Consider the following 115,343-nt stretch of genomic DNA (forward strand, 5'->3'; position numbering starts at 1 on the left):
CCATGGGCCAAGACATCCAAAGAAAATCTCAAAGCGAATGGAGTGGAACCTTGTGCCATGTGTTCATCAAGCATCCGGCGCCTGATGCATCCCTTTCTTTCCCGATGGCGCGAAAGGGCTACCGCCCGGGTTTGGCCCTTGAGCCTCGCATGGTTCGGATTCACCTCCGGAATAGGTTTTGCATTCGACGAAAGATTTTTTATTTGTGTCCCAAAGATGAAGAACTGGGAAGCAGAATGATATGTTACTCCTTTTTTGGCGAAATGTAAATACGCGGATTCGAAATTTATTTGTTGATATTTTATGGATGGATTCATTTTCCATCCATAACTGCAGAACAGCATTCGATGGCTTCTTGTATGAACGGCCGGCTAAATGCCATGGCCGTTTTTCTGAAAGGCCCGAGGGACGCATTCCTCCTCAGCCGTGGCGGCCATCCTTCCGCTTATCTTTCCCCGTTTCTCCCCCGCCGGCCGATGTTCCTTCCGTTTGCGGCCGGGGAAAACACGATTTTTTCAGCCGCGTTTTATCTTAATCTGTTCAGTTTCGCTTCCGATCCCGAAAATCCTTCGGACGCCATTGCCATTTCCCGTCCGCTTCTCCGGTCATCCCGAAAGCCTTCGCGGGTTCGTCCCGTTCATTGGCGCCCCGGAACCTTCTTGAGGTTCTTTCGACGGACGAATCAAGATCCTTTCCTTTTTTCGGGGAATGTCCGCGAATAAAAAACCGCTGTTTTGTAAACCTAAAACGAGGAGGATGGCCCATGGACATCAAAATGAAATGGTTTTACCGGCTGGCTTTTTTGCTGTTATTATTCATCGTGCTTTTTGTTTTTTTTAAATTGCAGCCCTTTTGGCATCCGGTCTTGACGACGGTCTTGAAGGCGCTCTTCCCCTTTGCCGTGGCCGCATTCATTGCCTATCTCCTCTATCCGCTCATCCGCTATCTGCAGAAAAACGGCTTGCCGAAAGCGCTGTCCGTCCTGATCATCTATCTTTTGTTTTTCGGCGGCGCCGGGGTGGCCATTTACAAAGGTTTGCCGGCGTTATTGGACCAATTGAAGGAACTGTCGGCCAATGCGCCTTATGTGATGGAACAATATGAAAATTGGGTTTCCGTCGTCGAAAGAAACACGAAAACTTGGCCGGACGGCTTCAAAGAGGAGATTGATCAAGGTTTTGCCGCGGTCAATGAAACGGTGGAGAGGCTCGCCGAAAAAACCCTGTCCTTCTTCTTTTGGATTGTCGACTCGTTCATCATCTTGACGTTGATTCCCTTTATCGCCTTTTTTATGATCAAAGATATGGAGGTTATCCAGAAGGCCTTTTGGTCGGTCGTCCCGGAAAAATGGAAAGATCCCTTGAGGGATTTCTTCGCCGAAGTCGACCGTTCCCTCGGCGGCTACATACGGGGCCAGCTGATCGTCTGTACGCTGATCGGCGGCCTTTCTTCCCTCCTTTTTTGGTGGATCAAAATGAAATATCCCCTCATTTTGGGATTGATCGTCGGGGTCACCAACGTGATCCCCTATTTCGGCCCGATCATCGGGGCGGTCCCGGCGGTCGTGATCGCCGCGACCGTTTCTTTTCGCATGGCCGTCTATGTGGTGCTCATCCTTTTTATTTTGCAATTCCTTGAAGGAAATATTATTTCCCCTTATGTCGTCGGGAAAAGTGTTGACTTGCATCCCCTTTTCATCATATTATCGATCTTGATCGGGGAAGAGGCGGGCGGGGTTTTGGGCCTTGTTTTGGCCGTCCCGATCGTCGCGATCCTGAAGACCGCCCTCTTGGAATTGCGGCGGCAAATGAAGGGGAAGGAACGGGCCGGATGAAAGACGAAAAAGCAAGAAAGCATTGACAATCCCGGCCGCTGTGAATATAATCCTCTATATAATAACAATGAAAAACAGCCAAACGGCTGCGGAATAAATCCATCCGCGAAAGCGTTTCAGGCGAAAGAAATAAGCGGAATTTCCCTGGAAGGACAGAAATTCCAGATGAAGGATAACGGAAGGCAGATCCGGAGTGCAGGAAAACCCTGCCGCAATGACGCGTCATAACCGACAAGTGACGGGAGAAGCGGAACGTTTCCTCCCTGATCAGGGTGATACCACGGAAAACTCTTCGTCCCTGCATTTGGGATGGAGAGTTTATTTTGTGTAGCGTCCATACATAATGAAAACGTCAGCTCAAGGAGGTTTTTATTGATGAAACGGTTATCCAGTTCCGAAATCAGGCAAATGTTTTTGGCCTTCTTCCGGGAAAAAGGCCACCGGGTGGAGCCGAGCGCTTCGCTGATTCCGAAGGACGACCCGAGTCTTTTGTGGATCAACAGCGGGGTCGCCACGCTGAAAAAATATTTCGACGGGCGGGTGAAACCGGAAAACCCCCGCATCACCAACGTGCAAAAATCGATCCGCACCAATGATATTGAAAATGTCGGCAAAACGGCACGGCATCATACCTTTTTTGAAATGCTCGGAAATTTTTCCATCGGCGATTACTTTAAAAAAGAGGCGATCGAATGGGCCTGGGAGTTTTTGACGAGCCCGAAATGGATCGGCTTTGACCCGGACAGGCTTTCCGTGACGATCCATCCCGAGGACGATGAAGCTTTTCGCATTTGGCGGGATGAGATCGGGATCCCGGAAGAGCGGATCATCCGTTTGGAAGGGAACTTTTGGGATATCGGCGAAGGGCCGAGCGGACCGAACTCGGAGATCTTCTATGACCGGGGTCCGGAATTCGGGAACGATCCGAACGATCCGGAACTTTTCCCGGGCGGGGAAAACGACCGCTATTTGGAAGTGTGGAATCTGGTCTTTTCCCAATTCAATCATAATCCCGACGGCAGCTACACCCCCCTCCCGAAGAAGAACATCGATACGGGGATGGGTCTGGAGCGGATGGCTTCCATCCTGCAGAACGCCCCGACGAATTTTGAGACGGATCTGTTCCTGCCGATCATCCGGGAGACGGAGAAAATTTCCGGGGAGACCTACGGACGGGACCGGGAAAAGGACGTGGCCTTCAAGGTCATTGCCGATCATATCCGCGCCGTGACCTTCGCCGTCTCCGACGGGGCCCTTCCTTCCAACGAAGGACGGGGGTATGTCCTCCGAAGACTGCTCAGGCGCGCCGTCCGTTACGGGAAAATGCTCGGCATCGACCGGCCGTTCATGCACGGGCTCGTTCCGGTCGTCGCGGAGATTATGGGCGATTTCTATCCGGAAGTGGCCAAAAGAAAAGAATTTGTCCAAAAGGTTGTCAAAACGGAAGAGGAACGTTTCCATGAAACCCTCAACGAAGGGCTGGCCATCCTGCAGGAGGTCATCAAGGAAGAAAAGGAAAAAGGGACAAAGGTCATCAGCGGGGAAGTGGTGTTTAAGCTTTATGACACCTACGGTTTTCCCGTCGAGCTGACGGAGGAATACGCCGCGGAAAGCGGCATGGAAATCGACCGCACGGGATTTGAAACGGAAATGGAAAAACAGCGGGAGCGGGCGAGAAACGCCCGGCAGGAAGCCGGTTCCATGCAGGTCCAGGGCGGCGTCCTGGGCGATATCACCGTCCAAAGCGAATTTGTCGGCTACGACTTGCTGGAAACAGAGGCGAAGGTCCTGANNATCATAAAGGACGGAGATTTGGCCGACGGGGCTTCCAGCGGGGAAGAAGTGCAAATGATTTTGGACCGCACCCCCTTTTATGCGGAAAGCGGCGGGCAAGTCGCCGACCGGGGGATCATCGAAAACGCCCATTTCCTCGGCAGGGTGCTGGACGTGCAAAAATCCCCGAACGGGCAAAACCTGCATAAAGTTTTTGTGGAATCGGGAAGCCTCCTGACCGGCGAACAAGTGACGGCAAAGGTCGATGAAAAAAGCCGGGTGAACATCACGAGAAACCATTCCGCCACCCACCTGCTGCACCGGGCGTTAAAGGACGTCTTGGGCGAACATGTCAACCAGGCGGGCTCCCTGGTGGCGCCGGACCGTTTGCGCTTCGACTTCTCCCATTTCGGGCCGGTGACGCGGGAAGAATTGGAGCGGATCGAAACGATCGTCAACGAAAAGATTTGGGAAAGCCTGCCCGTCACCATTTCCCACATGCCCCTTGATGAAGCCAAGGCCATGGGCGCCATGGCCCTCTTCGGGGAAAAATACGGGGAGATCGTCCGCGTCGTGAATATCGGCGGCTATTCCCTCGAGTTGTGCGGCGGCTGCCATGTGCCGAACACCTCCGTCATCGGCTTGTTCAAGATCGTCTCCGAAGAAGGGATCGGCGCCGGAACCCGGCGGATCGAAGCCTTGACCGGCGAAAGGGCATACGCCTATTTCAACAGCCAAATCGAGATCTTGAACGCGTCGGCGAAAAAGTTAAAGGCGCGGCGGGAAGAATTGCCGGAAAGAATTGAAGGCCTGCTGAACGAAGTGAAGGAACTGCAGCGGGAAAACGAATCCCTGGCGGCCAAGATCAGCCATTTGGAGGCGGAACAATTGGTCGGCTCGGCGAAAGAGATCAACGGCGTCAAGGTCTTGGCCAAAAGGGTACAGGCCCGCAATATGAATCAGCTGCGCGCCATGGTGGATGAATTGAAGGTGAAGATCGGATCCGGCGTCATCGTCCTCGGCACCGTTGACGACGACGGCAAAGTCCAGTTGAGCGCCGGGGTGACGAAGGATTTGACCGGCCGCTATCACGCCGGAAAGCTGATCAAGGAAGTCGCGGGCATATGCGGCGGCAGTGGCGGCGGCAGGCCGGACATGGCGCAGGCGGGCGGAAAAAATCCCGGCAAGCTGGACGAGGCGCTCGCCTTTGCCGAGAACTGGATAAAAAAGTTTTAATATCTTGTTCAACTGGTGTACAATATAAATAACAGTCAGGCTGCGCAGTTTGCCAACGGAAAGCGAGGTGCATGAAGTGGGATCGCTGGACAAAACCATGCAATTCCATTTTCCCGAAGAGCCGCTGGAGAAGGAAGTAAGGGAAGTCATCTTTCACGTTTTCCAGGCGCTGGAGGAAAAAGGATACAATCCGATCAACCAAATCGTCGGCTACTTATTATCAGGGGATCCCGCCTATATCCCGAGGCATAAGGACGCCAGAAACATCATCCGGAAACTGGAGCGGGATGAAATCATCGAAGAGCTGGTAAAATCCTATTTGGAGCATCATCGTGAGGAAAAGTAATGCGGATCATGGGACTGGATGTCGGCACGAAAACGGTGGGCGTGGCGGTTAGCGACCCGTTCGGCTGGACCGCCCAGGGAGTGGAAACGATCGCCATCGACGAAGAACAGGACGAATACGGTTGGGAGCGGCTGGGAAAACTCATCGCGGAATATCAGGTGGATCAAATCGTCATCGGTTTTCCGAAAAACATGGACGGATCCACCGGTCCGCGGGCGGAAGCGGTCCGGCGATACGCCGCCATGGCGGAAGAAAGGTTTCATATCCCGGTCATTTTATGGGACGAGCGCCTGTCGACGATGGCCGCCGAGAGGATTTTGCTGAAGGCGGACATGAGCAGAAAAAAAAGGAAAAAGGTCATCGACAAGATGGCGGCGGTCATGATTTTGCAAAATTATTTGGACAGCAAAAAATCACGGATATAATACGGAGGTTAAAAAATGGAACACGGCGACAACCACATTACGGTCATCGACGACGAAGGCAACGAGCAGCTGTGCGAGATCCTGTTCACCTTCGAATCGGATGAATTTAACAAATCCTATGTCCTCTATTATCCGGTGGGGGCTGAAGAGGATGAAAACGGGGAAATCCAAATTTACGCATCCAGCTTTACGCCGGGCGACGAAGAAGGGCAATTGCAGCCGATTGAAACGGAGGAAGAATGGGATATGATCGAGGAAGTGCTGGACGCTTTCCTCGCGGAAGAGGAAGAGGAGGAAGAAAAATAAAAAAATGGCAGAGTAATCGATTTTCATTCGATTGCTCTTTTTTTTCAGAAAAATATTGCCATTGATTCGGGAAAGTATAGTATAATGATTCGCGAGAATCGGTTACTTTCCCGAATATCCTCGAATTTTAAGGAGGAAGCGCATGGATAAAGAACAAATCTTGCTGGAGAGGCAAAGGGAAGCGAAAGTCGTCCGGAAAATCGTCTTCATCACCGCCTCCGTCATTCTCCTCATTTTTGCCGGAATCGTGACGGGGGGATATTTATATGTGAAAAACGCGCTGGAACCGCGGGATCCGCAGGATCACCGGGAAATTGAAGTGAAAATCCCGATCGGGTCCGGGGTGGGGACCATCGCCGACATCTTGGAAAAGAAGAAGGTCATCAAAGACGCCACCGTTTTCAAGTATTACGTGAAATTGAAAAACGAAACCGGTTTCCAGGCGGGCACCTATCATTTGAAGCCTTCGATGACCTTCGATGAAATAATCGCCAGCCTGAAAACGGGAAAAGTCTATAAAGACGCGGTCTACAAAATCACGATCCCGGAAGGGACCCGCCTGAAGGACATCGTTGCGATCATCGACAGGGAAACGAAATATTCGAAAGGCGAGATTGAAGCCTTAGTGAACGACCGGACATTTATCAGACAATTGATGGACGAGTATCCCGGATTGCTGACCGAAGAGATTTTGCAGAAAAATGTCAAATATCCGCTGGAGGGATATTTGTTTCCCGCCACCTATACATTTGACGACGAGAATGTTCCCTTGGAAAATATTATAAGAGAGATGGTGAAAAAGACGGACGATGTCCTGCAGAAATATTTGCCGGACATCGAACAGAAGAAGATGACCGTCCATCAGGTGCTGACGCTGGCTTCCCTGATCGAGGAGGAAGCGACGAAGCTGTCCGACCGGAAACTGATTTCCAGCGTGTTTTACAACCGGATGAAGATCGGCATGCCCCTGCAGACGGATCCGACGGTGTTGTACGCCCTCGGGATCCATAAAGACAGGGTGCTCTATGAAGACTTAAAAGTGAACGATCCGTACAACACTTACAAGCACGCCGGGCTGCCTCCAGGGCCGATCGCCAATGCCGGCACCGACTCGATTGAAGCGGCGCTGTATCCGAAACATTCCGATTACTATTATTTCCTGGCGACCAAAACGGGGGAAGTGCTGTTTTCCAAAACGAAGGAAGAGCATGATGAAAAATACAACACCCATATCGCCGGGCAAAAATGATATTCGCTTTTTTCCGATTCTGTGTTATAATATCTCAAGTATTTAAAGAGGATGCATGGAAGAAGGAAAAGGAGCGGGCTCATTCAGCAGTCGCTTCTTCTCTTTATGGGGAAAAACGGCTCCGCTCTCGGCCGGAGGAAGGGGCCGGGCATATGCGGCAACGGAATTGCGGTCTTTCCGCGGGTTTCAAAAAAATCTGCGGAAAGATCCCCTTTTTTTAACCGCCGGCGGATAACCGGACGGAAAAAATCCTCTATGCCGGGACGGGATGCCGGCTTCGGGATCCGGAAGCCCGGATCTTTGGAACCGGCCCCGGTTGCCATGGACGCCATCCTGCCGGAACGGGTCGCGGCCGGACGGCCGGTGCCGCCGGGGAGAGGCGGAAAATTTCTTTCGCCGGCAGAAATCCGGCGCCTGAGGGAAAAAGGGCATGCCCGGCGATTTTCGAGGTGAGCCTGATGAAAAGACCTGAAATCTCTGTCACCCCCTTTTCCGTGGAAGATATCGAACCGTTGATCGAAGCCGGGGCCGATGCCTTCCTCATCGGGGAAGAGCGCTACGGGCTTTGCCTGGCGGGGGAATTTAAGCGGGAGGATATCCGGCGGGCGGCCGAGGCCGCCCACCGCCGCGGAAAAAAGGTGTACGTGTCGATGAACGCCCTCTTCCACAACGATCTCGTCGACGAATTGGCGGACTATGTCGCCTTTTTGCAGGAATGCGGCGCCGACGCCGTCATCTTCGGCGATCCCGCCGTTTTGATGACCGTCCGCGAAACCGCCCCGGGGATGAATCTGCACTGGGACCCGGAAATGACGGCGACGAACTGGTACAGCTGCAATTATTGGGGGAGGAAAGGGGCGAAACGGGCGGTCCTCTCCCGGGAGCTGAGCATGGATGAAATCTTGGAGATCAAAGCCCGCGCCGAAGTGGAGATCGAAGTGCAAGTACACGGCATGACCTGCATGTTCCATTCGAAGCGGAAACTGATCGGGAACTATTTCGCCTACCGGGGAAAGCAGCTGGCGGTCGAAAGGGGAGACGGTTTCCTCTTCCTCTTCGACAAGGAGCGCAACAATAAATATCCGATCTTCGAAGACGCAAACGGAACCCATATCATGAGCCCGAACGATATTTGCATCATCGACGAACTCGGTGAGCTGATCGAAGCCGGCATCGACTGCTTCAGGATCGACGGGATTTTTAAGGATCCCGCCTATTTAAGGGAAGTGACGAAGGCCTACCGGACCGCCGTCGACGCCTATTTGGAAAGCCCCGGAAAATACGGGCGGCTGAAAGGGGAGCTGCTTGCGAAGATTCAGGCGGTGCAGCCGAAAAACCGGCCGCTGGATACGGGGTTCTTTTTCAAGGAAACGGTCTATTAGAGGGGGGAAAGCCATTGACCGGGCCTGCTGCGGAAACCGTCCTCGAAAGGAAAGAAAAACGGGCGGTGAAAAAGCCGGAATTGCTGGCGCCTGCCGGGAATTTGGAGAAGCTGAAAGTCGCCGTCCTCTACGGGGCGGACGCCGTTTATTTGGCCGGCCGGGAATACGGCCTTCGTTCCAATGCGGACAATTTTTCCCTGGAGGAGATGAGGGAAGGGGTCCGGTTCGCCCGTCAACACGGAGCGAAAGTGTACGTGGCGGCGAATATTTACGCCCACAACGAAAACATCCCGGGGCTGGAAGATTATTTGCGGGCCGTTGAAGAGGCGGGGGTGGACGGCGTGATCGTCGCCGACCCGCTGGTTATCGAGACTTGCAAAAAGGCAGCCCCGGCCCTGGAAATCCATTTGAGCACCCAGCAGTCCCTGTCCAACTGGAAGGCCGTCCAATTTTGGAAGGAAGAGGGGCTCGACCGGGTCGTGCTGGCGAGGGAAACGAGCGCGGAGGAAATCTGCCTCATCAAAGAGAAAGTGGACATCGAAATCGAGACCTTCATCCACGGGGCGATGTGCATCGCCTATTCCGGCCGCTGCGTCTTGAGCAACCACATGACGGCAAGGGACTCAAACCGGGGCGGGTGCTGCCAATCCTGCCGGTGGGATTACGACCTGTACCGGCTGGAGGGAGAAAATGAAGTCCCCCTCTTTTCCGAGGGCGATCCTCCCTTCTCCATGAGCGCCAAGGATTTGCGCCTGGTTGAAGCGATCCCGAAAATCATCGGTCTCGGGATCGACAGTTTGAAAATTGAAGGGAGGATGAAATCGGTCCATTACGTGGGCACCGTGACGAACGTCTACCGACAGGTGATCGACCGGTATTGTGAAGATCCGGAAAATTTCCGGCTGGAAAAGAGATGGCTGGACGAGCTGGAAAAATGCGCCAACCGGGAAACGGCTCCTGCCTTTTTTGAGGGATTTCCCGATTACCGGCAGCAGCTGTTCAAAAACCACAGCAAAAAGCCGAGCCACCAATTTGTCGGCATGGTGCTCGGCTACGACCCGGAAACGGGGACGGCGACCGTCCAGCAGCGCAATTTTTTTCAAACGGGGGATAAATTGGAGTTTTTCGGGCCGGGCATGAAACATTTTACGATGGAACTCGGAGAATTGACCGATGAAGAAGGGAATCGGATCGAAGCGGCCAGGCATCCGCTCGAGATCGTAAAGATAAAAGTCGATCATCCGGTCGAACCGTACTACATGATTCGAAAGGAGAACTGACATGCAGGGGAAACCGGTAGTCATAGGGGTCGCCGGCGGCTCCAGTTCCGGCAAGACCACGGTGGCAAAGGCGATCTGCGAAAGGCTGGGGCACCAATCCATCGTTTTAATCGAACAGGATGCCTATTACAAAGATCAAAGCCAACTCCCCTTTGAGGAACGTTTGAAGGTCAACTACGACCATCCGTTGGCTTTCGACACCGAGCTGCTCATCGAGCATTTGCAGAAATTGATCCGCTACGAGCCGATCGACATGCCGGTCTATGATTACAAAGCCTATACCCGCTCAACGGCAACGATCCGGGTCGAGCCCCGGGACGTGATCATTTTGGAAGGCATTTTGGTGCTGGAAGACGAAAGGCTGCGCAAGCTGATGGACATCAAATTGTTTGTCGACGCCGATCCGGACATCCGCATCATCCGCCGTCTGCAGCGGGATATCCTGGAAAGGGGGCGGTCGATGGAATCGGTCATCCGCCAGTATTTGGAGGTCGTCCGTCCGATGCACAACCAATTTATTGAACCGACGAAACGGTATGCCGACATCATCATACCGGAGGGCGGGAAAAATGCGGTAGCCATCGATTTAATGGTGACAAAAATCAGAAGCATACTGGAAAAAAAGTCATTTTTATGAAATGATATCATAAATACAATTATTAATTACCGCAAAGGGTTCCCGCAGGGCTGCGGCCCATCGGCTGATCTGCCATGCAGGGGATTTTTCTATTGGCCATGAAACGGTCCAATGCGCGGAAAAAAATACAATAAGGAATGATCATAAGGAGTGAGGGAAGATGACAGGAGAAAAAAGCTATCCGATGACGAAAGAAGGAAGGGAAAAATTACTCCAGGAGCTCGAATATTTGAAAACGGTTAAAAGAAAAGAAGTGGTGGAACGGATCAAGGTCGCCCGCAGCTACGGCGATCTCTCCGAAAATTCGGAATATGATTCCGCCAAGGAAGAACAGGCCTTCGTCGAAGGCAGGATCAACCTGCTGGAAAAAATGCTCCGCAATGCGATCATCATAGAAGAAGACGATTCGGATGTGGTGACCTTGGGGAAATCGATCACCTTCGTTGAACTGCCCGACGGGGAAGAAGAAACCTATACGATCGTCGGGAGCGCGGAAGCCGATCCCTTCGAAGGGAAAATCTCCAACGATTCCCCGATCGCCAAGAGCCTGCTGGGCAAAAGGGTAGGCGATGAAGTGGTGGTACAGACTCCCGGCGGCGAAATGAACGTCAAAATCATCGCGATTAAATAAAAGCGTCTCTTTCTTATCGGCCGGTCTGACGATCGGCCGATGCGGCCGCCTCGGGCCGCGCAGGAGAAACAGGCCTTATCGGCGGCAGGAAAACGGAGCGGATTCCGGACAGGGAAAGCCCGTTCCCTTGCCGGAGGAGCCGCCCGTTTGCCGGGCGGAGCTTCTCCGCCTTTGCCGCCTTTAAGGAGGAGCTTTCCGCCGATGAAACCGGCGGCATTGCATGACGGATTTTCGTGATTCCGCCAAGGGAAGCTGCCCGGCGACCGCCCGGTGCGGCTTTTTTTGTGTCCGGATTTCCCGTTTCGGCGGTGCCGGGGTGGCGTGGCAACCGGAAAACGACGGATGCCTCTCCGGTTTGAGCCGCCCGCAGCTGATTGCCGGCCGGGAAGGGAAGCCGCGTGAAGCCGAAATCGCTGGCGCGTTTGAACGGCCTGCCGTTATCCGCCGCCCCGTCATCTTGTACACGGGGCTTCGCCGGATGGACCCGGTTTTTAGTCCGGACCGGCCTGTCAAAGCGCATCCCGGCGGTTTTGGGAAAAACGGCAGGCTTTCGGCTGCGGGAAAGGCAATCGCCTGTTTTCGCTTCCGGTTCCTGCCAGGTTTGAACGGACCGCCGCCCCGTACGCGGCCGGACGGATCTTGCCGGTTCGTTGATGTTTTGCAGATACGCCATTGTCAGACCACCCGCCTATCTTGCGGCAAAACCTCTTCCGGCGTCTAAAAACTTGCCGCCCCGTCTACACTGCTAAGGGGTGGTTCCTATGCCGAACAGAATCCGGGGAATCTCCGTGTTCATCCTTTGCGCCATCCTTGTTCTCCTTTTGCGGTTGGCGCAGATTCAATTGTTGGAACCGGAATCCTTTGGCAAACATCACATCAACCTTCTGGAAGAAAGCGTGAAACAAAGGGCGCAGGAGTTTTTGCTGGATGACGGGCGGGGGGAATTTTACGACAAAAACGGCCGTCCCCTCACCCGCACGAAAGTCCCCTCCCTTGTCCTTTTCCCGTTTTTGAAGGATATGGACTGGGATGTGGAGGCACTAGCGGAAATCTTGAACGTAACGCCCGAGGAAATCGAGGCCGCGGTGCGGACGGCGGAGAAGCCCTTCGTCTTCAGCCGGCCGTTGACGGAGGAAGAAATGGAGAAAATCAACCGGCTGAAAATCCCCGGCGCCTTTGCCGTTTATAAGGAGACGGACGGGAAGGACACGATCGCCGCCCAATTGATCGGCGTCATCGGCGAAAACGGGAAGCTTTTCCGGGAGCGCTATCCGGACCGGTCCGGTTCCGCGAAGACCCCCGTCGGTCTGACGGGTTTGCAAAAAGGTTTTGACGAATTTCTGATCCCCGATGAAAATTCCAGGCTTGTTTTTCATGTGGACGGCAAGGGGGATCCGTTGTTCGGCCTGCATGTCCGTTACATAAGCCCGGCCAATCCCTATACCCCGCTGAAGGCGATCACGACGATCGACGGGGAGATCCAGCGGGAGACGGAACGGATCGCCGACCGGCACAAGATGAAAAAAGGCGGGATCGTTCTCCTCGACATCGAGACAAACAGCGTCCTCGCCCTTGTTTCCCGCCCGAACCTCGACCGGGCCAATCCGTTCGCCGGCGATGGGAGCAAAAATTTTCCGGTTGAAGCCCAAATCCCGGGATCCGTTTTTAAAACCGTCATTGCGGCGGCGGCGATCGAGGAGGGAATCGTTCCGCCGGACCGCCAATTTGACTGCGACCGGCCGGCCACCGGAGAGGGGGAGGCGGAAAGGAAGCTGGGGGTCCTCGATTTTCCCGACAGCTTCGCGCAAAGCTGCAACTATACCTTTGCCCAATTGGCGAAAGAATTGGCCGAAAAGGACAAGAATCTGATCGAAAAATATGCGGAAAGGCTCGGCCTGCTGGAACCTGTCGGCTGGCGGGGCGATGTCTTCCGCTTGCCGGATTTCCGGCAGCTTCCCGACGAGGAGGGGGGAAGGGTGTTCTTGAACGATGAAGAGCGAAGGGATAAAAATTTTGCCGCCTTGACGGGTATCGGGCAAAAAAACGTTCGGATTACCCCCCTTGCGGCCGCGAATATGATGGCGGCCATCGCGCGGGGAGGCGAGAAGAAGCAAGTCCGTTTCGTTTCGGAAATCCGGTATGCGGACGGTTCGACGATGTTTTCCTTTCCGGAGCAAAGGATGGCCGGGGAAAACATTTCCCCCGATACGGCGAAGGCTTTGCAAAAATTGCTCCGCGGCGTCGTGGAAAAGGAAAAGGGGACCGGCAGCGCTTTGAACCGGTTGCCCGCTGCGATCGCCGGGAAATCCGGAACGGCGGAAACGAACCGCTACGCAGGAGAAAAACAGCTGCTCAACAAATGGTTCGTCGGCTATTTTCCCTACGAAAAACCGAAATATGCGCTGGCGGTCGTGAATCTGGAAGTCTTTGCCGATGAAGGTTCGGTGTTGCCCATATTTGCGGACATGGTAAAATATTTACACGGGAAAGGATCATAATTTTCGGTGTTGGATTTCCCGGCCGGTTCATATACTTTTGATAGCCATCCTTCCGAAGGAGGGGAAAAAATTGCCGGAAAATCAATATTATCCGCCCTTCCGGACATCCAGGTCGGAGCAATACGCCAAAAAAAGAAAGGAAAATTTTATTTTAAATCTTTTAATTGCCGTCGTTTTTTTATTGATCATCATCGTCGCCTTCTCGATCCTGACCGGTAAACCTGCGGATCAGGCCGGCGGTGGAGATCATGCGGAAAAAACCGGCGAAAATGCCGCTGCCGAGCATAAAAATTCAAAGGAGGAAGGGAAGGGGGAGGCTTCCGGCGCCGGCGTTTCATCGGACAACGCGGCTTCGGAAGGAGAAGCCGATGAAACCGCGACCGGCGGCGGAGAAGATGCCGACGAGTCGCAAACGGTAAGCGGTTCTGCTGAAAATCGGGAAGTGGAAATCGCGGAAAACGAAAATGATCCGAATGTGATCAAAACCGTCGTCAACCCGTCCTGGAAGCCGGTGGGCACCGTCCAGAGCGGGCAGCATGTCACCCGATACGATGAAGGCACCGTCGACCGGCGGGAAATGGACCGGGCCATGGCCTATGCGGCAGGCCTGGCGGAAGATGACATGATCGTTTGGTGGGTCGGCCATGGCGGCGAGCCGAACAGAAATGTGATCGGCACGATCACATCGAAAGATCAGACAAAAATTTTCCGCGTCTATTTGGAATGGGTGGACGGCCAAGGGTGGAAACCGGTAAAATTGCAATATTTGCGGGAAAACGATAAAAAAAGATAAGAACAGGGAGACGGATCAATGAAGATTGCAGTGATCGGAGCCATGGAAGAAGAAGTGGAAATTTACCGGGAGAACATGCGGGATAAGCGCGTCCTTACGGTCGCCGGGTGCGAGTTCACGGAAGGAAGACTGGCGGGGAAAGACGCGGTCCTTTTGCGTTCCGGGATCGGCAAGGTCAACGCGGCCATGGGGACCGCCCTGCTGCTGGACAGATTCAAACCGGATTACGTGATCAACACCGGTTCCGCCGGAGGGTTGAACCCTTCCCTCAAGGTCGGGGACATCGTCATTTCCACGGAGGTTCGCCATCACGATGTGGACGCCACCGCCTTCGGCTACGCCTACGGACAAGTCCCGCAGATGCCCGAGGCCTTTCCTGCCGACAGCCATCTCGTGGAACTTGCGGAAATCTGCGCGTCGCGGATCGGCGATGCCCAAACGGCAAAGGGACTGATCGCCACCGGGGATTCTTTCATTAACGATCCGGAACGGGTGGAGGAGATCCGAAGAAAATTCCCCGGCTTGCAGGCGGTGGAAATGGAAGCGGCGGCCATCGCCCAGGTGGCCTATCAGTTTTCCGTTCCCTTTGTCATCATCCGTTCCCTTTCCGATATCGCAGGAAAGGATTCCGATCTTTCCTTCGAGCAATATTTACGGAAGGCGTCGCAAAACTCCGCTTCCCTAGTCATGAAGATGGTGGAATCGTTATAAACGGATCTTCCGATCGGAAAAGGGAGGCCGGAGGCCTTTTAAGGAAGGCATCCGGCTTTCGTTTTTACATGATTTCGCCGACGGCATCATCGATCATCCGGAAGCTGAACCCTTTTAACCGGGATTTCCCCAAGGAAATCTTCCTTTCCAGGAGCCGGGGGCCGGTTTTCTCGGGGCGTTCTTTCGGATATCGGGATCCATCGGCAAAAAAGAGTGATAAGAAAACCGTTCTTGTTTGGCCGGTTGCGGCGCCAAAACGGAGCGGTTTTCTTTTTTGCCCAAGTGGATGGGAACAGACCGGGCCCCTCTTTACGCGCCATTTTCCTGATTTTTCATGGGGAAAGAACGGATTTTCTATGTTAATCTATAAATATCAGTTTTTCGGATCAACCATCCGTCGCCGGATGGAAAGATCGGAAGGTGGAAACATGGAAGATAGGAAAAAATTGCGGGAGAAAATTTCCGACTATCATCATTTTTCCTTTGTTTTAATTGCCCTCAGCGCATTTTTATATATCGGAATTTTCATAGACCAATATCAATATGAAGGCCGGCGTGTTCTCTTCCTCGCGACGGGGATGATTCTCCTCCTCCTTTTCGCCTTTTTCTTCCGCTTTTTGTCCGGACGGTATGAAAGAGCGCTCGCGGAAATGGATGAGGAATGATCCTTCTATTTGGGGAAGGAATCCTTGCGGACCGGATATGCGGAAACGTTCACAAAATTTTCACCGAATTGTTGCCGATCGTTCAAAAGCCGTGCCGTAAACAACATATTCCCCGTGATAAACTGATTATAGACAGAACGTTGAGGAGTGGGAATATGGTTGCTGTTATCGTCGGCCTGTTAATCAGCACCGCGATCGGAATTTATATCGCCAATGAAGTCAGTGTGGAATAAGCGTCCGGCTTCTTTTGGGAGGCCGGGTCGCGGCGCTGGTCTTTGCCTTGCGTTTTTCCATCCGATTTCCCCCTTTGCTTAGGATGGACCGAAACCATTCGGATGCGGAATTGAAAAGATTGGAAAAGGTTTTTTAAAAACCTTTGCCCCGTTGCGGAAACGGGGTCTTTTTTTATCTGCCGACCGGTTGCGGCGTTTCGGGGGAAGGCCCGGACGGCGTCTTTCTCTTTTGCCGGAGGAAAGGAAGGAACGTTAAAACTCCCCAGTACGGGCCCTAAAGTCTTTTTTGCCGGCAAAGGCCACCGAAAGGGCTGGCGATGTCGGGGAACGGCCGAGGGGGTTCTTCCTGTCCGGATCACACGCCGTCCCTTTTGCCGGGAGAAGGGAATCCGGCGGCAAGAAAGTGTGTTTCGATACCTGTACCGTATTGCCGCCCGCATTGTGAAAAAGTTTGAGAATGCCGGGGAGAACCAAAAAGACTGTTCCGGTCGGTTTGTAGGAAAAGGGGCGGAATTGCAGCATCTTGCGGCGAAGGGTGTGGGGGATGGCGTTCGAAAAGGATATGTGCTCCCGGATTGTGCAAATGAAAGAGCCCCTTTGCCGGGGCTCAAATCATCATTATTTCCGGACCAATGCTAAAATCCCTGATATGCCGATGAAAATCCCGCTGAGCAAGTTAATCCAATAATTTGTTTGCGACTTCAATGATTTGATCTTTATATAAATAAATATCTTCCAGGCTGTTAATTTTGTATTGCGTTTTAAGATCATCGTTTAATTGAATTCTTTTATTTGAGGTATTAAACAGCAAACGGCAGACCCATTTTCTAATATTGTCGTCAATTAAAACATTGAGATAGCGCAAGTTATCACGATAGTATATTCGTTCTGGATCAATAACATCTTTTAGAATCATTTTTACATGAACATAACCTTCAATTTCCTCTTCTGTCGTAACAATTTCTCCTTTATCTCTTAATTCTGCATTACCTTCATGATCTGTTTTCGGACTGGCTGCCTCCGCTTTCGAAGTATCTAGCGCTGCTTGAAGCTTATCATTTACTCTTTCAGTAATAAATTGATTTATCGATTTTTTCACTATAGTTCTGAAGCTATCGATAACATTTTGTGTCTTTCTGCCCTCATAAATATGGCTTAAAAAGAATACGATAAATTCATCTGATGGGGATTCTATTTCTTTTTTCAGCAATTCCTTAATATCATTTGTATATCGCAATTCTGAAGCTGTATTCAGTATATTATCAATATCAAAGACATTTTTCCTAAACTTTTGCAATTCAGCTATGTTATTTTCTCTAAGCTCCAATAGATGAAAAACAAAAAACGGTTTTGAATCCATCTTATTGGTTTCGTCCAAATCAGTAAAAAATTTATATATCACACCGTTGGTTAAAATGGCAAATTTCGCTTTCGTCGAACTGAAATAGCGGAAAAGTTGGGAATCATGTTTTTTCAAATCGTCGTTAATCGGTTTGGCCTCAATTAATATAAGAGGTTCCCCATCTTTCAAAATGGCATAATCAACTCTTTCACCTTTCTTTATTCCAACATCAGCTGTAAATTCCGGTAAAAATTCCTGGGGATTGAAAACATCATAACCTAAAATTTGGAAAAAAGGTAAAATAATACTTGTCTTGGTGGATTCCTCATTTTGAATGCTATCAATTATTGAACTTACTCTTTCTGAAAACCTTTTAATTTTCTCTACAAATTCAGCATCCATATTTCATTACCTCCATTTTCTAAAATATTTTCATCATTTATTGATCCCCGATTGTTTGTCGGGAAAATGATCGTCTTCCAGATTTTCCGCAAAATCTTCGAATAAGCAAAACATAGTTCCGGGTACATTTGAAGAAATGCCCGTGGACCGAATAAAAATAAAAGACATGAAATCCAATTTCATGTCTGTCGAGCCATTAGGTGTAATATGATCTTGTACGTCGCTTACAAATATTGCCGTTTTCATTCGCGGAATTCGGATTCTTGTTCTCAGGGACGGAGGAACCAAGGATTCGAGGATTTAACTTGGCTTTTTTGACTTTTCTGTCATCAGCAGGTACAAAAAACCACAATTTTGAAAGGTTTCGAAGCCGGGTTTTGTTTGTCCTATCATTTAGCAATGTAAGTGGATCATTTTTCCAAGACATTCCTTTTCATTTTCCACGCCAATTTACATAATATTATAAACGAAAAATATGAACATTAAAATAAGTGCGTAAAACAATAACGAAATGGATTTACAGCGATCCAAGAAGCTGAACTTCTATTTCCGCTTCGAAAATGGAATTGAATCGGTAAAATCCACGCGCCGGATCGTGTTGTACGGTTTTAAAGGCATAAAGGACAAAAACCCCAATGGAATGTATTTCGGGTGTATCCTCCAAGACAAGAGGGGAAGGAATGCAAAACCACCCAAATTCTCGAAATGAAGTAGGACTTCATTAAAATCAAGTACTGACCACTGCGGAAGTAAGAAAATCTAAATGCCACTTGTCAGCGGCCGTACGCCGTTAAACCCGATCAAGTTATTGAAAAGAGAAAGTTTAAGAACTGCAGAAAGAATGGATCGTGTTGCGGAAAATTCCCGTCCGTATGGGCCCGATTAAAGAAAAATCCCCTCTCATTCAAGAGGCCGTTCATCAAGCAGTTCCCGCAGCTCCTTGATATCCTCCAATGTCGCCTGCTTTCGGATGAAACGCCGCGCCCTTGAACGATTGCTCAAATACTTGGCGCATTCCTTGGTTTTTTCTGCCATCTTTTGTTTGCTTCGGTTTGTTTTTCCCCATTTCCCATTTCTCCTTCTTTCCCACGGCAAAATTCTTCGTTAAGGCCATGAGGCTGTCATTTCAATCGGATCCCGATTTAAATCGCTTGTATAAAAGCCGTGTGATGTTCAATTCTTTAATAAATGATCGAAAACAAGAGTTGAAGAAAACCGGCCGATCCCCCATTTCTTCCCGAAAGTGAAAGCGCGCATTCTCCTTGCCACAAAAAAATTCCCCGCCGGCAAAAACCCGGCTCCTCCCGTCATACGATGATCCCGTTCAGGTCTTGCCGGGCGGTGCTCAGCCTCCATCCAAGGCCCTCCGGGCTTCATTTGGCGGCGGGGGATTTTTCCGGCGATAGGGGGATTATCACGGCTCTTCCCCGTTTGTCGATCGCTCCGCATGGGGGAAGCCGTCCCGGAAAGCTTTGCAATGGGCGTACAGGCACGGAAAAACGGGGCGCCACATACAATGATAATACATTGTTTTCCGCCGGTTGGGCAGAAGAATCATCCGGTTTAGGAGGTCGTGCCTGTGCCTGGTTTCCTTTCAAGCCTCGCCTTTTTCATTAAACAGCTTTCCCTCCTCGTTTCCTATGTCAAGAATAACGCCTTTCCCCAACCGCTGTCCCCGAGCGAAGAAAAATATTATCTGCAAAGAATGGCGGAGGGCGACCTGGAGGCCCGCAATCTGCTCATCGAGCACAATCTGCGGCTCGTCGCCCACATCGTGAAAAAGTTTGAAAACACGGGAGAAGATCAGGAAGACTTGATCTCCATCGGCACGATCGGTTTGATCAAAGCGATCGAAAGCTTTTCCGAAGGAAAGGGGACAAAGCTGGCTACATATGCGGCGAGATGTATCGAAAACGAGATCCTGATGCATCTTCGGACCCTTAAAAAAACGAAGAAGGACGTCTCGCTCCATGACCCGATCGGACAGGACAAGGAGGGGAATGAAATCAGTTTGATCGACGTGCTCAAATCCGACTCCGATGACGTGATCGAAACGATCCAGCTCAACATGGAATTGGAAAAGATCCAGGAATATATATCCGTTTTGGACGAACGGGAAAAGGAAGTGATCATCGGCAGGTTCGGGCTGGAAACGCAAGAGGAAAAAACCCAGCGGGAAATCGCCAAGGAACTGGGCATCTCCAGGAGCTACGTTTCCCGGATCGAAAAGCGGGCGCTGATGAAAATGTTCCATGAGTATTTCCGGGCGGAAAAGGAGAAGAAGATCAGGGAGCGGCAGGAAGAAGAATAGCCGCAGCTTCCTCCCTGAATTTCCCGCCCGTTCCCCGATTTCGTATTGAATTTCCGCCTATTGGAAGTGTATAATCAAGAATATTCGAAGGGAGGGATTTTTTTTGGAACATACATATGCGCTGCGCTGGGATTTGGACTCCTTGTTTCCGGGAGGAAGCGAATCGGAGGAGTTCCAGCGCTATTTGTCGGAGATCAGGGAACAATTGGCCGCCCTGAAGGACAGGATCGCGTCCCTCGATGAAACCGTGGACTTGGACCGGTTTTGCGGGATCGTCGGCGGGATGGAGACGGCGATCGTAAAACTCCGGCAAGCCAGCGCCTTCATCAGCTGCTTGCTCGCCCAGAACACGGCGGACAAAAAGGCGATGGAACTGCGCGGCCAAGTTTCGGAAAATTTTTCGCAATATTTCAACATGTTGGCGGTTTTAGATGAGAAAATAAGGGCCGTCGACGACTCCCGCTGGGAAGAATGGCTCATGGACGGCCGGCTCCGGGAAATCGCCTTCGTTCTCAACGAACGGAGGGAGCAGGCCAAAGAGAAACTCTCCGCCTCCGAAGAGGCGATCATCCAAAATTTGAGCGTTGACGGCTATCATGCTTGGGAAAATCTCTATGACATGATGGTCGGCGATATGGTCATCCCGGTGGAAGTGAACGGGGAAAGGAAAAACCTGTCCTGCGGTCAGGCGGAAAATCTCTTTTCCGACCCGGACCGGGATGTGAGGAAAAGGGTGTTCGCCAGCTGGGAAAAGGCATGGGGGGAAAAGAGCGAATATTTTGCCGCCGCCTTGAACCATCTGGCCGGTTTCCGGTTGAACGTCTACAAGTCTCGGAAGTGGGAGGATGTCTTGAAGGAACCGCTGATGCACAACCGGATGAAAAAGGAAACTTTGGCCGCCATGTGGTCGGCGGTGGAGGACAACAAAGAGCCGTTCGTGGCGTATTTCAACCGGAAGGCGGAATTGCTCGGGCTGGAAAAACTGTCCTGGTATGATTTGAACGCCCCGTTGGGCCGGAGCGGCAGGAAAATCCCTTATGAGGAAGCGGCGGAAACGGTCATCGCCCAGTTCGGAAAATTCAGCGGCCGCATGGCTGCTTTTGCGAGGCAGGCCCTCGGGAACCGCTGGATCGAAGCCGAGGACCGGCCGGGGAAACAGCCCGGCGGGTTTTGCACCTCCTTTCCGGACAGCAAACAATCCCGGATATTTATGACCTACTCCGGGACGCTCCCGAATGTATTCACCCTCGCCCATGAATTGGGACACGCCTTCCATGCCCATGTGTTGGCGGAAGAACGGCCTTTCCGGCAAATGTACGGCATGAATGTGGCCGAGACGGCCTCCACCTTCGCGGAGATGATCGTTGCGGATCACGCGTTAAAAAATGCGAAGACGGAAGAGGAAAAGCTGTACTTGCTGGATGATAAAATTGCCCGTTCCGTTACCTTTTTCATGAACATCCACGCCCGCTTTCTCTTTGAAACGAGGTTTTATGAAGAACGGAAGCAAGGGCCGGTCGGCGCCCGGCGGCTGAACGAAATCATGGAAGAAGCGCAAAAGGAAGCCTATTGCCGCGCCCTGGCGGAGTATCACCCCCTGTTTTGGGCGTCGAAGCTCCATTTTTATATCACGGACACGCCTTTCTACAATTTTCCATATACCTTCGGCTACCTCTTCACCATGGGCATATACGCCCGGGCCCTGGAGGAGGGAAGGGACTTCGAGGACCGCTATATCGCCCTGCTTCAGGACACGGCGGCCATGACCGTGGAGGATTTGGCGAAAAAGCATTTGAACGTGGATCTTACAAAGAAGGAGTTTTGGGATTCCGCCGCGCGGCTTTGCGTGCGGGACGTGAAGGAATTCCTTCGCCTGACGGAAAAACGGGCCCGATCTTGAACAGCTCAAACCGCGCAGACATGCGCGGCTTTTTTTGTAGGAAAACCGATTTTCTGGTATTTTTTTAGATAGCGGGTTCCGAAACGGGACGGGAAGGTGAGGCGTTTTTTGGCGGATGGCAAAAAAAAACAGCTTGATGGGGCCGTTGCTGCGCTTCAAACCGATTTTTTGATCCGATGGGAGAGGGAGCGGCGCTGTATTTCTCTTTCGATCAACAGGATGAATTCTGGCGACAGTTTCAGTTCGACGGCTTTAAAATAAGATTCAATGAGAAGCTCGTCAGGCAAATGAACAAGGCCCACAGAATTTCACCCCCGTCCTGATTTTTTCCATGGCTTGTCATCCAGGTTATTATTTACTTTAGCAAATCCGGGCATATTGAACAACGGAGCAGTTATCCACAGGAAAAGGGTGAAAACCTGTGAATAATCTGTTAATATGTTAGAAAAAAACCTGTAATTTCAAGGCGGAAATTGTGGATTAAATTATCCACAATGTTGAAGGAAGCTTCCAATTGTCGAAAAGTTTTTCCCCCATGTCGGTTTTTTTGGGGCGGTGTCGAAGAAGGAGGGGCGGGCTTCCGGGAAAAACCGGCCCCGTTTCACCGATGTTCATATGGCCGGTTATCGCATCAATTTCTTGGGAAACCGGCAGCGTTTCAACCGGAAAGGAAACTTCTTGAAAAGAATCGGATCCGGTTTCAGTTTGTCGGCCTAAGGCGCGTCGAAGTCACCGAGGAGATAACGATGCTGAAACCGGCGGTAAACGATTTGCGGGAATCGGAAATCCTCGGCTGCGGCATCCGAAACGAGGACGCCTGAAGCACGGATCCGACAGCCGACCCCGTGAAAATCTTGACGCGTCCCGTTCAATTCCCTTTTGAAATTTGCAACGTTTTCCGGTATGATTAATTTCATGCGATTCGTATTGGGGTGCATGGATGATGTGGAAAAAATTTCTGCCGAACGATTTCGTTCCATCGGTCCGGGACATTTCCCCGGAATATTTGAAGAAACGGGAGATCCAAGGAATCATCACCGATTTGGACAACACCCTCGTGGAATGGGACAGGCCCCTGGCCACACCGGATGTCCGGTCCTGGATGGAAAATATGAAGGCCCACGGCATCCGGGTCGTGATCGTCTCGAACAACTCCAAAAAGCGGGTCTTCGCTTTTGCCGACCCGCTCAACGTGCCCTTTGTCTGCAGGGCGAAAAAGCCCCTCGGCAAGTCCTTCCGAAAGGCGCTCGAGATCCTGGATTTGCCGAAGGAGAAAGTGGCCGTCGTCGGCGATCAGCTGCTGACGGACATCTACGGGGGGAACCGCAGCGGGTTTTTTACCATTTTGGTCGTCCCCGTCGCCCAATCGGACGGATTCATGACAAAAATCAACCGGATGATTGAAAGAAAGCTGTTCCGGTGGTTTGAAAAAAAGGGACTTTTCCCGTGGAAGGAGGGTGTACGTGGAAAAAGTGTTGACCTGTGAAGGCTGCGGCGCGCCGCTGCAGTCGGAAGACCCGAGCCGTGCCGGCTACCTTCCGGAATCGGCGCTGGCGGGGGGAAAACGGATTTGCCAGCGCTGCTTCCGGTTGAAGCATTACAACGAAAACACCGATGTGCCGCTGGATGATGGCCGCTTTTTAAAAATGCTGCATGAAATCGGGCAAAAAAAGGCCCTGTTCGTCAAGATCGTGGACATTTTCGATTTCAACGGCAGCTGGCTGCCGGGCATTCACCGGTTTGCCGGAAGGAATCCCGTATTATTGATCGGCAACAAGGCGGATCTTCTGCCGAAATCGGTGAATAAAGACCGGGTCGTCCAATGGATGCGTAGCGAGGCGAAACATTTGGGGCTGAAACCGGTGGACATCCTGTTGATCAGCGCGGAAAAGGGGTACCGCATCCGGGAAGCCATCGAGATGATCGATTATTACCGGAACGGCGGGGACGTGTACGTGATCGGCTGCACAAATGTCGGGAAATCGACGTTTATCAACCGGCTGGTGAAAGAAATCCGGGATGAGGATACGGGCATTACGACCTCGTTTTATCCCGGCACGACGTTGAACATCATCGAGGTGCCGCTGGAGGACGGGAAAACCCTGTATGATACGCCGGGAATCATCAACCATCACCAGATGGCCCACTATGTGGGGAAACGGGATTTAAAGATCATCACGCCGAAGAAGGAAATCAAGCCGAAGATATACCAATTGAACGACGGCCAAACCCTGTTTTTCGGCGGTCTGGCCAGGCTGGACTTCCTCAAAGGGGAGCGCACCCCCTTTACCTGTTATTTGTCCAATGATTTGCTCGTCCACCGGACCAAACTGGAAAGGGCCGACGAACTTTACGAAAACCAGAGGGGAAAACTGTTGTCCCCGCCCGGGGAAGAGGACCTCGACCGGTTTCCCCCTTTCTATCGGCAGGAATTTTCTATCAAGCGGGAAAAAACGGATATCGTCTTCTCGGGGCTCGGCTGGGTGACGGTGAACCGGCCGAACGTCGTCGTTGCCGCTTATGCGCCGAAGGGCGTCCATGTGTTTATCCGGAAATCGATTATTTAGGAGGGCAAACGGTGGCAAAGCTTTTCGGAATTATCGGCGATCCCGTGGAAAATTCCCTTTCCCCCGCCATTCACCGCCTCTTTTTTGACCAATGCGGAATCGACGCCGAATATCGGCGGTTCCCGGCGAAAAAGGAAGAGCTCCGGGAGAGGTTGCGGGAATTGAGAGAAAGGGACATTTCCGGATTCAATGTCACCCATCCGCATAAACAGGCGGTGATCGAATTTTTGGATGAAATCGATTTGCCCGCAAAAGAGGCGGGCGCCGTCAATACCGTCGTTTGCAAAGGGGGGCGATGGATCGGAACGAACACGGACGGAACCGGCTTCATCGCTTCCTTGAAGGAACATGTCGCGGACATCGGGGGGATCAGCACGCTGATCATCGGTGCCGGAGGGGCGGCCAGGGCCATTTACCGCGCTTTGCTTGAAGAAGGGGCGAAAAGGATCGACGTGGCCAACCGCCATCCGGACCGTGCGGCATGGATGGTGGAGCGGTTGAACGGGGGGCGGGCCGAAAGCCGGGTGATGACGTTGGAAGACTGCGAACGGCGGCTTTCCGGTTACGGCCTCGTCGTGCAAACCACCCCGGTGGGGATGGCGCCCCTGGACGGCCGGGCGCCCGTTTCTTTGCGGCATCTATCCGACAAGGCCCTGGTCATCGATATCATCTATCATCCGAAAGAGACCGTCTTTTTGCGGGAGGCCCGGCGGAAGGGGGCGAAAACGGCAAACGGTTTGCCGATGCTCCTCCATCAGGCCGCTTTCGCCTTCCAAAAATGGTTCGGCCATCTTCCCGACATCGCCCCGGTCCGGGAAAAAATCGATCAAATATTGGAGGAAAGATCATGTTAACGGGCAAACAGAAACGGTTTCTCCGGGCAAAAGCCCATCATCTGCAGCCCATCTTCCAGGTGGGAAAGAGCGGCGTCAACAACAATTTGGTCGCCCAGGTGATGGACGCCCTGGAAGCCAGGGAATTGATCAAAATCCACGTGCTGAACAACTGTCCCCAGCCGGCGGATTCCGTCGCTTCCGAATTGGCGGAAAAAACCGGCGCGGAACTGGTGCAGACGATCGGAAAGACCATCGTTTTATATAAAGAATCCAAGGAAAACAAACAGATCGAACTGCCATAAGCCGGATGAAGGAGCGAGGGGATTTTCCATCCGCCGGCGGCCGGTATCATGAAATTGGCAAAGGATGAATGAAATGGGAAAAAGGATCGGCATTTTGGGCGGGACTTTCGATCCGCCCCACATCGGCCATTTGATCATCGCCGATGAAATTTTGCAGGCTTTCCGTTTGGAGGAAGTCCGCTTCATGCCCAATCATCTTCCGCCCCATAAAAAAAAGGACACGGACAGCACCGACGCGGACCGGTTGCACATGCTCCGGCTGGCGACGCAAGATCATCCCTTTTTTAAAATTGAAACGATTGAACTCGAACGGAAAGGCATATCCTACACCTATGACACGATGCGGCTCTTGAAAGCGAGGGAGCCGGACGCCGAATTTTTCTTTATCATCGGCGCGGATATGGCGGAATATTTGCCGAAATGGCATAAGATCGACGAACTCGTCAAGCTCGTCCAATTCATCGTCGTCAACCGTCCGGGACATCGCATGGAAACCGACTATCCGGTGAAGAAGGTGAATATCCCGGATATTTCTATTTCTTCATCGGTGATTCGCGCTAAAATAGAAAAAGGGGAATCGGTGCGGTATTTACTGCCCCGCCCCGTTTGGGAATATATTAAGGAGAAGGGATTGTATGGATCGAGATAAGGCGCTGGAAATGGTCAGGAAACAATTGCCGGAAAAACGGTACGTCCATACGCTGGGGGTTGTCGAAACGGCGCTCCGCCTTTCGGAAAAATACGGCGGTGACGCAAAAAAAATCGAATTGGCGGCCATCTTCCACGACTACGCCAAATACCTGCCGGACGAGGAGATGCGGGAAATCATCGTAAAGGAAAACCTGCCCCGGCGGCTCCTCCGGTTCCACAGGGAGCTTTGGCACGCCCCGGTGGGCGCCTGCCTGGTGAAAAAGGAGGCCGGGATTGAAGACGAGGAGATTTTAAACGGCATCCGCTACCATACGACCGGCCGGGCCAATATGACCCTGCTGGAAAAAATCGTCTTTTTGGCCGATTACATCGAACCGGGGAGAAACTTTCCCGGAGTCGATCCGGTCCGCAAGCGGGCGGAAGAAAGTCTGGACGGGGCCGTTCTTCTGGCCCTGGAACAAACCATTTCCTTTTTGCTCTCCAAACATTCGAAGATTTATCCGGATACGATCGATGCCTACAACGATTTGATCGACAAATGCAAAGGAGGGGTTTCCGGCGAATGAATCCGCGTGAAAAGCTGGCTCTTGTTTACCGGGCGCTGGAAAACAAAAAAGCGGAAAACATTGTGGTTTTAAACATGCAGGGAATCTCCGTCGTCGCCGACTTTTTCGTCATCTGCCACGGCAATTCGGACAAGCAGGTTCAGGCCATCGCCCAAGAACTGAAGGAAAAGATCGGGGAATACGGCTTGCCGGCCAAGACGATGGAAGGATACGACGAAGCCAGATGGGTATTGGCCGATTTGGGGGATGTCGTCGTCCATATTTTCCACCGGGAAGAAAGGGAGTATTACAATTTGGAGCGGCTGTGGGGGGACGCGAAGCGGGAAGATCTGGAAGATCTGAAGAGTGAAGCGGCGCCGTGATTTACCGCCATTTCGCCCAAGTGTACGACCTGGTCATGGATGAGGCCCCCTACGGCGACTGGATCGATTTTTTTCTGCGAAAGCAAAAAAAATATTGCCCCCACGGGAAAAAGGTGCTTGATTTGGCCTGCGGAACGGGGACCGTAACGATGATGCTCCATGAACGGGGATTTGAGGTGGCCGGGGCGGATCTCTCGGAAGAGATGCTTGCGGTCGCGGCGGAAAAATCCCTGGAAAAAGGCTACCGCATCCCTTTTTTTGCGCAAGACATGACCGCGATGGAAGATATCGGCCGTTTCGATATGGTCGTGATTTTCTGCGATTCCTTGAATTATTTGCGGGAAAAGGGGGATGTGGCCAAAGCCTTCGCCAACGTCCGCCGGCTTTTGAACGACGGGGGCCTGTTCCTCTTTGATGTCCACTCCCTTTACAAAGTGAACCGCTGGTATCCCGGAAAAACCTTCGCCTATAACGGCGAAGAAGTTTCCTATATTTGGAATTGCTTTCAAGGGGTTGAAGAGAACAGCGTGGAACATGAACTGACCTTTTTTGTCCGGGACGGTGAGGGGGAACTTTACCGGAGATTCGACGAGATCCATCTGCAGCGCACCTTTCCCCCTTCCGAATATGGGCGCATGCTGGAGGAGGCGGGGTTTGTTGTATTGGATATGGAAGGGGATTTCGGCGGCGAAGTGAAAGAGGAAAGCGAGAGGATCTTTTTTACCGCCAAAAGGGAAGGCTGAAGGAGAAAAAGGAAGAAAATTCTTTTTTCGCGGCTTCGGAAGCCTTCCCTTCCCCTTGCAATTTTTTTGAGAAAAAGAAGGAATTTTCCCTTCCCTATGGAATTTTAACAGTAGACGCTTCCGCCGGGTTCCGTTCGGCAGACGCCCCGGTTTACGGATTTTCGAAGGCTTTTTCGATCCCCTTCACATCTTCCCGGAATTTGTCCGCGGTTGCGGTGAACACCTTTCCGAACAGCTCCTGCAAATTGGCCTCCTCCAGCACCTTGATTCCCTCGCCGGTAATGCCTCCTTTTACCGTCACTTTTTCCTGCAACGATGCCAAGGAATAATAGTTTTTCTCCAGCAGATTTCCCATCCCGACGAACATTTCCGCCGCAAGAAGCGAAGCGATTTCCCTTTCGATGCCGGTCTTTTCGGCCGCCGCTTCGATAAATTGCTGCAAAATATAACTGAAGAAGGCGGGCCCGCAGCTTACGATATCGGATGCCACCCGCGTCCATTCCTGCCTGATGGCCACCGGAATCCCGATATGGGAGAGGAGCTCGTAGATTTTCTCTTCCCATTCCTTCGAACAGTTGGTTCCCGCGGTGATCAGGCAGCAGCCGGATAATGCCCGGTTCGTGATGCTGGGAATGGCCCGGATGCAGGAGCAGGGCAGCGCCTTCTCCAGCTGTTCCGGCGTGACCGGGCTCGTGATCGACACGGCGCATTTGTCCTTCGTAAAATATTTCCGGTTTTCTTTCAAAAACCGGGGAAAATCGTGAGGCTTAATGGCGATGAAGATCACATCGCATTTGGCGATCACATCCGCCGGTCGGTCTTCGACGCGGATGAGCGGGTAGCTTTCCCGCAGCCTTTCCGCCTTTTTCCGGGTCCGGTTGGAAACGTGAATCTGTTCCTGTTTCGCCGCTTTCCCCTCAATCAACGCTTCCGCAAGGATTGTCCCCATGTTTCCCGTACCAATGACACCGATCCGCACACCTTTCCCTCCAAAAAGAATTATTCATAAAAGGTTATGCTAAGGTTCCGGATGAATATGACGAAGGAAAAAGAAACCGAAGGGAGTGGACGGAAGGATTGGAGTTGGAAAAATTTCGCGAGAAACGATGGCTCCTGTGGCTTCCGCCGGCGGCCGTCCTTTTGTTCTTCCTTTTCCGTCCGGAAGCGGACATCCCATGGGCGCCGGAACCGGAGGCGAAAAGCGCCCCGGATGCCCTGGAGGCTGCCGATGCTCCGGATGAAAGGGGCGCTGCCCCGGATGAAGCGGGTGATGCCGGGAAGGAAGAGCCGGAAGGGTGGAAGGTCGATGTGAAAGGGGCGGTGAAAAAACCAGGGGTCTATGCGGCCTCCCGATCCGACCGGGTGTTGGATCTCATCGAGCGGGCCGGCGGATTCGCGGAAGACGCGGACCGGGAAAAGATCAATCTGGCGCAGAAAGTGGCCGACGAAATGGTCATTTATGTCCCGAAGATCGGGGAGGAAATGCCGGATTTTTCGGGAGGAACGGCCGGGACCGGGGCGAACGGCGGGGAGGGCGGCGGGGCCGAAAAAGTGAACATCAACACCGCCGACGAAAGCCTTTTGCAAACCTTGCCGGGCATCGGGCCCGCAAAGGCGAAGGCGATCATCGAATACCGGGAGGAGAACGGGCCCTTCCGCTCCGCGGAAGACATTAAAAACGTCTCCGGGATCGGGGAAAAGACCTTCGAAAAAATAGCCGGCCATATATCGGTAAAATAGCCGGTATGGTAAAATTTTATTGATATCTTTCGACAAAATCACAGCGAACACAGGGGGCGGATGAACGTGGAACGGATTTCATGGGATCAATATTTTATGGCCCAATGCTATTTGCTTTCTTTGCGGAGCACCTGCACGAGGCTGATGGTGGGCGCGACGATCGTCCGGGACAAGCGGATCATCGCCGGCGGTTATAACGGATCGATCGCCGGGGGCGACCATTGCATCGACAAAGGCTGCTACATCATCGACAACCATTGCGTGCGGACGATCCACGCGGAAATGAATGCCATCCTGCAATGCGCCAAATTCGGGGTGCCGACGGAAGGCGCGGAAATCTACGTGACCCATTTCCCCTGCCTGCAATGCAGCAAGGCGATCATCCAGGCCGGCATCCGAAAGGTTTACTACGGGGAGGATTACCATAACCACCCCTTCGCCGTCGAATTGTTTCAACAGGCGAATGTCCATGTGGAAAAAGTGAAGTTGGAAACGGACGCCATCGATATTAAATTGCCCTGGAAAAGATGAAAGGGTGATCTCCGATACCTTACGGTTTCCTCGCCTGCCTGGCCCTTTCCCTCCTGCTCGCCGTCTTCGCCTATCACCGGCCGGAAACGGGGCTCATCGCCCTCCTCGCCTTTCTCCACATCGTTCGCGGAAAAATGCCGAAGGGCTGTTTTCTCCTGCTGGTGCTGTGCCCGGCCGGATGGTATGCCTTTTTTTCCCTTCAGCATGCCGCCCTATTGCCGGACGCCCACGAAGAAACAAGGCTTTCCATCCCTTTGCGTTTCCTTGATTATCCGGAATATGACGGCGACCTGATGCGGGCGGAAGTGAAGACGGAAACGGGGGAAAAATGGCTCTTGCGTTACCGGTTCAAAAACCGGGATGAAAAGAAGAGGTGGCAGGATGTTCTCGGACCCGGGTCCGTCTGCCGGATCAGCGGCGTGAAAAAGACGCCCGGGGAGCCGAAAAATGACAACTTGTTCAACTACCGGCTCCATTTGGCTTCGCAGCGAATCTTTTTCCTTTTTGATGCGGAGGCCATGTCCGCCGGAAGCTGCGGACACGGCAGGAAGACTTTTCCCGAATGGTTGAAAGGGATCCGAAAAAAAGGGATGGAAACGGTGAAAGGCCATTTTTCCGAAAGGGCGGCGCCCTTGGTGAACGCCCTCCTGTTCGGCGATCAAGGGGAGCTGGACGAACGGACCGCGGGGAGCTACCGAAGGCTGGGAATCTCCCATCTCCTCGCCATATCCGGCCTGCATGTCACCATATTGGCGGGGCTCTTCTACTTTTGCTTATTGAGAATCGGGATGGTTCGGGAACGGGTGAGGAACTTGCTTCTTGTTCTGCTTCCCTGCTACGCCCTGTTGGCGGGCGGTTCCCCTTCCGTCGTCCGGGCGGTGATGATGGCCTGGACGGTTCTGTTTTTTTCCCGTTGGCGCGGACAGATCCACCCCATGGATTCCCTCGGTTTATCCCTCATCCTTTTCCTCTTGGCCAATCCATTCGCCGTTTACCACGCCGGTTTTCAGCTTTCCTATTTGGTTACGGCCGGTTTATTGCTTTCGAAGGGGATCATCCTTCGGAAAGAAGGCTTCCTGCGGCAAAATTTTGCCGTCTCCGCGGTGGCTTTCCTCGTTTCCCTGCCGGCGGTCCTGTACCATTTTTACCAAGTCTCCCTTTTGAGCTTATGGATGAACCTCCTGTTTGTTCCCCTTTATACCGCGGCACTTATCCCCCTGAGCCTGTTTTCCCTTTTGCTGCTCCTCGTCCTTCCCGGGGCGGGCTCCCTTTTTGCCGGCTTGTTTTCCCGGCTCGTCGAATGGACGAATGCAACCGCCGAATTTTTTGCGGACAGGGACCGGTTTGTTCTTGTCCTCGGAAGACCGGAAGGATTCGTCCTTATCTGTTATTTCCTTTCCGCGGTCTTGTTTTTCGGACTTCTCGAGAAAAGGGGGGATTGGAAGCGGATGGCGTTTTGCCTCCTGTTTCCGGTATTCGTGCATCTTTTCGTGGTGAAATATTCGTTCGCCGGGGAAGTGACGATGATCGATGTCGGCCAGGGGGATTCGATCCTCATCCGCCTTCCTTTGCAAAAGGCCGTTTATTTAATCGATACCGGGGGAGTGCTCCGCTTTCCGAAGGAGGAATGGGCCGAGCGAAAAAACGCGTACGATCCGGGGGAATATATCGTCGTCCCCTATTTAAAGAGCAAAGGGATCGGCACGATCGACAAGCTGATTCTCACCCATGGGGACGCCGACCACATCGGTTCCGCCCGCACCATTCTCGAGGAATTGAGGGTGAAGGAAGTCGTCGTCGGAAAAACGGCGAACCGGAAGCCGATGGAGAAGGAATTGATGGAAGCGGCAAGGCGAAAGGGCGTGAAGGTGACGGAGGCGTTCCAAGGAACGGGATGGGAAAAGGGGGGAATCCCTTTTTACGTGCTGTTTCCGAAACCGCTGGCGGAATCCGGGAACGATTCGTCCATCGTCCTTTTTGCCCGCATCGGCGGGAAAAACTGGCTGTTCACCGGAGATTTGGGGACGGAAGGGGAAAACCGGCTGTTGACCGACTATCCGAAACTGAAGGCGGATGTATTGAAAGTGGGCCATCACGGAAGCGAAACCTCATCTTCGGAACGGTTTTTAAAGGCAATCGGCGCGAAGACGGCCCTCATTTCCGCCGGTGAAAACAACCGTTACGGCCATCCCCACCAAGTCGTCCTCGATCGGTTAAGGAAGCGAAGGATGGCCATTTACCGGACGGATGTCCAGGGGGCCATTACCTACCGGTTTTTTCTCGGGAAAGGGTATTTCCGCACCTGGAAGGGGGACGGGGGAAAAACGGCCCTTGATCAGGCACCGTAAAAAGAAACGGTTCATATGGTAATAACAAAAAGAAAAGGCTGCCTTTCCGGCAGCTTTTCTTTTCCGAAGGACCGCCTTTAGGAGCCTAAAATTTTAATGACGGTGGCAATGATGAAAATGGTGGCAAAAAAGCCGAAGGACACGATAAAACCGACAACCGAGTCGATGAAATCATTCCGCTTCGATTGAACGTCCTTTTCAAATTCGTTCACAATGACCCCTCCTATTTCTCCTTTTTAGTATATCGGAAAAGCGGAAAAAAATCCACAAGGATCGAAGGGCTTTTCCTCCCTTGACAAGAGTTGTCACTAATATTCCAAAATGGTTTGCGGAAAATAAAGAATACCGTTGAAAGAAAAGTTCCTAGGGCTTTTTTTTCAACGTTCATCATAAAACGGGGAACCGGCCATTTTCCGGTTCCCTCCGCTTGCTTCTTCCCCTTTCCCTCTTTTACGATTAAAATAGAAACGAAAAAAGCGGAAACGGGGAGACAGGGCATTGATTTTCGACGTTTGGAAACAAATCGCGGACAACCAGTTGGAGCCATTATACTTAGTATATGGAGAAGAATCGTTTTTAATCAAGGAAACGGTAAGTTTCATCCTGAATCGGGCGCTGCAGAACGGGTCCGATGAATTTCAGCATGCCCGTTACGACCTGCGGGAAATCCCCGTCGAAGAAGCCGTCGAGGACTGTTTGACCGTTCCTTTTTTTGGCGAAAGGAAGGTCGTGGTCTTTGAAAATCCGTTTTTCTTGACGGCGGAAAATGAAAAAGCCAAGGTGCAGCATGATTTGGAAAAGCTCAGCGAATATGTGAAAAATCCCAATCCTTCTTCCGTCGCCGTTTTCCTCGCCCCTTATAAAAAGCTGGACGAACGGAAAAAATTGACGAAACTCCTGCTGAAGTCCTCCGTTGTCGTTCATGCCAAACCGCTGACGGAGAAGGAAATGGAAAAATGGATCAAATTGCAGGTGGAAGCGGGAGGAAAACGGATCAGCGGCCGGGGGATTTTGGCCCTGCTCCATTACGTCGGCCCCAGTCTTCAGCTTTTGAAAAACGAAATCGAGAAACTGCTGCTGTACGGGGAAGAAAACATCACCGAGGAAACGGTGGAGAAGACGGTCTCCTTCCAGTCGGAGCAGAATGTCTTCCTGCTTGCGGACAAGGTGGTGAAGAGGGATCTGCCGGGGGCCTTATCGGTATATGATCAGCTGATCAAACAAAACGAGGAACCGATCAAGATTTTGGCTGCCTTGGCTTCCCAGTTCCGGTTTCTGTTTCAGGTGAAAGTCCTGTTGAAAAAAGGCTACAGCCAGTCCCAGCTCGCAAGCATGCTGAAAGCCCACCGCTTCCGGGTGAAGATGGCGGCGGAACAGGAAAAATATTTTTCGGAAGAGGACTTGCTCCGCATTTTGGACCAGCTTTCCGAACTGGATTACCGGATGAAGAGCGGTTCGGCCAATCGCGAGCAAATGCTGGAACTGTTTTTTATCAAAAATCTGTAGCTTTTTTGGTTTTCGAAAGTCCCGCTTCCTTCATGGCCGTGCCTGCAAGCCTCTGCCAAGCGGTGTTTTTCCTTGCAAAAGCGGCGGGCTGCAGGCCGCATCGCCCGGAGGGCGGCCCGCGATGCCGGAACCGCCGTGGGGCGAAGCGATCAAGCCGGGCTTCCCGTCTATGGGTTGCTTCGGCTTTTTTTGCTGCGGCCGGTCAAGTTCTGTCCGTTCTAAAAACGTTTTTTTAGCGCCCGGTTTGCAATTTGTGATTGAATTGTGCTGGACGGGATATGCACTTCGCTCCGTTCGCAGGCTGGGGCGTAGGGCAAAAAGGGGCAATGGTTTGCCGCCGGCGGCCCATATTACAATCGGGCGTCCCATTCAAAGAATGGCAAGAGGATGCCGGGCTTTGAAATCCGGAGGTCCGAAATTAAAAGATTTCGTTTCTTGGATCACAAGACGTTCTTTGGGCGCCGCTGCATAAAAAAAAGAAAATCTGGCGGGCGCCAAATTTTCTTTTTTTAGCTGATCAACGCGTTGACTTTTTTGGCAAGACGGGATTTATGGCGGTTGGCCGTATTCTTGTGGATCAATCCCTTGGTCACCGCTTTATCCAATTTGCGAACGGCCAATTTCAGCGCTTCTTTGGCGGCTTCCGCATCTTGGTTGGCCACCGCGATTTCCACTTTCTTCATCGCCGTACGCATGGCGGATTTCATGGAAGCGTTGCGCGCTCTCCGTTTTTCGTTCGTTCTGATCCGTTTCTCCGCGGATTTCGTGTTTGCCATCCTGTCACCTCCTAGCCGAATGCGAATATCGGTTTGTTCAATTCCTTCGCTATACGATAAGAACAAATGTTATTCTACCAAAGGATGGGAAATAATGCAACAGGAAACGGAAACCTCTCGGAAAGGAAAAAACGTTCGGACGAAAGAGTGTCGATTTCCTCCCTTCGTTCGAAAAGATTTCTCCACTGCCCGGAATAAATCGGTCAAAAAATGTTTTTTTGTGAAAGGGATTCCCCGTTGCCTGGCCCATTTCCCGCCTCCTTCCCCATGAAAAAAGCCGATCCGTTCCTCCTCCTTTGCAAAGGAAACCATTTCTATTTTCCGAAGACCGAGAAAACGCGATCACCATGCCGCGATTGCGCTTCAAAGGCAACCATTCCGATCTTCCCCCGGAACGGAAAAGGAGCGGACATCAAAAGCCGCCCCTCTTGCCGGTATGAACGGGGGCAAAGAAGGAAAAACTGTACATATCTCAGCTTCAGATTCGGAAAGGATCGGATGAAAATTGGACAAAGGAATGGATCTTTACTCCGTACGCACCGATTTGGCGCTTGAAGCGAAGGACATGGTTGCGGAAAGGGCGGACAATCAGGCGGCCTTGGAAGGCGTCACCGTCAAGGAAAGAACGGAAAAAGGGATCAAAGTTTCGGAAGTCGTCATCGACGAAAGGGCCGCGAAAGAGATCGGAAAGAAGCCGGGAAATTACATCACCCTGGAAGCGATCGGCGTCCGGGAGCAGGACGAACGGATCGAAAAGGACGCCCAAGAGATCTTTGCGAAGGAATTGGCGCTCCTGCTGAAAAGGTCCGGCATCTCTGAAGAAGCCTCCTGCCTGATCGTCGGCCTCGGCAACTGGAACGTGACGCCCGATGCCCTCGGCCCCCTCGTCTGCGAAAACGTCATCGTGACCCGCCATCTCTTTGAACTTCAACCGGAAACGGTCCGCGACGGCTACCGGCCGGTTTCCGCCCTTGCCCCGGGCGTGATGGGGTTGACCGGCATCGAGACGAGCGATATTGTCTTCGGCGTCGTCCAGAAGACGAAACCGGATTTCCTCATCGTCATCGACGCCCTGGCTTCCCGGTCGATCGAGCGGGTAAACGCGACCATCCAGATATCCGACAGCGGCATCCACCCCGGATCGGGGGTGGCCAACAAAAGGAAGGAATTGAGCAGGGAAACGATCGGCGTCCCGGTCTTCGCCGTCGGCGTCCCGACCGTGGTCGACGCGGTGACCATCGCCAGCGATACGATCGATTTTCTCCTGAAACATTTCGGCCGGGAAATGAAGGAAGGGAACCGGCCGTCCCGGGCATTGGCCCCCGCCGGGCTGACCTTCGGGAAAAAACGGGTGCTGACCGGGGAAGACCTTCCCGCCGAAGAGGAAAAAAAGACCTTCCTGGGGGTCGTCGGCACGCTGGGCGAGGAAGAGAAAAGGCAATTGATCCGGGAAGTGCTGAACCCTTTGGGCCATAACTTGATGGTGACGCCGAAGGAAGTGGACGTGTTCATGGAAAGGATGGCCAACCTTTTGGCCGCAGGGATCAACGCCGCTTTGCATGAGGCCGTCAACCGGGACAACGCCGGATTCATGACCCGCTGATTGTCCTATTCCGACGATTTCATTCATATGGATAAAATAAGATCTTTTCGACGGGTGATCCCATGTTTCGATTCTTTTTCAAATGTCTGTTTGTCGCCTGTTTGCTGTTTATCGGCGTCATTCTCGGAATGCAGGAAGCCAATGAAGGGTTAAAAAAAATGAAAGGATACGACGACCCCCGTTTCGGAGACGTGTTTTCCGTCGAAGAAGGCCATGGGGAAAACTACGAGGCGACCGTTTTCGGGCAAAGCGTCGTCAGCCATGATCCGGATGGCAAGGGGACCGGGCTGAAAGAAACCAGAGGCTTCGATTTCTTTTCCGAAATGGGGAAAAAGGCGTCAAAAGCCGTCTCCGATTTCGTTTCCTACCTTTTGTCCTTTTTGGAATGAAAGGTTAAGGTCGGACCGGGGAAGGGAAGGGCGGCCGGATCTGGAGTGCGTCCGGCCCTTTCTTTTTATTGAATATGGCCGGGGCTATTGCTATAATCTAAACTAGTGATTTTGCCCATTGTTGCAGGAGTGAACGGAATGAACGCAAAAGACAGGCGGGACCGCCAATCGAGGATCCGGAATTTTTCCATCATCGCCCATATCGACCACGGAAAATCCACCCTCGCCGACCGCATTTTGGAAAAGACCCACGCCTTGACCGCCAGGGAAATGCGGGAACAGCTGCTGGATTCGATGGATCTGGAGCGGGAGCGGGGGATCACGATCAAATTGAACGCGGTCCAGTTAAAATATCGGGCAAAGGATAACCGGGAATATATTTTTCATCTCATCGACACGCCGGGCCACGTGGATTTCGCCTATGAGGTTTCCCGCAGCCTGGCCGCCTGCGAAGGGGCGATCCTGGTCGTCGACGCGGCCCAGGGGATCGAAGCGCAAACGCTGGCGAATGTTTATTTGGCCTTGGACAACGATTTGGAAATCATCCCCGTCATCAACAAGATCGATCTTCCCAATGCCGACCCGGAACGGGTTCGGAAGGAGATCGAAGACGTCATCGGCCTGGACGGGAACGATGCGATCCTCGCATCGGCGAAAACGGGGCAGGGCGTCGATGAGATCCTGGAGCGGATCGTCGAACGGATCCCCGCGCCCGAAGGGGATCCCGACGCCCCGCTGAAGGCGTTGATCTTTGACTCCCTGTACGATTCCTACCGGGGGGTAATCGCCTACATCCGGGTCGTCGACGGAACGGTGAAACCGGGCGACCGGATCAAGATGATGGCAACGGGAAAAGAATTTGAGGTCGCGGAAGTGGGCGTGTTCACCCCGAAACCGGAAAAACGACCGGAGCTCTCCGTCGGAGACGTGGGCTACCTTACCGCTTCGATAAAGAACGTCAGCGACACGCGGGTCGGGGATACGATCACGAACGCCGACCGCCCGGCGGACAAGCCCCTTCCCGGTTACCGGAAGCTGAATCCGATGGTTTATTGCGGCCTTTACCCGGTGGATTCCGCCCGGTTCGATGATTTGCGGGAGGCTTTGGCAAAGCTGCAGCTCAACGATTCCTCCCTCCAATACGAACCGGAAACGTCCAGCGCCCTCGGATTCGGTTTCAGGTGCGGATTTTTGGGGCTTTTGCACATGGAAATCGTCCAGGAACGGCTGGAAAGGGAGTTCGGCATCGATCTCATCACCACGGCGCCGAGCGTGATTTACCACGTCCATTTGACGGACGGGACGGTCCTGAAAATCGACAACCCGTCCAATATGCCCGAACCGCAAAAGATCGACCATATCGAGGAACCGATGGTCCGCGCGTCCATCATGGTTCCGAACGATTTCGTCGGTTCGGTCATGGAGCTTTGCCAAAAGAAGCGGGGAAGTTTTAAGGACATGCAATATTTGGATGAGACCCGCGTCCTCATCTCCTATGAAATACCTTTATCGGAAATCATCTTCGACTTTTTCGACCAGTTGAAGTCAAGCACGAAGGGATATGCTTCCCTCGACTACGAATTGCTCGGCTACAAACCTTCCAATCTTGTGAAAATGGACATTTTGCTAAACGGGGAAAAGATTGACGCCCTGAGTTTCATCGTTCACCGGGACGCGGCCTATGCCCGGGGGAAGGCGATCGTGGAAAAATTGAAGGAATTGATTCCCCGCCAGCAATTTGAAGTTCCCGTTCAGGCGGCCATCGGCAACCGGGTGATCGCCCGCTCGACGATTAAAGCGATGCGGAAGAACGTGCTGGCCAAATGTTACGGCGGCGACGTCTCGCGGAAACGGAAGCTGCTGGAGAAGCAAAAGGAAGGCAAGAAGCGGATGAAGCAAGTCGGATCCGTCGAAGTGCCCCAGGAAGCGTTTATGGCCGTATTGAAAATTGAGGAATGATGACGGGATCATGAGGTTAGCGGCTGGGAACCCCTGCTGGCCTCTTTTTTTCATTTGCCCGGGAGAAGGTAGTGATGCCCTTGATCAGAGCAATGTATATCCATATTCCTTTCTGCACCCACATTTGCCACTATTGCGATTTCAACAAAGTATTTTTGAAGGGGCAGCCGGTGGATCAATATTTGGAAGCCTTGCGGAAGGAGATCGCCATCGTTTTTCGCGAACACCCTCCTGCCGCCTTGGAGACGGTGTATATCGGCGGCGGGACGCCGACGGCCTTATCGGAGAAGCAGTTGGACCGCCTGATGGACATCATCCATTCCTTCGTGGACGCGGGAAAACTTAAGGAATTTACCGTCGAGGCGAACCCGGGGGATTTGACCGGGGAGAAATTGGCCATATTAAAAGCGGCCGGCGTCAATCGTTTGAGCATCGGCGCGCAAAGTTTCAACGACAGCCTCTTGGAAAGGATCGGCCGCACCCACCGGGCCAAGGACGTTTATGAGGCGGTAGAACAGGCCAGGAAAAGGGGATTTGAAAACATCAACATCGATCTCATGTACGCCCTTCCCGGGCAGACGGCATCCGACGTCCTCCGCTCCCTGGACCATTTGTTCCGCCTGGATGTGCCCCATTGTTCCGCCTATTCTTTAATCGTCGAGCCGAAAACCATTTTCTATAATCTGCTGAGAAAAGGGATGCTGGCCCTCCCGGCCGAGGATGAGGAGGCCGACATGTATGAAAGGATCATGGAGGAAATGGAAAAACGCGGCCTGCATCAATATGAGATCAGCAATTTCGCGAAAAAGGGCTTTGAAAGCATGCATAACCGGATTTATTGGGACAACGAAAATTATTACGGCTTCGGGGCGGGCGCCCACAGCTACATCGGCGACCGGAGAATAGCCAACATCGGTCCGGTGAAAAAATATATCGAGAAGCTGGAGGCGGGACAGCTTCCGGTCAGGGAGGAGCAGCGGCTGTCGCTCCGCGAACGGGTGGAAGAGGAGATGTTCCTCGGCTTGAGGAAAACGGAAGGCGTGTCGGTTGCGAAATTTGAAAAAAAATTCGGCTTTTCCCCTTTTGCCTGGTACGGGGAGCGGATCCGCAGGCTGGAGGAGGAAAACCTTCTCGTTGCCGAAGGGGGGAAAATCCGGCTCACCAAGAAGGGAAAATTGCTTGGGAACGTGGTTTTCTCGCAGTTTTTGGTCGGAGGTTAAACATTGACAGATTGCCGCTGATTTGATAATTTATTTATAGGTTTAGCACTCGGGGTCAAAGAGTGCTAATAGGAGTGATCGTCATGTTGACAGACCGGCAATTGCTCATCTTACAGGTCATCATTGATGATTTCATTCAATCCGCCCATCCGGTCGGATCCAAGACTTTGGCGAAGAAAGGGACGCTGTCCCTGAGCTCGGCCACGATCCGGAATGAGATGGCGGATCTGGAAGAGTTGGGATATATCGAAAAGACGCACACTTCATCGGGCAGGGTGCCCTCCGAAAAAGGATACCGGTTTTACGTCGATCATCTGCTGTCGCCGCAAAAATTGAACAACGAGGAAATGGAATCGATCCGTTCCCTATTTATGGAACGGGTTTATGAATTTGAAACGATCGTGGAAAGGTCGGCCCATGTCCTCTCCGAACTGACGGATTATACGGTGATCGTTCTCGGTCCGGAGGTGAAGGACCACAAGGTCAGCCGGCTGCAGATCATTCCGTTGAACGAAGAAATGGCCGTGGCCATCATTGTGACGAACACGGGCCATGTGGAGAAAACCATTTTCTCCATACCGCCCAATACGAAGCCCGGCGACATTGAAAAGATCAACAATATCCTGAACAGCAAACTGATCGGCGTGCCTTTGCTGGAACTGAAATCCCGGCTGAACGAGGAGACTTACTCCCTGCTGCGGAAGCATCTCGATAACGTGATGATCATCGATGCGCTGAACGATATGTTAAATTTGCCGCTGAACGATCAGGTGTTTTACGGCGGCAAAACGAACATGCTGAAACAGCCGGAATTTCAGGATTTCGAAAAAATCCAGAAGCTGTTTGATTTCATCGAGGAAAACCAGGGCTTTTTCCATTTGTTGAAGAAGATGCCGAACGGGATCCAGGTGCGGATCGGAAAGGAAATCAACGTGCGGGAGATGGATCAGTGCAGCCTGATCACCGCGACATACAGCATCGGGGATGAGCAATGCGGCACGATCGCCATCCTCGGACCGAAGCGGATGAACTACGGGAAGGTCATTTCCCTCTTGAATATTTTCAGCAATAAATTGACAAACGTTTTAACGGAACTCTATTACGGGAAAAGGAAAGGATAGACAGGAAAGATCTTTCTGTCCTGTCTATTTTCTTTGATCTTTGGAGGTGGAAAGGAGCCTTGTCAGAAGAGAAATTGGACGCTTTCGCCAACCGGGAGGAGGCTGGGAAGGAAGAACCCGGCTCCGAAAACGTGCCCGGGAAGGAGGCGGAGCGAATGGAAGCTGCCGAATCGGAGACAAACGCCGGACCGGACAAAAACGGGGAGGAAACCCGGAAACCTTCCCCCAATGAACCGCCGGCGGAAGGTTTAAAGGACGAAGGAAAGGAGCAAGCTGAAGAGAAAAAAGAAGGGAAAGCGAAGGAAAATCCCGAAACGGAACAACAGGCTGACGAAGGGGAAACCGCAAAGGCGGAAGGGGAAGCCGAGAAATTACATAGGGAGAAGGAACAATTGGAACAACAAATCGATGAACTGAAAAGGGAACTGGAAGAAAAAGACAACCGGTATTTGCGGCTGTACGCCGATTTTGAAAACTACAAGAGAAGAACCCGAAACGAAATCGAAGCGATCAAGAAATATCAGGCCCAGGATCTCATCGCCGATCTTCTGCCGGCGATCGACAATTTTGAAAGGGCGCTGAAAAGCGAAGCGAAAAGCGACGACGCTAAGAACATCCTGAAAGGCATCGAAATGGTTTACCGGGGGATGATGGAGGCCTTGGCCAAGGCGGGCGTCAAACCGATCGAAGCCGTCGGCCAAGCGTTCGATCCCCGTTATCACCATGCCGTCATGCAGGAAAAGAGCGAAGACCATCCATCGAACGTCGTCCTTGAAGAATTCCAGAAAGGATATATGCTGAAGGACCGGGTCATCCGGCCTTCGATGGTAAAGGTTAGCGAATAATGACATTCTTCGGAAAATGGAGGTTGGGAAAATGAGCAAAATTATCGGTATCGATTTGGGAACCACCAACTCTTGCGTCGCCGTTCTGGAAGGCGGAGAACCGAAGGTCATCCCGAATCCGGAAGGGAACCGCACAACCCCCTCCGCCGTGGCCTTTAAAAACGGCGAACGCCTGGTGGGCGAAGTGGCAAAAAGACAGGCAATCACGAACCCGAATACGGTTCTTTCCATTAAAAGACATATGGGCACCGATTACAAAGTGGAAATCGAAGGGAAAAAATACACGCCTCAAGAGATTTCCGCGATCATCTTGCAATATTTAAAATCCTATGCGGAGGACTATTTGGGAGAGCCGGTGAAAAAGGCCGTCATCACCGTTCCCGCCTACTTCAACGACGCGCAAAGACAGGCGACGAAGGATGCCGGACGAATCGCCGGCCTGGAAGTGGAACGGATCATCAACGAACCGACGGCCGCCGCTCTCGCCTACGGCTTGGACAAAGAGGATGACCAAACGATCCTCGTCTTCGACCTCGGAGGCGGTACGTTCGACGTATCGATCCTCGAACTGGGCGACGGGGTATTTGAAGTGAAGGCGACCGCGGGCGATAACCATCTCGGCGGCGATGACTTCGACCATGCGATCATGGACTACCTCATCGAAGAATTTAAGAAGGAACACGGCGTCGATCTTTCCAAGGATAAAATGGCCCTGCAGCGGCTGAAAGACGCGGCGGAAAAGGCGAAAAAGGATCTTTCCGGCGTCACGAGCACGCAAATTTCCTTGCCCTTTATCACCGCCAATGAGTCCGGGCCCCTCCACCTGGAAACAACATTGACCCGGGCGAAATTCGAAGAACTGACCGCCCACCTCGTCGAAAGAACGTTGGGCCCGACCCGCCAAGCGTTAAAGGACGCCGGTCTGACGCCGGCCGACATCGACAAGGTGATTTTGGTCGGCGGTTCGACGCGGATTCCCGCCGTTCAGGAAGCGATCCGCAAGGAAATCGGCAAGGAACCCCATAAAGGGGTCAACCCGGACGAAGTCGTCGCCATGGGCGCCGCCATCCAAGGCGGGGTCATTTCCGGCGACGTCAAGGACGTGGTCCTTCTGGACGTCACGCCGCTGTCGCTGGGGATTGAAACATTGGGCGGCGTCTTTACAAAACTGATCGAAAGGAATACGACGATCCCCACGTCCAAATCGCAAATTTTTTCCACCGCAACGGATAACCAAACGGCCGTTGAAATCCACGTCCTGCAGGGCGAACGCCCGATGGCGGCCGACAACAAATCCTTGGGCCGGTTCGTGCTTTCGGACATCCCGCCGGCACCCCGCGGCGTTCCGCAAATCGAAGTCACCTTCGACATCGACAAAAACGGGATCGTCAACGTGAGCGCCAAAGATTTGGGCACCGGCAAGCAGCAAAAAATCACGATCAAGTCCAACAGCGGTTTGACGGAAGAAGAAATTCAACGGATGATCAAAGAAGCGGAGGAAAACGCGGAAAGAGACCGCAAGCGGAAGGAAGAAGCGGAACTGAAAAACGCCGCGGACCAGCTGATCTTTACCACCGACAAGACGTTGAAAGAGGTGGAAGGAAAGGTTTCGCAGGATGAAATCAACCGGGCCAAAGAGGCGAAGGAAGAATTGAAGAAGGCCCTCGAGAAAAACGACATCCAAGAAATCCGCACGAAAAAAGACAAATTGCAAGAGATCATCCAAAACATTTCCGTCAAATTGTATGAACAAACCGCCAACCAATCCCAAACCCAAACGGGAGGGCAAACCGGCAAAAAACCGGACGACAACGTGGTCGACGCGGAATATAAAGAAGTGGACGACAACAAATGATCAACGACTCCTCAGCGGAAAAGTCAAAGTCAATCCAATGGCTTTGACTTTTTCGTTCTGAGGGAAAGGAGAAGAAGAGGCGGATGCCTGGGAAAATGCGAGACGGCCTGGACGGTTTGCACCTCCCGAAAACCGGGAAAACGGATGATTTCCGGGAAAGGAAAAGGAATTGCACAGGGAGCCAGAATGATGGTAGAATTAATTTTATGCGATAGAGTTCGGGAGTGGAAACAATGGCAAAACGGGATTATTATGAAATTCTAGGTGTGGATCGCAATGCGACAAAAGAAGAGATAAAAAAAGCATACCGCCGCCTGTCGAAAAAATACCACCCGGATTTGAACAAGGAAGAGGGGGCCGCGGAAAAATTTAAAGAGATCACGGAGGCCTACGAAGTTTTAAGCGACGACGAAAAAAGGAGACGCTACGACCAGTACGGCCACGCCGATCCCTCCCAAGGTTTCTCCGGCTTCGGCGACGAAGATTTCGGCGGTTTTGGCGGCTTCGGCGGCTTTGAGGATATCTTCGACGCCTTTTTCGGCGGATCGACGCGGAGGTCGAGGCGGAACGCCCCGAGGAAGGGCGCGGATCTGCAATACACGATGACCATCACCTTTGAAGAAGCGGTTTTCGGGAAGGAAACCGATATTGAAATCCCGAGGGAGGAAGATTGTCTCCACTGCCACGGGACGGGAGCCAAGCCCGGCACCCGGCCGGATACGTGTCCCTACTGCCACGGAACGGGTCAAATCACTTCGGAGCAGGCGACTCCCTTTGGGCGGATCGTCAACCGCCGCGTATGCTATCATTGTAACGGAACCGGGCAAATCATCCGGGAAAAGTGCGCGACTTGCCATGGAACCGGCAGGGTGAAACGGCGCAAAAAAATCCATGTGAAAATCCCCGCCGGCATCGACGACGGGCAACAATTGCGGGTCGCCGGGCAAGGGGAGCGGGGCGTCAACGGCGGACCTCCGGGAGATCTCTACATCGTCTTCCATGTGGAGCCCCATGAATTTTTCGAACGGCGGGGCAACGACATTTACTGCGAGATGCCCATCACCTTCGTGCAGGCCGCCTTGGGGGATGAAATCGAAGTGCCCACCTTGTACGGCAAAGTAAAAATCAAGATTCCCCCCGGCACCCAATCCCACACGAAATTCCGTCTCCGCGGCAAAGGCGTTCCGAATGTGAGGGGAGGCGGGGTCGGCGATCAGCATGTGATCGTCAAGATCATCACGCCGAAGAAACTGACGGAAAAACAAAAGCAGCTTTTGCGCGAGTTTGCCGAGATCAGCGGGGAAACGATCGATGAGCAGACGAAGAGTTTTTTTGACAAAGTCAAAAAGGCGTTCAAAGGCAATTCATAGAGGCAAGGAGCGGCGGAAATGAAATGGTCGGAGATCAGCATTCATACGTCCAACGAGGCGATTGAACCCGTCTCGAACATCCTTCACGAGGCGGGGGCGGCCGGGGTGGTCATCGAGGATTCTTTCGATTCCATAAAGGAACAAAACGGAAAATTCGGGGAAATCTATGAGTTGAACCCGGAAGATTATCCGAAGGAAGGGGCCGTCATCAAGGCTTACTTCCCGGTAAACAGCTTTTTGGCGGAGACGATCGACGAGATCAAAAACGCGATTGAAAGCCTGACCCAATACGATATCGATATCGAACCGAACATCATCACCGTCAGTGAAGTCGACGAGGAAGACTGGGCGACGGAGTGGAAAAAATATTATCACCCGGTGAAGGTTTCCGAAAAAATTACCATCGTCCCTTGCTGGGAAGACTACGAGAAGCGGTCGGAAGAGGAAATCGTCGTCGTCTTGGACCCGGGGATGGCTTTCGGCACGGGCAACCATCCGACGACGGTGATGAGCATCCAAGCCCTGGAAAGGTTCGTGAAACCCGGGGATTCGGTCATCGATGTCGGAACCGGATCCGGCGTTCTGAGCATCGCAGCCGCCCTTTTGGGCGCCGATCGAGTGCTCGCCTTGGATTTGGATGAAATCGCCGTGAAGTCCGCCGGCGATAACTGCAAACGAAACAAGGTGGAACAGATCGTCACCGTTCAACAAAATGATCTGCTCGACGGGATCGATACGGAGGCGGATGTGATCGTCGCCAACCTTTTGGCGGAGATCATCCTCCGTTTTTCCGGCCAGGCCTACCGGAACTTGAAGCCGGGAGGGATCTTCATCGCTTCGGGCATCACCGCCCAGAAGCGGGAAACCGTCGAAAACCATTTGCGGGAAAACGGCTTTTCCATCATGGAAACGCTGATGATGGAAGACTGGATCACCACGATTGCGAAAAAATGATTTTCCGGAGGCGCCCCCGCCCCAAAGAACGAAGCAGGTGTTCGTATGCAAAGGTATTTTTATCAGGGACCGAGCCCTTCCCTCCGCTCCCTGCGCATGGAAGGGGACGATTTTCACCATATGGCCAATGTGATGCGGATGAAACCCGGGGAAAGAATCGTCCTTGTTTTTGCCGACGGAAGGGAAGGCGTATATGAAATTTCCGAGATCAAGCGCGGATACGCGGAAGTTGCCTTTGTCCAATGGATCGAAAAAAACCGGGAACTCCCCGTCCGTGTGACGATCGCCTCGGCCATGCTGAAGGGCGACCGATGGGAATGGCTGATCCAAAAGGGGACGGAGCTCGGCGCGGGAAGCTTTATTCCCGTCGTCACCGAGCGGACGGTCGTGAAGCTGGAAGAAAAGAAAATCCCGCAAAAGATCCGGCGATGGGAAAAAATCGCCAAGGAGGCCGCCGAACAATCGGAAAGGAACCGCATCCCCGCAGTGGAAAAGCCCCGTTCCTTCCATGCCCTCGTGGAGATGAGCCGGGCCTTTGATCATCGGCTGGCCGCCTATGAAGAAGAAGGGCGGAAAGGGGAGTCGGAAAATCTCTTGAAACTTTTCCGTTCGGTGAAGCCTTCCGAGTCGCTGCTCGTGCTCACCGGACCGGAAGGAGGATTTTCCAAACGGGAGATCGAAACATTAACGGAGCAAAACTTTTTCATTTGCGGGATCGGCCCGCGGATCCTGCGGGCGGAAACCGCACCCCTGTATATCCTGTCCAACATCTCCTTTTATTTTGAACTGATGATGAGGTGAATGAATTGCCGACAGTCGCATTTTATACATTGGGTTGCAAAGTGAATCACTACGAGACGGAGGCCATCTGGCAGCTGTTTAAAAAGAAGGGGTATGAAAGGGTCGACTTCGAAAAGGAAGCCGATGTTTACGTCATCAATACATGCACCGTCACCAACACCGGCGACAAGAAGAGCCGTCAGATCATCCGCCGGGCGATCCGGAAAAACCCTGATGCGGTCGTCTGCGTCACGGGATGCTATGCCCAAACTTCCCCCGCGGAAATCCTGGCGATTCCCGGCGTGGATGTGGTGATCGGGACCCAGGACCGGGCGAAGCTGCTCGATTACGTGGAGCAGCATCAAAGGGAGCGGCGGCCGATCAACGGGGTTCGCAATATCATGAGAACCCGGGTTTACGAAGAATTGGAAGTGCCTTATTTCACCGACCGCACCCGGGCTTCTTTGAAAATCCAGGAAGGCTGCAACAATTTTTGCACCTTTTGCATTATTCCTTGGGCCCGCGGTCTGATGCGCTCCCGCGACCCGAAGGCGGTCATCCGGCAGGCCCGGCAGCTGGTGGACGCCGGTTATCGGGAAATCGTTTTAACCGGAATCCATACCGGCGGATATGGCACCGACTTGAAAGATTACAATCTGGCGATGCTCCTCCGCGATTTGGAAGAGCAGGTGGAAGGGCTGAAGCGGCTCCGCATCTCCTCCATTGAAGCGAGCCAGCTCACCGATGAAGTGCTGGACGTCATCAGCCGCTCCAACGTGATCGTCCGCCATATGCACATCCCCCTGCAGTCGGGTTCGAACACCGTCTTAAAGCGGATGCGGAGAAAATATTCGGTGGAATATTATGCCGAAAGATTGGCCAAACTGCGGGAAATCATGCCCGATGTGGCCGTCACCTCCGACGTCATCGTCGGTTTCCCCGGCGAAACGGAGGAGGAATTCATGGAAACTTATCATTTCATCAAAGAACAGAAATTTGCCGAATTGCATGTGTTCCCCTTCTCCAAGCGGAACGGCACCCCGGCCGCCCGGATGGAAAACCAAATCGACGAAGAGGTGAAAGCCGAACGGGTGCACCGCCTGATCACATTGTCCGACCAGCTGGCCAAAGAATATGCCTCCAGGTTTGAAGGGGAAGTTCTGGATGTGATCCCGGAAGAAAGATATAAAGAAGACCCGAAATCGGGCTTGTACGAAGGATATTCCGACAATTATCTGAAGGTTGTCTTTCCGGCGACGGAAGAGATGGTCGGGAAAATCGTCCGCGTGAAGATCACGAAGGCCGGTTATCCGTACAACGAAGGACAGTTTGTCCGCGTCATGGACGATGACCTCCCGGCGCCGAAAAAGCGCGCGATCGTCTAACGTATCGCGGGATGGATGTGGGATCGCCGGCGCCTAAAAGGTGCGCCAAAAAAGGGTAAGAAACGTGCTTCCGCCGTCCGGCATGGATGCACGGAAAATTTCTGCAAACGGGATGCCTCCAGCATGGGGCATCCCGTCCCTTTTCAGGAGGCTTGGTTTTGGCTCTAGCCGGGGAAGCGGCGTCCGCCCGTTCCGGCTGGTCCCTTCCCTTGCGTATTCTGGCCTTGTCCCCATTTTGGGACGAGGCTTTTTAAAACGGCACGGAAGCAGCGTGCACGGGGGATTTTTTGCCGAGAAGGGAGGAAAAAATCCCTGCTTTTTCCCGGGCATGGCGCCCCGGCTTCAGTCGTGCGGCCGATACCCCTAGTTCGATGCCTGCACGGCTCCTCTCCTTCCGGCAGGCGGGTTCTGTTCCGGAGGATGCCCCATGGAAAGATCTTCCGCCGGGCAAAAAACCGCTTTGGAATAAAAAAGCCTTTGACGGACCTATTACGGCCGTCAAAGGCTTTTTTCCCGTATTTCAAGGTCTTCAAACGCCTTTAATTGGACAAGGCCTTTTGCGTATCCGGCATTCCTTTCTTCGGATGTTTTTCCGCCGAATCCGCCGGCCCCTTCGCCCGCTTGATGAAGAAGGCCAGGAAGAGGGCGGCGAGGGTGAGCAAGGCGGAGACGAAGAAGGCGTCCCTGATTCCTCCCAGCATGGCCTCTTGGGCGATTTGCTCTTTGGAAATGGAAATCCCCTTGCCGGCGGCCAGATGCACGGCGTTTTGCGCCAATTCCTTTGCGTGGTACTCCGTCCGGTTCGTCATGACGGTGATCAGGAGCGCCGTGCCGATTGCGGCGGATACCTGGTTCAGCGTGTTGTTCATCGCCGTACCGTGCGGGTAAAGGTGAACGGGCAATTGATTCAGCCCGTTGGTGGAAACGGGCATGAAGACCATGGACATCCCAAACATCCGGACGGCGTGCAAAAGCATGAGCTGGTGGTAGCTGGTATCCATCGATATTTTGCTAAACAGATAGGTCGAGACGGTGACGATGGCCAAACCGATGACCGCCAAGATCCGCCCGCCAATCCGATCGAACAGCCTGCCGTTGATGGGGGACATCAAGGCGTTGATGATGGCCCCGGGCAAAAGCATCAACCCCGTGTCCAGCGGGGAAATCCCCAAAATCGTTTGGGCGTAAATGGGGAGCAAAAGGAACCCGGAGAACATGGCCATGTTTACGATGATCGTGATGGCGGACGCCAAAGTGAACATCGGATATTGATAGACCCGGAAATTGAGCATGGGACGTTCCAGCTTGAATTGCCGGAAGGTAAAAACGGTTAAGGCGATAACGCCGATGACAATGGTCAAATCAACTTGCGGACTGGACCATCCATGGCTCCCCGCGGTGCTGAATCCGTACAGCAGGCTGCCAAATCCTACGCTCGACAAGAGAAGGGAAAGGATATCCAGGCGGATGTCAGTCTCTTTCCTTTTATCTTTCAGCAGCACGCCTCCTGTGATCAGGATCACCGCCGCCAACGGGGTGACGAGATGAAACAGCGCCCGCCAATCGAAATGTTCGACGATCCAACCGGACAGGGTGGGCCCGATGGCGGGGGCAAACATTAAAATAAGCCCGAAAACCCCCATGGCCGCTCCCCGGCGGGAAACCGGGAAACTGACGAGCATGACGTTCATCAACAGCGGCATCATGATGGCCGAACCGGAGGCTTGGATCATCCGCCCGGCCAGGAGCAAGGGGAAAGCGTGGGCAAAGCCGGCAATGACCGTTCCGAGGGTGAATAAGCCCATGGCCCAAAGAAACAGCTGGCGAACGGAGTATTTTTGGATAAGGAATGCGGTTGTCGGAATCATGATTCCGTTCACCAGCATAAATCCGGTGGTCACCCATTGGACCGTTGAAGGGCCAACCTTCAAATCCTCCATGATGGAAGGTAGGGCAACGTTTAACAAGGTATTGTTTAAGAAGGTGATAAACGCGCCGATCAACAGGACGGCAATGATGCCGTACGCAGGTTTGTTCGCGGTTTTCGCTTCTTGATCCATCGTATTCCCCCTTTTTTCCCAGTTTTCCATCCCCCGTTGGAGAAAATCCATGCCCTATATCTTATCTCATATTTTTTGGGATTGCAATAAAAATGAAATTTGTCCCCCGTTCCCTGCCACGGCCGGACGGCGGCGTCATGCTCCTACGTTTTCCGCCCGGAGGGGGACATCGGCCGTACCGCTTTCCCCTGCATAAAAACCTCCCGCCGGCCTGAAAACTCCCTACCGGCGTCCAAGAAGTTCCGGACGCATGCGGCTTTCCCCTCATTGAGCCGCGCGTCCGGGAACCGGATGCGGATTTCCGATAAACAAGGCCACGCCTTTATTCCGGGCCGATCCTCTCCCTCCGGCGGCCCGCTTTCCGGGAAGGTTTGACAAAAAGGCGACAATCCTCCAACATTAAAGAGAGGACAGAAATTTGTTGGAAAAGGAGTAAAGCGGATGGACATTGCCAAGTATATCGATCATACTTTGTTAAAGGCCGAGGCGACGGAAGCGCAGATCGCCGCGTTGTGCGAGGAGGCAAAAACCTTCGGTTTCGCTTCCGTTTGCGTCAATCCCGCCTGGGTCTCCTACGCCAAGGAAAAACTGTCGGGGAGCGGCGTGAAGGTTTGTACCGTCATCGGCTTTCCCCTCGGTGCCACGACGACGGAAACGAAGGTGTTCGAAACGAAGAACGCCATTGAAAACGGGGCCGAGGAAGTGGACATGGTCATCAACATCGGGTGGCTGAAAAGCGGCCGTTTCGATTTGGTGAAGGAAGACATCCGCAAGGTGGCGGAAGCCGCGGCGGGAAAAGCGCTGGTGAAAGTCATCATTGAAACCTGCCTGCTGACGGAAGAGGAAAAAGTGAGGGCATGTCAGCTGGCCGTGGAGGCCGGGGCGGATTTTGTAAAAACATCGACGGGCTTTTCCGTGGGAGGGGCCACGGTGGAAGACGTCCGCCTGATGAGGGAAACCGTCGGTACGAAGGCCGGGGTGAAGGCATCCGGCGGAATCCGCACCTTGGAAGACGCGAAAAAAATGATCGAAGCGGGGGCGACGAGGCTCGGCACCAGTTCCGGCACCGCCATCGTACAAGGAAAAACGGGCGGACAGGGATATTGAAGGAAATGGACGAAGGGGATGCGCGGCGTCTTCGGCCGATGAACTTTTCGGGACGGAAAGGGTTGCAAAACCGGGCTTGAAGGACGCTGCCAAAGATCCGCCGGCGGCAAACATGGAAGGAAGAGAAAAAGCGCGGGGCGGATTTTGGGAAAAATTTCCTAATCATAAGTGAACGGAAAGGGCCGGTTTTCTTCCCGGCGTTGCTGTTGCCGGATTTTCCCGGCGGCGGGAGATATTTTCGGGAAGGAAAGCGGCTATTTTCCATGGATTTTTTCGATGAGGCCGGCAAAGGATCCGGTAAAGGGGAGGAAGAGGAGCGACACGGCGGCATTGAAGAGAACGGCCGCATGGGCCAGCTGCTGTTCCGGATCGGCCGCCAGTTTTTCCACCAAATGGGAAAAGGGCGCCAGGAACGGAAAGAAAAGGGCGGCGCCGAGAATATTCAGCCAAATGTGGGCGAAGGCCGCCAGTTTCGCTTCCTTTCCCCCGCCGATGCTGGCCAGGTAGGCATCGGCGCAAGTGCCGATGTTGGCGCCGAGCAATGCCGCGATGGCGGCGGAAACCGACAGAACCTTCGCCTCCATAAACCCCATTAAAATGCCGGTCATCGCCGTGCTCGACTGGATGACCGCCGTAAGCAGGCAGCCGGCCAGGACGGCCAAGGATTCATGTTCGTTCACCGCGGAAAAAAGAGGGGCGGTCCATTTCATGGCGGATAGGGGTCCGGCGAACCGTTCGAACCCGAACAGGCTGAAAAAAACGGCCCCCAGCCCGAAAAGGAAGAAACCGGCGTTCCGGACCGCTTCCCGCGGAATAAGGAAAAAGACCGTTCCCAGCAACATGAGCGGAAAAACCATTTGATCGGTGCTGAAGGCGAGGAATTCCACGGTGATGGTCGTCCCGATGTTCGCTCCGAGGATGATGCCCAGTGATCGGCGGAAAGATAACAGCTTTGCCGAAATGAACCCGACGGTGATGATCATGACCGCCGAGCTGCTCTGCAAAATGGCGGTGATCAGGATCCCGGAGAAAAATCCTTTGAGCGGTGTGCCCGCAAAACGGAGGAGCCATTTTTTCATTTTTTGCCCGGCGATGTGCATCATCCCGTAGCGGATGAGCATCATCCCGCAGATAAACAAAAGAACCAGCAGGCCAAAAAGGAACGGAAGCATGTCCTCACCTCTATTCCAATGTATGAATTCCGCTAAAAAAGATGTATAAAAGTTTCCTTGGAAAAGCAAAATTTCCCTGGAAACGGGGGCCGGCGCGGGGGGCGGCCTATGCGGAAGACTCAAGAAAGATTTCGGAAAAGAATTTTGCTGCTTCTTTTTTCCTGCGGGGCCGCCGGAAACAGTTTCCGGGAAAATTCTTCCCGGTGAAAGCGGCGCGGTAATGAAAAGAAAATGGAAAAAAGCGCAATTTTGCGGAATGTTTTTGCAGGGAAAAGGAAGAACTTTCATATGGAGCAGGGCCTTATGGCTTGCCGCAATCTTCAGCGGCGCCGAAGGCGGTTTGAGAGGAAAAAGCGGGAATTGCCATTCGGGATGAAGTTTCTATGCGTGAACAGGAAAATATGCCTGCAAGAGGGAGTGGGGCGTCTTGATTGCAAACCATGAAAGATACCGGGATATTCTGACCGCCGGACGCAAGGTGCTGGCGGAAAAGGGATTCGAGAATACGAAAGTATCCGACATCGTGGAAAGGGCGGGCGTCGCCAAAGGGACCTTTTACCTCTATTTCCCTTCCAAATTGGATCTGGTACTCGCCTTGGCGCAAGATATGCGGCAACAGATTCTCTCGGAAGCGAAGCTTGCTTCCGCCGGGAAAAAGAACTCGCGCGAGGCGCTTGCCGCGGCCATTTCGGCCGCTTTCCGCGCGATGTCGAATTTCCGTGACATTTTTCCGGTCTTCAATGCGATCAGCGCATTCAGCACGGACCGTTGGGAGGCCGAAAAGGAGATCCGAATCCCGTATTACCTTTTTCTCCGCCAGCTGATCGAGGAAGGGCAGAAGAGCGGAGAATTCCGTTCCGACCTGAATCCCGCCGTAACTTCGCGGCTGATTGCGGGGATGGTGGAACACGCGGCCCACGAGTGTTTCGTGTATCATTCCCCCATTGCCGTGGAGGACTATCTTGATCATATCCGGAAGCTGATCGATGCTTTATTTGACCGGGACTCCGATGCCGGCGGCCAATCAGCCCTGTGACAGCCGGGTTGAAACTATGCCATCGCCCTATTGAAAGGCGGCAAGGGTTTCGCGGGCCGGCCAGTTTCTGTTCCGGGTTTTACTTTTTAAGAGGAAAGAAAGCAATGTCTGGCGCGCGCGGGAAAAACGGAGCAGGGCGTGCCATCCGGATCTCCTGCCGCATCCAGAGGAGCGGCCCTCACCACATTCCCTTGGCACAGGACATGTCTGCTTTATGGTCGATGGCGGAAGGCGGCGTAAAGGCGTAAACGAGAAAGAGAATATCGGGACAGGCGGAGGGCGGCGTTTCAATATGCGGAGCATCGCTTGGCTGCGGCATGCAACGACGTGGCTGCCGGACTTTTCCGCAGAAAAGTTCCGCGACGAAACGTTGTCACAGCCAGCCGCATTCTGAGATCGCAAGTATTGACGATCCTTTTCTTCAGGAGTAAAATGAAAAATGACTGACGGTCAGTCATTTTCCTGCGGTCTGCTCGTCCGCAGCCGGATGTTTGAAGACAAGGGGGATCCGGTTTATCGCCTTGCGCTTTCTTCACAGCCTTATGGCCCTGCAAGCCGTAACTGGCCTTTAGAAAGGGGGAGGATGGAGATGTTGCGTATGTTGAGAAATTTATTAAAAAAGGATGTGCCCGCGGCAACCGCGGCGCGGATGGGTATGTTGCGCATGTTGGCCCATTGGGTCACCCGGTATCCCCTGTTGGTCGTCGCCGGCTGGCTGATCCTGACAATCGCCCTTTTACCTTTTACATGGAACATGGGACAGCGGCTCACCGGCGAGCTGACTCCGCCAGCCCATTCCCAGGCCCTTGAGGTACAGCGCCTGATTTCCCGCAATATGCCGGATGCGGGCAAACAGCAACTGGTGCTGACCTTGCATTCCGAAGAACACGCCGTGGGAACACCGGAATTTGAAGCGGGATTGGACACGTTGTTGGAGAAAATCCGTGGCGTGCCGGGAGTGGACCGGATCATCACCCACCGCGACCTCGGCTTCGAACGTCTCGGACCTTCGGGTCAGGAATACTCCGCCATTCTGCTGAGCATGGACATTTCCAGTCTGGAGAAGGCCCAACAAGCGGTGGAGTCGATCCGCGAAACACTGAAGGAATGGAATTCCGCCTTCGAGGTCAATGTTACCGGACTTCCCGCCGTGGCCATTGATCTGTCCGAGGTTTCCGAAAGCGATGTGGGACGGGCGGAGCAAACGGCGCTTCCCGTCACAAGCATTCTGCTGGTGGCGGCATTTGGCGCCCTGCTCTCCGCCCTGATTCCGCCTCTCGTCGGTTGGATTGCCGTCATCCTGGCACTGGGCGCGATCGCTCTCCTGTCCCGGGCATACCCCGTGCACTCGCTGGCTCAAACGGTGACCGTCATGTTGGGATTGGCGGCGGGTATCGACTACTGCCTCCTGATGGTGACCCGGTTTCGCGAGGAAATGGACAAGGGACAATCGCCGCGGGAAGCCGCCATGCGGAGCGTCACTACCGCCGGCAGAGCCATCGTGCTGAGCGGCATCATGGTTGCCGTCTCCCTGGTTGCTCTCCTCTTCCCGCCGCTGAATCTGGTCCGTTCCATCGGCATGGCGGGCATTGTCGTCATCCTGTTTTCGGTCCTTGTCGCCGTCACGCTCGTTCCGGCCCTGCTGACCCTTCTCGGTGCGCGGATCAATTGGCCGAAAGCGATCTATCGCTGGTTCGCCCCGTCCATCAAGGGAAAAGGCTGGGAACGTCTGGCTGGCTGCATCGCCGCCAGACCGGGCCGCTGGGCAGCCGTGGCCACGTTGTTCCTTTTGGCGCTGGGGCTTCCGCTGGGCCGGATTGAAATCTACAACGAGGGCGTGCAAAATCTGTCCCCTTCCGTCGAGTCACGGAAAGGGGTGGAAGCGCTCAAACATCTGGACTTGGATGGCATGCTGGATCGGGTTGATGTCCTCGTGGACCTGGGAGAGGGGAACACGTTCTATGGCACACCGGCGGTGGAACAGGCCGCACGCCTGACGAAGGAACTGGAGTCGGCGATCGGGAAAGGCATCGTCCTTGGACCTGCCCCGTCCAAGATTCCGGAGGATGCGCTCCGGAAGCTTTATGCGTCTCCTCCGGTTGAAAACGCCTTCCCAATTCCCGAGGCTGCTCGCTATATCAGCGAGTCGGGCCGGTTCCTGCTCTTCCGGGTCATGCCGGAAGATGCGCTTGGGGCGCAGACACGGGATTCGTTCGTCCGCCAGGTCCGCGACCTGGCCAGGCAAAGTTTCGCGAAAGCCTCCGTTTTCCTGGGAGGAGATCCGGTAGCGTTCCAAGACTTTGATCGCGCGCTTTACCGGAATTTCCCCGTAGCGGTCGCCTTGGTGCTACTCCTTACCTTTCTGTTTCTGTTTGCGGTCTTTCGTTCCCCATATGTGGCGATGGTCGCGGTCGCGGGAAATTTATTCGTTCTTGCGGCGAGCATGGGGGCGCTTGTTGCCGTCTTCCAATGGGAATTGGGACATGCGGCGGTGCATCCCATGGTTCCGGTAATTGTCTTCGCGATCACCTTCGGGCTTTCCATGGATTACCAGGTGTTCCTGCTCAGCCGGGTCTGGGAGTTCCATCTGGAAGGTAAACCGCTCCGCGATGCCATCGTAAACGGCGTGAGCTGCACGGCGCGGATCATTACTTTCGCGGCGCTGATCATGGGAGTGGTGTTTGCCACCTTTATGATCAGCGATGTCATGACGGTGAAGATGCTCGGATTCGGCCTGGCCGCGGCGGTGCTCTTGGATGCGACGATTGCCCGGCTGATTCTCATGCCGGCCCTGCTCGCCTTGGGACAAAGGTTCATCCGTCGCAAAGGTGAACCTTCCGCCTTTCTGCATCAGTGAACGGGTCCCGTGTGGAACGAATCCGGATCTCCTTCGTTTTCGATGTGCTTTTAAAAGGGTGATCCCAATGCTTGGAACGGGATCTGCCTGCCTATGACCGGCCTTCAGATCAGGGCCGCCGGAAAAGGCTGTTCCAAAAGTGTCCGCATCGCGTTCGCTTTTGGGACAGTTTTTTTGGCAAAAGAAGAAGAAAATCATTCCTTTGTATTATCACAATCAAAAAGGACGGTTTTCTTGGACGTATATGGTGATAAACGAAATCTTTCGGCATTTCATGCGGGCTGCATTCTTGGACATATACGTCGATAAACTCCGGGATTCGGATCGGTTTGGCAGGCGATAAGCGGATAAAGCGGAAGCATGGATGCAGGATGATTAACAAAACCGTTCCTATAGCGGCACGCTCGGTCCTTTGGATGATCGGCCGTTGTCACACAGGGTTTATAAAGGTTTTCCAATCGGCGATTCCTGTCCGTCCGGCGGAAAGACCGTTGTCGGCTGATCGGCCGGATCGAAAACCCGATGCGTTTTCACAACGGAACGGGAAAAAACCCCCCTTTGCCGTACAAATTCCTTTTTCCGATGGCGGCCGAAAGCCGCAAATCTGTTGACCGCTTTTCCGCTTTGTTGTATAATTCTATAGGTATATGTTTTTATGTGTAACGGTTTTTGTTTGGAGGGAGGGATAAAAGTGACAAAAACAGTCGTCCGCAAAAACGAATCGCTTGACGATGCGCTGCGCCGCTTCAAACGCCAGTTGTCAAAAGTCGGCACCTTGCAGGAGCTGAGAAGGCGCGAGTATTACGAAAAGCCAAGCGTAAGAAGAAAGAAGAAATCGGAAGCGGCAAGGAAAAGGAAACGGTAAAAGAGGGTGTCAGGATGAGTCTTCTCGAAAGGCTTAACGAAGATATGAAATCGGCAATGAAGAACAAGGAAAAGGAAAGATTGTCCGTCATCCGGATGATTAAATCTTCATTGCAAAACGAAGCGATCAAGCTTGGCAAAAGCCAGTTGTCGGAAGATGAGGAAATGACTGTTTTGTCACGGGAAGTCAAACAAAGAAAGGAATCCCTCCAAGAGTTTAAAAAAGCGGGAAGACAGGATCTCGTGGAAAAGACGGAAAAGGAACTCGCAGTTGTTTCCCAATATTTGCCGCAACAGCTTTCGGAAGATGAACTGCGCCAGATCATCCGACAAACCATTTCCGAAGTTCAGGCGACGTCGAGAAAGGATATGGGAAAAGTCATGGCCGCCGTCATGCCGAAAGTGAAAGGAAGGGCTGACGGATCCTTGGTCAATCAAATCGTGCAAAAAGAGTTGTCATAACTCTTTCGGATAAAAATGGGCTGGTTTTCGATCAGCCCATTTTCATTTATAATGAAAACAAGCAAAAATGAAACTTTTTCCGGAAATCGGCGTAAATACAGTCAGGAAGCCCGGAAAGGAGGGGAAAGGTGAGAAGGTTTTTATCCGTTCTTTTTTTTGTCCTGATTTTTATTCAACCGTTGCCGGCTTCCGGGGATCAGGACACGGTTTACGTCATCCCTCTTAAAAACGAAGTGGAAAAGGGCTTGTACGCCTTCATCAACCGGGCGGTCCATGAAGCCGAGGCGGAAGGCGCAAAGGCGATCATCCTGGACATCGATACGCCCGGGGGCTTCGTCGACGCCGCCGACGATATTGCCCAAGTCATTACGGAAACGAAGATAAAAACCGTCGCCTTTGTGAACAAGGATGCCCTGTCCGCAGGCGCCTACATCGCATTGAACGCCGACGAAATTTACATGACCCCCAATGCCAGCATGGGGGCGGCGGCGGTGATCAACCAGGACGGAACGGCCGCCGACCAAAAGGCCCAATCGGCCTGGCTGGCAAAAATGAAAAGCGCGGCGGAAAACGGAAACCGCGATCCCCTCTATGCGATGGCCATGGTGGATGATTCCATCGATTTGCCCGAATATGATGCGCCGAAGGGGAAATTGCTAACATTGACGGCGAAAAATGCCGAAGAAGTCGGCTATGCGGAAGGGATTGTCCAAAACCTTGAAGAACTGCTGGCGAAACTCGGGCTGGAAGATGCGAATGTCAAACATGTCAAAGAGAGCTTTGCCGACCGTCTGGCGAGATTTATCACCCACCCGGTGATCGTCCCGATCCTGCTTTCCCTCGGGAGTCTGGGACTGATTGTGGAATTGTATACCCCGGGATTCGGACTTGCCGGCATCACCGGCCTCGTTTCCCTGCTGTTGTTCTTCTACGGCCATTATATTTCCGGGTTGGCCGGTTTGGAATCGCTGCTCCTGTTCCTCTTGGGCGTCATCCTGGTGATCGCGGAATTGTTCATCCCCGGGGGAATCGCCGGTTTTTCGGGCCTCGGTTTGATCATCGTTTCCATCCTGATCGCCGGGGAAAACGTCTGGCATATGGCGATCAGCCTGTTCATTGCCATAACGGCGGGAATATTGACGATGGTGATCATGATGAAATTTTTCGGGAAGAAAATCACGTGGTTGAACAAATTGGTGTTGCGGGACGCGACGACAACCGAAAAGGGCTATGTCTCAAATCCGTCGAGAACGGATCTTTTGGGGAAGACCGGCTATGCCCTGACGCCCCTCAGGCCGGCCGGGACGGTGGCGATCGGAAATGAAAGGATCGATGCCGTGACGGAAGGCGGTTTTATCCCGGAAAACGCCGCGGTGAAAGTCATTGAAGTGGAAGGCGTCCGGGTTGTCGTCCGCGAAATGAAAAAGGATCAAACGGATAAGGAGGTTACCGGATGATTTTTGGGATCGATATCTTTTTGCTCGTCATCATTGCCGCTGTTATCATTCTGTTTGCCGTTCTGATGTCCTTTGTCCCGGTCATGCTCTGGATCTCCGCCTTGGCCGCCGGCGTGCGCATCAGCATCATCACCTTGATCGGGATGCGGCTCCGGAGGGTCATTCCGGGAAGGATCATCAATCCGCTGATCAAAGCCCATAAGGCCGGGCTGAATGTCACGATTAACCAGCTGGAAAGCCATTATTTGGCCGGCGGGAACGTGGACCGGGTGGTCAATGCCCTGATCGCGGCCCAGCGGGCCAATATCTCCCTGACCTTCGAACGCTGCGCCGCCATCGATTTGGCGGGAAGGGACGTTCTGGAAGCGGTCCAGATGAGCGTCAATCCGAAGGTCATTGAAACGCCCTTTATCGCCGGGGTGGCGATGGACGGAATCGAAGTGAAGGCGAAGGCCAGGATCACCGTCCGCGCCAACATCGACCGGCTGGTGGGCGGAGCCGGCGAAGAGACGGTGATTGCCCGCGTGGGCGAAGGGATCGTCAGCACGATCGGTTCGTCGGAGGACCATAAGAAGGTGTTGGAAAATCCCGATCTGATTTCCCAAACGGTGCTCCGGAAAGGCCTGGATGCCGGAACGGCTTTCGAGATTTTGTCCATCGACATCGCCGATGTGGATATCGGGAAAAACATCGGGGCGATGCTGCAAACGGACCAGGCGGAAGCCGACAAGAAGATCGCCCAGGCGAAAGCGGAAGAACGGCGCGCCATGGCCGTTGCCCGGGAGCAGGAAATGCGGGCGAAGGTGCAGGAAATGCGGGCGAAAGTCGTCGAAGCCGAAGCGCAGGTGCCGCTGGCTACCGCCGATGCCCTCCGCTCGGGCAATATCGGCGTATTGGATTATTATAACCTGAAGAATATCGTCGCCGACACGGCCATGCGGGAATCCATCAGCCGTACCGCCGATCAGGCGAAAAAAGACGATGAAAGCCGATAACCGAAAAAAGGGAGGCCGTTCCCGTGTTCGACCAATTTTTTGACACCGTCCTTCCCTTTCTGGTCATGCTCGGTTTTATCACATCCTTCATTTCCGGCATGAGGGACGAGAAAAAGAAAAAAGGGAAAAGGCCGCAGCATCCCGCCCGGGAAATTCCTCCGAACCCGGCGCCCGGTGCGCCGGGAAAGGCGCATAAGATCGAAATTTTTGAAGAGGAGGAAAACGTTTCGTCCCCGGTTGGGGATGAGATGACCGGCGGCCATGCCGGGGAAGAGAAGGTCCTTGCTCCGGGCGCCGCGGCGGACGCATCTCCCCCGGTCCCTTCTCCGATCCCCCGCGTTACGAAGAAGGAGATTGTCCAAGGGGTGATCTGGCAGGAGATATTGGGGCGCCCGCGGGCGAAAAACCCGATCCGGTTCCGGATGTAATCCCTCTTTTCGCCCGCCGGGTTTTCCGGGCAAAGGCGGGAAAAATCCGCCGGTTTGTGCTAATCCCCCCCTTTCGCTCATACATATGAGTTGAAAGGGGGGTTTTTTGTGGCCAAAAATTGGGGGCAGCGATTGCGGAAATGGATCGCGAAACAGCTGGATCTCCCGGAGGACGTCATGATGAACCTTCCGAGGCTGACGATGGTCGGACAAATCCATTTGTACATAGAAAACCACCGGGGACTGTTATCCTTTTCCGACAGCGAAATCCGCGTCCGCTTGAGCCGCGGCCAACTGCTCGTCAAGGGCAGCTCCCTGGTCATCAAGGCGATTTTACCCGAGGAATTGCTGCTGGAAGGAATGATCGAACATGTCATCTTTATACAGGAGTAAACGGCGGGTGAGAAGATGAAAAATCTTTGGTTTCAACAGCTTTCCGGTCTGGTGAAGGTGGAGGTCACCGGCAAAGGGGCCGAACGGCTGATCAACCAGCTGGTGCGTGACGGGATTTTTCTTTCCCGGATTGAACGGACGGGCGGGGAGCATCTGAGCTTCTATATGCCGGCCAAGGCCGTTCCCGCGTTGCGGCAGGCCAGACGGCAGCATCGCGTCAAAATCCGCTTTACGGAAAGGTCGGGGATTCCCTTCGCGTGGAAGCGGGCAAGGAACAGATGGGGGCTCATGGCCGGGACGCTCCTTTTTATCCTGGTGCTCACGATTTTATCGAACACCGTCTGGAAAGTGGAAATTGTCGGGGCGAAGCCGGGAACCGAGGAAAAGATTGTCCGGCAGCTGAAAATGATGGGGATCGAAAGGGGGAAATTGCAATTTTTTCTCGCCGAGCCGGAAGAGATCCAGCGGAAGCTGGCGGAGAAAATCGATGAGATCACCTGGGTCGGCGTGCAGACAGACGGGACAACCTTCCGCATTCAAGTGGTGGAAAAGGAGCGTCCGAAGGCGGATCCCCCCCTTTCTCCCCGGCATCTGGTCGCCGGAAAAGAGGCCATCATCGTGGAAATGTACGTGGAAAAAGGGCAGAAGATGGTTTCCGTCAACGATTACGTCAGTCCGGGACAAATCCTGGTGTCCGGCCTGGCCGGCGGCCGGGCGGTGGCCGCCGAAGGAACCGTACTCGGGAAGACTTGGTACAAAACGGCGGCCGAGATCAAAATGAAAACGGAATATTCGGTGCTGTCCGGCGAAAAAATGACGGCCCACGCCATAAAGTTTTGGGATTTTTCGCTGCCCGTCTGGGGCTTTCAGAAGGACCGCTACCAACAGAAGAAGGTCGAACGGACGGAAAAGCCGTTCCATTTCCTTTTTTGGAAGCTGCCCGTCTCTTACATAAAGACGACCGTCCGGGAAACGGAAGTGCACGAGAAGACGTACAGCGTGGAGGAGGCGAGGAAAGCGGGGCTGGAAATGGCGAAAAAGGATCTCCTCTCCCGCTTGCCGGAAGGGGCTGAAATCGAATCGGAAAAAATTTTGCATGAAAAGCTTGAGAATGGTACATTTAAACTGACGGTCCTTTTCGACGTCATCGAAAACATCGCCGTCGGGCGACCAATTCATACGAACTGAGGAGTGTTGGCATTATTGAACACCTTCGAATTGTTCTTGGAAGATTCGGAAAACCAAATTTCCCTGTTTGGCACTTCCGATTATCATTTGAAATTGATCGAAACCGAACTCGGGGTGATCATCACAACCCGGGGGGAAAAGGTCATCCTTTCCGGGGAAGATCCGGAACAGCTGCGGCTTGCTTCAGAGGTGATCCAGGCCTTGCATCAGACGATCCGGCAGAACGTCTCCCTTTCCCCGAGGGACGTGATGCTGGCCGTGCAGATGGCCAAAAAGGGGACGGTGGAGTATTTCTCCGATCTTTTTAAAGAAGAGATCACCAAAAATTTCAAAGGAAAGCCGATTCGCGTGAAAACCCTGGGCCAACGGAATTACGTCCAGGCGATCAAGACCCATGACCTCGTTTTCGGGATCGGTCCGGCGGGGACGGGAAAAACCTTTTTGGCCGTGGTGTCGGCCGTCCATGCCTTGAAAAACAACTTGGTCAAACGGATCATCCTGACCCGTCCGGCGGTGGAAGCGGGGGAAAGCCTGGGATTTTTGCCCGGGGATATGAAGGAAAAGGTCGACCCGTATTTGCGGCCGCTATATGATGCCTTGCATGAAATTTTGGGGGTCGAACATACCGCCCGGCTGATTGAAAGGGGAACGATCGAAATCGCCCCTCTCGCCTACATGCGCGGCCGGACGCTGGATGACGCCTTCGTCATCCTCGACGAGGCCCAGAACACGACCAAGGCGCAGATGAAGATGTTTCTGACCCGTCTCGGTTTCGGTTCCAAGATGGTGATTACCGGCGACCGGACGCAAATCGACCTGCCGAAGGGCGTGGAATCCGGGCTGATCGCCGCTGAAAACATATTGGCCGACATTTCCGGCATCGCCTTCATCTATTTGGAACAAAGCGATGTGGTCCGCCATCCCCTCGTCGCGAAGATCATCCAGGCCTACGAACGGGAACGGACATGAAGGGAGCCGGGACCGGCCGAAAACCGGATCCTCGGCCGAAGCCGGCCCGGATGGAAAACCGAAGCGCAAACCGTCGGAAATTTGTAACAAAACCGCCCATTTTGCGGTTTTGTTTTTTTAAAAGCGGGTCCATTTCCGGAAAAACGGTTGTTTTTTCCGATTTTATTTGTTATTTTTTGTTAAAGCGATGATTTGCATCGGGCGGCAAGAGGAGGCGGAACCGGTGAAACGATGGTTAAACAAGTGGCAGGCAGCGGCGAAGAAAATGGAAGAGTTGAAATTTTTCCGTTGGATCCTTTTCATCCTGACGGTTCTCCTGTTGTTTGTTTCCATGTACAGCAACGTCCGCAAGGAGAAACTGGACATCGACTTGTTTTCCATCGCGGACCGGACGATCCGGTCTCCCATAACGATCGAGGACAAGGAAAGCACGGAAAAGAAACGGAAGGAAGCCGTTGCCCAGGTTAAAGACGTCTACGTTTTAAGACAGGAGTATGCCCAAAACCGCGTCGATCTCGTCCGTTCCATCTTTGACGCGGCGATCGAGACGCTGGAAGGAAACAAAGAGGGGAAGGGCGAAGGCGGAGGTCTCCCTCCGACAACGGAAGAAAGATTGAAGGATTTGAAAGAAAGCCTGACCGAACCGGTCGCGAAGGAGATTTCCGACGCCACTTTTTTGGCCCTGGCCTCCGCATCGAAGAACGAATTGTCCGTCGCCAAGGATTATACGGTAACGGCGGTCCATAAGGTGATGAACGAACGGATCCCGGCGAACGAGGTGGAAAACGCGAAAAAAAGGGTGGAGGAAGCCTTGCGCATCACCGCCATGCCGGAAAATTTGAAAAACGCCGCCGTGGAACTCGCCAGGCATGCGATCGTCCAAAATGAATTTTACGATCCGGAAGCGACGGAGGAATTGCGCAAGCAGGCCGCCGAAAATGTGGAGCCGGTGAAGATCCTGCAGGGGCAGGTCATCGTGGAGGAAGGGCAGCTCGTCACGCCGGAAATCTACAGACAGCTGAAATTGCTGGGATTGATGGACGGGAAGGACTCCTTTCTGCCGTTCATCGGCCTTCTTTTGCTGTCGGTGATGCTCGCTTCGGTCCTGTTCGCCGGCCATATGCACCTTTTGGGAAGGGAAAGGAAGGAAAACAGGCGGGATCTATTCATTTCCATTTTGATTTTTTTGATCGGCCTCGGCATCATGAAAGTTTTGAGCTTCGTCAAAAACGACGCCTTTGAGATCACCTTCCTCTTCCCGGCGGCCATGGGGGTGATGCTCGGCAAACTCTTGATCAGCGAAGCGAAAGGGATATTGATCACCATCGCCTGGGCCCTGTGCGGAACGGTGATTTTCAACGGGGAATCTTCCGGCGCCTTCCACATCACCGCCGGGATCTATATTTTGCTGAGCGGCCTCAGTTCGATCGTCTTTTTGACAAACCGGAATCACCGTTCTAAAATATTTCAGGCGGGACTGTTCGTATCCGCCGTCAACATCGCCGTGATTACCGCCCTGTTTTTCATCCCGGATTCCCGGATGTCGGCTTTGCATTACGGGTATTATTATTTGACGGGGATCGGGTCGGGGATCGGATCGGCGGTTTTGACGATCGGCATCCTGCCCTTTTTTGAAGCGGGGTTCGGCATTCTCTCCTCCATGAAGCTGATCGAACTCGCCAACCCGAATCACCCGCTGTTGAAAAAGATTTTGACGGATGCGCCGGGAACTTACCATCACAGCGTCATGGTGGCCAATTTGGCCGAGGCCGCCTGCGAGGCGATCGGGGCCAACGGCCTTCTGGCGAGGGTCGGGAGCTACTACCACGACGCGGGAAAGATCAAGCGGCCGATGTATTTCATCGAAAATCAAAACAATATTTCCAATCCCCACGAACATCTCAACCCGGTGCAAAGCCGAAACATCATTATCGCCCATACATCGGACGGAGCGGAAATATTGGAGAAGCACCGGATGCCGAAGGAGATCGTGGCGATTGCCCGCGAGCATCACGGCACATCCGTTTTAAAATATTTTTATGTCAAGGCGAAGGAAGCGGGGCTGGATGTGAAGGAGGACGAATTCCGCTACCCGGGGCCGAAACCCCGGACCAAGGAAGCGGCGGTGATCAGCATCGCCGACAGCGTGGAAGCGGCCGTCCGCACCGTTAACGATCCGGACCGCAAAAAGATCGAGTCCCTCGTCAAAAACATTATTAAAGACCGTTTGAATGACGGACAGTTTGAGGAATGCGACATCACATTAAAGGAACTGAAAACGGTGGAAAAGACCATCTGCGAGACGCTGTACGGCTTTTTCCATCACCGGATCGAATATCCTTCATGAATTGGCAAAGGGGAAGAAAGATGACCGTTGAAATCGATTTGATCGACAAGACCGGGCGATTGGCCGAGGATGCGGCGGAGACCGTCGAAAAACTGATCCGGTTCGCCGCCGATTACGAAAACATCAAGGAAGATTGCGAAGTCTCCATCACGATCACCGACAACGAGGAAATCCGCCAGCTGAACCGGGACTACCGGGGGAAAGATCAGCCGACGGATGTTTTGTCGTTTGCCCTGGAAGAATCCGGCGACGGGGAAAGCGAGATCTTGGATGCGGACATGCCCCGCGTCCTCGGGGATATCATCATTTCCCTCGACAAGGCCCGGGAGCAGGCGGAGGAATACGGCCACAGTTTCATGCGGGAATTGGGTTTTCTGGCCGTGCACGGCTTTTTGCATCTCCTCGGGTATGATCACGGAACGGAAGAAGAAGAGAAAATCATGTTCCGGAAGCAGGATGAGATTTTAGAACAATTCGGATTGCCCAGATGAGGACGGAAGATGATGAAAAGGATCGGAAGATCGTTTCGTTTCGCCTGGGAAGGGTTCCATACTTCCGTAAAAAAGGAAACCAATTTAAAAATCCATTTGTTCGTTGCGGCTGTCGTCATCCTTTTCGGCTTCTGCCTGCGGATTTCCCGCTTGGAATGGGCCGTCGTGCTCTTGACGATCGGCGGCATGATCTCCCTCGAGCTGGTCAATACGGCCATCGAGCGCGTCGTCGATCTGCTGAAGCCCGAATGCCATCCTTTGGCGAAGGAGGCGAAGGATGTCGCCGCCGCCTCTTGCCTGTTTTTCGCCGTCGTATCCGCCCTGGTCGGCGCCGTCATTTTCCTACCGAAACTGTTGCCGTAGGGGCGCGTTGAAAGGCTGTCCCGCTCTCGCCTTTTGGCGGTTCGGCCGCGGACGGCAAGATGCGGATGCGGCTCCGGCCCGGTCCGTTCTCGCCCTTTGGGACGGGAGACGAACAAGGCCTTCCCCGGATTTTCCGGAAGGAGCGCCGCCGGGACGGGCGCTGCGCACGCCCGATTTTCCCGGACATAAAACTTAAAACCGTGCCGGCCTGGAAGGACCGGCCAATTTATTGTAAAATAAGAGAAGAGCGTTTGAATTTGAACCATTCGGGAAGGGATGAACGACGTGACCGATGAGCAATTGATCGAAGAAGCGAAAAAAGCGCTGGACTTCGCCTACGTTCCCTATTCCCGTTTTCCCGTCGGAGCGGCGCTTTTGACGGAGGACGGAAAGGTTTACCGGGGCTGCAATATCGAAAACGCCGCCTACAGCATGTGCAATTGCGCGGAAAGGACGGCCATTTTTAAAGCGGTTTCCGAAGGGGACCGGAAATTTGCCAAGCTCGCCGTCGTCGCCGATACGGAGCGGCCTTGTTCTCCGTGCGGCGCGTGCCGGCAAGTGATCTCCGAGTTTTGCCGGAAGGATATGCCCGTCCTTTTGACCAATTTGAAGGGCGATTTGCTAAGGACCACGGTTGAACAATTATTGCCTGGAGCTTTTTCAGCGGAGGATCTGTATGAGTAACGAAAAACCGTTCAAATCAGGGTTTATTTCCATCATCGGCAGACCGAATGTGGGGAAATCCACCTTTCTCAATTCGGCCATCGGCCAAAAAATCGCCATCATGAGCGACAAGCCCCAGACCACGAGAAACCGGATCCAGGGGGTTTTGACAAGGGAGAATTCCCAAATGGTGTTCATCGACACCCCCGGCATCCACAAGCCGAAACACCGCCTCGGCGATTTCATGCTGAAGGTGGCCGTGAACGCCTTGAAGGAAGTCGATCTGATCCTTTTTATGATCACGGCGGATGAAAGTTTCGGCAAGGGGGAAGAATTCATCATCAACCAATTGAAAACGGTGGAAACCCCCGTCTTTTTGGTGATCAATAAAATCGATCTCGTCCATCCGGACGAATTGCTGAAAATCATCGTCCAATACAAGGATCTCTACCCGTTCAAAGAGATCGTCCCGATTTCCGCTTTAAACGGCAACAATATGGACCGCCTGCTCGACGTGATCGAGGACTATTTGCCCGAAGGGCCGCAATATTATCCGGCCGGTCAGGTCACCGACCACCCCGAACGTTTCATCATATCCGAAATCATCCGGGAAAAGGTGCTCCATCTGACCCGGGAGGAAGTGCCCCACAGCGTGGCCGTCGTGATTGACCAGATCGAAAAACGGGACGATGAAAAGAACCTCGTCCACATCATGGCCACGATCATCGTCGAAAGGGATTCGCAGAAGGGGATCCTCATCGGCAAACAGGGGCGGATGCTGAAGGAGATCGGAAAGCGGGCGAGGCTCGAGATCGAGCATCTCCTCGGTTCGAAGGTATTTTTGGAGCTCTGGGTGAAGGTGCAGAGCGACTGGCGGAACCGGCTGACTTACCTGAGGGAGTACGGCTACCGGGAAGATGAGTATTGAGGATTAGCAATTTTTACGTTTTATGTTTTTGTTGTTTTCAGGCAAACTAAATAACGAAGGTTGGGGACAGGGCTGTTTGAAAAAACCGAAAGGTGGGGGATTCCATGCTCGATTTCACATGGAAACTGTTTCAAGAGACCGGGGATATCCAAACTTACCTTCTCTACAAGGAGTTGGAAAGGGAGCTGGGAAAGGCTCCGGAAAAGAAAAAAGAAAGACGTTCAAACAGGCATGATCCCTCAACCTATTGAGTCGGAAGGTGACTTTTTTGTGGAGAAAGATCGAAGGAATCGTTTTGCGGACGAGCGATTACGGCGAGGCGAATAAAATCGTCACCCTCTTTTCCAGGGAGATCGGAAAATTCGGCGCGGTGGCGCGGGGAGCGAAAAAGCCGAACAGCCGGCTCGCTTCCGTCACGCAGCCTTTTACCCACGGGTTTTTTATTTGCACCGTCGGATCCGGTCTGGGGACGATCCATCAGGGGGAAATCATCGATCCGTTCCGTTCCGTGAAAGGGGACATTTTTTTGACCGCCTACGCTTCGTACATCGTGGAATTGACCGATAAATCGGCGGATGAAAAAAGGGCTCACCCTTCCCTTTTCGAGCTGTTGCGTCTGACTTTGCATTACCTGGACAGGGGCTCTGACCCGGACATTTTGAAAAATATTTTCGAGATCAAGATGCTGCATGTGCTCGGCCATCAGCCGCAGCTGGCCGGCTGCGCATCCTGCGGGAAGGCCGAAGGGGATTTCTCCTTTTCCGTCAGGGAAGGCGGCCTGCTCTGCGAAAGATGCGCCGGACGGGACCCGTACGCCATCAAGATTTCCCCTTCCACGGCCAAGCTGTTGCGCTTGTTTTCCGTCATCGATTTGAACCGGCTCGGATCGATCAATGTGAAAGAAAGAACAAAAAAGGAACTGAACGACTGCATCTCCGCCTATTACGACGAATACACCGGCCTGTATTTGAAAACGAAGAAATTCCTGAATCAGATGGAAAAATTCAAGCCGTGAAGCCGGCTTTTTCGGGGAATATTGACAAACGTTCGCGTTTTCGCTAGCATACAATTAACAAAACGGTCGAAAAAAGAAAACGGTTGTTGCGAGGAAGGAAAGGAAGTACCCGTTCCTCTCTGGATTCAGCGATCCTAGGGCGGTGGGAGCTAGGAACAGATGACCGGGGAAAGGCGTTCCGGAGCAATGTGCGAATGAAGCGGCCGCAAGGCAAATAGGGTGGAACCGCGGGAAATGCTCTCGTCCCTATGCTCGTTTTGGCATAGGCATGGGAGTTTTTTATTTGGGCAAATGAAAGGATCGGAGGGATAAAATGAACGTTCAGCAGATGATTTTTGCGCTGCAAAAATTTTGGTCGGATCAGGGTTGCCTCATCATGCAGGCCTATGATGTGGAAAAGGGCGCGGGTACGATGAGCCCCTATACCTTTTTGCGGGCGATCGGGCCTGAGCCGTGGCGGGTCGCCTACGTGGAGCCGTCGAGGAGACCGGCGGACGGAAGGTATGGGGAAAACCCGAACCGGCTTTACCAGCATCATCAGTTCCAGGTGTTGATCAAACCGTCGCCCGATCAGATTCAGGAAATGTATTTGCAATCTTTGACGGCCCTCGGCATCGACCCGTTGGAACATGACATCCGTTTCGTGGAGGACAATTGGGAAAACCCGTCCCTGGGATGCGCCGGGCTGGGCTGGGAAGTCTGGCTCGACGGGATGGAAATCACCCAGTTCACCTATTTCCAGCAGGTGGGGGGCCTGGAGTGCAGACCCGTCTCGGTGGAGATTACATACGGGATCGAAAGGCTGGCCTCCTATATCCAGGATAAGGAGAACGTCTTCGACCTGGAATGGACGGAAGGATTCACTTACCGGGACATCTTCGGCCAGCCGGAATACGAACACTCGAAATACACCTTCGAAACATCCGACGAACAAATGCTTTTGCAGCTGTTCAACACCTACGAAAAAGAAGCCGTCCGGCAGATGGAGAAAGGACTGGTCCATCCCGCCTACGACTATGTATTAAAATGCTCCCACGTCTTTAATTTGTTGGACGCAAAAGGGGCGATTTCGGTGACGGAAAGGACCGGTTATATCGCCAGATGCCGCAGCCTGGCGCGGAAGATCGCCAAAACCTTTTACGACGAACGGGAAAAACTGGGATTCCCGTTGCTGAAAGGGGGGAAGAAGGATGAGTGAACGGCCGTTTTTGTTGGAGATCGGCCTGGAGGAAATGCCGGCGAGATTCATCCCCGGGGCCGCCGAACAACTTTCGGAAAAGATCGCCGCGTTTTTTGCCGCGGAAAAAATCGATTACGAAGGCATCCGCGTTTTCGCCACGCCGAGAAGGCTCGCTGTATTCGTCGAAGCGGTGGCGGAAAAACAAAGGGACGTGACGGTGGAGATCAAAGGGCCGGCAAAGAAAGCGGCGCTGGATCCGGAAGGGAATTGGACGAAGGCGGCCCTCGGCTTTACCAAAAGCCAGGGGATGACGGTGGACGATATTTATTTCAAAACGGTCAACGGGGCGGAATATTGCTTCGTCAAAAAAGTGGAGGAAGGAAAGCCGGTTCCGGAAGTTTTGCCGAAGATCGCCCAGGTCATCGAATCGATGGCCTTTCCGAAAAATATGCGCTGGAACGACCTGTCCCTCCGCTTCGTCCGCCCGATCCGCTGGATCCTGGCCAAATACGGGAACCAGACCGTCCCCTTTTCTGTCGCAGGCGTAAAAAGCGGTCCCTTCACCTTCGGCCACCGCTTTCTCGGCAAAAAGATCGAAGTGGACGACCCGAAAAACTATGAACGATTATTGCGATCCCAGTATGTGATTTGCGATTATGAGGAAAGGAAAAGGGAAATCCTCCGCCAGCTCGAACGGCTGGAGCGGGAGCGGGAATGGGCCATCCCCGTCGACGGGGAATTGCTGGATGAAGTCACCCATTTGGTCGAGTATCCGCAGGTTTTTTACGGTTCCTTTGATGAAAGCTTTTTGCATCTGCCGGAGAAGGTTTTAATCACGACGATGAAGGAGCATCAGCGCTATTTTCCCGTCAGGGACCGGGAAGGCCGCCTGCTTCCTCATTTCGTCGCGGTAAGAAACGGGGATGACCGCCACCTCGAAACGGTGCGCCGCGGCAATGAAAAGGTGCTCCGCGCCCGCCTGCAGGATGCGGCCTTCTTCTACCGGGAAGACCAAAAATTGTCCATCGAAGAGGCGTTGAAGCGGCTGTCCCCGGTCATCTATCACGACCGGATCGGCAGTTATGCCGAAAAGATTTCCCGCATCGTCCGTCTGACCGAATTCCTCCTCGGCCGGCTGCCCTTCGCCGAGGAAGAAAGAAGGCTGGCGGTCCGGGCCGCCCAAATTTGCAAATTCGATCTGGTCACGCAAATGGTTTACGAATTTCCGGAACTCGAAGGATACATGGGGGAAAATTACGCCCTGCTGCAAAAGGAGGATGAGCGGGTCGCCAAGGCGATCAACGAGCACTATCAGCCGAGAAACGCGGAGGACGGCCTGCCGGAAAGCGATATCGGCGCCGTGCTGGCGGTTGCCGACAAGCTGGAAACCCTCGCCTCCTTCTTCGCCATCGGGTCCGTTCCGTCGGGCTCCCAGGACCCGTACGGTTTGAGGCGGCTGGCGACCGGCGTCATCGACATCTTGCATGAAAAGGGATGGGATATCCCCCTTGCCGATCTGTTGAAGGAGGCCATCCGCCTCACTTCCGGATTCGCCGACCGGCCGGAGGAAGAGATTTTCGCCGGATTGGCGGACTTTTTCCGGGCCCGGTTGAAGCACAAACTGCAAGGAAGGGGATTCCGCTACGACATCGTCGATGCGGTCCTGTCGGCGCCTTTAACGGATGTGAGGACGCTCGCAAGAAGGGCGGAACTGTTTAACGAAAAGAAGGATGAACCCGGGTTCAAGGAAGACATGGAATCCCTCATCCGCGTCGTCCGCATCGCGAAAAAGGCCGAATCGGCGGCGGAAGTGAATCCGGAACTGTTTGAAAACGAAACGGAAGGCGAGCTTTACCGGCGGCTCCTGGAGGCCAAAGATTCCCTTCCGGGAAACGGGGCGGAGGATTATTACCGGGCCCTGGTCGCCTTGAAGCCGTATATTACCGCCTTCTTCGACCGCACGATGGTGATGGCGGAGGATGAAAGGCTGCGGAGCAACCGGCTCGCCATGATGAGGCAGTTGGCCGATTTGATCTTGAATTTTGCCGATGTGGAAGAGCTCGTCATCAAATAAGGGGCGCATGGAATGCGGAAACGGGAGAAGGGAACCGCACCGATTTTCCGCGGAAGGGAAAACCGGTATAATAAATATAAGACCAATAACCGGTTTTTCAGGGGTTCGCTTCCCGTCGTCCAGTTAGGTGGTGAGTAAAATAGAACTGAACAAACGTCAGGAACAAATCTTGGAAATTGTCAAAAAGCATGGTCCGATTACCGGGGAGCATATCGCCGAGATGCTCCAATTGACGCGGGCGACGCTCAGGCCCGATTTGGCGATCTTGACGATGGCCGGGTTTCTCGATGCCCGGCCCCGGGTCGGATATTTTTACACCGGAAAAAACCGGACCCAGCTGCTCGGGGAAAGTATCAAAAAAATGAAGGTGAAGGACTTCCAGTCCCTTCCCGTCGTCGTCAAGGACCGGGTTTCCGTATACGACGCCATATGCACGATGTTTTTGGAGGATGTCGGGACGCTGTTCGTCGTCGATGACGCCTCCCTTTTGGCCGGCGTCGTCTCCCGGAAGGACCTGCTGCGGGCGAGCATCGGGAACCAGGATTTGAATAAAATCCCCGTCAACATCATCATGACCCGGATGCCCAATATTGCGATGTGCCGGAAAGAGGATTCCCTTTATGAGATCGCCAAGCTGCTGATTGAAAAACAAATCGACGCCGTTCCCGTCGTCAAGGAGAAGGGAGACGGCTATGAAGTGATCGGAAGGGTCACAAAAACGAACATTACGAAGGCGTTCGTGTCTTTATTGGACGGAGAATGACCTTGGCCGGAACGGAAAGTTATGCGGCTTGATCTTTGCTTCACCCGGTTGGGCGGGACGCCCGATCTTTTTCTGGAATGAAAATTTAAGGAGCGGTAAGGATGAAAAGACCTCCGATTTATGTCGTTTCCGACTCGGTCGGCGAAACGGTGGAATTGGTGACCCGGGCCGCGGTCAGCCAGTTCAACGGCTCGAGCGTGGAGTTAAAAAGGGTGCCCTATGTGGAAGACAAGGAAACGGTCGATGAAGTCATCCAAGTGGTGAAAATGAACGGCGGCATGATCGTATTTACCCTCGTCAAGCCGGAGATCCGCCGGTACTTGTCCGAGCAGGCGGAGAAGAACAATATCCGGGCTGTCGACGTGCTCGGCCCCCTGATGGATGCCTTCCAGGAACTATCCGGACTGCAGCCGTTGAACGAACCCGGACTGGTCCGCAAATTGGATGCCGACTACTTCCGGAAGGTGGAGGCGATCGAATTTGCCGTAAAATACGATGATGGCAGGGACCCGAGCGGGATCCTGAAGGCGGACATCGTCCTGATCGGCGTCTCCCGGACATCGAAAACCCCCTTGTCCCAATTTCTGGCCAACAAGCGGTATAAGGTGGCCAACGTTCCCATCGTCCCCGAAATCAAACCTCCGGGTGAGCTGTTCAAGATTGATAAAAACCGGATCTTCGGCTTGCGGATCAGCCCGGAAAAGCTGAACCACATCCGGAGGGAACGGCTCGTTTCGCTGGGGCTGAAGGAGACGGCCAATTATGCGACGATCGAGCGGATTAAAGAGGAACTGGCCTATTTTGACAAGGTGGTGGAGAAAATCGGCTGCCGGGTCATCGATGTCACCAACAAGGCGATCGAAGAATCGGCGAATTTGATCATCAATTATCTCCAATAGGAACGAAAACAGGAGGGAATCCGTTTCCCTCCTGTTTTTCGGTCAGTATAAATCCAAACCGGCGAGAATAAAATAGGAAAAAATGAAAAAAGTTATAGAAAAAGTTTTGTTTCTATTATATAATAAAAAATTGCTTGAAAAAATAAGGACATCCTTTCCCCGTTTACGCCGGATCCCCGGTTTCAGGCGGGGAAAGGCCTTCGACAAATTTCTGCATCCTTTCTATAAAAAAACTTGTGCAAAAATGCATTTTTCTAGCAGGAATCCAGGAAATTTTGTAGAATTTTTATAGTGACCAAAGGGGAATAGCGGCAACGCCCGCCGGGTTGCCGGTCATGCGGCAAAGGCGGCGGGGAAAATTTCCAGGGAACATCCTTCAAAAAATGTCGAATTTTCAGCGAAAACCGCCGTTTTAGAGATCAAACATAAAAAAGCCGGACACTGCGGCAGCCTGAAGGGGCAAGTAAAATATTCGGAATGGAGTTTTTCCAATGACTGGGCGTATCCCTGAAGAAACCGTTCAGGAAGTGCTCCGCGCAACCGATATCGTAAACGTCGTCAGCGAATATGTCCAACTGAAAAAACAAGGACGTAATTTTTTTGGCCTTTGCCCCTTCCATGGCGAGAACACGCCTTCCTTTTCCGTTTCCCCGGAAAAACAAATCTACCATTGTTTCGGCTGCGGGGCGGGCGGCAACGTATTTAAATTTTTGATGGACATTGAGGGGGTATCTTTTCAGGAAGCCGTTCAAAAGCTGGCGGATAAGGCGGGCATCGAATTGCGCGTCCGTTTCGACCGCAGGGCGGAGGACCCCGCTTTGCGGGAGCGGGAACGGATGATGGAAGCCCACTTGTTTTTGCAGCGCTTTTACCATCATCTCCTCGTGCATACGAAGGAAGGCCAGGAAGCCCTCGATTATTTGCAGAAACGGGGCTTTACGAAGGAAATCATCGAGGAATTCCAGATCGGATATGCCCCGGCTTCCAGGGACGCGGCCTTGACGGTTTTAAGGAAGCGGGGCTTTCCGCAGGACCTTTTGGAAAAGGCCGGCATCATTGTGAAAAGGGAGGAAGAAGATGCGTATTTCGACCGTTTCCGCGGCCGGGTCATGTTTCCGATCCACGATCCCGGCGGGAACACGGTCGCCTTTTCCGGAAGGAGCCTGTCCGATGCCGCGCCGAAATATTTAAACAGCCCGGAGACGAAGATTTTTCAAAAGGGCCGGATCCTGTTTAATTTCCACCGGGCCCGGCCGAAGATCCGCAAAAAAGGGGCGGCCGTCCTGTTCGAAGGCTTTGCCGATTGCATCTCCGCATACCGGGCGGGGATCGATAACGGGATCAGCGTGATGGGCACGTCCCTGACGGAAGAGCATGTCCGCCTCATCCGGCGGAACACGGATCTCGTCATTCTCTGCTTTGACGGCGACAGCGCGGGGAAAAGGGCCGCCGTCCGGGCGGGGGAAATGCTCCGGCAGGGCGGATGCCAAGTGCGGGTGGCCGCCCTTCCCGAAGGCCTGGATCCGGATGAGTACATTGCCCGCTACGGCCCGGAAAAATTCCGCCGGGACGTCATCGAAAACAGTTTGACCTTGATCGCGTATAAAATGCAGCTTTTCCGGGAAGGGAAAAACCTGGCCGACGAGGGGGAAAGGGCCAGGTACATCGAGGAGGTGCAGAAAGAGCTCGCCTCCCTCGACAGCCCGGTGGAGCAGGAAATCTATTTGCGCCAGCTCGCCGATGAATTTTCCCTGTCTTTGGACGCCTTGAAGGAAAACCAGAGGAAAATCCAGCGGGCAAAAAGAAGGAACCAGCCCCTTTCCCCATCCCGGGTGCCGGTGCCCGCCGAACGGGAGAAAAAATTGAAGCCCGCCCATTACAATGCGGAGCGGCTCCTGATCGCCCACATGCTCAGAAGCCGCACCATCGCCGCCAAAGTGCGGGAAAAGCTGGCCGGCCAATCCTTTTCCGTCAGCGAACACCAGAAGATCGCCGATTGCCTGTACGATTTTTATGAAAATGGAAACTTGCCGAATTTAAGCCATTTCCTCGCCCTGCTGCCCGATGAGGGCCTGCAGAAGCTGACGGCGGAGATCGCCATGCTCCCCGTCAAGGAGGAACCCGAGGAGCAGGAATTGAATGATTATATAAAAAGTGTGTTGAATTATCAAAAATTGTTAAAAATAAAAGAGAAAGAACGGGAAGGAAAACAAGCGGAGCGGGAACATAATTACCGGAAGGCGGCGGAAATCGCCATGGAAATCCTGCAATTGCGGAAATCGCTGTAAATATTGGAAGGAGGGGAACCGATGGCTGATAAGTCAATGCGTTCCAACGATATGGAATCGGATGTCACCCTGGAACAGGTGAAGGAACAGATCATCGAATGCGGCAAAAAACGCGGCTTTCTTACTTATAACGAAATCGCCGAAAAATTGGCCAACTTCGAACTGGATTCCGACCAGATGGATGAAATTTACGAACAATTGTCCGAACAGGGGATTGAGATACAGGAAGACCACGACGATCCTGACGCCGACATCGATCCGGATCTGGAAGATTTGGAGGCGGAGGACGAGTTCGATTTGAACGATTTGAGCGTTCCTCCCGGCGTCAAGATCAACGACCCGGTCAGGATGTATCTGAAAGAAATCGGCCGCGTCGACCTGCTGACCCCTGAAGAGGAAATCGAGCTCGCCGAACGGATCGCCAAGGGCGACGAAGAAGCGAAAAAACGCCTGGCGGAAGCCAATTTGCGGCTGGTGGTAAGCATCGCCAAACGGTATGTGGGAAGAGGCATGCTCTTTTTGGACCTCATTCAGGAAGGGAACATGGGCCTCATTAAGGCCGTCGAAAAATTCGATTACCGGAAAGGCTTCAAATTCAGCACTTACGCCACTTGGTGGATCCGCCAAGCCATAACAAGGGCCATCGCCGACCAAGCGCGCACCATACGCATTCCCGTCCACATGGTGGAGACGATCAACAAGTTGATCCGCGTCCAGCGGCAGCTCTTGCAGGACCTGGGCCGCGAACCGACGCCGGAGGAGATTGCGGAAGAGATGGATCTGACCCCGGAAAAGGTTCGGGAAATTTTGAAGATCGCCCAGGAACCCGTCTCGCTGGAGACGCCGATCGGAGAAGAGGACGATTCCCATTTGGGAGACTTTATCGAAGACCAGGACGCGACCTCTCCGTCCGATCATGCGGCTTATGAAATGCTCAAGGAACAGCTGGAAGACGTCCTTGACACCTTAACGGACCGGGAAGAAAACGTATTGCGGCTGCGCTTCGGACTCGACGACGGCCGGACGCGCACGCTGGAAGAAGTGGGCAAAGTATTCGGCGTCACCCGCGAAAGGATCCGCCAAATCGAAGCCAAGGCCCTCAGAAAACTGAGACATCCGAGCAGAAGTAAACGCCTGAAAGATTTTTTGGAATAAAATGGTTTGCTGTTATGGCAATCCATTTTTTTTATTGTAAAAAATTGAAAAGAAAAAAGCAAATGTCCGAGGGCCCAATTTTGCACATTTAATATTTTTCTTAAAATATCTTCAATTTTTCTTTATAATAGTATGAAAGCGCATCCAAAAAAATTATAGCATATTTTTTCTCCGATTGGAATAAAAGGCAAAAATGGGGGGATGGGAATGGATTTCGATTTGACGGCGGAACAGCGGATGATCCAGAAAACGGTCCGGGAGTTTGCCGAAGAGGAAGTGGCGAAGGGGGCCCTGGAAAGGGACCGGCAAAAAAAGTTTCCGAAGGAGATTTTTGAGAAGCTTGCCGGGCTGGGGATGATGGGACTTCCCTTTCCCGAGGAATACGGCGGCGGCGGGGCCGACACGATCAGCTTCGCCATCGTCGTTGAGGAGCTGAGCCGGGCGTGCGCCTCCACGGGGATTACCTACTCCGCCCATATTTCCTTGGGCGCGGCTCCGATCTATCTGTTCGGGACGGAAGAGCAAAAGGAAAAATACCTGGTGCCTCTGTGCCGGGGGGAAACCTTGGGCGCCTTCGGGCTGACGGAACCGAACGCCGGCTCCGACGCCGGCGGGACGGAAACGGTGGCGAAGGAGGACGGGGACGATTTTGTCATTACCGGAAACAAATGTTTTATCACCAACGCCAGCTATGCCAAGTTTTTAGCCTTGACCGCGGTCACCGGGCAGAGGGACGGAAGGAAGGAAATCAGCGCCATCATCGTGCCCACCGACGCCGAAGGATTCCGGATTTATGAACGGTATGAAAAGATGGGGCTGCACGCCTCCAATACCGCCGAGCTGGTTTTGGAAAACGTCCGGGTTCCGCAGGAAAACCTGCTGGGGAGAAGGGGGGAAGGATTCAAGCAATTTTTGTCCACCCTGGACGGGGGACGGATCGGGATCGGGGCCATGGCGGTGGGGATCGCCCGGGCCGCCTACGAACGGTCTCTCCAATACGCCAAAGAGCGGAAACAGTTCGGTTCGCCCCTGGTGAAATTTCAGGCGATCCAATTTAAACTCGCCGACATGGCGATGAAGATCGAGCTGGCCCGGAACATGGTCTACAAAGCCGCCTGGCTGAAGGATCAAGGCAAGCCTTTCACCAAGGAAGCGGCGATGTGCAAGCTGTACGCTTCGGAAATCGCCATGGAGATCACGACCCAGGCCGTGCAGATCCACGGCGGATACGGGTATATGAAAGAGTATCACGTGGAAAGATATATGCGGGACGCCAAATTGTTGGAAATCGGGGAAGGAACGTCGGAAGTGCAGCGGATGGTCATCGCGCGGGAAATCGGATGCTGAAATTATGGCTAATTTTTGAAAAAAACTATTTCGATAGTGCCAAACTCTTCCCCTTCTTCTTTTTTTCAAGTACAATAAAAGTGTTTAAACGGTTCTTGACGCAACAACATACATAAAGGGGAGAAAAAAGGTATGAGGCATAATGCGATTGTCCCGTATCTGCTCATTATGGTCTTCGGGATCGGACTGATTTTCGCCCTTTCGTTTATGGGGTTGAACCAGGGAACGGAAAAAGCCGGGAAAGAGGAAAATAAGGGGAACGAGACGGTTGCCACCGCTCCGGAAGACTTCTACAAGCAAAACTGCAGCAGCTGCCACGGCGACCAATATCAGGGGGGCGTCGGACCCGCTTTGAAGGGTGTGGGCAGCCGGTTGTCGGAGGATGAAATCAAAGACGTCTTGAAAAACGGAAGAGGGCAAATGCCTGCGGGACTTGTCCCCGACAATCAATTGGATGCCATGGCAAAATGGCTGATGTCGTTGAAATAGCCTGGAAAACTGACTCTTTAGCGGGTCAGTTTTTTGTCTGAAAAGGGGAAATCCCCGGAAAACTGGCCATTCGCCGAATGATGCGGCAATTTGTACAAAAAGGTGATGAGATGAAAAACATCGGACTCTCGCGGCGTTTAGCGGCCGTCTCCCGGTTCGTGCTGCCGGGCAGCATCGTCTGCGATATCGGGACGGATCACGCCTATTTGCCCATCCATATCATCCGGACGGGAAAAGCGGCGAAGGTGATCGCCACCGAAGCCGCCCAAGGGCCCTTCGAACGGGCCGGCAAAAATGTTCGGGAAGCGGGGCTGGAAGGGAAGATCGAGTTGCGCAAAGGGGACGGTCTGAGCGTCATCGATGAACAGGATCAGATCGGCTGCATCACGGTCGCCGGCATGGGAGGGACGCTGATCGCCAACATCCTCGAAGCGGGAAAGGACAGGCTGAACGGCGTAAAAAGGCTGGTCGTCCAGCCGAACGTGGGGGCGCGAAAGGTCCGGGAATGGTTCCTGCAAAACGGCTGGGAATTGATCGGCGAGGAAATTTTGGAAGAGGACGGGCAATTTTACGAGATTTTAGCCGCGGAAAAGGGCGACCCCTATCGGCCGTACCGGCATTTGCAAAAGGAACTTTTATTCGGCCCCTTTTTGCTCCGGGAAAAATCCCCCGCCTTCCGGGAAAAATGGAGGCGGGAGAAAGGGGACTGGGAAGCCGTTTCCGACCGTTTGCGTTTTGCGAAGGAGACGGCGTCCGTCCGCGAAAAAAAACGGGAACTCGCCCAATATATCCGATGGTACGAGGAGGAATTCCCCGATGAAACAAGCGACGGTTCAAGATGTTGTCCGCCTGATGGAGAGCTTCGCCCCGAAGAGCTACGCGATGGAAGGGGATAAGATCGGCCTGCAAATCGGTTCGCTCAACCGGAATGTGAAACGGGTGCTTGCGGCCTTGGATGTGCTGGAACATGTGGTGGATGAAGCCATCGAAAAGGACGCGCAAATGATCGTCGCCCATCACCCGGTCATTTACCGTCCCCTTTCCGCCATCGATCTGGACGGGCGGTACGGGAAGATGATCGAAAAACTGATCAAACACGATATCGCCGTATACGCGGCCCACACCAATTTGGACGTGGCCCCCGGCGGCGTCAATGACATGCTGTGCGAAAGGCTGCAATTGCGGGATGCGGAACCGCTGGTTCCCACGAAGGAAATTCCGCTGAAAAAGCTGGTTTGCTTCGTCCCGAAGGACCATTTGCAGCCGGTCATCGACGCCCTCGGCAAGGCGGGGGCGGGCGCCATCGGCAACTACAGCTATTGTTCCTTTGCCGCTGAGGGGATCGGGCGGTTTTTGCCCGGGGAGAATACGAATCCCTTCATCGGGCGGCCGGGAAAGCTGGAAGAAGTGGAAGAAGTGCGGCTCGAAACGATTTTCCCGGAAACGATCGAGAAGCAGGTCATCGCCCGGATGCTGGAAAGCCATCCGTATGAAGAGCCTGCCTATGACATTTATCCGTTGGAGAACGAAGGGATGAAACTGGGGCTCGGCCGGATCGGAATCGCCCACGAGGAGATGGGCCTTGACGAATATGCGGAGTTTGTGAAAAAAGCCTTGCGGGCAAAGGCCGTACGGGTTGTCGGCAACCCGGGTCACCGGGTGCGGAAGGTGGCCGTTTTGGGCGGCGACGGCAATAAGTTCTTTTCATATGCGAAAGAAAAGGGCGCGGATGTTTACATCACGGGCGACGTCTATTACCATACGGCACACGATGCCCTGATGGCCGGGCTGAATATCATCGATCCCGGCCATCACATGGAACATGTGATGAAGGAACAGACGGCGGAAAAATTGAACCGGCTTTTCCGCGAAGCCGGCCTGGACGCCGAGGCCCTGCCCTCGGAGCCGCCGACCGATCCTTTCCGCTTTGTATAAGCTGAAAAAAGACGCAAAAAAAGATGGGGTGCAGCCCGTTTGCACCCCGTTTTTATGTTGCGTTCCGGTTCACCTTTTTTACCTTCGGCAAAATCTTGGACAGCGGGACTTTTCTTTCCCTCTTCCAAGTCGACGGGTCGTTGGGATCGAATTGTTCGAGGAACTCGATCACTTCCCGGGTGATCGGCGTCGGCGTGGAAGCCCCCGCCGTGACCGCCACCTTTTTGGCGTCCTTGATCCATTCGATCTCGATCTCGGTGACATCCGCCACCCGGTAGGCCTTCGTCCCGGCGATTTCTTCGGAGACTTGGGCCAGCCGATTGGAGTTGTTGCTCCGCGGGTCGCCGACCACGATCAGCACATCGGCGTCCTTCGCCTGGGTGGCGACGGCCTCCTGCCGCACTTGGGTCGCGAGACAGATCTCGTTGTATTTTTCCGCATGCGGGTATTTTTCGATGACAAAATCCATGATTTCCTGAACATCCCACTGGCTCATCGTCGTCTGATTGGTGACGATGATCTTGTCGCTCTTGATCTCGAGGGCCTCCACATCTTCCTTCGTCTCCACAAGATGCACCGCATGGGGAGCGACGCCGACCGCTCCCTCCGGTTCGGGATGGCCTTTTTTGCCGATGTAGATGACCTCATAGCCCTGTTTCGTTTTTTCTTCGATGAGGATATGGGTTTTCGTAACGTCCGGGCAGGTGGCGTCGATGGTGACCAATCCCTTTTTCTTCGCCAATTCCCGGACTTCGGGCGAGACGCCGTGGGCGGTAAAAATGACCGTGCCCTTGTCGATTTTTTCCAATATCGCCTTCCGGTTTTCCCCGTCCAGGGTGATGATCCCCTCTTCCTTAAAAGCATCCGTCACATGCTTATTATGGACGATCATGCCCAAAATATGGATCGGCCTCGGCAGCGTTTTATCCAAAGCGGCATTGCGGGCGATGACCATCGCGTCGACAACGCCGTAACAATATCCCCGCGGTGAGATTTTAATGACTTCCATATCGTTCCTCCCGTGATTTCCTTATAAACCTTTACTCTATTATATCGGAGGAACAAAAAAGTTTCAAAAGCGAGCTCCCGCGGCCGGATCCTTTGCCGATGCCGGATGGGAACGCCCGCCTTTCGGCGGGACCGCAAGGGCGCGGAAAAAATTTTTTTCGCTTGCGCCGGTCTCCGGAAAGTTTACAAAAATTCGGGCGTCCTTTCACGGGATGTCCCCGGTTTCGGCCGTCTCTCCTGCTGGCGGCGGATTGGGGACGCCTAGATGTATAACTTCGGAACGGAAGGTTTCGTTTCCATCCGTTTCGTCCTTTTTTTCTTTCCGTTTTTCCTTTTTCCGTCCTTTTGCTTCCCTTCGCCGGAAGGATCCGCCCCTTCGGGGTTCGGCTCCTTACTTCCTTCCGGCGGTTCGCCGTCCGCCGGATCGGTGCCTTCGTTCCCGCCGGCTTTCATTTCCCTGTAGATTTTCAAAAAGGAAGGCAAATTGCGGACGATCGGCCCGTATTGCTGGATCATCGGCGTAATTTGCTGGGCGGCCTGCAAAAATTGCTGGGTCTGCCGGAGGACGTTCGAGATCCTTTGGGGGTTCGTCAGCCCCTGCAAAAGGCCGGATCCGGTTTGCGCCTGGCCAGGGCCGAAGGAAAAGAGGGAATAGGGGTGTTGGATTCGGGCGGGCTGCCTTTGCAAGATCCTGGAAAGCAGCCCGCCCTGCCGAAACGGCTGCATTCTTCCCGCCGCAAAAAACGGCCGGTTCGGCGGAAGATTTCCCTGGGCGCGGGGAAAGATGCCGGGAAGATTCGGTTGTCTGTAGGGGGGCGGCAAAATTGTGGCCTCCTTTCGGGTGGAAATGATACAAAGATCCTGTAATACAATATGACGGGTAACCGGTTTTTGTCAGTCGTCCTTCCCGGGAAAAAGGCCCGGCACTTCCGGACCGCCGCGAGGGCGGAAACGCGCCGGCAGGAAAACGGGATGCGAAAGAACAGACAAAGGCGGAAAAAAAGGGTAAAATAGCCTTAAAAGATTGATGGAAAAGTGAGAGGAGAATACGATGCTGATCATTGGATCCCACGTTTCGATGAACGGTGCGAAGATGCTTTTGGCCGCCAGCGAAGAAGCGGCTTCCTACGGCGCCACCGCCTTTATGATCTATACCGGCGCGCCGCAAAATACAAAAAGAAAAAAAATCGAGGAGCTGAATATCGAAAAGGGGCTGCAGCACGCCAAGGAACACGGCATTGTCGAGATCGTCGTCCACGCCCCTTACATCATCAACATCGCCAATACGGCGAACAAGGCAACTTTCCGCTTGGGGGTGGATTTTCTCCGTTCGGAAATCGAACGGACGAAGGCGATCGGCGCCAAGCAAATCGTCCTCCATCCGGGCAGCCATGTGGGCGCGGGGGAAGAAAAGGGCATCCAAAAGATTATCGAAGGATTAAACGAAGTGATCACGAAGGACCAGGATGTGGAGATCGCCCTGGAGACGATGGCCGGGAAAGGTTCCGAGTGCGGAAAATCCTTTGAGGAAATCGCCAGGATCATCGACGGGGTCACCCATAACGAATTTTTGTCCGTCTGTTTTGATACTTGCCATACCCACGATGCGGGGTACAACATCCGGGACGACTTTGACGGGGTGCTGGAGGAATTCGACCGGATCATCGGGCTCGACCGTTTGAAGGTGCTTCACATCAACGACAGCAAAAATCCCCGGGGATCGCGGAAGGACCGCCACGAAAATATCGGCTTCGGCCACATCGGCTTCGACGCCTTGAACTACATCGTCCATCATCCCCAATTGGAAGAGATCCCGAAAATCTTGGAAACCCCCTATGTGGGCGAGGACAAAAACAAGAAAAAGCCGCCCTATAAATTTGAGATCGAAATGCTGCGAAAAAAGGAATTCGACGAAAATCTGCTGGAAAAGATCGTCCGGGAATAAAAATGTTCCTCTGTCACCTTTTGCAAAGTGACAGAGGATTTTTTAACGGGTCAATTCCGAAAGGATGCGGTAAATTTTTTTGGCCGGCTGCTCACCGGCAATCCTGGAAATTTCTTTGACCAGCTTCAACCGGTCCGAATGGTTCAGGATATTGACCGGGTTTTTCCGCAGGTAGGCGGCGATCTTTTCAGCCGCCGCTTCATTGATCCCCAGTTCAAAGGCCCGGCTGATTTTCATCACGTCCTTTCCGGTGGCCGTCTTCAGCTTCATCTGAATCAAGTTTTCCAAAAATCCCATGATCTCCCCTCCTAAATCAAATATATGTGGGGAAAAGCGGCGGCGTGTATCCGCGATCCGCCGGGAACTTCCCCCGCGGAAGGTTTTCCCCGGGACCGGTTTTTGCCTGCGGGCATTTCCGGGGCGGCGCGATTTGCCGCAAACCGTTTTGCCCCTCTCGGAAACAGGATGCGCCCCTCCATTTGCGGGGGAAAATGTTCTTTTCCCCGTTCTTTACAAAAGAAGGCTTCTCCTTTATACTTGAGATGTAAATCGGAATGATTCTGAAATAAATTCGGGTGAAACTATGAGCGAAAGCGAAACGATCATCGAAGTGAAAAATGTATCCTACCGGTACGATGAAACGAAGGTGCTCGAAAATATTACCTTATCCGTTCCGCGGGGCACGTTCCTGACGATCGTCGGACCGAACGGTTCCGGGAAATCGACCCTTTTGAAATTGATCACGGGTTTGTTGAAATGCCGGGAAGGGGAAATCCGCCTGTTCGGAAAAAGGGTGGAGGAGTTTAAGGAATGGGAAAAAATCGGATACGTATCCCAAAAGGCCAATCGTTCCATCCACTTTCCCGCCACCGCATTCGAAGTGGTCCGGAGCGGATTGGCCAAGAGGACGGGCCTCTTCCGTTTTTATCCGAAAGAGGCGAAGGATCAGGTGATGGAAGCGTTGCGGGCGGTGGACATGGAAAGATACGCCGGGCAAAACATCGGGGCGTTGTCGGGCGGGGAGCAGCAGCGAGTTTTTATCGCCCGGGCCCTCGTGGGCAAGCCGGAGCTTTTGGTCCTGGATGAACCGACGGCCGGCGTGGACGTCAAAATCGTCGACGCCCTGATGGAGGTTTTAAAAAAGCTGAACCGGGAAACCCGGTTGACCCTGCTCCTCGTCACCCATGACATCGCTCCGGTGCTGCCGGTGACCAGCCAGATCGCCTACTTGAACCGAACGATCCATTTCCTGGGAAATGCCGGGGAATTTCGCCGGTTAAAAAACGAGGATTTTTTGCGTTTTTACGGCTTGGACGCATATTGACGAAAAGGGGAAAGAACGATGATTTCTGAGCTGTTTCGCTACGAATTTCTGCAAAATGCCTTCCTCACGGGAATCTTCATCGGCTGGGTGGCCCCTCTGTTGGGCGTCTTCATCGTGCTGCGGAGGCTTTCCCTCATCGCCGACGCCTTAAGCCACGTCACCTTGTCGGGAATCGCGGCGAGTTTATGGATCGGGCGGCTCTTCCCTTCCCTGCAGTGGATCAATCCTTTGTATGCGGGAATGGGTTTTGCGGTTTGCGGGGCGCTCCTCATCGAAAAATTCCGGACGGTGTATAAATCCCATGAAGAACTGGCCATACCGGTCATCATGTCCCTCGGTATCGGTTTGGGGGTTATTTTCATCTCCCTGGCCAACGGTTTTACCTCCGATTTGTACGGATTTCTGTTCGGCAGCATCAACGCGGTCACCCGTTTCGATTTTCTCGTCGTTCTCCTGCTGACGCTGGCGGTGACGGCGGCCGTTTTTCTGCTGTTCAAGGAGTTTTTCCTCCTTTCTTTTGATGAAGATTATGGAAAAACAAGCGGGCTTCCCGTCCGGGCCCTCCAGCTCGTTTTCATCGTTTTGGCCGCGGTGGTCGTCAGCGTCTCCATCCGCATCGTCGGGGTTTTGCTCGTTTCTTCGCTGATGACTTTGCCCGTCGCCTCCGCCATGCGCCTCGCGAAAAGTTTCCGCGGCGCGGTCGTTTTGTCCGTCGTTTTCGGGGAAATTTCGGTCATCGCCGGGCTTTTGGCCTCCTATTACCTGGATTTGGCCCCCGGCGGAACGATCGTCGTCATTTCGGGAATCCTGCTATTGTTCTCCCTTTTGAACGAGAGGACATTAAAAGCACGAAGAACGGTCGGAAGGGGTTGATGGACATGAATGTGGCAGAAGCGATCCGCGTTTTGAAGGAGAACGGGTACAAATATACGGGAAAAAGGGAGGAGCTTTTGAAATTTTTTGCCAAAAACGAAAGGTATTTGACGGCGAAGGATGTGCAGCAGGGGCTCAAGGGGATGTACCCCAATTTGAGTTTTGACACGATCTACCGGAATCTTTCCCTTTTCCAGCAGCTCGGGATCTTGGAAGCGACGGAGCTGGACAATGAGAAGCATTTCCGCATCGCCTGCTCGAAAGAGGAGCATCATCATCATTTCATCTGCCTGGAATGCGGAAAGACGAAGGAAATTAAGACGTGCCCGATGTTCGCCTTGGATGAAAATTTCGACGGCTTCTCGATCGCCGGCCACAAATTTGAGGTATACGGGTATTGCCCGGAATGCCAAAAAACATGATCGGATGCGATCATGTTTTTTGATTTTTTCGGGGGAACGGGAGCGATATGGAAATTTTTCTACCGGCAGTCAAACATTGCTATAGTGAAAAGAAAGTTTGGGATCAATACTAATAAATGCTCCCGATCCTGAAAGCGAGGGATAACGGTGGAAGACCAGAATCCAGCAACCAGGGGACGAAACGCGAAGCCACCCGATTTCAACTATGATACGGACGACTTTATGGAAAAGATGTACGATGATCCCGGACATCCCGCCGCCAGCTACAACGCTGAATCAGCGGCAGAATTTGCGCCCGAGGTGAGAAAGGACAGGACAAACCGCCACCGCGATGAAAGCGAAGGAAACGGCCTTTGGTTCGGGTATTTGGCCATCGCCCTGGCCATCCTTTCCTTGTTTGTCATGCCGGTATTCCTCGGTGCCGTCGCCATCATCTTGGGGGTGGTCTCCCGGAACAGGGAGGCGCGGACCCTCGGGAACTGGGCGATCGGCATCGGCATTTTGTCCGTCATCATCGGGCTTTTCATCGCACCGTTTTACTAACAAACGGATTGGGAGCAACCTTAAAAATAAGGTCTTGACTTTGCAGTCAAGACCTTATTTCAGCTTGCGGGCCGGGCACGAAGGTCTGCAGGCTTTTTTCGGTTTTTTCGCAAAGCATGAGGGGCTTGCGCGTGCTCTTATTGCCTTTATTCATAACAAAACCCCTTCTGAACCTTCGGTTCAAAAGGGGGGTTGTCTTCAGCCCGTAAATTTTTCCGTTCCGTGATGACCGGTTTTGCCGGATCAAGCGGGGGTATTGCGGGAGAGCCGGCTGGCGCCCGTTCCGCCGGCGGAAAACGGGCATCCCGCAACGGATTCCATCTTTCGGGCGCCTTTTGCCGTGTCCGGCGGCGCTTTTTGCAGCGTCCGGCAACGGCAGGCCGATTGCGCCGGGACAGGGATCCCGTTCTTCAGGACTTGATCTCGGCGGACGCCTCCGTTTCTTCCGACTTCCGCATGTATTCCTCCGCCAGTTTGTCGATTTCTTTTTTCAGCTCTTCCACCATCGTTTCTTCGGGGACCTTGCGGATGATTTTTCCTTTCCGGAACAACAGTCCTTCTCCCCGGGCGCCGGCGATCCCGATGTCGGCTTCCCGCGCTTCGCCGGGGCCGTTCACCGCGCAGCCCAGGATGGAAACCTTGATGGGGGCTTTGATATTTTGCAGATATTCCTCGATCTCGTTGGCGATTTTAATCAAATCGATTTCGATCCGTCCGCAGGTCGGGCAGGCGATCAACGTCGGGGCATTGGAGGCCAGACCGAAAATCTTCAACAGTTCCTTGGCCACCTTCACTTCTTCCACCGGGTCGGCGCTCAAGGAAATCCGGATCGTGTTTCCGATCCCTTTGTTCAGCAAGATGCCGAGGCCGGCCGCGCTCTTGATCGTGCCGGAAAACAAGGTTCCCGATTCGGTGATGCCCAAATGGAGCGGGTAATCGAAGGTTCTCGCCGCCTTTTCATAGGCCTCCACCGCCAGGCGGATATCGGAGGCCTTCAGGGAGACGATGATGTCATGAAAATCCAGTTCCTCCAAAATCCGAATGTGATCGAGGGCGCTTTCCACCATTCCGTCCGCCGTCGGGTAGCCGTATTTTTGCAGGATCCTTTTTTCCAGCGATCCGGCATTCACCCCGATCCGGATCGGGATTCCCCGTTCCTTGGCCGCCTTTACGACGGCTTCCACCTTTTCCCTCTTCCCGATGTTGCCGGGGTTGATGCGGATTTTGTCGACGCCCCCTTCGATCGCCTTTAACGCCAGTTTGTAGTCAAAATGGATATCGGCGACGAGGGGAATATGAATCCTTTTTTTAATTTCCGGAATGGCGTTTGCCGCCCGCTCGTCAGGCACCGCCACCCGGACGATTTGGCAGCCCGCCTCTTCCAGCCGGTGAATTTGCTTCACCGTCGCCTCCACATCGTGGGTCTTTGTCGTCGTCATGCTCTGTATATATAATGTATTGCTTCCGCCGATCGTTAAATTTCCCACCCGTACCGGACGGGTTTTTGAACGATGGATGATTTCACCCAACATGGTTCGCTCCTTTAAAAAATGAATTGGAAATCCTGTTTATGTCATTATTTTATCAATGATTTTCGGAAATTGACAAGGAAGAACTCCTTTCCCCGGGATAAACGGGAATTTTATAAGTCTTCCCCGGTTTCATTTGTTCCGGTTTCAATCCGCCGTTCAATCCCATGAAATCTTCCACGATCCGGCTGATTTCCACATGTTCCGGAAAGCCTTCCAAGTTTTCGATGATCGAAAGCAAGGTATCCCCGTTTTTGACGGAAACTTCCACGTAGGGGATCCCGGATTCTTCCTCCGCTGCCGGTTCCCCTGCCTTGGGCAATGTCCCGTGCTTCAAATCGTAAAAGACGGAATAGACGATCAAGAGAGAGATGAAAAGAAGGAACAACCGTTTCATCGAACCACCTTCGGGATTTCGGTAAATTTTTCAGGAAGGATCTTCCTTAATTTTTATATATTCTCCCTCTTATCTTTTCAGACCCGCTGCTAGATTTTTTCACAAAAAAAAAGAGCCGGAAAGGCTCCTCTTGAAAGGGCGGCGGACGGGAGGCCCGCCTTTCAGGCCGGGTTTTCTTCCTCCCGGACTTCCTTCAGGGACAGGTACAGCATGATGATCATCACGCCCCAATTGATCCAGAAGGAGAAGGGAACATTGGCGAGAAAGATGTTCATGATCATGAAAAAGACGGCGGGCAAGGTGATGCTGTAGGCGCTCATTTTCCACAATTGGCCGTAGGCGAGCCCCTTTGCCATGGCTCTGCTTAAAATGAGGCCGATCAATGCCAGGATAGTGATCTGCAAAAGCCGTCCCACGATTTGGGAAATGTAGATGAAGAGGAAGAACAGGAAGCCGATCAGCCCTTTTACGGATTGGATGACGGATAAAAAGTCGAGCAATTGATCTTTCGACAGGTTGTCGATCCCGAAGGTGGAATAGGGAATCACTTCCAGCTGGCCTTGGCTGTTGATGGCCATTTCATTCTTCAGCAGGGCGACGGAATTTTCTTCCAGATCCTCGGGCAAAAGTTCGCCCGTGCTGTCGAGCACGAAGGTGAGCCCCGCCGTGTTGATGGTGACCGGTTCACCGGCATCCGATGTCAACGTCCCCTCTTCGATAGAAAAGTCGGGCAACCGGTTTTTGACGATGTTTTCCGCCTCGGACAAACTCTTGTTGAAGAAGGAGGCGGTATGGAAAAATACGGGCAGGATTGTAATGACGGTCAAGAGCAAAACATAGAGGATCGTCTTGCCCGTTTTTTGCAGGCGGAACCGGGCGATATCTTTCGGGGAGTATAAGCTGACGAATAACTGCTTGAAAATGTTCACGAAAACACATCCTTTTTCTTTTGAATTTTCTACATGTTTTATTTTATTATGTTGACATGGAGTGTTCAATTCCATTCTTGTCAATTCCAGGTGCTGGCGGGTGAAAAAAATGGAGATCCTCTATTGGCTGATCATTCTTTTTTTGCTGTTTCTCGCTTTTCTCGGGTTTATCTTCCCGCTTTTGCCGGGAGCCCTGTTTCTGGTCGCGGCCTTTCTTTGCTACGGCCTGTTTTTTACCTTTGAACCGTTAAACGCATCCTTTTGGCTCGTTGTCGCTTTTTCCGTCCTGCTGCTGTTCCTGGCCGATTATTTGGCGAATGCCCTCGGCGTGAAAAAATTCGGCGGGTCGAAGGCGGCGATTTTGGGAAGCACGGCCGGGCTTCTGTTGGGGCCCTTTATCATCCCCTTCGCGGGGATTGTGATCGGTCCCTTTTTGGGGGCGGTGATCGCCGAGGTCGCCATTTCCAAAAAGCCGTGGGAGGAGGCCTTGAAAGTCGGCGCCGGTTCCGCCGTCAGCTTGATCGGGAGCGTTCTGTTCAAATCCCTCGTCCTGCTGGCCCTGATCGTCTACTTTCTCGCCCTCGTCCTGTAAGGTGCCGTGAAAATGCCGCCCGGAGTTTGCACTACGGATATGGTGTAAAATTGATTTCATCCTATTTGAATCTTTTTTTCAATTTTGCTACTCTTTATTTAGATGCTTTAGCGGGACGCTGAAGCAAATCAATATTCGGGAGGTATTGAATATGGCATTTCAACTGCCGGCATTGCCGTATGCCTACGATGCGCTGGAGCCCTACATCGATAAAGAAACGATGAACATCCACCACACGAAACACCACAATACGTATGTCACCAATTTAAACAGCGCGCTGGAAGGACATCCGGAATTGTTGAATAAATCCGTCGAAGAACTCATCCAAAACCTTGATCAAGTTCCGGAAAGCATCCGCACCGCTGTCCGCAACAACGGGGGAGGGCACGCCAACCATTCCCTGTTCTGGCAAATCCTTTCGCCGAACGGCGGCGGCGAACCGACCGGGGAATTGCGGGAAGCCATCGAAAAGAAATTCGGCAGCTTCACTGCCTTTAAAGATGAATTCACGAAGGCGGCAACGGGCCGCTTCGGTTCCGGTTGGGCCTGGCTTGTCGTCAACAACGGCGAATTGGAAGTTTTGAGCACACCGAACCAAGACAACCCGTTGATGGAAGGGAAAACCCCGATTCTGGGGCTGGATGTTTGGGAACACGCCTATTATTTGAAATACCAAAACCGCCGTCCCGAATACATCGCCGCGTTTTGGAACATCGTCAACTGGGACGAGGTGGCCAAGAGATACCAACAGGCGAAATAAGCATTTCTCACCTTCCGGCAGGGACCTCCCTGCCTTTTTTTATGTTCGGGAAAATGCCGGCTGAAGGACGGGAACGAAGGGAACGGAAACCCGGGATGAAGCTTTTAAATGTTTTCCATGGAAAACGGCGGAACGATCCGTTACAATAAGATAAGAAATAAGGGGGAGGGCGTTTCCGTTGAAACAGCGGCATGCGAAGAAAAAAAAGAAAAACTTTTTGTTCGTCCGGATCAATATCCTGTTCCTTGCCGTTTTCCTCCTTTTTTCCCTGCTGATTTTGCGACTGGGCGTCGTGCAGATCGTCGAGGGGGAAGAATTTAAGAAGCAGGTGGAGCGGACCGATGAAACGTCGGTGAATTATTCGGCCCCCCGGGGAGAAATCTATGACCGGAACGGGGTAAAACTCGTCTACAACGTCCCGCAGAAGGCGATCACCTACACCCCGCCGAAAAATCCCCAGCCGAAGGATCTGTTGGAGACCGCCCAGAAGCTGTCCAAGCTGATCAAGATGAATGACAAGGACATCAAGGCGGTCACGGAAAGGGATTTGAAGGATCTGTGGATTTTAATGCACAATAACGGCGAGGAAAAGATTACGGAGGAAGAACGCCAAAAATACAAAAACGAGGAAATCAGCGACGAAGAATTGTATCAGCTGAAGCTTGAGCGGATTACGGACGAAGAAATCAAATCCGTCGACAAAAACATGGCCAGCATCTACCGGAAGATGTACCAGGCGGTGGCGTTGACGCCGACCATCATCAAAAACCAAAACGTCACCGATCAGGAATACGCCCTTGTTAGCGAAAATTTGAGCGATCTGCCCGGGGTCGACATCACCACCGATTGGGAGAGGAAAAAAACCTTTGACGGCACGCTGAGTTCCATTTTGGGGAACGTCAGCGAAGGATTGCCCGAAGAAAAGGTCCAATATTATACGTCCAAAGGGTACAGCCTGAACGAACGGGTCGGGAAAAGCTACCTGGAGGAACTTTATGAGGACGTCCTGCAGGGCGAAAAAACCCGGGTCCGGACCGTCACCGACAAAGAGGGCAACGTGATCGACTCGAAGATCCTTTATGACGGAAAAAGCGGGAAGGATCTCGTCTTAACCATCGATATCGAGCTGCAGCGGGAAGTGGAAAAAATTATCGAGGAGGAGCTGACCCATATGGTCAAGCTCCCGAGGACGCAGACCCTCGACCGGGCCTTTGTCGTCCTCATGAACCCGAAAACCGGGGAAATTTTGTCGCTGGCCGGGAAACAATATGACCGGTCCAGCGGAGAAATCAAGGATTTCGCCCGCGGCACGTTTCAAACCGCCTATGAACCGGGATCCGCGGTGAAGGGGGCCACCGTGCTGACCGGCTACCAGACGGGGGTCATCTCCCTCGGCAACAATGTCTTGACCGACGAAGTCCTGTACATTAAGGACACGCCTCCGAAAAGTTCCTGGACGTCCCGCCCGATGGGGCCGATCAACGATTTGACGGCCCTGAAGCGGTCATCCAACGTCTACATGTTTAAAATCGCCATCGCCATCGGCGGCGGAAAATACGTGCCGCACGGCCCGCTCCCCTTAAATTTGAAAAAAATCAACACGATGCGCTATTATTTCAACCAATTCGGCCTGGGGGTGAAAACGGGCATCGGGTTTGACAGCGAGATCTCCGGCTTGAAATCAATGCCGACGGAGCCCGGAAAAATGCTGGACTTTGCCATCGGGCAATTTGACACCTATACCCCGCTGCAAATGGCCCAATACGTTTCCACGATCGCCAACGGCGGTTACCGGGTCAAGCCCCAGCTGGTGAAGGAGATCCGCGAACCGAAAATCAACGAGGACGGATTGGGGCCGATCATCGAATCGGTCCAGCCGGAAATCTTGAACAAGATCGATATGAAAGACGAATGGATAAAACGGGTGCAAGAAGGGTTCTGGCTCGTCATGCACGGTTCAGGGGGAACGGCCACCGCCTATTTCAACAACAAACCCTATAATCCGGCGGGAAAAACGGGAACCGCCCAGTCTTCCGTTTTTTACAACGGCCACCAGGCCTGGAATCTGACCCTCGTCGCATATGCTCCTTTTGACGATCCGGAAATCGCCATGGCGGTCATGGTACCCTGGGCCTATTACGGAAACAACACGCCGTATCCGATCAACAACATCATCGGCTCCAGGGTCCTGGACAAATACTTCGAACTGAAGGAAAAGCGTAGCCAAAAAGCCCCGGATGGAGAGAGCCGGGAGGAAACGGCGCAAACCGTTGAAAACCGCTAAAAAAACAGACGGAGGGAAACCTCCTAAAAAAGCGGAATCGGCATGGGACCGATTCCGCTTTTTGTGCGTGTGGCAGCACGCCACGCTTTGGGTGAACGTCCCGAATACAGCCGCTGATCGGTCGGTAAGGATTAGCCGACAGACCGTGCGATGTCCGTGAGGAATCGTGCGGAGGGGCTGAGGCAAACCCCTGACCAGAGCCAGTATCCCATGTCGGCACAAGAGCGGGATGACCGTGCAAAAAACCGGGAAGTCCCAATAACTGACGTAGCTCGAAGTGTTAGGAGGGCTGGGATAGGGGGAAAGGAAGCGATGTAACCCGCAGAGACCTCTCATCGTCCGTCCAGACAGGTATTCCGCTTCAAGGAGGGAATCGCAGGAAATGCGAGGAGAGGAGTCAGAGACCATCATAGCAGCGAGGAAGCTTATGCCGACGAGCTTCCAGTAATGGGGGCGAGGGTGGCACATAAGTGAGACCCCCATGTGGCACTTGGGGATCCATCCCGAAAGGGGGCGATACTTGCGAAGGGTGGGTTCCCATGAAGATGATGCGGGGACCTGGTTCATGCCCGCGGAAGAGGACAGAAGCCAGCAGTGCAAACACGGACGCCGGGGCCGAACAGAAGGGTACGCCCTCCTCCGCCGGTTGAACATGGAGAGGAGGTTGTCGGCGGATTTGTCGCCCATCCGTTCCAAGCGCCGTCATCCACCGGTTGAACATGGAGAGAACTGCCCCTATTGACTCCATCAGTAAACAACAAACGGAGATGCAGAAACAGGACGCCAAGGGACCAAATCACACGTTAGGAGTCCGGACGAAAGTTTTCCTCCCGATACACCTTGTCGCATAGGCTATACCAAACGCTTCTTTTCATCTAAAATTTCGGCGGGAATGTCCCGAAAGGGAGCCGTTCTGGACTTTCGGGGACACCGGCGGCGCGGCGCTCCGGAGAGGAGGGATCCGGCGGGTGTCCCCAAGTCCCGAAGGAGCACGGTTTAGGGGGAAGCGGTGATCAGTTCGGCGATTTCCGTATAGTTCATATCCTTCGTCAAATGGAAGGTGCCGGTTTGGATTTTCCGGTCGTAGTTTTCTTTGACCATGAATTGTTCGAACTTTTTTCGGTCTGAGATCATTTGGTGTTCCTTCAAAAAGTTCGAGAGATCTTCCAAGGTCATCCCCTTTTTGATCTCCAGCGTAATTTTTCCGACGCCGGATTCCTGCGGCTCTTCGGTTTTTTCCATCCGTCCGGCCAGCTCCTGTTGCAATTGCCGGTTTTCCTTTTCGAGCCCTTCGATCTTTGCCAGGAGTTCCTCATATTCCTTCCGTTCCAGGACGATCCCGCCGCTTTCTTTCCGCTCTTCCCCGCCGGATGCCGCCTTTTCTTGATAGAAGAAATGATAATAGCAAAAAACGGCGCTGACCGCCAACATCATGCCGAGGGAAAAGGAACGGAGCGTCCGTTTATTCATCAAGCTCCCCCCTGTTCTTTCCATCCCGGAGGATATGGATGACGTCTTCCCGTTCCAGGGAGGAAAGACGGGCGATTTTTTCCACCGGCAATCCCTGTTTATCGAGCAGACGGACCTGGTTGACGATAATCGGATTGTACCTTTTTCGTTCCGGTTCGGAAAATCCGGGAGGGATCAACATTTCTTCTTCCAGGATCTTTAAGCGCTTTTTGATGGAATAGGCGTCCTGATGCCATTCGATGGACAGCCGGTCGAGTTCCTCCCGCAGTTCCTTATAGGGATCGGGCATAAAAAAGGAAAGGATGAACAAAAGGACGGCGATGACCGCCAATGCTGTTAAAAATGCCACCATCTGCATCACTCCTGTCCTTTTAGTTTAACATAGTTGACAGGATTCTTCTATGTTCGACAGCCTTCCTTTTCCTCGTTTCAGCGGCGGCTTCACCGCCGGCCGTTTTTTTGGCCGCCCCGTTTTTTCCGCCTTGGCGGAAACAGACAAAAAGAGACAAATTGTGTATATTGTCGGAATTTTCCTTTAATGTTACCATTAAGATAATTCCAAAAATGGACATTTTGTTATTCAACTCTTTAGAAGGTGTGATGAAAATGATCCCCTCGAACGAAAAAACCGGCGGTCAGGCGAAGGGTGTATTTGAAAAGGTGAAGTGGCAGGTATCGGTGTTTATCAACGGCCGGCTCGCCGTCCTTCCCGTTGGGGAACCCTTTGCCTTGGAAGGGCTGAAGGGTTCCGTTGACCCGTTCCCGGCCGGCGAAGAAACGATGGCTCACGTCCTTTCCTTGAAAAGCGAACTTTCCCGGACCGTCCCTTTTAAAATTTTTGTCAGCCACCGTTTCCAAGGGACTGCCAGCAACCTGGTGTTTGTGTCCCCGGTGAAGGATGTGCTTTTTCATGCCAACGAACATGCCCTGTTCATTTCCTCCGGGATGATGAAAGGGAAGTCCATTTGCCAAAGCGGGGCGCTTCCCTGCGGCTGGACGGGGATGGACGAGTTCAGGCGGGGAATCCTCCCGTTTTCCCCGATCCGGACGGGCCAAATCGAAGGGGTATTTTCGCTCGAATCATCGATCGCGCCTGATGAAACCGTCATCGCCCGTTTCTGGCTGATCGCATCGAAAAGCCACGATGAAAAGGAATTGCTGGAAATGGATGAACGGATGAAAAACGGGGGCAAAAGCATGGCGGGGAAAAAGGGTTGACCGTCTTCCGGGTTCGGCCGGGGAATGCGTTGTTGAAACCGTCGGGGACGGGTTGGAAAAAAATCGCCCTTCCCCCGGATGTTTCCTGTTCTCCGGTCGGCCGGCGGCCGGAGGAGACGCCGATCGTCCAATCGCCCGAACGGCTGCCGCGGGGTGGCGGGACCAAGCCTTCGTGTTTGTGTAAAATCCCGCTGCCGTTTGCGGGAAGACAGCCTTCCGGAAAGGATTCGCTTTGCGCCCGCATCTTTTTACATAAATTCTCGGACTTCATCGACTGCGGCGGGGAGGAGGGTTGCCGGCGTCCCGGGTTTGGCAATAATCGGCTGCACTGCAATGACCGGGGAAGTGAGGAAAACCGTTTCGAATAGCATCGGCGGATGGGCAACGGACGGCTTCAAGGGGAAGCCGCATCGGATGGCTGATTGTCCGCCCGAGGAAAGGAGTGCCGACCAGCTCTTTAGGGGATTTTTTCTCGTTATTTGTACGTTTTAAAACAAAAGAAAAATCCTCGTGTTCGGGGAACAAGGGAGAGAACGCTTTTGTAAATTTTATATTCTCAATGCGGTTTTGTCCGCTTTTTTCCGGGGAAATTGCGCCAATGGACCGCCATGATGCTTAGTACTTCGCTGTCAGTCCGCCATCGATCACAGATTTTGAACCGGTGAAATAGCTGGATTCATCCGATGCCGGGAATAACACGAGGTTGGAGACGGCTTCAGGCTGACCAATCCGTTTTAAGGGAACGTTGTTCGCCAGTATGGCTACTGTGTCTTTCACATCATCCTGCATGACCATTGGCGTATTGATAATACCCGGGGGAATGGAATTTACCCGAATTCCATATTCCGCCAACTCCGGAGCAGCCGTTTTAGCCATCCCTCTGACGGCAAATTTTGACGCATCATAGGCAAACGTCCCAACACTGCCCCGAAGACCGTTGATGGAAGAAATATTGATGATCGAACCTCCTTTTGCTTTTTTCATGGAGGGAATGACCGCCTTCATGCCGGGAAACACGGAAACTTGATTAATATCGATGACCCGTCTATCTTCTTCCCTTAATTCTTCCAATTTTTTGCTGATAACAATCCCCCCATTGTTAACAAGGACATTTAACGGTCCGAATGTTTTTTTCCGTTGCGGAAACGACTTTTTCCCAATCCGCGGCGCTCCTGACACCGTGTTTCAGGAATTTGGCATTTTTCCCAAGCTCTTTTCCAGCGCTTCCCCTTCTTCAACAAGGATATCCGTAAAAACGACTTTTGCCCCTTCTTTGACAAATTTACGAGCGTAGGAAGCTCCTTGTCCCCTCGCACCTCCGGTAATTAACACGACTTTTCCGTCAAATCTTCCCATTGGATCCACTCCTCATAAATATTTTTAAAGAAATTTCAAATTAAAAAAGTGTAATCGTAAACGGTTACTGTTAATTTTTTAATAATATTCGAACCAAAATAAAAATTTTTCCGGCAAAATAAAGATGAGTCTTATTTCAATCAAAATTCTGATTCAATTTCATCCAGCGGGAAGATCTGAAGGATCTTGAGCAATCGGAAGTGCGATAGAAAAGAGGTGCAATGTTCTTGAAACCAATGGCTGATTCCTCCTGTCAGATTCGACGGCAAACAGGAAACAGTAACGACAGGAACGTTTAGATAAATTTTTGTCTTATCTCCCGTATTACAAGGGCACTGGCTTCGCTCATGCCCGCTTTTCATGCCTTTCATCCGGATGTTTTTGATTCCGTCATGAAAGCCGAGGAGGATGAAAGGATGCGGGAGAGGACCGGCGGAAACGTCCCCCTTTTCGTAAACGAAGGAAAATGAGACTGGCATTTTCCATGAAAAAATGCTATTATAATTAAGTCGTAATTTGCGTAGGACTGGAGGGATCAGAATGCGCGTGAACGTAACTTTGGAATGTACCGAATGCGGTGAACGTAATTACGTTACGTCCAAAAATAAACGAAACAATCCGGACCGTTTGGAATTGAAAAAATATTGCCCCCGCGACCGGAAAGTGACCGTTCATCGGGAAACGAAATGACAGCAGGGAAAAACATCCTGCTGTTTTTTGTTTGCCTCGAAGAAAAGGGAGCGGATAAAATGGGATCAGAATCAGGGAAGCGAAGGAGCGTCGCCGTGGAGTCGAAAAAGGAATTCCGCAGGGAAATGAAAGAAAAGCTGGCAAAAATGAATAAATGGGAATACGAGCAGTCTTCCTTTGAAATCGCCAGGAGGCTCTTTGCAGGGCGGGAATGGAAAGAAGCGGAAACGGTCGCCGTCACCGTTTCCATTTTTCCGGAAGTGGACACGCTGCAAATTATCCGGAGGGCCTGGCTGGACGGGAAGCAGGTCGCCGTTCCGAAATGCGTGCCCGGGGAAAGGCGGCTGGATTTCCGCTTGTTGACGTCCTTCACCCAGCTGGAAAGGGGATACGGGAACCTTTTTGAGCCGAAAACGGAGGAGACGGCCCCGCTTTCGCCCGGCCAGTTGTCCCTGGTTATCGTCCCCGGGCTGGCCTTTACGAAGGGCGGGCACCGCCTCGGTTTCGGGGGCGGTTACTATGACCGTTTTTTGGCCGGCTATCGGGGCGAGTTTCTGGCCCTGGCCTTCGAAAGGCAGCTTGTGCCGAAGATCCCCGTCGAAGCCCATGATGTTCCCATTCCGAAAATCGTGACGGAAAAGGAAGTTTATCGTTCATGCTGACCCACGGGCTGGTCATCGGCACCCTGCTCCTCCTTTCCGTCCTTTCCTTCCGGCTGGAGGCGTTGACGGCGGGCGGCGCCGCGCTCATGTTTCTCATGGGGACGGGAATTGAACTGGCCGCCGGCTGGCGGGGGTTGCTCTTGATCTTCCTGTTTTTTGCGACTTCCTCTGCGGCGTCCAGATGGAAAAAGGAGGAAAAGGCTTTCCTCGCCTCCATCCTGGACAAGACGGACAGGAGGGATTGGCTCCAAGTTTTGGCCAACGGCGGCCCGCCCTTGCTCTTTTGCATCGGCTACGGCTCGGCGGGGCATTTGGCTTTTCTTTATGCCTATATTGCGGCGGTCGCGGCGGCCAACGCCGATACGTGGGCCAGCGAGTGGGGCGTTTTGAGCAAAGGGACGCCCCGGCTTTTGCTTTCCTTCCGGCCCGTCCCGAAGGGGACCTCCGGCGGTGCGACACTGGCCGGGACCATGGCCGGATTGGGCGGGGCCGCGCTGATCGGCCTTTCCGCCTTCCTGCTTTGGTATCCCGTCCTTTCCCCGCAAGGGGCCGCCCTTGCGGCGCTGCTCGGGTTCGCCGGCATGTTGCTGGATTCCCTTTTCGGGGAGGCGGTCCAGGAAAAAAACCGCTGCCGGATTTGCGGGGAAGAGACGGAAAGAAAGGACCATTGCGGAGAGAAGACGGTCCGGGTAAGAGGCATCCCCCATTTTACCAACGACGTGGTCAATCTTTTGTCCGTTTCCGCCGCCGGGCTCCTCGCCTTGCTCGTGAAAATGCTGCCGGGCTGAAGGGATAAAAAACGGAAAACAAGGAAAGCTATGGGCAAGGAGGTTGTGAAAATGGCAGCCCGGCTGTGGCGATTGATCCTGTTTGTTTTGCTGTTCCGATATCTTTATAAAAACCGGTACCGGCTGGCGATCGGGATTTTGGAATACGAATTGTGGCGGCGGTTGGCCCTCCGATTGACGCTCGGCATTCCGGCGGTCCGGAATCATTTCTTCCGTTTCCTTTTCCCGGTTTAGGCGGGAAAGAAACGAAGCTTTTTTGGAAAATGGCTTGGGGTTCATCCAGGCCATTATTTGTTTTCCGAAAGGCGTGTTGGTCCCCCGAAAGCCGGAAACGTTCATCTGGGGCCGTGTTTTTTCGTCCCATCTTTCCGCGGAACGGGGCAAAAAATCGGACTTTGTCCGGCAGGCGGCGGCCCGGGCAAAATGCGGACCGGTGAAAGGAGCAAGGTTCCGCCCTTTGCCGGTATGTTTGCCGGGCCGTTTTTTAGAAGGCGAAAGTGGAAGCCTTCCGTCCGGTTCAAGGGATGAAGACCCGAAGAAGGTTGGGGTCAAAGGGTCTTGGGGCCGGTCGTTCCGCGAGGGGCGAGCCGTTCCAAGAACGGGGCATCCGCCCGGGCAATCCCTAAGCCATCGGCGGACCGCCATGAACTGCGGGCCGTTGCCCGCCTCCGGCCCGGATGGGCCGATCCCAAGCCCGTGCGGAAAGGGTCGTGCATCCCGGTCGTAACTTTTCGGCCGGTTTTTTCCGCTTTCGGGCGGAAAATTTTTTATCCGTGGAAAATGGCATACCCCGTTCCGGTCCCCGGCCGTTTGCCGACGGAAAAATTTTTCAAACGGAACCCAATGGCTTTTTCCTCCTCTCCGATCGTGTAAAATAAAAATAAAGCGTTCCAAGAAAAAGAATGAACGAAAGTAGGGAAACGATTGAGACTCCAAGAGGATTATCTTTATTGGCAGCTCATTCATTTTTTCGTCTTGAAAAACGATTACCGCCTCGTCCAAATTTCTCCCGACGAAAGGGAGATCTGGCTGGAAAATTTCCGCGGCCCCTTTCCGGTGATCCGGCTCAAACGCATCGATATGGATTGGAGCGGCTGGCCGGAAGAGGATCTGGAAACGGTGGGGATGCGGGGGGAAAACCTGCGGAGGCGTTGGCTGGAAAAGGATTTGACGGTCGCCAATATTTATGTGGCCGGCGGCCTTCCCGCGGATTACGAACATCTCCCGGACCGGGCGGATTTTGACGGCGGGAGGATCCATATCCGGACCTTTCGTTTGGATGGGCAAAGCGGTTTAAGGGAACTCGCCAAATTGATGGGATATTTTCCGACCAGGGATCAATTTTTCATCCGGGAACTGACCGATCCGGAAGAAATCATCGGTTTAAGAAACCGGGTTTTCCGGTTGTTTCTCGAGGAGAAAGAAAGGGAACGGAAGATACTGGAAAGCGGCAAGCCCTTTTTTACCAACCTGCTGATCGCCGTACAGATCCTTGCCTTTCTCTTCCTGGAATTGATGGGCGGGAGCACCGATCCTTCCGTCCTCGTCCGCTTCGGCGCCAAATACAATCCCCTCATTTTGGAAGGGGAATGGTGGCGTTTTTTCACCCCGATCTTTTTGCATATCGGTTTTTTCCATCTGATCATGAATACATTCGCCCTCTATTATTTGGGAAACGATGTGGAGCGGATCTTCGGCCGTTTCCGTTTCCTCGTCATCTACTTTTTCGCCGGGTTCACCGGTTCCCTTTTGAGCTTCATCGCCAACGACAGCATTTCCGCGGGGGCGAGCGGGGCGATCTTCGGCTGTTTCGGCGCCCTTCTCTATTTCAGCCTGAGTGACCGGCGGGCCTTTTTTTCCAGGATCGGCGTCAATATCCTGATGCTGATCGGGATCAATTTGCTCATCGGCTTTACGGCCGAAAACATCGACAACGCCGGGCATATCGGCGGCCTGATCGGGGGATTTTTGGCGGCGGGGATCGTCGGTTTTCCCCGGCAAAGAAGCGGCGGGAAACGAGTCCTTTATCTGCTGGCGACGGCCGTCCTCGTCTGGTCGGGTCTTTACATCGGCTATCACCGTTGAAGGCTTCCGCGCTCGGCCGGGGCTTTGCAGAGGCGATCCAGAGGCGATCCGGACGGCACCCGCTCCGGATTTTTTGACCGTCGGCGAAATCGCCCATCCATAGAAGCCCGGCTTGGCAGGTGTCCTTCGACGGCCCCCTGCCATGAAACCGGAAGGCGCACGGGGCCGTCGGACGGAAAAACCGGGATTTTTGCGGCCGACGGCGCCGAAGGCCTAAATCATTTGTTTCAGCATCCGCAATTTGCCGCCCTTTGTTTCAAAAAGGACAAGGAGATGGCCCTTGTCCTTGGCGAGCAGGACGATGGGCATCGTGCTGCCGAGGGGGCTTTCCGGTCTCCCCTTTTCATCCTTGATCCCCAAAAAATAGTTTTTGTAAATCCCTTCCCAGAGCTGCCCCGTGATTTTTCTCGTTTCCGCGAGGGAAAAGCCCGGAAACGGCTTATTCCCGAAGCCGGAAAGTTTATCAAGGGGAAAGGCGTCGTAGTTTTCAATGGGGATCCTCAGTTCTTTTTTCGCCCTTTGCAAGATCCGCTCCAATTCCCTTTCCTCTTTTTCAATGGCTTTTTCCATTTCATTCCCCCCGGCGGGAAAGCGGTCGGCCGACATGGCGAAGGCGCTTTTGATTTCCCCGCCGGGATCGTGGATCTCCGCATAGTGGAGGGAGAGGGCCGAGAGGTTTTCCGCCCCGGGTGCATGGACATCCTGTTCCGTTTCCATCCGTTCGGCATCCCTTTTCCATCGGTTCTGGGTCAAGATCAGCCTCCCGTCGGCGAATACCAGGGAAATATCTTGGCGCAGATACGCCTTTTCGTTCAGCCGGGAAAAGGTCCTGAGGAAAAATACCCCTTTTCCGCCCGGGACCAGATCCGTTTTCGCGTCCAAAAAGTAATAGTTTTCGCTTTCCGGAAAATAGATGATCGCCTCCCGCGCAACTTTTCCTTCGGAAAGCTGTTTCAAAAAAAGGACGGAAAGAAGGATGAGGGCAATCACCAAGCAAAAAATGGCCGTTTTTTTCATGGCTACCGATCCCCGTTTCTTCAGGTTACAAACATTATATGTTTCTTCGGACGGCCGCATGTCCTCCCGCGGGCCGCACCGCCGTCCGCCGCTGAGGATCCGCTGAAATTTTCCGGGAAGGATGCGTACGGGTGAAATGTATGGCGTTTTTTCCCGAATCATGTATAATGAAATCGGATACCAGGGAAAGAGGATGCGCATGAAATCCGTCTATGATGTCCATCAGCTGCTGAAACAATTTGGAACGATCGTTTATGTGGGAGATCGGCTCGCCGATTTGGAATTAATGGAGGAAGAACTGAAGGAAATCTACCGGGCGCAGCTGATCGACGTGAAGGAGTTTCAAGTCGCCCTGCTGATCCTGCGGCAGGAGATCGAGAAGGAAAAGGAAAAAAGAGAAAAAAGAAAGAATGGGTGATGGAACATGGAAAAACCGTACATATTGGGCGTCGATCTCGGCGGAACGGCGGTGAAACTGGCCATTCTCAGCCGGGACGGCGGGATGGTTGAAAAATGGAGCATCGCAACCGACAAGACAAACGGGGGCGAAAATATCGTTCCGCAAATTGCCGCCTCTTTTTTTGAAAAATGTTCGGAACTCCATTTGTCCCGCGAGCAATTCATCGGCGTCGGCATGGGCGCTCCTGGACCGGTCGTCGATGAAAGCGTTGTCACCAGGGCCGTCAACGTCGGCTGGGTCAATTACCCGTTGAAGGAAAAATTGATGGCGGCCATCGGCTTGCCCGCCTTCATCGGAAATGACGCCAACTGCGCCGCTGCGGGAGAACTGTGGATCGGCGCGGCGAAGGGAATGAAAAACGTGATCTGCCTGACCCTCGGAACCGGAGTCGGCGGCGGCGTCATCGTCGACGGGAAAATCGTCGAAGGGATCACCGGAGGGGCCGGCGAAATCGGCCACATGACGGTACAGATGGACGGGGGAGAACTTTGCAGCTGCGGAAAGAGAGGATGTCTGGAAACGATCGCTTCGGGGAAGGGCGCCATCAGGCTGGCGATGGAAAGGCTGAAAGACCCCGGCGTCAGCTCCGGACTGCGCCGCATTTACGAAGAAAATCAAGCCGTGACGGCGAAGGACGTCTTTGACCAGGCGGCGGAAGGGGATCCCGTCGCCCGGGAGATCGTGGAAGAGATCGTCCGCTATCTTGGCTACGGGATCGGAGCCTTGTGCTCCATATTTAACCCGGAGGCGATCGTCATCGGGGGAGGCCTTTCCAACGCAGGGAAGACGTTGATCGATCCTTTGCATAAATATGTGGAACAATTCGCCTTCCCGGCGACGGCGAAGGATACGAAGATCCTCTTGGCCAAGCTGGGCAACGACGCAGGGGTGATCGGCGCGGGATATTTGGTCGCCCAACATTTCAATGAGCCGATCGAGATGTGACGGCTGCCATGAACCATCCAATCTTTGAGTGTATATATTTATATAATTAGAATTTTTTGATCATTTCATTTTCCGAAACTTTTTTTTCCTTCCCCCGTCTATTAAAGAAACGGGATCCGGGCCACAATATTCGGAACGGCCGGAGCGGAATCGAAATAACCGGAAAGCGCCTCGCGGGGGCTTTGCCCCGCCCGGCTTTCGGGAAACCTTCGGGAGGGTATTTCATGGCAACCGTCAAGGAAAGGATGGTTTCTTTTGCAAAAGCGGCAAAGGGAACCAAGTTTTCGATGATTTTGCTCGCTGTTTTCCTGCTTTGGGCGAAAACGCACCTCGCCTATCATACGGCTTTTTCCTCGATGAAAATTGACAATCAAATGCAGGCGTTTATCCTTCTCATCAATCCCTTCAGCTTTCTTCTGGTCATTTTCGGCTTTGCCCTGTTCCTGAAGGGAGGCGGCCGGAACCTCTATCTTTTCCTGTGTGATTTGCTGTTGACCGTTTTTCTGTACGCGAATATCGTTTTTTACCGCTTTTTCAATGATTTCATCACGTTGCCGCTTTTGTTCCAATCCAATAATTTCGGCGATCTGGATGCAAGCATCCTTTCCGAGATGAAACCGGCGGACCTGCTCTATTTCGCCGATCTCCCGTTATGGGCCTACATTTTCATCAAAAAGCCGGCCTTTTCCCTGGCCAGGCCCTTCACGAAACTGGACAGGAGGGTGTACTGCCTCATAACGGCGGCCGTCATCTTTTTCAATTTAGGTTTGGCGGAAACGGAAAGGCCGGAACTGTTGACGAGGACCTTCGACCGGGAAATGCTGGTGAAGTTGATCGGCCCGTACAACTATGCCTTGTATGACATCTACCTGCAGTCGAAGACGACCGCCCTCCGGGCGATGGCGGACGGCAGCGAGCTCTCGGAGATTGAAAACTATGTCCGGGCCAACAAGGCCAGGCCGTCCGATTTATTCGGGGCGGCGAAGGGAAAAAACGTCATCCTGATTTCCCTGGAATCCACCCAAAGCTTTGTCATCGACAACAGGGTATACGGCCAGGAAATTACGCCGTTTTTAAACGATTTTATCCGGGAAAGCTACTATTTTGACAATTTTTATCACCAGACCGGCCAGGGAAAAACATCCGATGCGGAATTTCTCATCGACAACTCCCTCTATCCCCTGGGCAGGGGAGCGGTCTTTTTCACCCACGCCGGAAACGAATACCGGGCGCTGCCGGAAATTTTAAACGAAAAGGGCTATTTTACCGCCGCGCTCCACGCCAACAACAAAAGCTTTTGGAACCGGGACATCATGTATGAAACATTGGGCTATCAAAGGTTTTACCATATGGACGACTACGAGGTGACGGAAGAAAACTCCGTCGGCTGGGGGCTGAAAGACATCCCCTTTTTTGAACAATCGGTCGGCCATTTGAAATCGATGCCGCAGCCATTTTATGCGAAACTGATCACGTTGACGAACCACCATCCCTTCGAACTGGATGAATCCGATCGGCTGATCGAACCGTACCAATCCGCAAGCAAAACCCTGAACCAATATTTTCTGACGGTCCGTTACGAGGACGAGGCCCTGAAGGTTTTTATCGAGAAGCTGAAGGAAGAAGGGCTTTACGACAATTCCGTCATCATCATGTACGGGGACCATTACGGCATCTCCCCGAATCACAACGAAGCGATGGGGGAATATTTGGGAAAGGAGATCACCCCCTTCGAAAACGCCCAGCTGCAACGGGTTCCTCTGATCATCCATATCCCCGGGCATAAAGGAAAGGTCATATCCACCGTCGGCGGCCAAATCGATTTGAAGCCGACGATCCTCCATTTGCTCGGGATCGAAACGGATGACGATATCGGATTCGGCCAGGACCTGTTTTCCCCGGAAAGAAGGGAATTTGCCGTCTTCCGCGACGGCAGCGTGGTCGCCAAGGATTACCTTTGGACCGCGGGAACATGTTATGACAAGGAAAGCGGCGAGGAAACGGAAGAAAGGTATTGCGCGCCTTTCCGGGAAAGGGGAGCCGAAGAATTAAAGTATTCGGACCGGATCATTTACGGCGATTTGCTGCGCTTCTATGCAAAGGACGGAAAGGATTAACGGGCCGGCCGCGACTTTTTCCGCGGCAACCCATGACCGGGTTGACGGAAGCGGAAAACGATCGGTCCGCACGGCGCGCCTTTTTCGGCCCTTTTTCCCCTTTCCGACGCCTTATGGGGAACCTGTCCTGCACATTTTTTTTGACAAAACGGGCGAAAATGTTTATTTTTAGTTTAGGTGCGTTTCAAGTTTCAAAGATGGAGGTTGGCTCGGTGGGCTACACCATTCGAGACATCGCATCGCGGGCGGGGGTTTCGAAATCCACTGTATCGCGCGTCATCACCGGAAAAGGTTTTGCCAGCCAGGAGGCAAGGGAAAAGGTCTTAAAGGCGATCGAAGAGCTGAAGTACAAGCCGAACGGTTTAGCCAGAGCCATGGTTTCCCAAAAAACCAACAACATCGGGGTCATCATTTACCGGCATCAAAGCTCCCTGAGATCCGATTCCATCGATGAAACGATGATCGATTCGATCCTCAAAAAAGCGAAGGACCTCCGCTATTCGGTTTTCGTCACGACGGATGGGGAGGAATCCCTCAACGCCGCCGATTTCATGCTGGAGAAACGGGTGGATGGCCTGATCCTCATCAGCAGTTTTCGGCAAAAAGTCATCGATTACATCGATCAATTCCATGTTCCCTGTGTCGTGATCAACGGCATGATTGAAAAGAACAACGTCTTTCAGATGGTCATCCATGACGCGAAAGGCGGCCGTTATGTCGCCGACCACCTGTATCAGCTCGGCCACCGGAAAATCTTCGTCATCATCGGATCCGCCGAGGACAAAACCCACCGCATGCGTTTTCAAGGATTCAGCGACAGGATCCATGAATTGGGCGGCCATATTGAACCGGAGAACGTATGGTATTCCCATTCCACGTCTTTTGATGAAGGTTATCAGCTCCTGGCAAAGATCTGGGATCAATTGGTGCGTAAGAAACCGACGGCGATTTTCGCAACGGATGAACTCCTGGCCATGGGAGCGATGAAGTTCCTCCTGGAAAAAGGGGTGCAAATCCCGAAGGATATCGCCGTTGTCGGTTTTGACGGCACCGACCGGTCGAAGATGTTCCATCCGTCGTTGACCACCGTCCAAGTGGACAAAGCGAAAATGGGGGAAGATGCCGTCTATCATCTCGACCAATTGATCAATAAAAAAGATGTCAAGCCCACAAAGATCGAATACGAGCCGACCCTGGTCGTCCGTGAATCGACGAACCGCCCGTAATTTTCCGCTTTTTCTCTCCCTGCGAATGTTCTTTTCTTCACCGCTCCTTTTTCGTCATTCAAGTTCAGCAACAACTGCAGAAAATTTTTTTCCGAGCTTCGGGGAACGTTCCCACCGAATTCCCCGCCGCCTTCTTCTGCGGCCTATTGAGGGAACGTTCCCACATGGAAGTTCCAAAGAAAATTTTTAAAGGAGTGAGGATGATGAAGAGAAAACTTGCAGCCATTCTTGCCCTGTTTTTCGCGGTTTCTTTGGTTCTTGCGGGTTGCGGGAAGAAAAGCGCCGGGAACAGCTCCGACGGCGAAGTGGTGACGATCGTGGCCCAGACGGCCGCGCCGGAAACGACCCGGGTGGAAAATTTGGTGAAAGCGGCGGAAAAATTGAATGAGGAATTGGAGAAAGAAGGCAAGAAAACCCGCGTGGAAGTAAAGACGAAAGTGTTTGAAGGCAGCTGGGACGAGTATGCCAAACAATTCATGCTCGCCTTCAAGGCGAAAAAGGAACCGGACATTTACGCGACGGGACATGAAAATATCGGATGGCTGGCGGACGGAAACTACATTATCCCGCTGGACGACTTGAAGGATTCCGAAGCCTATTCCGACGTATTCCCCGCCCTTTGGGACGCGGTTACCTATAAGGGGAAAATCTGGGGGGCTTTGCAGGATACGGAAGCCCGGCCCGTGTTCTACCATAAGGATGCTTTAAGGAAATTGGGCTGGAGCGAGGAAGAGATCAACAGCCTTCCGGAAAAGGTGAAAAACGGGGAATTCACCCTTGCGGATATGATCCGTACGGCTGAAGAAGCGGTGCAAAAGGGAGCCGTTCAGTACGGCATCATTCACCGACCGGTGGATGGACCGGACTTCCAAGCCTTGGCCTACGATTTCGGAACGAAGATTTACGACCCGGATGAAAATAAAATTGTCCTGGACAAAACAGGCGTGAAAAAACAATTGCAATTCTACGCGGATATCGCCGCCAAAAAGCTGATCCCGGAAAACCTCACCCAAATGGAGTGGAACAGCGTCCACCGGACGGTCGTCAACGGAAAAGCCCTGTTTTATTTCGGGGGCATTTGGAACGTGTTTAACTGGGGCGAAGACGCATTCCACGACAAGCTCGGGAAAGTCACCCCGGAATGGGTAAACGAAAATTTCGGGATGATGTTGATTCCGGCCGCGGAAAAGGGCGGAAAACCGGTTACTTTGTCCCATCCCTTCGTATACACCGTGTCGGCCCACACGGAACATCCCGATCTGGTGAAACGGCTCTTGGAACTCGTCCAAGATCCGGAACTGCAAACGAACCATAACGTAAAAACCTATCACCTGCCCGTGACCAAGGCGGCTAGCGAAGATCCGGAATTCAAGAAAAACGTCACGTTGGGAAATGTGACGTACATGCTCGATTACACCACTTTCCTTCCCAACCACGAAGGGTTCCCGAAATATTCCAAAGCCTTGTTTGATGCCATTCAGGCGGTCGAATTGGGGAAAAAGACCGTCGATAAGGCCTTGAGGGATATGGAAGTCCAGTTGAAAAACGACTTGGGCGACCAATTGACGATCCTCGAATGACGGAGGATGAAGGTGAATTTTTCGGCCGGCAGCCGGGCGCCGGTTGCCGGCCGCCCAAGGGGGGATGAACGTGCAAAAGAGCAAATGGAAACTGCCCGCCGTCATGCTCGGGCCTTTTCTTCTTTTAATCTTGCTTTTCTTTTTCCTGCCAGTCCTCTTGATCGCCGTTTTGGCTTTTACCAATATGGACTCGGCCATGCGCTGGGAATTCCACGGACTGGAAAATTTCAGGAAGATGATCGCTGACCCGAACATCGGGCTGATTTTGAAGAACACGGCCGTCTACGTCGGTTTTACCCTGTTGATCAATGTGTTTTTCGGCTTTTTCCTCGCCCTGTTCACGACCTATTTTATTCAAAGGGAATCGCTGGGGCTGTTCTTCCGCACCGTTTGGATGCTGCCCCGCATCTCTCCTCCGGTCGTTTACGTCCTCCTGTGGCTATGGTTTTTTGATCCGAGCGAATACGGAATACTGAACAGCTTCCGTTCGCTTTTCGGTTTGCCGCCGGAACCGTGGCTGAACGCGGGGCCGATGCCGGCCGTGATCGTGGCCAACGGATTGATCGGCGCTTCCTTCGGGATGATCATCTTTTCCTCGGCGATCAAATCGATACCGAAGGAAAGGTTTTTCGCGGCCGACGTGGACGGCGCTTCCCATTGGTCGGTGATCAAGGATATCATCTTTCCGGCGATCCGCTGGCCGTTCATGTTCGTCACGATTTGGCAATTTCTTTCCCTGTTGACATCCTACGAATACATCCTGCTGCTCACCGACGGCGGCCCCTTGTACGGAAGCGAAGTATTGGCCCTCTATTCCTATCATAAAGCTTTCCAGCATTTTGAATTCGGATACGGTTCGGCCGTTTCCCTCATCCTTGTGATCATCGCCGTCGTCTGTTCATTGCTCCTGTGGAGGTTCTTCGGCATGAAAAGGATGATGGGTTCCGCAAAAATCGAATGAGGAGGGTGACCCATGGAGATGACAGGACATCCTGTGAGCCAGCCCGTCTTTACCGCCGCGGAGAGGTGGAAAAAACGGCTCCCTTACGTGATCGCTTACGGGGTATTGGCTTTGACCACCCTGCCGGTGATTTTCATGTACGCCTGGCTGATTCTCCGTTCCTTTTCCGACAAGATGGTCTACGGGATCATTCCCGTTGACTTTTCCCTGGAAAATTGGCGGTTTTTGTGGAGCAATATCGACCAAAGGGGAAGCGAACTGCCGAGCATTTGGACGGCCACGAGGAATTCCTTTCTCTTCGCCGGAACGTTGACGGTTTTGGAGGTCATGATCGGCACGATGGCGGGTTACGCCATGTCCCGGATGGAATTCCCGGGAAGGCAGTCCCTCTTGAAAGTGACGCTGCTTCTTCACGCCTTCCCCAGCGTTTCTTTGTTGATCGCCGTGTTCTATATATTGAATTTTATGGGTTTGTATGATTCCATCTTCGGCGTCGTTTTGGTGAAAACGGCCTTGCAAATCCCGATGACGGCCTGGATTGTCAAAGGATTTTTCGACGATGTCCCGTGGGATTTGGAATGGGCGGGCCTGATCGACGGCTGCGGGCGGCTGAAAGTGTGGTTCTCGATCGTCCTTCCCTACATCCGGCCGGGGATCGCCGCCGTCAGCATCTTTTCCTTCCTGTCCGGCTGGTCGGAGTTCCTGCTTCTCTACACCTTTGTCATCAGCGATGAAAACATCACGTTGGCCTCCTACCTGCAGCGTCTGATCAGCGACCCGAACACGGTGAATTACGGATTGCTGAGTGCCGTTTCCCTGTTTTACATGATCCCGGTGCTCCTGTTTTTCATCTTCACCCAAAAATCCCTGATGCAAATGAGCGTGGGAGGTGGAAAATACGTATGAGAATCGAGCTGAAAAACATTTATAAATCCTTCGATAAAAAGACGAATACGATCGAGAATCTCAATTTGACCGTGGAAGACGGGGAATTCACCGCCCTCCTCGGCCCGAGCGGCTGCGGAAAGACGACCACGATGCTCATGATCGCCGGCATCTACAAGCCGGATGCGGGAGAGATCCGCTTTAACGGGCAAAACGTCAATGCCCTGGAGCCGAAGGACCGCAATATCGGGATGGTCTTCCAAAGCTATGCCCTGTATCCCCATATGACCGTCTTGGAAAACATCGCCTTCCCGCTGAAGCAGAAGAAGGTGCCGAAGAAGGAACGGATCGAGCGGGCGAAAAAGGCGGCGGAAATGGTCAAACTGGACGGCTTGCTCGACAGGAGGCCGGGCGAATTGTCCGGCGGCCAACAGCAAAGGGTGGCCTTGGCCCGGGCGATCGTCAAACAGCCGAAGGTGCTTCTCCTGGACGAACCCCTTTCCAATCTCGACGCCCGCCTGAAGATCGAGATGCGGGCGGAAATCGCCCGGATTCAAAAGGAATTGGGCATCACGACCATCTTGGTCACCCACGACCAGGAGGAAGCGATGACGCTGGCGGACCGGATCGCCGTGATGAAGGACGGCCGCATCATCCAATACGATACGCCCGCGGAACTGTACAAAAACCCGAAAAATTATTTCGTCGCCCAATTTATCGGAACCCCGCCGATGAATTTCATCAAAGGGAGGATCGCCGACCAGCAATTGCAGATCGCCGGAAAAAGCTATTTCTTGAACCGTTCCGAATTCGATTTGACGGAAGACAGGGAAGTGATCGCCGGCGTTCGTCCCCACGAGATCCAATTCGGCCGCGGCGGGGACATCCGCATGAAGGGGACGGTGGAATTGGTGGAAACGGTCGGCTATGCGAAAATCGTCAATGTGAAAGTGGAGGAAGAGCACTTCCGGTTCTTCGCCAACACGGCCACTTCCTTCCTTTACGGTTCGGAAATTGAATTTTCCTTCCCTTCCGCCTCGCTCCATCTTTTCGACGCCCGCACCGGGGCCAGCTTGAAAAGGGAAGCCGGGAAGGAGAAGGAACTGGAAGCCATCGGCCTCTGAGAGATATCCGGGCGCGCCTCCAAGTCATTTTTCCCGGGGATCGTTCATAACGATAATTAGTGGCGACGGAAATAAGCGACTTGGAGGAGTTTCCATGAAAGTGAAGGTCCGCCCGGGCGATACATTGTGGCTTTACAGCCGTTTGTTCCGCATCCCTTTGCCGCTCTTGGAGGATGCGAACAAACATGCCGATCCGGACCGATTGCCGGTCGGTGAAGAGATCCATATTCCCGGTTTCATTCCGGAGGAGCATGCCATCCAAAAAGGGGATACCTATTGGGAGATCGCCCGGAGGTTGAACATTTCCCCCGGCGCTCTGGCCCTGCTGAATCCGGAGCATCATCCCGATCATTTGCCTGAAGGGGGCCGGATCCGGCTTCCGAAGAGGGTCGTCCGGCCGATCGTCACCGACCCCGGACAGTATGATTTCGCACGGCTGCAAAAGGATTTGCGACGGATCGAGGAAGTCTATCCGTTCATCTCCGTGGAGACCGTCGGAAGTTCCGTTTTGGCCCGTCCGCTTTTGGAAATCCGAACGGGCAGGGGAGAAAGGACCATCCATTTCAACGCCGCTTTTCACGCCAATGAATGGATCACCGTCCCGGTCCTGATGAGAATGTTCAACGAATTTCTGCTTGCCCTGACGAACGGAAATCCGCTTTGCGGGATTTTCGTCCTGCCTTTATACGAGAACAACGTTTTGTCCATCGTGCCGATGGTCAATCCGGACGGCGTGGATCTGGTCATCAACGGCCCCCCGGAAAAAGTCCGGGAGCAGGTCGTCCGCCTGAACGGCGGCAGCACCGATTTTTCCGGATGGAAGGCGAATATCCGCGGCGTGGATTTAAACGATCAATTCCCCGCCAATTGGAAAATTGAAAAGGAAAAGCGGGCCCAATGCCCGGGGCCGAGGGATTACCCGGGGGAGGCCCCGTTAACGGAACCGGAGGCTTCCTCCATGGGCCGGTTAACCCGGGAACGGGATTTTGCGAGGGTGTTTGCCCTCCATACCCAAGGCAAGGAATTTTATTGGGGGTATGAGGGGCTGGAGCCGCCCGAATCGGAAGCCTTGGCAAAGGAGTTCGCCAGGGTGAGCGGATACAAATCCGTCCGCTACGTAGACAGCCACGCCGGTTACAAGGACTGGTTTGTTCAGGAGTTCCGCCGGCCGGGATTTACGTTCGAACTCGGATCCGGCGTCAATCCCTTGCCGATCTGCCAGTTTCCGGAAATGGTGGAAGAAATGATCGGGGTTTTCCTTTCCGCCCTTCATCAATAGATTTTCATTGGCATTCTGCCGCGGAACGCAAAAAGTCCTCAGGGCTTTTTTCTTTTTTGTAAAATTTTTTTAATCAAACTGAAACATTTTCGCCCTTGTTCCGTCTACATATATAAAGATATTTGTTGAATTTTGCAGAATGGCGCCGTCCTTATCCAAGGTGACCGGCGGGGAGGAAGAAGAGAGGGGCAAAAAGGGGGACGGGGATGTTCAGCAAAAAAATTTGGCGCTTCCTTTTGCCGTTGCTTGCGGTCCTTTTAATTTCCGGCTGCCGTTTCTTTTTCGATTCCGGCCTTTCGGTCCGGCTGCATTCGGACCTTTCGCTTTTCGACAGATCCGGAGAGGAAAAATCCTTCTCCCAATCGGAGATGCTGCTTCCTCTCAACTTGAAGGAACAGCAATTTCATTCGGTTGCCGGCTGGCTGGATGACGAAGAGATCATATATGTCGAAAATTCCGTCGATGGAATCGGATCGTCCGTCTACGCCTATCATATTTTTTCGGGGAAAAAGAAAAGCCTTTTCCGGAGCGAAAATCCGATCCTGACCGTAACGATCAGCCCTTCCCATTCCCGGCTGCTCGTCATATCTTCGGCATCCGACGATCAGGCGAAGGTGGACGTTATCGACGTGAAAAGCTTGGCTGCCCTGTATTCCAAAACCTTTTTCGCGACGGAATTGTCGGCGGTATGGAACCCGTATGATGAGAACGAAATCCTGATCACATCCTTTTATGAAGATTGGACCTACGAATCCGAACTTTTACATATCGATCAAAAGCGGACGGTTTTGGTCGATCTTCCCCAGCCCTTTTCGGTGCCGCTCGGCGGCGGGGAGTGGCTGATGCTGGACTGGGATACGGAAACCCCGGCCACCGCCGCTCCCTTGATCGTTTGGCGTGAAGGCAAGGAAAAACGGATCTTTGACGGCAGGGAATTTTATCATGTGAACGGTTGGAAGGATGTTTTTGTGGCCGTGGGCGTGAAGGGGGACGGCCGGGACGATTCGGACTTTACTTTCTTTGACCGGAATTTCCGTGCCATCGGTTCCTTTGCCGTTCCCCTTCTGTCCGGCTATTCCGAATGGATCGTCCCCTATTACGACCTGCTGGAAAACCGGAGGCAATTGCTGATCGTCGAACCGAAATCCGCCGGAGTCCAGGATTCGTACAAAGGGGGATTCCGGCTCGTATTGCGGGATATACGGGAGGGGAAGGAAGAAACGGTTGCCGATCCGGCGGAAAATTTGCCGGTGGACTGCTCGCCGAACGGCCGGTATTGCCTGTACGGCTACCGGCTGGAAAACATCCTGTTTCTCAAGGAGAAAAAAATCCTGCCTTTGGTGGTAACGGATAATATTTAAGAAACAGACGGAATCCCCGTACGCTGACCCGGTCAGCGCCGGGGATTTCTTGTGCCCGCGGCACGGACGCGAACTTGCGGCGGGATGCGGAGCGAAGGGGGAAGACCTGAACCGGGGTTCCCCCTTCATTTTTCGGAAAAAACAATCTCTTTTCTCTGATCGTCCCGAACGGGGGCTGGCGAGCGCCCGCCGTTGACTGAAGGCGAGGGCGTCGTCCGAAAGACG

The 115,343-nt window shown here is 53.2% G+C and carries 109 protein-coding genes and 1 pseudogene; 92 read left to right on the forward strand and 18 right to left on the reverse strand.

The genetic code is table 11. The features are described 5' to 3' along the window. The first annotated feature begins 763 nt into the window (after positions 1 to 763). The 15 genes from A3EQ_RS0104025 (at position 764) to A3EQ_RS0104115 (ending at position 15,999) form a co-directional block, all read left to right on the forward strand. On the forward strand, positions 764 to 1,834 hold the full coding sequence (locus A3EQ_RS0104025) for an AI-2E family transporter (RefSeq protein ID WP_020153905.1): 1,071 nt from the start codon (positions 764 to 766) through the stop codon (positions 1,832 to 1,834). Positions 1,835 to 2,209: 375 nt separating this feature from the next. Further along, positions 2,210 to 4,843 (forward strand): alanine--tRNA ligase, encoded by a 2,634-nt coding sequence (gene alaS, locus A3EQ_RS0104030; protein WP_020153906.1) that lies wholly within the window; start codon positions 2,210 to 2,212, stop codon positions 4,841 to 4,843. Between the two features lie 76 nt (positions 4,844 to 4,919). After that, positions 4,920 to 5,189 carry an IreB family regulatory phosphoprotein gene (locus A3EQ_RS0104035; protein ID WP_026499726.1) on the forward strand — a complete coding sequence of 90 codons (270 nt, stop codon included), beginning with the start codon at positions 4,920 to 4,922 and terminating at the stop codon, positions 5,187 to 5,189. Further along, the gene (gene ruvX, locus A3EQ_RS0104040; RefSeq protein ID WP_020153908.1) at positions 5,189 to 5,614 is read left to right on the forward strand and encodes a Holliday junction resolvase RuvX; all 426 of its coding nucleotides are present in this window, start codon (positions 5,189 to 5,191) and stop codon (positions 5,612 to 5,614) included. Before A3EQ_RS0104035 ends, ruvX begins: the two co-directional genes overlap by 1 nt. A 15-nt stretch (positions 5,615 to 5,629) precedes the next feature. Further along, on the forward strand, positions 5,630 to 5,920 hold the full coding sequence (locus A3EQ_RS0104045) for a DUF1292 domain-containing protein (RefSeq protein ID WP_020153909.1): 291 nt from the start codon (positions 5,630 to 5,632) through the stop codon (positions 5,918 to 5,920). Between the two features lie 142 nt (positions 5,921 to 6,062). After that, positions 6,063 to 7,169, forward strand: coding sequence for an endolytic transglycosylase MltG (gene mltG, locus A3EQ_RS0104050; protein ID WP_020153910.1), 1,107 nt, complete (start codon positions 6,063 to 6,065; stop codon positions 7,167 to 7,169). A gap of 458 nt (positions 7,170 to 7,627) precedes the next feature. Next, positions 7,628 to 8,551, forward strand: a complete 924-nt coding sequence (locus A3EQ_RS0104060; protein WP_026499727.1) for a peptidase U32 family protein — start codon at positions 7,628 to 7,630, stop codon at positions 8,549 to 8,551. A 14-nt stretch (positions 8,552 to 8,565) separates the two neighbouring features. Further along, complete coding sequence (locus A3EQ_RS0104065; protein WP_020153913.1) at positions 8,566 to 9,831, forward strand: peptidase U32 family protein; 1,266 nt, start codon at positions 8,566 to 8,568, stop codon at positions 9,829 to 9,831. 1 nt (position 9,832) lies between these two features. Next, a complete protein-coding gene (gene udk, locus A3EQ_RS0104070) occupies positions 9,833 to 10,468 on the forward strand; it encodes a uridine kinase (RefSeq protein ID WP_020153914.1) in 636 nt (211 codons plus the stop codon). A gap of 160 nt (positions 10,469 to 10,628) precedes the next feature. Then, positions 10,629 to 11,099 (forward strand): transcription elongation factor GreA, encoded by a 471-nt coding sequence (gene greA / locus A3EQ_RS0104075; RefSeq protein WP_020153915.1) that lies wholly within the window; start codon positions 10,629 to 10,631, stop codon positions 11,097 to 11,099. Positions 11,100 to 11,860: 761 nt separating this feature from the next. Continuing rightward, positions 11,861 to 13,597, forward strand: a complete 1,737-nt coding sequence (locus A3EQ_RS0104085) for a peptidoglycan D,D-transpeptidase FtsI family protein (RefSeq protein WP_020153917.1) — start codon at positions 11,861 to 11,863, stop codon at positions 13,595 to 13,597. A gap of 70 nt (positions 13,598 to 13,667) precedes the next feature. Then, positions 13,668 to 14,390 (forward strand): YrrS family protein, encoded by a 723-nt coding sequence (locus tag A3EQ_RS0104090; RefSeq protein WP_020153918.1) that lies wholly within the window; start codon positions 13,668 to 13,670, stop codon positions 14,388 to 14,390. An 18-nt stretch (positions 14,391 to 14,408) separates the two neighbouring features. After that, positions 14,409 to 15,101 carry a 5'-methylthioadenosine/S-adenosylhomocysteine nucleosidase gene (mtnN, locus tag A3EQ_RS0104095; protein WP_020153919.1) on the forward strand — a complete coding sequence of 231 codons (693 nt, stop codon included), beginning with the start codon at positions 14,409 to 14,411 and terminating at the stop codon, positions 15,099 to 15,101. 428 nt (positions 15,102 to 15,529) lie between these two features. After that, positions 15,530 to 15,766, forward strand: a complete 237-nt coding sequence (locus A3EQ_RS22705; protein WP_026499728.1) for a YrhC family protein — start codon at positions 15,530 to 15,532, stop codon at positions 15,764 to 15,766. Beyond that, entirely contained in the window at positions 15,763 to 15,999 is a 237-nt protein-coding gene (locus A3EQ_RS0104115) for a hypothetical protein (protein ID WP_020153923.1), read from the forward strand. The genes A3EQ_RS22705 and A3EQ_RS0104115 overlap by 4 nt, the downstream gene beginning before the upstream one ends. A gap of 676 nt (positions 16,000 to 16,675) precedes the next feature. On the opposite strand, the gene A3EQ_RS0104135 is transcribed toward A3EQ_RS0104115, so the two are convergent. Beyond that, positions 16,676 to 17,743 carry a type I restriction endonuclease gene (locus A3EQ_RS0104135; RefSeq protein WP_020153927.1) on the reverse strand — a complete coding sequence of 356 codons (1,068 nt, stop codon included), beginning with the start codon at positions 17,741 to 17,743 and terminating at the stop codon, positions 16,676 to 16,678. 919 nt (positions 17,744 to 18,662) lie between these two features. Then, positions 18,663 to 18,857, reverse strand: a complete 195-nt coding sequence (locus A3EQ_RS22425) for a hypothetical protein (protein ID WP_020153929.1) — start codon at positions 18,855 to 18,857, stop codon at positions 18,663 to 18,665. Positions 18,858 to 19,322: 465 nt separating this feature from the next. Between A3EQ_RS22425 and sigK the strand changes: the two genes are divergently transcribed. Together sigK and A3EQ_RS0104165 are read left to right on the forward strand one after the other, a co-directional pair. Continuing rightward, on the forward strand, positions 19,323 to 20,054 hold the full coding sequence (gene sigK / locus A3EQ_RS0104160) for an RNA polymerase sporulation sigma factor SigK (protein ID WP_020153931.1): 732 nt from the start codon (positions 19,323 to 19,325) through the stop codon (positions 20,052 to 20,054). Positions 20,055 to 20,157: 103 nt separating this feature from the next. Beyond that, positions 20,158 to 21,954 carry a M3 family oligoendopeptidase gene (locus A3EQ_RS0104165; RefSeq protein ID WP_020153932.1) on the forward strand — a complete coding sequence of 599 codons (1,797 nt, stop codon included), beginning with the start codon at positions 20,158 to 20,160 and terminating at the stop codon, positions 21,952 to 21,954. Positions 21,955 to 22,109: 155 nt separating this feature from the next. Here the strand turns inward: A3EQ_RS0104165 and sda are convergent, their stop codons facing one another. After that, positions 22,110 to 22,256: a sporulation histidine kinase inhibitor Sda gene (gene sda / locus A3EQ_RS0104170; RefSeq protein ID WP_020153933.1), complete on the reverse strand. Its 147-nt coding sequence runs from the start codon at positions 22,254 to 22,256 to the stop codon at positions 22,110 to 22,112. A 641-nt stretch (positions 22,257 to 22,897) separates the two neighbouring features. On the opposite strand from sda, the gene A3EQ_RS0104180 reads away from it, so the two are divergent. From A3EQ_RS0104180 to A3EQ_RS0104215, 8 genes are all read left to right on the forward strand, one after another. Next, the gene (locus tag A3EQ_RS0104180) at positions 22,898 to 23,440 is read left to right on the forward strand and encodes a YqeG family HAD IIIA-type phosphatase (RefSeq protein WP_020153935.1); all 543 of its coding nucleotides are present in this window, start codon (positions 22,898 to 22,900) and stop codon (positions 23,438 to 23,440) included. Next, positions 23,418 to 24,521, forward strand: a complete 1,104-nt coding sequence (gene yqeH / locus A3EQ_RS0104185) for a ribosome biogenesis GTPase YqeH (protein WP_020153936.1) — start codon at positions 23,418 to 23,420, stop codon at positions 24,519 to 24,521. Before A3EQ_RS0104180 ends, yqeH begins: the two co-directional genes overlap by 23 nt. A gap of 11 nt (positions 24,522 to 24,532) precedes the next feature. Beyond that, a complete protein-coding gene (gene aroE, locus A3EQ_RS0104190; RefSeq protein WP_020153937.1) occupies positions 24,533 to 25,375 on the forward strand; it encodes a shikimate dehydrogenase in 843 nt (280 codons plus the stop codon). Next, positions 25,369 to 25,659 carry a ribosome assembly RNA-binding protein YhbY gene (yhbY, locus tag A3EQ_RS0104195; RefSeq protein ID WP_020153938.1) on the forward strand — a complete coding sequence of 97 codons (291 nt, stop codon included), beginning with the start codon at positions 25,369 to 25,371 and terminating at the stop codon, positions 25,657 to 25,659. The genes aroE and yhbY overlap by 7 nt, the downstream gene beginning before the upstream one ends. Before the next feature lie 73 nt (positions 25,660 to 25,732). Then, complete coding sequence (locus tag A3EQ_RS0104200; RefSeq protein WP_020153939.1) at positions 25,733 to 26,308, forward strand: nicotinate-nucleotide adenylyltransferase; 576 nt, start codon at positions 25,733 to 25,735, stop codon at positions 26,306 to 26,308. Beyond that, the gene (gene yqeK / locus A3EQ_RS0104205) at positions 26,295 to 26,876 is read left to right on the forward strand and encodes a bis(5'-nucleosyl)-tetraphosphatase (symmetrical) YqeK (RefSeq protein WP_020153940.1); all 582 of its coding nucleotides are present in this window, start codon (positions 26,295 to 26,297) and stop codon (positions 26,874 to 26,876) included. Before A3EQ_RS0104200 ends, yqeK begins: the two co-directional genes overlap by 14 nt. Beyond that, positions 26,873 to 27,238: a ribosome silencing factor gene (rsfS, locus tag A3EQ_RS0104210; RefSeq protein ID WP_020153941.1), complete on the forward strand. Its 366-nt coding sequence runs from the start codon at positions 26,873 to 26,875 to the stop codon at positions 27,236 to 27,238. Before yqeK ends, rsfS begins: the two co-directional genes overlap by 4 nt. Next, positions 27,235 to 27,981, forward strand: coding sequence for a class I SAM-dependent DNA methyltransferase (locus A3EQ_RS0104215; RefSeq protein ID WP_020153942.1), 747 nt, complete (start codon positions 27,235 to 27,237; stop codon positions 27,979 to 27,981). Before rsfS ends, A3EQ_RS0104215 begins: the two co-directional genes overlap by 4 nt. A 151-nt stretch (positions 27,982 to 28,132) precedes the next feature. On the opposite strand, the gene comER is transcribed toward A3EQ_RS0104215, so the two are convergent. Then, on the reverse strand, positions 28,133 to 28,960 hold the full coding sequence (comER, locus tag A3EQ_RS0104225) for a late competence protein ComER (protein WP_020153943.1): 828 nt from the start codon (positions 28,958 to 28,960) through the stop codon (positions 28,133 to 28,135). Between the two features lie 104 nt (positions 28,961 to 29,064). Between comER and A3EQ_RS0104230 the strand changes: the two genes are divergently transcribed. The 3 genes from A3EQ_RS0104230 (at position 29,065) to A3EQ_RS20580 (ending at position 32,600) form a co-directional block, all read left to right on the forward strand. Further along, positions 29,065 to 29,721, forward strand: a complete 657-nt coding sequence (locus tag A3EQ_RS0104230; protein ID WP_020153944.1) for a helix-hairpin-helix domain-containing protein — start codon at positions 29,065 to 29,067, stop codon at positions 29,719 to 29,721. Between the two features lie 66 nt (positions 29,722 to 29,787). After that, entirely contained in the window at positions 29,788 to 30,252 is a 465-nt protein-coding gene (locus A3EQ_RS0104235; protein ID WP_026499729.1) for a ComE operon protein 2, read from the forward strand. A 14-nt stretch (positions 30,253 to 30,266) separates the two neighbouring features. After that, positions 30,267 to 32,600, forward strand: coding sequence for a DNA internalization-related competence protein ComEC/Rec2 (locus A3EQ_RS20580; RefSeq protein WP_407637025.1), 2,334 nt, complete (start codon positions 30,267 to 30,269; stop codon positions 32,598 to 32,600). Between the two features lie 77 nt (positions 32,601 to 32,677). Here the strand turns inward: A3EQ_RS20580 and A3EQ_RS22040 are convergent, their stop codons facing one another. After that, positions 32,678 to 32,812 (reverse strand): YqzM family protein, encoded by a 135-nt coding sequence (locus A3EQ_RS22040; protein ID WP_020153947.1) that lies wholly within the window; start codon positions 32,810 to 32,812, stop codon positions 32,678 to 32,680. A 286-nt stretch (positions 32,813 to 33,098) separates the two neighbouring features. On the opposite strand from A3EQ_RS22040, the gene holA reads away from it, so the two are divergent. After that, positions 33,099 to 34,106 (forward strand): DNA polymerase III subunit delta, encoded by a 1,008-nt coding sequence (holA, locus tag A3EQ_RS0104255; RefSeq protein ID WP_020153949.1) that lies wholly within the window; start codon positions 33,099 to 33,101, stop codon positions 34,104 to 34,106. Positions 34,107 to 34,615: 509 nt separating this feature from the next. Here holA and rpsT read toward each other — a convergent pair. After that, positions 34,616 to 34,882 (reverse strand): 30S ribosomal protein S20, encoded by a 267-nt coding sequence (rpsT, locus tag A3EQ_RS0104270; RefSeq protein WP_020153952.1) that lies wholly within the window; start codon positions 34,880 to 34,882, stop codon positions 34,616 to 34,618. A gap of 505 nt (positions 34,883 to 35,387) precedes the next feature. On the opposite strand from rpsT, the gene gpr reads away from it, so the two are divergent. From gpr to mtaB, 11 genes are all read left to right on the forward strand, one after another. Further along, positions 35,388 to 36,485: a GPR endopeptidase gene (gene gpr, locus A3EQ_RS0104285; protein WP_020153955.1), complete on the forward strand. Its 1,098-nt coding sequence runs from the start codon at positions 35,388 to 35,390 to the stop codon at positions 36,483 to 36,485. A gap of 62 nt (positions 36,486 to 36,547) precedes the next feature. Next, positions 36,548 to 36,874, forward strand: a complete 327-nt coding sequence (locus tag A3EQ_RS0104290; RefSeq protein ID WP_020153956.1) for a YqxA family protein — start codon at positions 36,548 to 36,550, stop codon at positions 36,872 to 36,874. A 138-nt stretch (positions 36,875 to 37,012) separates the two neighbouring features. Continuing rightward, entirely contained in the window at positions 37,013 to 38,833 is a 1,821-nt protein-coding gene (gene lepA, locus A3EQ_RS0104295) for a translation elongation factor 4 (RefSeq protein ID WP_020153957.1), read from the forward strand. 80 nt (positions 38,834 to 38,913) lie between these two features. Further along, positions 38,914 to 40,053 (forward strand): radical SAM family heme chaperone HemW, encoded by a 1,140-nt coding sequence (hemW, locus tag A3EQ_RS0104300; protein WP_026499730.1) that lies wholly within the window; start codon positions 38,914 to 38,916, stop codon positions 40,051 to 40,053. Positions 40,054 to 40,136: 83 nt separating this feature from the next. Beyond that, a complete protein-coding gene (hrcA, locus tag A3EQ_RS0104305) occupies positions 40,137 to 41,174 on the forward strand; it encodes a heat-inducible transcriptional repressor HrcA (RefSeq protein ID WP_026499731.1) in 1,038 nt (345 codons plus the stop codon). Positions 41,175 to 41,329: 155 nt separating this feature from the next. Further along, entirely contained in the window at positions 41,330 to 42,019 is a 690-nt protein-coding gene (gene grpE / locus A3EQ_RS0104310) for a nucleotide exchange factor GrpE (protein WP_026499732.1), read from the forward strand. Positions 42,020 to 42,050: 31 nt separating this feature from the next. Next, complete coding sequence (gene dnaK / locus A3EQ_RS0104315) at positions 42,051 to 43,874, forward strand: molecular chaperone DnaK (protein WP_020153961.1); 1,824 nt, start codon at positions 42,051 to 42,053, stop codon at positions 43,872 to 43,874. A 233-nt stretch (positions 43,875 to 44,107) separates the two neighbouring features. Then, on the forward strand, positions 44,108 to 45,244 hold the full coding sequence (gene dnaJ / locus A3EQ_RS20585) for a molecular chaperone DnaJ (protein WP_020153962.1): 1,137 nt from the start codon (positions 44,108 to 44,110) through the stop codon (positions 45,242 to 45,244). An 18-nt stretch (positions 45,245 to 45,262) separates the two neighbouring features. Next, positions 45,263 to 46,198 (forward strand): 50S ribosomal protein L11 methyltransferase, encoded by a 936-nt coding sequence (prmA, locus tag A3EQ_RS0104330; RefSeq protein WP_020153963.1) that lies wholly within the window; start codon positions 45,263 to 45,265, stop codon positions 46,196 to 46,198. Between the two features lie 45 nt (positions 46,199 to 46,243). After that, positions 46,244 to 46,999: a 16S rRNA (uracil(1498)-N(3))-methyltransferase gene (locus tag A3EQ_RS0104335; RefSeq protein ID WP_020153964.1), complete on the forward strand. Its 756-nt coding sequence runs from the start codon at positions 46,244 to 46,246 to the stop codon at positions 46,997 to 46,999. A gap of 5 nt (positions 47,000 to 47,004) precedes the next feature. Continuing rightward, complete coding sequence (mtaB, locus tag A3EQ_RS0104340) at positions 47,005 to 48,363, forward strand: tRNA (N(6)-L-threonylcarbamoyladenosine(37)-C(2))-methylthiotransferase MtaB (protein ID WP_026499733.1); 1,359 nt, start codon at positions 47,005 to 47,007, stop codon at positions 48,361 to 48,363. Between the two features lie 539 nt (positions 48,364 to 48,902). Here the strand turns inward: mtaB and A3EQ_RS0104350 are convergent. Then, the gene (locus tag A3EQ_RS0104350; RefSeq protein ID WP_040369108.1) at positions 48,903 to 50,423 is read right to left on the reverse strand and encodes a DHA2 family efflux MFS transporter permease subunit; all 1,521 of its coding nucleotides are present in this window, start codon (positions 50,421 to 50,423) and stop codon (positions 48,903 to 48,905) included. A gap of 441 nt (positions 50,424 to 50,864) precedes the next feature. Here A3EQ_RS0104350 and deoC point away from each other — a divergent pair, with 441 nt between their 5' ends. Next, the gene (gene deoC, locus A3EQ_RS0104360; RefSeq protein WP_020153969.1) at positions 50,865 to 51,530 is read left to right on the forward strand and encodes a deoxyribose-phosphate aldolase; all 666 of its coding nucleotides are present in this window, start codon (positions 50,865 to 50,867) and stop codon (positions 51,528 to 51,530) included. A gap of 254 nt (positions 51,531 to 51,784) precedes the next feature. On the opposite strand, the gene A3EQ_RS0104375 is transcribed toward deoC, so the two are convergent. After that, the gene (locus tag A3EQ_RS0104375; RefSeq protein ID WP_020153971.1) at positions 51,785 to 52,702 is read right to left on the reverse strand and encodes a Na/Pi symporter; all 918 of its coding nucleotides are present in this window, start codon (positions 52,700 to 52,702) and stop codon (positions 51,785 to 51,787) included. Between the two features lie 427 nt (positions 52,703 to 53,129). On the opposite strand from A3EQ_RS0104375, the gene A3EQ_RS0104390 reads away from it, so the two are divergent. The 27 genes from A3EQ_RS0104390 to A3EQ_RS0104565 all read left to right on the forward strand — a co-directional run bounded on the left by A3EQ_RS0104390 (position 53,130) and on the right by A3EQ_RS0104565 (position 81,288). Beyond that, entirely contained in the window at positions 53,130 to 53,738 is a 609-nt protein-coding gene (locus A3EQ_RS0104390; protein ID WP_020153974.1) for a TetR/AcrR family transcriptional regulator, read from the forward strand. Positions 53,739 to 54,327: 589 nt separating this feature from the next. After that, positions 54,328 to 56,595, forward strand: coding sequence for an MMPL family transporter (locus A3EQ_RS0104400; RefSeq protein ID WP_020153976.1), 2,268 nt, complete (start codon positions 54,328 to 54,330; stop codon positions 56,593 to 56,595). A gap of 691 nt (positions 56,596 to 57,286) precedes the next feature. Further along, complete coding sequence (gene rpsU, locus A3EQ_RS0104415) at positions 57,287 to 57,460, forward strand: 30S ribosomal protein S21 (RefSeq protein WP_020153979.1); 174 nt, start codon at positions 57,287 to 57,289, stop codon at positions 57,458 to 57,460. Between the two features lie 14 nt (positions 57,461 to 57,474). Continuing rightward, positions 57,475 to 57,921, forward strand: a complete 447-nt coding sequence (locus A3EQ_RS0104420) for a GatB/YqeY domain-containing protein (RefSeq protein ID WP_020153980.1) — start codon at positions 57,475 to 57,477, stop codon at positions 57,919 to 57,921. Positions 57,922 to 58,049: 128 nt separating this feature from the next. Further along, positions 58,050 to 59,378 (forward strand): NfeD family protein, encoded by a 1,329-nt coding sequence (locus tag A3EQ_RS20590; RefSeq protein WP_020153981.1) that lies wholly within the window; start codon positions 58,050 to 58,052, stop codon positions 59,376 to 59,378. Then, positions 59,375 to 60,373 carry a flotillin-like protein FloA gene (gene floA / locus A3EQ_RS0104435; RefSeq protein WP_020153982.1) on the forward strand — a complete coding sequence of 333 codons (999 nt, stop codon included), beginning with the start codon at positions 59,375 to 59,377 and terminating at the stop codon, positions 60,371 to 60,373. Before A3EQ_RS20590 ends, floA begins: the two co-directional genes overlap by 4 nt. A gap of 23 nt (positions 60,374 to 60,396) precedes the next feature. Then, positions 60,397 to 60,801, forward strand: coding sequence for a hypothetical protein (locus A3EQ_RS0104440; RefSeq protein WP_020153983.1), 405 nt, complete (start codon positions 60,397 to 60,399; stop codon positions 60,799 to 60,801). A 108-nt stretch (positions 60,802 to 60,909) separates the two neighbouring features. Continuing rightward, a complete protein-coding gene (gene yqfC / locus A3EQ_RS0104445) occupies positions 60,910 to 61,194 on the forward strand; it encodes a sporulation protein YqfC (protein WP_020153984.1) in 285 nt (94 codons plus the stop codon). Positions 61,195 to 61,209: 15 nt separating this feature from the next. Beyond that, entirely contained in the window at positions 61,210 to 62,382 is a 1,173-nt protein-coding gene (gene yqfD, locus A3EQ_RS0104450) for a sporulation protein YqfD (RefSeq protein ID WP_020153985.1), read from the forward strand. A gap of 15 nt (positions 62,383 to 62,397) precedes the next feature. Then, on the forward strand, positions 62,398 to 63,351 hold the full coding sequence (locus A3EQ_RS0104455; RefSeq protein ID WP_020153986.1) for a PhoH family protein: 954 nt from the start codon (positions 62,398 to 62,400) through the stop codon (positions 63,349 to 63,351). A gap of 265 nt (positions 63,352 to 63,616) precedes the next feature. Beyond that, entirely contained in the window at positions 63,617 to 65,698 is a 2,082-nt protein-coding gene (locus tag A3EQ_RS0104465; RefSeq protein ID WP_040369110.1) for an HD family phosphohydrolase, read from the forward strand. A gap of 20 nt (positions 65,699 to 65,718) precedes the next feature. After that, positions 65,719 to 66,189, forward strand: coding sequence for an rRNA maturation RNase YbeY (ybeY, locus tag A3EQ_RS0104470; RefSeq protein ID WP_020153989.1), 471 nt, complete (start codon positions 65,719 to 65,721; stop codon positions 66,187 to 66,189). A 9-nt stretch (positions 66,190 to 66,198) separates the two neighbouring features. Further along, positions 66,199 to 66,552 carry a diacylglycerol kinase family protein gene (locus A3EQ_RS0104475; protein ID WP_020153990.1) on the forward strand — a complete coding sequence of 118 codons (354 nt, stop codon included), beginning with the start codon at positions 66,199 to 66,201 and terminating at the stop codon, positions 66,550 to 66,552. A gap of 276 nt (positions 66,553 to 66,828) precedes the next feature. Then, positions 66,829 to 67,236 (forward strand): cytidine deaminase, encoded by a 408-nt coding sequence (locus tag A3EQ_RS0104485; protein ID WP_040369075.1) that lies wholly within the window; start codon positions 66,829 to 66,831, stop codon positions 67,234 to 67,236. Then, the gene (gene era / locus A3EQ_RS0104490) at positions 67,229 to 68,143 is read left to right on the forward strand and encodes a GTPase Era (protein ID WP_020153993.1); all 915 of its coding nucleotides are present in this window, start codon (positions 67,229 to 67,231) and stop codon (positions 68,141 to 68,143) included. The genes A3EQ_RS0104485 and era overlap by 8 nt, the downstream gene beginning before the upstream one ends. A 104-nt stretch (positions 68,144 to 68,247) precedes the next feature. Next, positions 68,248 to 68,394, forward strand: coding sequence for a YqzL family protein (locus tag A3EQ_RS22045; RefSeq protein ID WP_020153994.1), 147 nt, complete (start codon positions 68,248 to 68,250; stop codon positions 68,392 to 68,394). Between the two features lie 17 nt (positions 68,395 to 68,411). Beyond that, positions 68,412 to 69,158 carry a DNA repair protein RecO gene (gene recO, locus A3EQ_RS0104500; protein ID WP_020153995.1) on the forward strand — a complete coding sequence of 249 codons (747 nt, stop codon included), beginning with the start codon at positions 68,412 to 68,414 and terminating at the stop codon, positions 69,156 to 69,158. A gap of 313 nt (positions 69,159 to 69,471) precedes the next feature. Then, a complete protein-coding gene (gene glyQ / locus A3EQ_RS0104505) occupies positions 69,472 to 70,356 on the forward strand; it encodes a glycine--tRNA ligase subunit alpha (protein WP_020153996.1) in 885 nt (294 codons plus the stop codon). Beyond that, on the forward strand, positions 70,349 to 72,412 hold the full coding sequence (glyS, locus tag A3EQ_RS0104510; RefSeq protein WP_020153997.1) for a glycine--tRNA ligase subunit beta: 2,064 nt from the start codon (positions 70,349 to 70,351) through the stop codon (positions 72,410 to 72,412). Before glyQ ends, glyS begins: the two co-directional genes overlap by 8 nt. A gap of 127 nt (positions 72,413 to 72,539) precedes the next feature. Further along, the gene (locus A3EQ_RS0104520; protein ID WP_026499736.1) at positions 72,540 to 73,175 is read left to right on the forward strand and encodes a helix-turn-helix transcriptional regulator; all 636 of its coding nucleotides are present in this window, start codon (positions 72,540 to 72,542) and stop codon (positions 73,173 to 73,175) included. A gap of 101 nt (positions 73,176 to 73,276) precedes the next feature. After that, a complete protein-coding gene (locus tag A3EQ_RS0104525) occupies positions 73,277 to 74,074 on the forward strand; it encodes a pyruvate, water dikinase regulatory protein (RefSeq protein ID WP_020154000.1) in 798 nt (265 codons plus the stop codon). A gap of 491 nt (positions 74,075 to 74,565) precedes the next feature. Continuing rightward, positions 74,566 to 76,362: a DNA primase gene (gene dnaG / locus A3EQ_RS0104540; protein ID WP_020154003.1), complete on the forward strand. Its 1,797-nt coding sequence runs from the start codon at positions 74,566 to 74,568 to the stop codon at positions 76,360 to 76,362. 21 nt (positions 76,363 to 76,383) lie between these two features. Further along, complete coding sequence (gene rpoD / locus A3EQ_RS0104545; protein WP_026499737.1) at positions 76,384 to 77,517, forward strand: RNA polymerase sigma factor RpoD; 1,134 nt, start codon at positions 76,384 to 76,386, stop codon at positions 77,515 to 77,517. Positions 77,518 to 77,724: 207 nt separating this feature from the next. Beyond that, positions 77,725 to 78,864, forward strand: coding sequence for an acyl-CoA dehydrogenase (locus tag A3EQ_RS0104550; protein ID WP_026499738.1), 1,140 nt, complete (start codon positions 77,725 to 77,727; stop codon positions 78,862 to 78,864). A gap of 132 nt (positions 78,865 to 78,996) precedes the next feature. Next, the gene (gene cccA, locus A3EQ_RS0104555; protein ID WP_020154006.1) at positions 78,997 to 79,353 is read left to right on the forward strand and encodes a cytochrome c550; all 357 of its coding nucleotides are present in this window, start codon (positions 78,997 to 78,999) and stop codon (positions 79,351 to 79,353) included. 110 nt (positions 79,354 to 79,463) lie between these two features. Continuing rightward, the gene (locus A3EQ_RS20595) at positions 79,464 to 80,249 is read left to right on the forward strand and encodes a tRNA (adenine(22)-N(1))-methyltransferase (RefSeq protein WP_020154007.1); all 786 of its coding nucleotides are present in this window, start codon (positions 79,464 to 79,466) and stop codon (positions 80,247 to 80,249) included. Then, the gene (locus A3EQ_RS0104565; RefSeq protein WP_026499739.1) at positions 80,170 to 81,288 is read left to right on the forward strand and encodes a Nif3-like dinuclear metal center hexameric protein; all 1,119 of its coding nucleotides are present in this window, start codon (positions 80,170 to 80,172) and stop codon (positions 81,286 to 81,288) included. The genes A3EQ_RS20595 and A3EQ_RS0104565 overlap by 80 nt, the downstream gene beginning before the upstream one ends. A 52-nt stretch (positions 81,289 to 81,340) precedes the next feature. On the opposite strand, the gene A3EQ_RS0104570 is transcribed toward A3EQ_RS0104565, so the two are convergent. Together A3EQ_RS0104570 and vrrA are read right to left on the reverse strand one after the other, a co-directional pair. Then, the gene (locus A3EQ_RS0104570) at positions 81,341 to 82,297 is read right to left on the reverse strand and encodes a 4-hydroxy-3-methylbut-2-enyl diphosphate reductase (protein ID WP_020154009.1); all 957 of its coding nucleotides are present in this window, start codon (positions 82,295 to 82,297) and stop codon (positions 81,341 to 81,343) included. A 260-nt stretch (positions 82,298 to 82,557) separates the two neighbouring features. Further along, positions 82,558 to 83,022, reverse strand: coding sequence for a VrrA/YqfQ family protein (gene vrrA, locus A3EQ_RS21650; RefSeq protein ID WP_154652808.1), 465 nt, complete (start codon positions 83,020 to 83,022; stop codon positions 82,558 to 82,560). A gap of 325 nt (positions 83,023 to 83,347) precedes the next feature. Here vrrA and A3EQ_RS0104590 point away from each other — a divergent pair, with 325 nt between their 5' ends. Next, positions 83,348 to 84,241 (forward strand): deoxyribonuclease IV, encoded by an 894-nt coding sequence (locus A3EQ_RS0104590; RefSeq protein WP_020154013.1) that lies wholly within the window; start codon positions 83,348 to 83,350, stop codon positions 84,239 to 84,241. 42 nt (positions 84,242 to 84,283) lie between these two features. On the opposite strand, the gene A3EQ_RS0104595 is transcribed toward A3EQ_RS0104590, so the two are convergent. Beyond that, positions 84,284 to 84,538, reverse strand: coding sequence for a DUF2624 family protein (locus A3EQ_RS0104595; RefSeq protein WP_020154014.1), 255 nt, complete (start codon positions 84,536 to 84,538; stop codon positions 84,284 to 84,286). A gap of 286 nt (positions 84,539 to 84,824) precedes the next feature. Here A3EQ_RS0104595 and A3EQ_RS0104605 point away from each other — a divergent pair, with 286 nt between their 5' ends. From A3EQ_RS0104605 to A3EQ_RS20605, 4 genes are all read left to right on the forward strand, one after another. Next, positions 84,825 to 85,565, forward strand: a complete 741-nt coding sequence (locus tag A3EQ_RS0104605; protein WP_020154016.1) for a metal ABC transporter ATP-binding protein — start codon at positions 84,825 to 84,827, stop codon at positions 85,563 to 85,565. Positions 85,566 to 85,583: 18 nt separating this feature from the next. Next, positions 85,584 to 86,438 carry a metal ABC transporter permease gene (locus A3EQ_RS0104610; protein WP_020154017.1) on the forward strand — a complete coding sequence of 285 codons (855 nt, stop codon included), beginning with the start codon at positions 85,584 to 85,586 and terminating at the stop codon, positions 86,436 to 86,438. 5 nt (positions 86,439 to 86,443) lie between these two features. Then, entirely contained in the window at positions 86,444 to 86,860 is a 417-nt protein-coding gene (locus tag A3EQ_RS0104615; protein WP_026499740.1) for a Fur family transcriptional regulator, read from the forward strand. 147 nt (positions 86,861 to 87,007) lie between these two features. Beyond that, entirely contained in the window at positions 87,008 to 87,403 is a 396-nt protein-coding gene (locus tag A3EQ_RS20605) for a DUF308 domain-containing protein (protein WP_154652809.1), read from the forward strand. Between the two features lie 410 nt (positions 87,404 to 87,813). Here the strand turns inward: A3EQ_RS20605 and ispG are convergent, their stop codons facing one another. The 3 genes from ispG to A3EQ_RS0104645 all read right to left on the reverse strand — a co-directional run bounded on the left by ispG (position 87,814) and on the right by A3EQ_RS0104645 (position 90,258). Then, entirely contained in the window at positions 87,814 to 88,932 is a 1,119-nt protein-coding gene (ispG, locus tag A3EQ_RS0104635; protein ID WP_026499741.1) for a flavodoxin-dependent (E)-4-hydroxy-3-methylbut-2-enyl-diphosphate synthase, read from the reverse strand. Positions 88,933 to 88,987: 55 nt separating this feature from the next. Next, on the reverse strand, positions 88,988 to 89,329 hold the full coding sequence (locus tag A3EQ_RS20610) for a LysM peptidoglycan-binding domain-containing protein (protein ID WP_020154023.1): 342 nt from the start codon (positions 89,327 to 89,329) through the stop codon (positions 88,988 to 88,990). A gap of 161 nt (positions 89,330 to 89,490) precedes the next feature. Further along, the gene (locus A3EQ_RS0104645) at positions 89,491 to 90,258 is read right to left on the reverse strand and encodes a DUF1189 domain-containing protein (RefSeq protein WP_020154024.1); all 768 of its coding nucleotides are present in this window, start codon (positions 90,256 to 90,258) and stop codon (positions 89,491 to 89,493) included. A gap of 109 nt (positions 90,259 to 90,367) precedes the next feature. Between A3EQ_RS0104645 and A3EQ_RS0104650 the strand changes: the two genes are divergently transcribed. From A3EQ_RS0104650 to A3EQ_RS0104665, 3 genes are all read left to right on the forward strand, one after another. Continuing rightward, a complete protein-coding gene (locus tag A3EQ_RS0104650) occupies positions 90,368 to 90,850 on the forward strand; it encodes a DUF456 domain-containing protein (RefSeq protein ID WP_026499742.1) in 483 nt (160 codons plus the stop codon). 151 nt (positions 90,851 to 91,001) lie between these two features. Beyond that, a complete protein-coding gene (locus A3EQ_RS0104655) occupies positions 91,002 to 91,610 on the forward strand; it encodes a superoxide dismutase (protein WP_020154026.1) in 609 nt (202 codons plus the stop codon). 178 nt (positions 91,611 to 91,788) lie between these two features. Next, positions 91,789 to 93,894, forward strand: a complete 2,106-nt coding sequence (locus A3EQ_RS0104665; protein WP_020154028.1) for a peptidoglycan D,D-transpeptidase FtsI family protein — start codon at positions 91,789 to 91,791, stop codon at positions 93,892 to 93,894. A 996-nt stretch (positions 93,895 to 94,890) separates the two neighbouring features. Here A3EQ_RS0104665 and A3EQ_RS0104670 read toward each other — a convergent pair. Then, complete coding sequence (locus A3EQ_RS0104670) at positions 94,891 to 95,364, reverse strand: MltG/YceG/YrrL family protein (RefSeq protein WP_020154029.1); 474 nt, start codon at positions 95,362 to 95,364, stop codon at positions 94,891 to 94,893. Further along, a complete protein-coding gene (locus A3EQ_RS0104675) occupies positions 95,357 to 95,716 on the reverse strand; it encodes a hypothetical protein (protein WP_026499743.1) in 360 nt (119 codons plus the stop codon). Before A3EQ_RS0104675 ends, A3EQ_RS0104670 begins: the two co-directional genes overlap by 8 nt. 254 nt (positions 95,717 to 95,970) lie before the next feature. Here A3EQ_RS0104675 and A3EQ_RS0104685 point away from each other — a divergent pair, with 254 nt between their 5' ends. Next, complete coding sequence (locus A3EQ_RS0104685) at positions 95,971 to 96,582, forward strand: hypothetical protein (RefSeq protein WP_169382648.1); 612 nt, start codon at positions 95,971 to 95,973, stop codon at positions 96,580 to 96,582. A gap of 615 nt (positions 96,583 to 97,197) precedes the next feature. On the opposite strand, the pseudogene A3EQ_RS20615 reads toward A3EQ_RS0104685, so the two are convergent. Further along, positions 97,198 to 97,938, reverse strand: a pseudogene (locus A3EQ_RS20615) (SDR family oxidoreductase). A gap of 540 nt (positions 97,939 to 98,478) precedes the next feature. Between A3EQ_RS20615 and rpmG the strand changes: the two are divergent. The 5 genes from rpmG (at position 98,479) to A3EQ_RS0104735 (ending at position 102,163) form a co-directional block, all read left to right on the forward strand. After that, positions 98,479 to 98,628 carry a 50S ribosomal protein L33 gene (gene rpmG, locus A3EQ_RS0104705; protein ID WP_020154036.1) on the forward strand — a complete coding sequence of 50 codons (150 nt, stop codon included), beginning with the start codon at positions 98,479 to 98,481 and terminating at the stop codon, positions 98,626 to 98,628. A gap of 59 nt (positions 98,629 to 98,687) precedes the next feature. Beyond that, positions 98,688 to 99,290 (forward strand): 5-formyltetrahydrofolate cyclo-ligase, encoded by a 603-nt coding sequence (locus A3EQ_RS0104710; protein ID WP_154652812.1) that lies wholly within the window; start codon positions 98,688 to 98,690, stop codon positions 99,288 to 99,290. Continuing rightward, positions 99,284 to 100,078: a DUF92 domain-containing protein gene (locus A3EQ_RS0104715; RefSeq protein WP_020154038.1), complete on the forward strand. Its 795-nt coding sequence runs from the start codon at positions 99,284 to 99,286 to the stop codon at positions 100,076 to 100,078. Before A3EQ_RS0104710 ends, A3EQ_RS0104715 begins: the two co-directional genes overlap by 7 nt. A gap of 51 nt (positions 100,079 to 100,129) precedes the next feature. Then, positions 100,130 to 100,312, forward strand: a complete 183-nt coding sequence (locus A3EQ_RS0104720) for a hypothetical protein (RefSeq protein WP_020154039.1) — start codon at positions 100,130 to 100,132, stop codon at positions 100,310 to 100,312. Positions 100,313 to 101,002: 690 nt separating this feature from the next. Then, a complete protein-coding gene (locus tag A3EQ_RS0104735) occupies positions 101,003 to 102,163 on the forward strand; it encodes a rhomboid family intramembrane serine protease (protein ID WP_020154042.1) in 1,161 nt (386 codons plus the stop codon). Between the two features lie 213 nt (positions 102,164 to 102,376). On the opposite strand, the gene A3EQ_RS21655 is transcribed toward A3EQ_RS0104735, so the two are convergent. Then, positions 102,377 to 103,180 (reverse strand): hypothetical protein, encoded by an 804-nt coding sequence (locus A3EQ_RS21655; protein WP_154652813.1) that lies wholly within the window; start codon positions 103,178 to 103,180, stop codon positions 102,377 to 102,379. A gap of 199 nt (positions 103,181 to 103,379) precedes the next feature. Here A3EQ_RS21655 and A3EQ_RS0104745 point away from each other — a divergent pair, with 199 nt between their 5' ends. From A3EQ_RS0104745 to A3EQ_RS0104800, 10 genes are all read left to right on the forward strand, one after another. Then, positions 103,380 to 103,598: a YqgQ family protein gene (locus tag A3EQ_RS0104745; RefSeq protein ID WP_020154044.1), complete on the forward strand. Its 219-nt coding sequence runs from the start codon at positions 103,380 to 103,382 to the stop codon at positions 103,596 to 103,598. Between the two features lie 6 nt (positions 103,599 to 103,604). Continuing rightward, positions 103,605 to 104,585, forward strand: coding sequence for an ROK family glucokinase (locus A3EQ_RS0104750; RefSeq protein WP_020154045.1), 981 nt, complete (start codon positions 103,605 to 103,607; stop codon positions 104,583 to 104,585). Positions 104,586 to 104,809: 224 nt separating this feature from the next. Next, positions 104,810 to 106,702 (forward strand): LTA synthase family protein, encoded by a 1,893-nt coding sequence (locus A3EQ_RS0104760; RefSeq protein WP_020154047.1) that lies wholly within the window; start codon positions 104,810 to 104,812, stop codon positions 106,700 to 106,702. Positions 106,703 to 106,914: 212 nt separating this feature from the next. Further along, entirely contained in the window at positions 106,915 to 107,928 is a 1,014-nt protein-coding gene (locus tag A3EQ_RS0104770; RefSeq protein WP_020154049.1) for a LacI family DNA-binding transcriptional regulator, read from the forward strand. 203 nt (positions 107,929 to 108,131) lie between these two features. Continuing rightward, a complete protein-coding gene (locus A3EQ_RS0104775; protein WP_211212055.1) occupies positions 108,132 to 109,508 on the forward strand; it encodes a sugar ABC transporter substrate-binding protein in 1,377 nt (458 codons plus the stop codon). Positions 109,509 to 109,572: 64 nt separating this feature from the next. After that, on the forward strand, positions 109,573 to 110,469 hold the full coding sequence (locus tag A3EQ_RS0104780; RefSeq protein WP_026499748.1) for a carbohydrate ABC transporter permease: 897 nt from the start codon (positions 109,573 to 109,575) through the stop codon (positions 110,467 to 110,469). A gap of 12 nt (positions 110,470 to 110,481) precedes the next feature. After that, positions 110,482 to 111,375 (forward strand): carbohydrate ABC transporter permease, encoded by an 894-nt coding sequence (locus A3EQ_RS0104785; protein ID WP_020154052.1) that lies wholly within the window; start codon positions 110,482 to 110,484, stop codon positions 111,373 to 111,375. Beyond that, on the forward strand, positions 111,372 to 112,478 hold the full coding sequence (locus A3EQ_RS0104790; protein WP_020154053.1) for an ABC transporter ATP-binding protein: 1,107 nt from the start codon (positions 111,372 to 111,374) through the stop codon (positions 112,476 to 112,478). Before A3EQ_RS0104785 ends, A3EQ_RS0104790 begins: the two co-directional genes overlap by 4 nt. Positions 112,479 to 112,572: 94 nt before the next feature. After that, a complete protein-coding gene (locus tag A3EQ_RS0104795) occupies positions 112,573 to 113,757 on the forward strand; it encodes a M14 family metallopeptidase (protein ID WP_020154054.1) in 1,185 nt (394 codons plus the stop codon). Between the two features lie 206 nt (positions 113,758 to 113,963). Further along, on the forward strand, positions 113,964 to 115,118 hold the full coding sequence (locus tag A3EQ_RS0104800; protein ID WP_020154055.1) for a YqgU-like beta propeller domain-containing protein: 1,155 nt from the start codon (positions 113,964 to 113,966) through the stop codon (positions 115,116 to 115,118). Positions 115,119 to 115,343 lie beyond the last annotated feature (225 nt).

It is taken from the genome of Caldibacillus debilis DSM 16016 (genome assembly GCF_000383875.1).
GTDB lineage: Bacteria > Bacillota > Bacilli > Bacillales > Caldibacillaceae > Caldibacillus > Caldibacillus debilis.

Bases quoted from the DNA above. Each gene is read 5' to 3' on its own strand.
- A3EQ_RS0104025 (WP_020153905.1), top strand. From the start codon at position 764: ATGGACATCAAAATGAAATGGTTTTACCGGCTGGCTTTTTTGCTGTTA.
- ruvX (WP_020153908.1), top strand. From the start codon at position 5,189: ATGCGGATCATGGGACTGGATGTCGGCACGAAAACGGTGGGCGTGGCG.
- A3EQ_RS0104045 (WP_020153909.1), top strand. From the start codon at position 5,630: ATGGAACACGGCGACAACCACATTACGGTCATCGACGACGAAGGCAAC.
- mltG (WP_020153910.1), top strand. From the start codon at position 6,063: ATGGATAAAGAACAAATCTTGCTGGAGAGGCAAAGGGAAGCGAAAGTC.
- A3EQ_RS0104060 (WP_026499727.1), top strand. From the start codon at position 7,628: ATGAAAAGACCTGAAATCTCTGTCACCCCCTTTTCCGTGGAAGATATC.
- udk (WP_020153914.1), top strand. From the start codon at position 9,833: ATGCAGGGGAAACCGGTAGTCATAGGGGTCGCCGGCGGCTCCAGTTCC.
- greA (WP_020153915.1), top strand. From the start codon at position 10,629: ATGACAGGAGAAAAAAGCTATCCGATGACGAAAGAAGGAAGGGAAAAA.
- A3EQ_RS0104085 (WP_020153917.1), top strand. From the start codon at position 11,861: ATGCCGAACAGAATCCGGGGAATCTCCGTGTTCATCCTTTGCGCCATC.
- mtnN (WP_020153919.1), top strand. From the start codon at position 14,409: ATGAAGATTGCAGTGATCGGAGCCATGGAAGAAGAAGTGGAAATTTAC.
- A3EQ_RS22705 (WP_026499728.1), top strand. From the start codon at position 15,530: ATGGAAGATAGGAAAAAATTGCGGGAGAAAATTTCCGACTATCATCAT.
- A3EQ_RS0104115 (WP_020153923.1), top strand. From the start codon at position 15,763: ATGATCCTTCTATTTGGGGAAGGAATCCTTGCGGACCGGATATGCGGA.
- A3EQ_RS0104135 (WP_020153927.1), bottom strand. From the start codon at position 17,743: ATGGATGCTGAATTTGTAGAGAAAATTAAAAGGTTTTCAGAAAGAGTA.
- A3EQ_RS22425 (WP_020153929.1), bottom strand. From the start codon at position 18,857: ATGGCCTTAACGAAGAATTTTGCCGTGGGAAAGAAGGAGAAATGGGAA.
- A3EQ_RS0104180 (WP_020153935.1), top strand. From the start codon at position 22,898: ATGTGGAAAAAATTTCTGCCGAACGATTTCGTTCCATCGGTCCGGGAC.
- yhbY (WP_020153938.1), top strand. From the start codon at position 25,369: ATGTTAACGGGCAAACAGAAACGGTTTCTCCGGGCAAAAGCCCATCAT.
- A3EQ_RS0104200 (WP_020153939.1), top strand. From the start codon at position 25,733: ATGGGAAAAAGGATCGGCATTTTGGGCGGGACTTTCGATCCGCCCCAC.
- yqeK (WP_020153940.1), top strand. From the start codon at position 26,295: ATGGATCGAGATAAGGCGCTGGAAATGGTCAGGAAACAATTGCCGGAA.
- rsfS (WP_020153941.1), top strand. From the start codon at position 26,873: ATGAATCCGCGTGAAAAGCTGGCTCTTGTTTACCGGGCGCTGGAAAAC.
- rpsT (WP_020153952.1), bottom strand. From the start codon at position 34,882: ATGGCAAACACGAAATCCGCGGAGAAACGGATCAGAACGAACGAAAAA.
- A3EQ_RS0104290 (WP_020153956.1), top strand. From the start codon at position 36,548: ATGTTTCGATTCTTTTTCAAATGTCTGTTTGTCGCCTGTTTGCTGTTT.
- lepA (WP_020153957.1), top strand. From the start codon at position 37,013: ATGAACGCAAAAGACAGGCGGGACCGCCAATCGAGGATCCGGAATTTT.
- hrcA (WP_026499731.1), top strand. From the start codon at position 40,137: ATGTTGACAGACCGGCAATTGCTCATCTTACAGGTCATCATTGATGAT.
- grpE (WP_026499732.1), top strand. From the start codon at position 41,330: ATGGAAGCTGCCGAATCGGAGACAAACGCCGGACCGGACAAAAACGGG.
- dnaK (WP_020153961.1), top strand. From the start codon at position 42,051: ATGAGCAAAATTATCGGTATCGATTTGGGAACCACCAACTCTTGCGTC.
- dnaJ (WP_020153962.1), top strand. From the start codon at position 44,108: ATGGCAAAACGGGATTATTATGAAATTCTAGGTGTGGATCGCAATGCG.
- prmA (WP_020153963.1), top strand. From the start codon at position 45,263: ATGAAATGGTCGGAGATCAGCATTCATACGTCCAACGAGGCGATTGAA.
- A3EQ_RS0104335 (WP_020153964.1), top strand. From the start codon at position 46,244: ATGCAAAGGTATTTTTATCAGGGACCGAGCCCTTCCCTCCGCTCCCTG.
- A3EQ_RS0104350 (WP_040369108.1), bottom strand. From the start codon at position 50,423: ATGGATCAAGAAGCGAAAACCGCGAACAAACCTGCGTACGGCATCATT.
- deoC (WP_020153969.1), top strand. From the start codon at position 50,865: ATGGACATTGCCAAGTATATCGATCATACTTTGTTAAAGGCCGAGGCG.
- A3EQ_RS0104375 (WP_020153971.1), bottom strand. From the start codon at position 52,702: ATGCTTCCGTTCCTTTTTGGCCTGCTGGTTCTTTTGTTTATCTGCGGG.
- A3EQ_RS0104400 (WP_020153976.1), top strand. From the start codon at position 54,328: ATGTTGCGTATGTTGAGAAATTTATTAAAAAAGGATGTGCCCGCGGCA.
- A3EQ_RS0104420 (WP_020153980.1), top strand. From the start codon at position 57,475: ATGAGTCTTCTCGAAAGGCTTAACGAAGATATGAAATCGGCAATGAAG.
- floA (WP_020153982.1), top strand. From the start codon at position 59,375: ATGATTTTTGGGATCGATATCTTTTTGCTCGTCATCATTGCCGCTGTT.
- yqfD (WP_020153985.1), top strand. From the start codon at position 61,210: ATGAAAAATCTTTGGTTTCAACAGCTTTCCGGTCTGGTGAAGGTGGAG.
- A3EQ_RS0104465 (WP_040369110.1), top strand. From the start codon at position 63,617: ATGGAAGAGTTGAAATTTTTCCGTTGGATCCTTTTCATCCTGACGGTT.
- ybeY (WP_020153989.1), top strand. From the start codon at position 65,719: ATGACCGTTGAAATCGATTTGATCGACAAGACCGGGCGATTGGCCGAG.
- A3EQ_RS0104475 (WP_020153990.1), top strand. From the start codon at position 66,199: ATGATGAAAAGGATCGGAAGATCGTTTCGTTTCGCCTGGGAAGGGTTC.
- A3EQ_RS0104485 (WP_040369075.1), top strand. From the start codon at position 66,829: ATGAACGACGTGACCGATGAGCAATTGATCGAAGAAGCGAAAAAAGCG.
- era (WP_020153993.1), top strand. From the start codon at position 67,229: ATGAGTAACGAAAAACCGTTCAAATCAGGGTTTATTTCCATCATCGGC.
- A3EQ_RS22045 (WP_020153994.1), top strand. From the start codon at position 68,248: ATGCTCGATTTCACATGGAAACTGTTTCAAGAGACCGGGGATATCCAA.
- glyQ (WP_020153996.1), top strand. From the start codon at position 69,472: ATGAACGTTCAGCAGATGATTTTTGCGCTGCAAAAATTTTGGTCGGAT.
- glyS (WP_020153997.1), top strand. From the start codon at position 70,349: ATGAGTGAACGGCCGTTTTTGTTGGAGATCGGCCTGGAGGAAATGCCG.
- A3EQ_RS0104525 (WP_020154000.1), top strand. From the start codon at position 73,277: ATGAAAAGACCTCCGATTTATGTCGTTTCCGACTCGGTCGGCGAAACG.
- dnaG (WP_020154003.1), top strand. From the start codon at position 74,566: ATGACTGGGCGTATCCCTGAAGAAACCGTTCAGGAAGTGCTCCGCGCA.
- rpoD (WP_026499737.1), top strand. From the start codon at position 76,384: ATGGCTGATAAGTCAATGCGTTCCAACGATATGGAATCGGATGTCACC.
- A3EQ_RS0104550 (WP_026499738.1), top strand. From the start codon at position 77,725: ATGGATTTCGATTTGACGGCGGAACAGCGGATGATCCAGAAAACGGTC.
- cccA (WP_020154006.1), top strand. From the start codon at position 78,997: ATGAGGCATAATGCGATTGTCCCGTATCTGCTCATTATGGTCTTCGGG.
- A3EQ_RS20595 (WP_020154007.1), top strand. From the start codon at position 79,464: ATGAAAAACATCGGACTCTCGCGGCGTTTAGCGGCCGTCTCCCGGTTC.
- A3EQ_RS0104565 (WP_026499739.1), top strand. From the start codon at position 80,170: ATGAAACAAGCGACGGTTCAAGATGTTGTCCGCCTGATGGAGAGCTTC.
- A3EQ_RS0104570 (WP_020154009.1), bottom strand. From the start codon at position 82,297: ATGGAAGTCATTAAAATCTCACCGCGGGGATATTGTTACGGCGTTGTC.
- vrrA (WP_154652808.1), bottom strand. From the start codon at position 83,022: ATGCAGCCGTTTCGGCAGGGCGGGCTGCTTTCCAGGATCTTGCAAAGG.
- A3EQ_RS0104590 (WP_020154013.1), top strand. From the start codon at position 83,348: ATGCTGATCATTGGATCCCACGTTTCGATGAACGGTGCGAAGATGCTT.
- A3EQ_RS0104595 (WP_020154014.1), bottom strand. From the start codon at position 84,538: ATGGGATTTTTGGAAAACTTGATTCAGATGAAGCTGAAGACGGCCACC.
- A3EQ_RS0104605 (WP_020154016.1), top strand. From the start codon at position 84,825: ATGAGCGAAAGCGAAACGATCATCGAAGTGAAAAATGTATCCTACCGG.
- A3EQ_RS0104610 (WP_020154017.1), top strand. From the start codon at position 85,584: ATGATTTCTGAGCTGTTTCGCTACGAATTTCTGCAAAATGCCTTCCTC.
- A3EQ_RS0104615 (WP_026499740.1), top strand. From the start codon at position 86,444: ATGAATGTGGCAGAAGCGATCCGCGTTTTGAAGGAGAACGGGTACAAA.
- A3EQ_RS20610 (WP_020154023.1), bottom strand. From the start codon at position 89,329: ATGAAACGGTTGTTCCTTCTTTTCATCTCTCTCTTGATCGTCTATTCC.
- A3EQ_RS0104650 (WP_026499742.1), top strand. From the start codon at position 90,368: ATGGAGATCCTCTATTGGCTGATCATTCTTTTTTTGCTGTTTCTCGCT.
- A3EQ_RS0104655 (WP_020154026.1), top strand. From the start codon at position 91,002: ATGGCATTTCAACTGCCGGCATTGCCGTATGCCTACGATGCGCTGGAG.
- A3EQ_RS0104670 (WP_020154029.1), bottom strand. From the start codon at position 95,364: ATGAATAAACGGACGCTCCGTTCCTTTTCCCTCGGCATGATGTTGGCG.
- A3EQ_RS0104675 (WP_026499743.1), bottom strand. From the start codon at position 95,716: ATGGTGGCATTTTTAACAGCATTGGCGGTCATCGCCGTCCTTTTGTTC.
- A3EQ_RS0104685 (WP_169382648.1), top strand. From the start codon at position 95,971: ATGATCCCCTCGAACGAAAAAACCGGCGGTCAGGCGAAGGGTGTATTT.
- rpmG (WP_020154036.1), top strand. From the start codon at position 98,479: ATGCGCGTGAACGTAACTTTGGAATGTACCGAATGCGGTGAACGTAAT.
- A3EQ_RS0104710 (WP_154652812.1), top strand. From the start codon at position 98,688: ATGGGATCAGAATCAGGGAAGCGAAGGAGCGTCGCCGTGGAGTCGAAA.
- A3EQ_RS0104715 (WP_020154038.1), top strand. From the start codon at position 99,284: ATGCTGACCCACGGGCTGGTCATCGGCACCCTGCTCCTCCTTTCCGTC.
- A3EQ_RS0104720 (WP_020154039.1), top strand. From the start codon at position 100,130: ATGGCAGCCCGGCTGTGGCGATTGATCCTGTTTGTTTTGCTGTTCCGA.
- A3EQ_RS21655 (WP_154652813.1), bottom strand. From the start codon at position 103,180: ATGAAAAAAACGGCCATTTTTTGCTTGGTGATTGCCCTCATCCTTCTT.
- A3EQ_RS0104745 (WP_020154044.1), top strand. From the start codon at position 103,380: ATGAAATCCGTCTATGATGTCCATCAGCTGCTGAAACAATTTGGAACG.
- A3EQ_RS0104750 (WP_020154045.1), top strand. From the start codon at position 103,605: ATGGAAAAACCGTACATATTGGGCGTCGATCTCGGCGGAACGGCGGTG.
- A3EQ_RS0104760 (WP_020154047.1), top strand. From the start codon at position 104,810: ATGGCAACCGTCAAGGAAAGGATGGTTTCTTTTGCAAAAGCGGCAAAG.
- A3EQ_RS0104775 (WP_211212055.1), top strand. From the start codon at position 108,132: ATGAAGAGAAAACTTGCAGCCATTCTTGCCCTGTTTTTCGCGGTTTCT.
- A3EQ_RS0104780 (WP_026499748.1), top strand. From the start codon at position 109,573: ATGAACGTGCAAAAGAGCAAATGGAAACTGCCCGCCGTCATGCTCGGG.
- A3EQ_RS0104785 (WP_020154052.1), top strand. From the start codon at position 110,482: ATGGAGATGACAGGACATCCTGTGAGCCAGCCCGTCTTTACCGCCGCG.
- A3EQ_RS0104790 (WP_020154053.1), top strand. From the start codon at position 111,372: ATGAGAATCGAGCTGAAAAACATTTATAAATCCTTCGATAAAAAGACG.
- A3EQ_RS0104795 (WP_020154054.1), top strand. From the start codon at position 112,573: ATGAAAGTGAAGGTCCGCCCGGGCGATACATTGTGGCTTTACAGCCGT.
- A3EQ_RS0104800 (WP_020154055.1), top strand. From the start codon at position 113,964: ATGTTCAGCAAAAAAATTTGGCGCTTCCTTTTGCCGTTGCTTGCGGTC.